Source organism: Defluviimonas aquaemixtae (genome assembly GCF_900302475.1).
Classification (GTDB): Bacteria; Pseudomonadota; Alphaproteobacteria; order Rhodobacterales; family Rhodobacteraceae; genus Albidovulum; species Albidovulum aquaemixtae.
This window is the reverse complement of the sequence record NZ_OMOQ01000001.1, coordinates 159,739-269,560: the sequence shown is the minus strand read 5'-3', so window position 1 is coordinate 269,560 and position 109,822 is coordinate 159,739. Positions and strand designations below refer to the sequence as shown.

The following is a 109,822-nucleotide window of genomic DNA, read 5'->3' as shown; positions in this document are numbered from 1 at the left end:
TCGCACACGTGACTATCCACGAACTCGCCCACCATTTCGGCTGGACCGACGAGCAAATCGCCGAGATCGACCGCTGGTGGGAGTGAAGGCCCAAGGGCTCAAAGCCGCCTGCCGCCCCTTGTCCGGGCTAGGCTTTCCGGTCAGGGTCGGGCCATCGCCGGAGAAGCCATGACCCCGATCCTAACCGTCACGCTCAACCCCGCGCTCGATCTTGCGACTTCGACCGAACGCGTCCGTCCCGGTCCGAAGCTGCGCTGCGATGTGCCGCGCATCGATCCGGGCGGCGGGGGGATCAACGTTAGTCGCGTCATCGCGCGCCTCGGCGGCGACAGCCTCGCCTTCGTGGCGCTCGGCGGTGCGACGGGCAAACGGCTGGCGCATGCGCTTGCGCGCGAAGGCGTCCGGACCCGCACCCACGCCGCCCCCGGTGAAACGCGGGAAAGCCTGTCGGTCACCGACCGCGAGACGGGTGGACAATACCGCTTCGTGCTCCCCGGTTCGACCTGGTCCGAAGCTGAGGGCGCAGCGGCTATCTCCGCCGTCGTTGACGCTGCGTCGACGGATTCGCTCGTCGTCATGTCCGGCAGTCTCCCGCCCGGCCTGTCGCACGATGCTCCCGCGCGATTGTCGCGCGCGCTTGCGCCAAACGGCGGACGACTTATCCTCGACACGTCGGGCCCCACGCTCGATCAGGCCGCTCGACCCGAAGCGCCGGTCCATGTGTTGCGCATGGACGAGGCAGAGGCCGAAGTTCTGGCGGGCACTCCGCTTAAGTCACGCAGGGACAGCGCGGACTTCGCGCAGAGCCTCGTCCGACAGGGCGCGGCGCGAATTGTGATCGTTGCGCGCGGCGCCGACGGATCGGTGCTGGCGACAGCCGGCAAGCGGCTCTTTGCCCGTGCGGCGGAGGTTCCCGTCTCGAGCAAGGTCGGCGCGGGCGACAGCTTCGTCGCCGCGTTCACGCTGGCGCTTGCGCTGGACCGGCCGCTGGACCGCGCGCTGCAGGAGGCCATGGCCGCGGCGAGCGCTGCCGTCATGACCGAAGCGACGGAGTTGTGCCGCCCTGGTGACGTAAAACGGCTGGTGGAGTTCTGCACGGTCACACAGGTCTGACCGCCGCTCCGCAGACTTGACGAAATGCTCACCATCAATCAGACGGCCCGGACAAAACATCGCCCGTCGCAGTGACGTCCGTGCCTTCGGACAGGGCACTATCGTCCTAGACGCCAATGCCGCTTTTCAGGTCGGCTCAACCTCCCAGTGCCGCCCGAGATCGTCGAGCCCGGCGCGGATCAGCCGATTCAATACCGCTTCGTCGATATCGGCCAGCTTATTGACATAGAGGCAGGACTTGCCGATCCGGTGTTTGCCCAAATCCTTCAGAATGTGCCCAAAATCGGCGTAGCCCGGCATGATGTAGATGCTGATTGCCGCCTTCCTCGGCGAAAAGCCAGTAGCGAGGAAATCGCCTTCCCTGCCGCTTTCGTACCGGTAGTGGTAACGCCCGTAGCCGATCATCGAAGGTCCCCACATCACCGGCCGGAATCCCGTCACCTCGCGGAACAGGGCGTCAAGTCGTGCGGCCTCCTCGCGGCGGCGCGGAGGTTCCAATGCGCCGATGAAGTCTGTCACCGGGACGGCGGTGGGAACGGTCTTATTGGACATGCGGTCATACTGCGCCAGCGCGCAGACTCTGTCCATAACTGCCAACAGATGCGATGGAATCGTGCGGTCGCGACAACGGGCGGGTTTGGTGGCGAGGGGGAGACTTGAACTCCCGACCTCGCGATTATGAGTCGCGCGCTCTAACCAGCTGAGCTACCTCGCCACATGCGGCGCGTAGGTATGCCAGCGCCTAGCCCCCGTCAAGGCAGAATCTCAGGCTGCGGGCTTACAGGCTGTAATAGCCGCGATACCAGTCGACAAAGGCGCCCATACCGTCGCGGATGCTGGTCTCGGGGCTGTAATCGGTCAGCCGCCGGAGGAGCGCATTGTCGGCCCAGGTCGCGGGCACGTCGCCCTTCTGCATCCCCATCAGGTTCCGCCTGGCGGTTTTGCCGGTCGCGGCCTCGATTGCGGCGATGAAGTCGCCCAGCGCGACCTTCTCGCCGTTGCCGATGTTGACCACGCGCCAGGGTGCGACAGGCGAGAGGCTGTCGCCCTCGGCGATGTCACCCTGTAACGAAGGCCGTTCGGGCACGGCGTCGATCAGCAACCGGATCGCGCGGACGAGATCGGTCACGTAGGTAAAGTCGCGGTACATGTTGCCGTGACCGTAGACGTCGATCGTCTCGCCCGCGAGGATCGCCTTGGTGAACTTGAAGGGCGCCATGTCGGGACGGCCCCATGGGCCATAGACCGTGAAGAACCGGAAGCAGGTCGTGGGGATCGACCAGAGATGTGCGTAAGCGTGGCTGAGCGCCTCCGTCGCCTTTTTCGTCGCGGCGTAAAGCGAAACCTGGGTGTCGGCCTTGTCGGTCTCGCGATAGGGCATTTCGGTGTTCGCGCCGAAGACCGATGAGGTCGAGGCAAGAAGAAGGTGCCTCAGCCCGAGCTCGCGCGCAGTCTCCATAACATTGAACGTGCCGTCGATATTCGAGGAGAGGTAGCTTCTCGGCGCCTCGAGACTGTAGCGCACCCCGGCCTGCGCGGCGAGATGCACGATCACGTCGGGCCGGAAGCGGGCGATGTCCGCATGGAGGGTGTCGTGATCCTCGAGCATGCATTCGGTGAAGGTGAAACCTGGCTTCTGGTTGAGAACCGAAAGCCGACCCCGTTTCAGCGCAACGTCGTAGTAGTCCGTCATCCCGTCCATGCCGTGGACGACGATGCCTTCCTCGATCAGGAGCTGCGCAAGGTGGAAGCCGATGAAACCAGCCGCACCAGTGATGTAGACCCGCATGTACCCTCCCTGCCTGAGCGCCCGGGCGATGCTTAGCCCGTCCGACCCGCCGGGCCAAGCCCGGCATCGCCAAACTGCGCTCGGCAGGCTAGGGATTGGGGCGAAAGGAGCGACCCGCCGATGCAGACGGACATACCCCTGACCCGCGATCTCGTACTCATCGGCGGCGGGCATACCCATGCGCTGATACTGCGCAGGTGGGGGATGCAGCCCCTGCCCGGCGTCCGGCTGACACTGATCAACCCCGAACCGACGGCGGCCTATTCGGGCATGCTGCCGGGCTTCGTTGCCGGACACTATGCGCGCGAGGAGTTGCAGATCGACCTCGTCAGGCTCGCGCGGTTCGCGGGCGCGCGGCTGATCTTCGGCCGGGCGACAGGGATCGACCGCGCCGATAAGCACGTCCAGGTGCCAGGGCGCGCGACTATCGGCTACGACGTCGCGTCGATCGATATCGGAATCTCCTCGACAATGCCGTACATGCCGGGCTTCGCGGACCATGCGATGCCCGCCAAGCCGCTCGACGCCTTCGCCGATCGCTGGGACACCTTCGCGGCGTCTCGCGCCGCGTCGGGCGGGCGGGCCGCGATCGCCGTGATCGGAGCCGGCGTGGCGGGAGTGGAACTTGCACTGGCCATGCGTCACCGGCTGGGTGCGCGCGCCGAGATCACGGTGATCGAGGAAGGCCGCGCCCTGACCCTCGTCGGCACGGGAGCGCGGCGGGCGCTTCTGTCTCATCTCAAACGCGCGGGGATCGGGCTGGTGGAAAACGCACCTGCAGAGTCAGTGGAGGCGGACGGCGTGTGGCTGGCCGACGGGCGGAAGATTGCATCGGACTTCACGCTAGGTGCTGCGGCGGCACGGGCGCAGGGCTGGCTCGGGCGGACGGGGCTCGCGCTCGAGGACGGGTTCGTTCGGGTCGGACCAACGCTTCAGAGCGTCACCGACCCCGAGATATTCGCGGTGGGTGACATCGCCCATCTCGATGCCGCGCCGCGGCCGAAGGCAGGCGTTTTCGCGGTGCGGCAGGCCCCCGTTCTCCTGCACAATCTGGAGGTCGCGCTGACGGAGACCGGTCGGATGCGACGTTACCACCCGCAACGCGACTACCTGAAACTCATCTCGACGGGTTTCAAGGGCGCGGTCGCCGACAAATGGGGTCTTCCGCTCGACGGCGCATGGCTCTGGCGCTGGAAGGACCGGATCGACCGGAAGTTCATGGCGAAGCTCCGCGACCTGCCTCCAATGACGCGACCTGAGCTTCCCGCTCGGATTGCAGCAGGTGTCCGCGGCGAGCTGCAGGGCGGTAAGCCCCTCTGCGGCGGCTGCGGCTCCAAGGTGGGTCAAGCGGATCTTCGCGAGGCGTTGGCCAAACTTGCTCCGACGGCGCGGCCAGATGTCCTGTCCGGCCCGGGCGACGATGCGGCCATTCTCGCCCACGGCAAGGGTCATCAGGTGATCACCACTGATCACCTGCGCGCGTTCACCGAAGATCCCTGGCTATTCGCCACAATCGCGGCTGTTCACGCGATGGGGGACGTCTGGTCGATGGGTGCGCGGCCGCAAGCGGCGCTCGCGCAGGTCATCCTGCCCCGGATGTCACCCCGGCTTCAGACGCGCACGCTGGCGGAGGTCATGGAGGCCGCGTCCCGCGTCTTCACGGCCGAGGGCGCCGACATCGTGGGTGGCCATACGAGCGTCGGAGCAGAACTCAACCTGGGCTTCACGGTCACGGGGTTGGCCGCTCAGCAGCCGGTCCCGCAGTCGGGCGCCCGACCCGGCGACTGGCTGATCCTGACAAAGCCCCTCGGAACCGGCGTGATCCTCGCCGCGGAGATGGCGCGCGCGGCGCCGGGCGGCGTCGTGACTGGCGCGCTCGCCTCAATGGCGCGGCCGCAGGGCGCAGCGGCCCGGCTACTTGCACCTCAGGCGCACGCGATGACGGACGTCACGGGGTTCGGCCTGGCGGGCCACCTTTTTCCGATTCTCGATGCCTCGGGCACAGGCGCGCGCCTTTCGCTTCAGCACATCCCGGTTCTGCCTGGAGCGATGGCGCTCTCCGCGGACGGGCATCACTCGACGCTTCTTCCAGCAAACCGCGCGGTGATGGAACGGATGTTCGCGGCTGAGGGGCCGCGCTCCGATCTCCTCTTCGATCCGCAGACTGCAGGCGGCCTTCTCGCCGCGGTGCCATCCGAGGTCGCGCTCGATGTCGTCCGCCAGCTGCACGACATCGGCGAGACTGCAGCCGTAATCGGCGAGGTAGTGGAGGGACCGCCCTACGTAACCGTCGAGGACTGATCCGCGAGCGGGCATCAGACGGGTGAAGGAATTAGACCGCCGCAGGCTTGAGTGTGCCGATTTCCGCCTCGATCTGCGCGGCCAGTCGGTCTAGCCCCTCCGGCGTGAGGCTGTCTGTCGTCACCACCCGCTCGGTCGCAGGCGTCGCGCGGGCGCGGTGCTTATCGTAGCGCGGATCGTAGTGCGCCTCCATCAGCCCATCGGCAAGGCGCACGAAATCACCGGCCTCGGCGGCAGCGAGCCAGGTCTCGATCCGTTCGGCGGAGTGCTGAGATCGAAGGCAGGACACGATCTCGGCGAGCCGGGACTTGTCGCAGGTCAAATCGGCATAGGCCCGCGCAAGGTAGCGGGCGCGCTCCGGGCGGGGTGCGGCGATACGGATGCGCGGCGCAGCGCGCATCGCCACCCAGAGCTGCTTGGGCAGTGCGATGTCGCCCACGCGCGAACTTTCTGCCTCAACCACGACGGGACGCCCTTGATCGAGACTCGCGAACGCAAGCGCCAGCCTGGACTCGAACGCCTTTTGGGGCGGCTGACCGCCGGGCCGTTCGCCGAAAAGCGAACCGCGGTGATTGGCGAGGCCTTCGAGGTCGACTGTCTGCACGCCGCGCCGGGCAAGAAGCGCCAGAAGCTCGGTTTTGGCCGAGCCGGTATTGCCGTCGAGCACGATGGCGGGCGACGGCACCGGCTCGTTCTGAAGCGCCGCCACCACCAGCCGACGCCATGATTTGTAGCCGCCTTCCAAAAGCTCCACGCGCCATCCAACTGACGCAAGAATGGTCGCGAAGGAGCTCGACCGCTGCCCGCCACGCCAGCAATAGATAAGCGGGCGCCAGCCACCCGGCTTGTCCGCGAGAGGCCCCTCGAGATGGCGCGCCGCGTTCCGGGCGACGAGTGCTGCGCCGATCTTCCGGGCAAGAAAGGACGACTGCTGCGTGTAAATGGTCCCGACGCGCGCCCGCTCGGCATCATCCAGCACGGGCAGGTTGATCGCGCCCGGCAGGTGGTCCTCGGCGAACTCGGCAGGCGAGCGCACGTCGATCACGTCGTCGAATTCCAACGCGGCGATCTGCCGGACAGAGGTAAGCGTAAGCGCCATGCGTTTCTCTTAACCCGGCTGCGCGCGGGCCGGAAGGTCCGGGCACAACAGCGGGCCGGCCGTGCTCAGTAGACCATGACCGGCGCGCCGAGTTCCACCCGTTCGAAAAGATCGATCACGTGGTCGTTGACCATGCGCAAGCATCCGTTCGAAATCGAGCGGCCGATGGAGTTCGGCTCGGTCGTGCCGTGGATCCGGACCGCCGTGTCGCGGCCGTTCTCGTAGAGATAGATTGCACGCGCGCCCAAGGGGTTGTCCGGTCCGCCCGGCACGCCTTCAGCGTATTTCTCATAGGCCTCGGGATCGCGCTCGATCATTTCGGGCGTGGGCTTCCAGCTTGGCCATTCGACCTTCTTTCCGATAACGGCCTGCCCGCGATAGACAAGCTCGGCCCTGCCGACGGCGACGCCATAGCGGATCGCGATGCCCTTCCTCGCGATGTAATAGAGGTAATGCTGCGAGGACAGCACATGGATCGAGCCCGGCACGAAGCTGCGCTTGACCTGGACCACGGTCGGGTAAAGTTCCGGCGCGATCGACACGCCCGCAATCGGCCCCTCGGGGATTTGCAGCTCTTGCTTGATCACTTCCTCGAACAAGAACGCATCCGCCCTGCGGCCCGAAAGGCCAAGGGCTGCTGTCGCGATCGCGGCGGTCGCAAATCTACGGCGGTCGAGCATCGCCTCCTCCATCGCTAACTGTCGCGGTGCGAGCGGAACCTTTCCGGGAAGCCGTCAACATACCGGACATCGGTCCGTGATTCCTTAATATTATGTCGCGGACCTGACGAAAATACGCCCCGTTCGGTTCATTTTTCCACCAGTGTGGCTCTCGGTTGAGCCAAATCAAGGACAGTGTGCGCCAGGTTTCGTCAGATCGCGCACAAGGAACGCGCCATGCCACAGATCGTATTCAGAACCGTCGGCCTGACCAAGGTCTACGATACCGGGAAGGTCAAGGTTCACGCCCTGGCCGGCGTAGATCTCGATTTGTACGAGAGCGAGCTTACGGTGCTTCTCGGCCCGTCCGGTTCCGGCAAATCCACGCTCCTGAACATCCTCGGCGGGCTCGACGCTGCATCCTCGGGCCATGTCTGGTTTCGTGACACGGAGCTGACGGGGATGGGGGACCGCGCGCTCACCGCCTATCGGCGCGATCACGTGGGGTTCGTCTTCCAGTTCTACAACCTCGTCGCCTCTCTCACCGCGCGCGAGAATGTGCAGCTCGTCACCGATGTGTCGCGAAATCCCATGCGGCCGGCCGAGGCGCTGGCGCTCGTCGGGCTGGAGCCGCGGCTCGATCACTTTCCGGCGGAGCTTTCAGGCGGGGAACAACAACGCGTGGCCATCGCACGCGCCATCGCCAAACGGCCCGACGTGCTCCTCTGCGACGAACCCACCGGCGCCCTCGACAGTAAGACCGGAGTGCAGGTTCTGGAGGCGCTGAAGACAGTCAACGAACAGCTCGGCACGGCCACCGTTGTGATCACGCACAATGCGATGATCCGCAAGATGGCCCACCGCGTCCTGCGCTTTCAGGATGGCCGCATCGGCGCAGTCGAAACGAACGAGACCCTTCTGGCGCCGTCGGAGATCGAATGGTGATGCGCGCGCTCGACCGGAAACTCCTGCGCGATTTCGTCCGCCTCTGGGCGCAGGCACTGGCGATCGCGCTCGTGCTTGCCTGCGGAGTGGCGGCGCTCCTGATGTCGTTCGGCATGTATCAGGCGCTGGGGGACAGCCGCGATGCCTATTACGAACGCAACCGCTTCGCCGATCTTTGGGCACCGGCCCGCCGCGCACCCGGTTCGCTTCTGCACGAGATCGCGGCGGTTCCCGGTGTCCGCGCGGCCGAAGCGCGGACCGAAGGGCTCGTGACGCTTGACCTGCCGGGCCGTGACGACACCGCTGTCGGCCAGATCGTTTCTCTGCCCGCCTCGGGCGAACCGCTGCTGAACGTGCCGATCCTGCGCGCCGGGCGCCTTCCCGACCCCGATGCCAATGGCGAAGTCGCGGTGAACGAACCCTTCGCCCTGTCGAACGGCTACCGGCCGGGCGACCGGTTCTTCGCCAACCTGAACGGCACGCGGCGCGAGCTGACGATCACAGGAACGCTCTTATCGCCCGAGTTTATCTACGCGCTCGGCCCGGGCGCGCTGATGCCGGACAAGGAAGGGTTCGCGATCATCTGGATGCCCGAACGCGCCGTTCAGGCCGCCTTCGACATGTCGGGCGCGTTCAACAGCGCGACCATTGGCCTCTACGCCGGCGCGAACGAGGCGGAGGTGATCGATCGCATTGACGCGCTTCTGGAAGCCTATGGCGGGACCGGCGCCTACGGGCGCGACCGCCAGATCTCGGACAGCTTTGTGACCTCCGAACTCTCTCAGCTCTGGACCATGACCATCGTGCTTCCGCCGATCTTCTTCGGTGTTGCGGCATTTCTCGTGAACATGGTCCTTGGCCGGATCGTCGCGCTGGAACGTGCGGAGATCGGGCTTCTGAAGGCACTCGGCTATTCGAACGCCGCGATCGCGATGCATTACCTGCTGCTCGCTGGATTGACCGCGAGCGTCGGCATTCTGATCGGCTGGGCTGCAGGGGCCTGGCTCGCCCATGGGCTTGCGAGAATCTACGCGGATTTCTTCTCGTTTCCGTATCTGATTTTCCGCGGCACATGGACGGTCTATGCCGTCGCGGGCCTGATCGGGCTCGCCTCGGCGGCATTCGGGGCGCTCAGGGTCGCGCTCACCGCCGCGCGGCTGCCGCCCGCGGTCGCTATGCAGCCGCCCGCTCCGGCGCGATTCCGGCGCGGCCTCACCGACCGGATCATGGAAAGCCTGAGGCTTTCCCAGCCCATGATGATGATCATGCGCTCCATTGCGCGCTGGCCGATCCGCGCGGCGGCGAGCGCGCTTGGAATCGCAATGGCCGTCGCCGTTCTCGCCGCGGCGAACTTCTTCGATGATGCGCTGAACAAAATGCTCGACACGACGTTCAGCCTCGCCAACCGGCAGGATGCCGTTCTGATGTTCACCGATGACCTGCCAGAGATTGCAATCGACGAACTCCGCACCCTTCCCGGGGCGATGCAGATCGAAGGTCAGTTGAACGAACCGGTTGTACTGCGTAATGGCCACCTGTCGAAGCATGTGGGCCTCGAGGCGCGCCGGCCCGACACGGACCTTTCCCGCGTTGTCGGCGGCGCGGGCCGCGTCATGGCCGCGCCACCCGGCGGGCTCGTGCTCGCGGACCGCCTGGCGGAGAATCTCGACCTGTCGATTGGCGATCCGGTGGAGATCGACTTCCTGTCGGGCCGCCGCGAAACGCTGTCTTTGCCTCTGCACGGCACGATCTCACAATATGTCGGCCTAGGGGCCTATGTGGATTTCGAAACGCTGAACCTCGCCCTCCGCCAAGCGCCACGCGTTTCGGTTGCCAACGTGACGCTCGATGAAAACCGGCGCGCCGAGTTCCACCGGGCGCTGAAGGACATGCCAGCCCTGGCGGGGACAGCCATGCTGACCGACATGCGCCGGTCGTTCGAAAACACGATTCAGGAAAATATCAACATCACAGCAACCGTGTATGTCGTGATCGCCGTCCTGATCACGGTGGGCGTGACCTATAACGGCGCGCGGATTCAGCTGTCCGAACGCGCCCGAGAACTGGCAAGCCTGCGGATTCTCGGCTTTTCGAGAGGCGAAGTGTCCTTCATCCTCGTCGGCGAGGCGATGCTGCTTGCGGTCCTCGCCCAACCCTTCGGCTGGCTTGCGGGAATGGGCATCGCCTGGGCCTTTACACAAGGGATCGACAGCGATCTTTACGCCATACCCTTCGAGATCCGCCCTGCAACATTCGCTCGTGCGAGCCTCATCGTACTTCTCACGGCCCTGGCCGCCGCGCTGGTAGTGCGCCGCCGCATCGACCGGCTTGACCTCGTCGCCGTTATGAAAACACGGGAGTGAAACCATGTCCCTGCAAACCCGACACTACATCGTCGGCGTCGTCGGCGCTGCCACGATCGCCGGACTTGGCTGGCTCGCCTTTCGGACCGAGCCCGTGTCGGTCGACATCGCTGAACTTGCCCGCGGCCCGATGCTGGTGACGGTGAATGCGGATGGAGAAACCCGGATCCGCGACGTCTTCGAGGTTTCCGCACCCATTTCCGGCACCGCCCGGCGCGCACCTGTCGAGGTGGGCGACCCGGTGACCCAAGGCGAAACAGTGGTCGCGGTGGTCGAGCCGGCGGCGCCCACGCTTCTCGACACGCGCTCGCGCGAACAGGCCCAGGCCGCGGTCAGGGAAGCCGAGGCGGCGCTCCGGCTCGCGGAAGCGCAGTTCCGCCAGACCGAGGAGGAACTCGCCTATGCGCAGAGCCAGTACAACCGCGCCCGGACGCTGGCAGACCGGGGCGTGACCGCGCAGACGCAGCTTGAGGATGCGAGCCAGATCCTCTCGATCCGCCTCGCCGCCCGCGAGGCGGCGCGATCGAATGTCGCGATGTCAACCAGCGCGCTGCAGCGTTCCCGTGCGGCGCTGATCGAACCCGGCGCGGCCGCCGGTACGGGCGAACGCTGCTGCGTCACGCTTCGTGCCCCGATCACCGGCACGGTGCTGTCGGTCGACATCGTCAGCGAGGGGCCGGTCACGGCGGGCACTCCGCTCGTCTCGATCGGGCGGATCGACGATCTTGAAATCGTCGCCGATCTCCTTTCCGTCGACGCCGTGGGGTTGAAGCCCGGCGACCGCGCCATCGTTGAGCGCTGGGGCGGGGCCGATCCGCTTGAGGCGGAACTTCGCAGCCTCGAGCCCTCCGCGCGCACCAAGGTCTCGGCCCTTGGCATCGAGGAACAGCGCGTCGACGCAATCTTCGACATCTCGAGCCCGCCCGAGGCGCGGCAGGGGCTCGGCGATCACTACGCCGTCTACCTTCGCATCGTGATCTGGCAGGGCGAGGACGTGCTGCAGGTGCCGCTCTCGGCGCTCTTTCGCCGCGACGGTGGCTGGGTCGTCTTCCGCGATGAGGACGGCATCGCGACGCTGACCCCTGTCACAATCGGCCACCGCAACGGCACAGCGGCGGAAGTGACCGATGGGCTCGCACCCGGCGACCGGGTCATTCTGCATCCCTCCGACGCAATCGCCGACAAAGTGCCGGTTGTCGAGCGCCCGAAGAATTGATTCTGAGTTCCTAGAACCAACGGCTGCAAGCCCTTTGACAATCTCCTATTCCGATCTGCATTTAGGACCGGAAGAAGGAGTCACCATCACGATGCAAGCAATTTTCACCGTCCAAGGCATGAGCTGCGCATCCTGCGTCGGCAGGGTCGAACGCGCTCTGAAAGCCGTCCCCGGAGTCGCGGATGCGAGCGTGAACCTGCTTGAGAGTACGGCAAAGGTCGACCATTCCGACCAGACCGATGCGATCCGTCTCGCCGAAGCTCTGAAGAGGGCCGGCTATTCCGTCGCCGAGACCGAAGCCGCGCTGGAGATCGACGGCATGACCTGTGCGTCCTGCGTAGGCCGGGTGGAGCGTGCGCTGGAGGCCGTGCCTGGTGTGAAACAGGCGAAGGTCAATCTGGTCACGGGCTCTGCTCATGTTCGTTACTCATCCGGAGCGTCGTCGCCCGGGGCACTCGCCGACACAGTCAAGGCCGCGGGATATAAGGCCAGACCTGCGGAAGCGGATACGCCGCGTGGCGAACGCCAGGTCGACGAGGTTCACAGGCTGCGCCGCGCGTTCGCACTTTCCGCCGCGCTCGCCGCACCCGTCGTCGTACTTGCTATGGGCACGCACATGGTGCCCGCGTTCCACCACTGGGTCACGGCGACCCTGGGTGAGGCGAACTCGTGGCGCATCCAGTTCGTGCTGACCGCAGCCGTTCTCCTCGGTCCCGGTTTCCTGTTCTTCAGGCATGGCCTCCCAGCGCTTCTGCGCGGCGCGCCCGAGATGAACTCGCTCGTGGCGCTCGGCAGCCTCGCGGCGTTCACCTATTCCACCACCGCGACCTTCGCGCCCGGACTTCTGCCGGAAGCCGCGCGCGGCGTTTACTACGAGGCCGCTGCGATGATCGTGACGCTGATCCTCCTCGGTCGGCTCCTCGAAGCAGGCGCGAAGGGGCGGGCCGGCGAGGCGATCCGCCGGCTCATCGGGCTGCGCCCCGAGACCGCGCGCGTGGTGCGGGATGGCAGGGCCGTCGACATCCCGGTTGATGCGGTTCGGCCCGGCGACATCGTCCGCCTCGCCCCCGGCGAGCGCGTCGCCGTCGATGGCGCAATCACCGAAGGTCACGGCTGGATCGACGAATCCATGCTGACCGGCGAACCCGCCCCGGTCGAAAAGCAATCGGGTACAACCGTCACTGGCGGCACCGTGAACGGCCAGTCCGCGTTGACCTATCGCGTCACCGCGACGGGCGCCGACACCGTGCTCGCGCGGATCATCGCGATGGTCGCCGATGCACAGGGCGCGAAGCTGCCTGTCCAGGCGCTCGTCGACCGGATCACGCTCTGGTTCGTCCCGGCGGTCATGGCGCTCGCCGTTCTGGCCTTTGCCGTTTGGCTGATCGTCGGCCCCGCGCCCGCGCTCACCTATGCGCTCGTCGTGGGGATCTCGGTCCTGATCATCGCCTGCCCCTGCGCAATGGGGCTCGCCACGCCGGTGTCGATCCTAGTCGGCACCGGGCGCGGCGCCGAACTCGGCGTGCTGTTTCGGCGGGGCGACGCGCTTCAGCGACTGTCCGGGGCCCGGATTGTCGCCTTCGACAAGACTGGCACGCTGACCGAGGGCGCGCCGCGACTGACTGACATCGAGGTCGTGAATGGGTTCGACGAAGCGAGCGTGCTCGCTCTCGCCGCCTCGGCGGAGGCGCGCTCGGAGCACCCCCTTGCCCGCGCGATCGTCGCCGAAGTCGAGGCGCGCGACCTCGCCATACCCGCGGCATCGGAGGCCGAAGCGCTTGCGGGGCGCGGCCTGAAAGCGCGTGTGAACGGCAAGGCCATGCTGATCGGCAACGCCCACGCGCTTCGCGAGACGGGCATCGATCCCGGCGGCCTCGCAGGAACGGCGGACCGCCTCGCCGCTGAGGCCAAGACGCCGATCTACGTCGCGATCGACGGTACGCTCGCTGCGGTGATCGCCGTCTCCGACCCGGTAAAAAAGGGCGCCTGGGCGGCCATCGCGGCCCTGCACGACATGGGTGTGAAAACCGCGATGATCTCCGGCGACACACGCGCGACGGCCGAGGCGATAGCGCGCGACCTCGGCATTGACCATGTCGCGGCGGAGGTCCTGCCCGAAGGCAAGGTCGAGGCGCTCGCCGGGCTCGGCGAGAAGGGGACGACCGCCTTCGTAGGCGACGGGATCAACGACGCCCCCGCTCTCGCCGCCGCCGATATCGGCATCGCGATGGGCACCGGCACCGACGTCGCGATCGAGGCGGCGGAGGTCGTTCTGATGACCGGCGATCCGGGCGCGGTCGCCGATGCCGTCCGCCTCTCGCGCGCGACGATGCGCAATATCCGGCAGAACCTCTTCTGGGCCTTCGGTTACAATGTCCTCTTGATCCCGGTCGCCGCCGGTGCGCTCTATCCGCTCAATGGGATGCTGCTGTCACCCATGCTCGCCGCGGGCGCGATGGCGCTTTCGTCGGTGTTCGTCGTCACGAATGCGCTCCGGCTGCGCCGCGCGGGGCCGTGGCGGCGAGCCGTCTAGGTTCCCTCCCCTGCAATCCTGCTATCGTTCGCTGAACCGCCGTCCCTCACTCGCGCGCGCGCAGAACCTCGGCAGGCCGCGCTGAGAGCGGGCGCAGGGCGAAGAGAAGCCCGGTGATCAGCGTCGAAAGCGCGCCGCCCGTGACAATCGCGAGCGCCGAGGCCGGTTCGAACCGGTAGTCTCCCTCCATCACGAAGACCATCACCGCCCAGCCCGCGCCCGCGCCGAACACCACCGCGACAAATCCCGCCGCGGCCCCCATCAGCGCCGACCGAAGGGCAAAGCTCCGCAGCACCGTGGCCCGCGTGGCGCCCAGGGTCTTCAGCACCGCAGCTTCGAAAATGCGCGCCCGCTCGCCCGCCGCTGCGGCGCCGATCAGCACGACAACGCCGGTCAGGAGCGTCACGCCCGCCGCCAGCGCCGTTGCCCGCGCGATCGCAGCCAGCGCCTCCGACACCCGGTCAACGACATCGCGCACCCGGATCGCGGTGATGTTCGGATAGGCCGTCGCGAGGTCGCGCAGGATCGCCGCCTCGGCGGCCTCCTCCGCATAGACCGTAGCGATCCAACTGTGCGGTGCGCCCTGAAGCGCGGCCGGGTTCATCGCCATCACGAAGCCGATCCCGGCCGTTCCAAAATCGACTTCCCTGAGGGAGGTGATCTTCGCCTCGACATCGCGGCCAAGGACGTTGACGGTGACCATGTCGCCAAGTTTCAGCCCCATCTCCTCGGCCTCTTCGGCCGAGAAGCTCATGACGGGTGTGCCCGCGTAATCCTCGGGCCACCATGCGCCTTCCGTGATCCGCGTGTCGGCCGGCGGCGCGGCCGAATAGGTCAGGCCCCGGTCGCCCCTCAACACCCAGTGATCGCCCGCCACTTCGCGCGCGTCGCCGCCGTTGATCTTCGTGATCACGCCACGCAGCATGGGGGCGCTGTCGACCTTGCTGACGGCCGGGTCGTCCTCAAGCCGTGCCCGGAAACCTTCGATCTGGTCGGGCTGGATGTCGACGAAGAAATAGGCCGGGGCGACCTCGGGCAGGTCGCGCGCGATGGCGTCCCTGAGATTCGCGTCGATCTGGCCGACCGCCGCGAGGACTGACAGACCGAGCCCAAGCGACAAGACCACCGCGGTCGCCTCCTCGCGTGGGCCGCCGATCGCGGCGAGCGCGAGCCTGAGCGCCGGTCGTCCGCGGGCGCGCCCAGACAGACGCCGCGCAAGCCAGCGCAGCGCAAGCGCCGCCAAGGTCAGCACAACGAGCGCCGCAGCCACACCGCCGAGCGTGCCGAGCGCGAGCCGGGGCACGCCAGACAGGACAACCGCGATGGTGCCCAGCGCTCCGGCGAGGCCGAGAAGAACGGCGCCGAGCCGCGCGCCCGGCAGCGCGCGCCGCCCCGGCCCGAGATCGCGGAAGAGCGCCGCCGCGCGCACCTCGCGCGTCCGGGCAAGCGGCCAAAGGGCAAAGAGAGCGGCGGTGAGAAGCCCGTAGAGCGCCGCTTCGGCCAGCGGGCGCGGCGCAATGACGATCTCCAGCGGGATCGGCATTCGCTCAGCGATGAGTGGCGCTGCCACCAGCGGCAGGCCCGCACCGAGGATGAGCCCGGCGATTACGCCGACGAGCGCGAGCATTCCCACCTGGATCAGGTAAACCGCGAAGATCGTGCCGCTTTCGGCACCCAGCGCCCTGAGCGCCGCCATCGTCTCGACCCGGCCCTCGAGGTAGGAGCGCACCGCAGCCCCGATCCCGACCCCTCCGACGGCGAGCCCGGCCAATCCGACCAGGACGAGGAACGAGCCCATCCGGTCCACGAAGCGCTGCATCCCCGGCGCGCCCCTCCGCGCGTCGCGCCAGCGCAGGCCCGTATCCTGAAAAGCGGCCAAGGCCGCGCGGCGGACGGTTTCAACCTGCGCCCCCTCGGGCAGTAGAAGCCGGTAATGCGTGTCAAAAAGGCTGCCCGGCTCCAAAAGGCCCGATCCTTCGAGATCGGCGGTCCCGACGATGGTGCGCGGGCCGAGCGTGAAGCCCATCGTCGCGCCGTCGGGTTCAAGCGCGATCCGGGCCGTCATCGCGAATTCCTTCACGCCGAGCCGTAACCGGTCGCCGGGCACAAGCCCCAGCCGGTCGGCGAGGACCGGGTCGACGACGGCGCCCGGCACTCCGTCCCGCGACGCCAGCGCCTCGGCGAGCGGCATCGGCGGGTCGAGCGCGACCTCTCCGATCAGCGGATAGGCCGCGTCCACCGCCTTGACCTGCGTGAGCGCGCGCTCGGCCGCCTCGCCCTCGCGCGTGACGGCCATCGAGCGGAAATCGACGATCTCCGAGACACGGACGGCGTGGGCGTCCATGAAGGCGCGCTCTTCGTCGCTGGCAAACCGATAAGTGAAGGACATCTGCGCATCGCCACCCAACAGAACCGCGCCCTGAGCGGTGATCGCGTCACTGATGGCGCTCCGTACCGTGCCCACGGCGGCGATCGCTGCGACGCCGAGCATGAGGCAGAGCAGGAATACGGTGAACCCGCCGATCCCGCCGCGCATCTCGCGCCGGGCGAACCGGGCGGCGAGCTGAAGATTCATTCGGCCACCTTCGCCGCGGCGGAAAGCCCCTCGCCCTCGATCTGGCCGTCGAGCAGCCGCACGATGCGGTCGCAACGCCGGGCGAGTTCCGGCGCATGCGTAACGAGGACGAGCGTCGCGCCGTGCCGGTCGCGAAGCCCGAAGAGAAGCTCCATGATCGCCTCGCCCGTCGCGCCGTCGAGATTGCCCGTCGGTTCGTCAGCCAGAAAGATCTGTGGCCGGGGCGCCGCCGCACGGGCAAGCGCCACGCGCTGCTGCTCGCCGCCCGAAAGCTGCGCGGGATAGTGGTCCATGCGCGATCCAAGCCCCATCGCTCGCAACTCGGCCTCCGCACGGTCGAACGCATCGCGAACGCCGGCAAGCTCCAAAGGCACCGCGACATTTTCAAGGGCGGTCATCGTTGGTATGAGGTGGAAGGACTGAAACACGATGCCCATATTGCCCCGGCGGAACCGGGCCAGAGCATCCTCGTTCATCCGGGTCAGATCTTGGTCAAGCGCCCGGACTTGCCCCGAGGTGGCGCGCTCGAGCCCGCCCATGAGCATGAGGAGCGACGACTTGCCAGACCCCGACGGACCGACGAGCCCGAGACTTTCGCCGCGCCCGACGGTCAGCGTGATGTCCTTCAGGATTTCCAGCGGCCCCGCATTGCCTTCAAGGATCAGCCCGGCGTCATTAAGTTCAAGAATCTTTTCGCGCATCCGCCGTGTCCGCCCGTCTGCCTCTACCAAGGCATATGGGGCAATACGCGCTCGAGGCAAGCATGTGCCCGCTCTCTGCCTGGTGCTTGGACTGCTCTGGACGGGCCCCGTCATTGCGGAATCGGCCGAGATTATCGCGCTTGGCGACAGTCTGACGGCGGGCTACGGGCTGCCCGCCGAAGCCGGCTTCGTGCCGCAGATGCAGGCGTGGCTCGTGGCGGAAGGCGTGGAAGCGCATATCGTGAATGCCGGCGTGTCCGGCGATACGACGGCGGGGGCACTCGCACGGCTCGACTGGGCGCTCGCCCCGGAGGCGGACGCGGTCATCGTCACGCTCGGCGGCAACGACCTTCTGCGCGGACTTCCTCCAGAGGAAGCGCGCGCCAATCTCGACACGATCCTGTCGCGAATCGCCGCGCGCGGGCTTCCGGTCCTCTTGGTGCCGATCACGGCGCCGGGCAATTACGGGCCCGAGTACAAGGCCGCCTTCGACGCGATCTACATTGATCTGGCGGCGGAGCATGGCGCGCTGCTGTCCGAGCCGTTCCTCGCCCCTATCCTCGTCCTGCCGGATCGGCAGGCGGCCATGACCGAATACGTCCAGCCCGATGGATTGCATCCCAACGCGAAAGGCGTGGCGCTGGTTGTGGAGGCGCTGGGGCCCGAGGTCGAAAGGCTTCTGGCCCGCGTGAAGTGACGAGGTGCAGGACACTTCAGCGATCGCCCTCGTCAACCTCGTATTGCTGAAAGAGCCGGTTCTGAGACATGAAGAAAAGGAAGATCGCGGCGGTCAGACCAAAGGTCTTGAAGTTAACCCAGGCCTGGTCCGACATCGTGCGCCAGATCACTTCGTTTAAAACCGCCAAACCCGCAAAGAACGCCGCCAGTCTCCGGGTCAGGATCATCCAGCCTTCATGCTTCAATGGCATGACCTCGTCCATCGCGAGTGCAAGGTAGGAGCGTCCTTGCAAAAGCCCTGCGCCGAGGATCCCGGCGAAGAGAAGGTAAATGATCGTGGGCTTCATCTTGAAGAAACGCTCGTCGTTCAGCCAGACTGAAAGTCCGCCGAAGACGATCACCAGAACGAGCGTCGCGATCTGCATGGGCGAAAGCCGCCCGGTCAGCCGCCAGAGGATCAACGTCGTGCCCGCAAGTAGCGGAACGAAGCCCGCCGTGGCGAGGATGAAGCCGCCATACTCGGCGCCATTGATTGTCACCGTGGCGTCCTTCAACCGCGTGAAGGCGACGAAGAAGGCGATGATGGGGCCCAGTTCCAGCCCCAGTTTCAGCCAAGGATTGATCTTCTTTCCAGCCATCCGCCTCACCCCGTCAGTTTCACGATCACCGCGCCAAGCGCGATCAACGCCATCAATGTCAGCCGCCGCGGCCCGACCCGGTCGCCGAGCACGAGCCAGGCGATCAGGGCCGCGAAGACGGTCGATGTCTCGCGTACGACCGCCGCCTCTCCGACCTTGCCCAGCCGCGTGGCGAGCATCACCGCTCCGAAGCTGAAATAGGCAACGAATGCGCCGATAACACCCCGTTGCAGGAGTGGCACGAATTCCGACGACGGCAGGCTCCGCCAGCGGCGCCACGTATAGACCGGCATGAAGATGCCGTCGATGAAGAAGAACCAGGCGAGGAACGTGAAAGGATCGGCCGTCGCCCGAATGCCGTAGGCGTCGTAGGTCGTATAAAGGGCAACGAAGCAACCCGTGACGACCGCCCAGATCAGCGCTGGCACCATCGTTTCGCGGTCCACCGTGATCGTGCGGAGATTGTAGATGGCAAGCCCGAAAATCCCGGCCATGAGAATGCCGACGCCAAGCCACTGGCCGGACGTGAAATGCTCGCCAAAGAGGATGCCCGCACCGATGACGGCGAAGAACGGGCCGGTGCCGCGCACGACCGGATAGACAACCGCGTAGGCCCCCCGCTGGTAGGTCATCGCCTGCGCGATCTTGTAGCCGACATGAATGACGAAGGCGCCGGCGAAGATCGGCCACATGTGCGGCTCGGGCCATGGCACGACGAAAAGCGCGAGGGGCGCGGCGATGATCCCGTAGCTCGCGTCGATTGCGGCGCGCGACAGCCAGGGATCGTGCCGCCCCTTCTGGAGAGCGCCGAACAGCGCGTGGAGAAAGGCGGCCATGAGCGCGAGTGCAAGCGCCATGCGACGCCCCAGATCTGTGCCTTCGATCGAGACGAGCCAGTCGCTCATCGGCCGTCCCACCGTGCCGCGCGGAACAAGGCGGCGCACCGACGCGTTGTGGCGGGCACTGAAGGAATATCGGCGATGCTTGAGCAACTGGCGCAAATCGCGGGCGCCCCATACACGAATATTTCCACGGAAACAGGCGTGCTGCGGATGCTTGCCGCAATGATTCTCGGCGGCATGATCGGGTTCGAACGAGAGACGCATTCGAAAGAAGCCGGGCTCCGGACGCACATACTTATCTCGCTCGCCGCCTGCCTGTTCACGCTTGTTGCCTTCGATCTCGTCCTCCTGCCCGCGCCGGGCGAGGCGGACTTGCACGTCGACCCCCTGCGACTTGTAGAGGCCGTTACCACCGGTGTCGCGTTTCTGGCGGCGGGTACGATCATCACGCGGGGCACGCAAGTACGCGGTCTAACGACCGGAGCTGGCATGTGGATGGCCGGCGCTATCGGCCTTGCTTGCGGGATCGGCAACCTACGGCTCGCCGGTCTGGCGACCATGATCGCCTTACTCGTCCTTTGGGTCATGAGGGTGATCTCACGCGCCGTCGGCGATGACGGGGAATCGGCCAAGTCCGACTGACGTCGCTTTCGCCGAAAGTGACCATGTCACGCGGCCTCGACTCCCACCAGCGCGCGGGCGAAATCTTCCGGGTCGAATGGTGAGAGGTCGTCGATCTTCTCGCCGACGCCGACGGCGTGGATCGGAAGGCCGAACTTGTCGGCCAACGCGACGAGAACGCCTCCCTTCGCAGTGCCGTCGAGCTTGGTCATGACGAGGCCCGAGACGTCGGCAAGTTTCTGGAAGGTCTCGACCTGAGAGAGCGCATTCTGACCCGTTGTCGCGTCGAGCACGAGAAGCGTGTTGTGCGGCGCATTCGGGTCTTTCTTGCGGATCACGCGGACGATCTTCGCGAGTTCCTCCATCAGGTCCTGGCGGTTCTGAAGGCGCCCGGCGGTGTCGATCATCAGAAGATCGGCGCCATCTTCCTGCGCCTTCGTCATCGCGTCGAAGGCGAGCGAGGCCGGATCGGACCCCTCCGGCGCGGTCATCACCGGCACACCCGCGCGGTCACCCCAGACCTGAAGCTGTTCGACGGCGGCGGCACGGAACGTGTCGCCCGCCGCGATCACCACCTTTTTTCCGGCGGCACGGAACTGGCTGGCGAGCTTGCCGATCGTCGTGGTCTTGCCAGAGCCATTCACACCGACGACGAGCACGACCTGCGGCTTCGACGGATAAAGCGGCATTGGCTTTGCCACCGGCTCCATGATCCGGGAGACCTCGCCCGCCAGAAGCGCCTTGATTTCTGGCACCGACAGCTTGCGCCCCATGCGACCCTCCGCAAGGTTCGCGGCCACACGAAGTGCCGTTTCGACGCCCATATCCGACTGGATCAAAAGCTCTTCCAGGCTTTCGAGCATCGCGTCGTCGAGCACCCGGCGGGGCGCGGCAGGCGCTCCCGGGCGCCTGAATAGCCGGTCGAGCAAGCCGGGGCGGGTGGCCGCCGCCACATCCGTGTCGTCCATGTCGTCGAGCGGAATCTCCAGCGGCCCCGGAAAGGGAATCTCCGCGGGCGCAGGCTCGGGCAGTTCGCTGGGCGCGACGGGCGTTTCCTGGGGCGTGGAAGGCGGCGCTTCCGGAACCGGCCGGGGAATCTCGGTCGGCGTCGGGGTCGGCCCGGGCTCGGGCGCGGGTTCCGGCACGATCTCGGGGCCGGGCTCGGGCGTGGGCTCATGCTCGGGCTCTGGGACCGGCTCTGGTTCCGGTTCCGGTGCGGGTTCCGGCTCCGGTGCAGGTTCGGGCTTGGGTGCGGGGACGGGTTCCGGTTCAGGCGTCGGCTGTGAAGGCTCGGTTTCAGGCTCCGCGCCTTCAGCGACGATGGCTTCAAGCCCCGCCTCGAGCTTCGAGGATGACTTGAACAGCTTGTCCTTGAGCTTGCCAAAAAACGACATACCGCCCCCGGCTGGTGAGTCCCGTCTCTCACCTAGTCAATAAGCGGCCCTGAGGGAAGGGTCAGGCAGAGAATGCGGTCGCAAGTCCGACGAGAATCAGCAACTGTCCGCCCCAGTATGCAGGCCATAGCAGACGCGCGAGACCCCGGCGCGTATCCGGCGCGGCGACCACGAAGGTCTCGAGCGCGAGGAGGAGGTCCGATAGGATGAATAGCCCGGCCCCGGCGATCGCGATCACGGCCCCGCTCACGTCGGCGCTAATAGATAGTGCGGTGTACGCCATCAGCGTGATGACCACCACATAGCCGCGGACAGGCCAACGAAGCGCGCCCGTGTGCGGTGCGAGCCAGACCTCGGTCGAGAGCGCAAGCGCCAGGAGAAGCAGCGCGGGCAGAACCGGCAGCGCGTCCGCGCCCACCGCCAGAAACGCCCCGGCATAGGCGAGATGACCGGCCGCGAAGGCGGCCATCCCAGCCATGAACGCCTGGTTTCCCGGCCGCGACAGGAAAAAATCTCCGAGCGCGCCCAGCGCGAGACCCGCGACGACCATCCAAGGGGCACCAAGCGGTAAGCCAGAGGCAGCGAGAGCGGCCGTGGCAGCAGTCTTCACCGCGCTTTTCGAAGCCGACGGCGCCGCACCGGCGAAGCGGACACCGTAGAGCGCGGCGAGCGCGGCGCCAAACCCGATGAATGCCCACGCAGATCCCGTCATTTCTTCAATCCGGCCACATCTCCAAGGGTACTGTGAGGGAGACAAGGCCCCTTTACACGACATGCGTCAATCAGATCTTCGGCTTGGCGCAGCGGAAACAATCGCGGCGCAGATCGAAGTTTGGAGGCCACTTCGCCAAGATTTTGCCTTGAAGATCGCGTATTCGGCGAAATATGAACCCAAGGAATCTCCTCCCCTGGAAGCGTCGGAAGCTGCGCTCTGCAAAGCCCGAGGCGGTCGCGCCCCTGACTGAACCAGCGGACGTTCCGGCCCCCGAACCCGAGGACGAAGAGCTGTCCGCCGGGAACGAGGCCGCCGTGGCCGCCGTCATGTCGGTGCTGTCCGGCAACGCCCCGGATGCCGCGACTGGACCGACTGCGTCGCCAACGGACGCACCGCGCAAGCGCGCTGCGAAGCCTGACCTCCGCGTCGTTGGCGAAAGCGCGTCGACGGAACCCACCCAGGACGCCCCCACTGGCCCGGAGGCGCCCTCGTCCCAGGCGAAGCGGGCGCGCAAGGTCGCAAAAGAGGCTTCGGCGTCCCGCGGACAGCCCGCAGAGGCGGACGCACCCGCGACTACCGTGAAGCCCAAGCAGATGCGGCAGGAGGACACGCAGGAAGGGACGGATGCGGCTCTCGCCGCCATGCGACCGGCGCGCAAGAGACGCGCATTGCCGCGATTACGCGTGCCGATGCTGGGCCTGCCGCGCGTGCAGTTCGACTTCACGGGCTGGCGGCCTCTCGCACCGTTTCTCGTCGCGACGCTCGGCCCGGTGCCGCTCTTGCTGCTTGCGGGCCTTCTCGGCGGCATCTGGTGCCTTCTCGCGCTCTTGTCGATGACGGCGGTGCATCTCACCCTCGACGAAATCGCCAAGCGGCGGGGCCTTGCGCTAAAGCGCACCGAGACGCCCGAACCCGGGACGATACTCCGCGCGCAACGCCTGTCGCTCTACCTCGCGGGACTGCATTTCCTGATGCTGCCCTTCGCGGTCTGGGCGTTGTCCGGCGCGGCCGGGTTCGGCTTGTTCGGCTGGATTGCAACGTTTCTCGCCTTCGGCCTATGGTTCGGCCAAGTCTCCAACTCGAATGCGCACGAACTGATCCACCGCTCCGAGCGCTGGCCGTTCAGGGCGGGACTGTGGGTCTACATCTCGCTGCTCTTCGGGCATCACACCTCGGCGCACCGGCTTGTCCACCACCGCTTCGTCGCGACGACGGACGACCCGAACACTGCCGCGGAGGGCGAGAATTTCTACATGTTCGCCGCCCGCGCATGGCCCGGCGCCTTCGTCGCGGGCTACGAGATGGAACGAAACCTGCGCGAGGGGCGCGAACCGGGCGGGTTCGCCGATCTCAATCCCTACTGGATCTATCTCGCGGGCGGGGCGGCGTTCGTGATCGGCATGGGCTTGGCCTTCGGCCTCGACGGGCTTCTGGCCTACCTGCTGCTTGCCGCCCACGCGCAGCTTCAGCTTCTCCTGTCGGACTACGTGCAGCATTACGGCCTTCTGCGGCGCAGGCTGCCCTCAGGCGCGCTCGAACCGGCGAGTCTGCAGCACAGCTGGGATGCGCCGCATCCGGTTTCGGGGTTCATGCTCCTGAACGGGTCGCGCCACTCGGACCATCACGCCCATCCGAGCCGGGCCTATCCGGCGCTCAGGCTGTCCCCGACGGCGCGCGCGCCGCAGCTGCCCCACTCACTGCCCGTGATGGCGACGATCGCGCTGGTCCCCACACTTTGGCACCGGCTGATGGATCGGCGGCTTGCCGCGCTGAAGGCCGGCCGCGCGGCCTGACGGCACTGGCGCCCCGCGGTCTTCTCTGTCATGGTCAAGGCCCATGCAGATGAGACGACACTGTTCCATGCGCGCCAGTCTATTCGCTGCCGCTCTCATTGCCTTCGCCGCGCCGCTTCCGGCAGCGGAGCGGGGCGCGCCGCTCACGGCGGAAGAGTTTGACGCCGCGACCGTCGGGCGGACGCTTTTCTACAATTCCGGCGGCGAGCCTTACGGGGTCGAGCAGTACCTTCCCGGCCGCCGGGTGATCTGGGCGTTTCTCGGCGACGATTGCCGCAAGGGGCGATGGTACGAGGAAGGCTCCGAGATCTGCTTCGTCTACGAGGACAATCCCGAACCGCAGTGCTGGACCTTCTGGGACGGCGACGAAGGGCTTGTCGCGCGCTTCCGTGGCGATCCGCTCGGCTTGCCGCTGATCGCGGTCGAGGAAAGCCCCGAGCCGATGGCCTGCCTCGGGCCGAACGTGGGCGTCTGAACCTAGTGGACGTCGTATCGCTTGCGCGATCCGGTCCGCCGGGGGCTGCCGCCCCCGACCAACAGGATGGTTGGTCAATGAGCAAGCCTGAAGGTCAGAACAGGCTGCCCTGATCCGGGGGCGGGTCGGATTTGGGCTTTCTGGGCTTCGGAACGCCTCCCGGCAGAACCGGGATGCGACCGTCCTGAAACTCAATCTCAAGCGATTGCGCGGATTCGGCGGCGGCGCGGGTCGTGACGACGGCACCTTCGGTTCGGACAACGGCGTAGCCACGCTTCAGCGTTTCGGCATAACCGAGCGTCAGGCGCGTCCGATCAATGCTCGACAGCCGCTCCGACAGCGCCGCGAATCGCGCTCTCTGTGCGCCGGCAAGCTGGCTTGACAGCTGATCGAGGTCCGCGCGCCTGCGGGCGTTCTCGCGTCCCGCATCACGGACAAGCCGGGCCACGGCTGGGGCGAGGCGGGCGGCACGGTCGCCCAGCCGACGACGCTCCTCGGAGATGAAACGTGAGAGCAGACCCGGATGGATGCGCGCCGCCACCCCGTTGAACGCGGCGCGCTTTCGGGTCGCGGCGGCGCCGAGTGCGGGGCCGAGCCGGTCGGACCATTGATCGAGGCTCTGTCGTGCCGGATCGAGAAGGCTTTCGGGCCGGCCCAATGCGCGCGAAAGGTCGGTCAGGCGCTGGCGCCGGATTTCGGCGCGTTGGCTGACCGCGCGCGCGAGCCGCGCACCCTGATCGCCCAGCCAGGAGAGAAGTTCCATGCGGACCGGAACCGCCATCTCGGCCGCCGCCGAAGGCGTCGGCGCGCGCCGGTCTGCGGCGTGGTCGATGAGGGTAGTGTCAGTCTCGTGCCCGACCGCCGAAATAAGTGGAATGGTGCTTTCGGCGACGGCGCGGACGACGATTTCTTCGTTGAAGCCCCAAAGATCCTCCAGCGATCCGCCGCCGCGGGCGACAATCAGTAAATCGGGGCGCGGGATCGGGCCGCCTTCGGGCAGGGCATTGAAACCACGGATCGCGGCAGCGACCTCGGGGGCACATTTCTCGCCCTGCACGGCCACCGGCCAGATGAGAACGCGGCGCGGAAATCGGTCGCAGAGCCGATGGAGGATATCTCGGATCACCGCGCCCGACGGCGAGGTGACGACACCGATCACCCGCGGAAGGAACGGGATGGCCTTCTTGCGTTCGGGTGCGAACAGGCCCTCGGCGGCAAGAGCGGCCTTGCGCTTTTCCAGCATCATCATGAGCGCGCCCATTCCCGCGGGCGCGATGTCTTCGACGATGAGCTGGTATTTCGACTGGCCGGGGAATGTTGTCAGCCGGCCGGTCGCGATGACCTCCATACCCTCCTCGGGCTTCACCGACAGCCGCGCCGCCTGCCCCTTCCAACTGACGGCGGCCAGAACCGACCGGTCGTCCTTGAGGTCGAAGTAGATATGGCCTGAAGCGGGGCGCGACACGCGGCCGATCTCGCCCCGCACGCGGACATGGCCGAATTCGCCCTCGATCATACGCTTCACGGCACCCGAAATCTCCGAGACCGTGAATTCCGGGGCGTTCTGGCGGGGGCCGCTGTCTTCGAAGATGTCCATGGGTCGCCTTGTATCCTCCGCGGACCGACCTTAGAACGCCGCGCAGGCAAGGCCAAGCGGGGCGGAAATGAACATTCTCATTCTCGGCGGCGGCGGACGCGAGCACGCGCTGGCCTGGGCGGTCAAGCATAATCCGAAATGCGACCGGCTGATCGTGGCGCCGGGCAATGCCGGGATCGCGATGATCGCCGAATGCGCCGATATCGATATTCTCGACGGTGCGGTCGTGGCGGCCTTCGCCGAGGAGAACGCGGTCGATTTCGCGATCGTCGGCCCCGAGGCGCCGCTTGCCGCCGGAGTTGGGGACACTTTGCGCGCGGCTGGCATCCTGACCTTCGGCCCCTCCGCGGAGGCGGCGCGGCTTGAAGCGTCGAAGGCCTACACCAAGGAGATCTGCGATGCGTGCGGCGCGCCGACCGCCGCGTATGCCCGCTTCACCGATGCACGGGCGGCGTCGGACTACGTCCGCGCACGAGGCGCGCCGATCGTCGTGAAGGCTGACGGACTCGCCGCCGGCAAGGGCGTGATCGTCGCGGCGGCGGTCGATGAGGCGCTGGACGCAATAGCCGACATGTTCGGAGGCGGGTTCGGGGAGGCCGGGGCCGAGGTCGTGATCGAGGAGTTCATGGCGGGCGAGGAGGCTTCGTTCTTCGTCCTCTGCGACGGCGAGAACGTGCTGCCCATTGGCACCGCGCAGGACCACAAGCGCGTGGGCGAGGGCGATACCGGGCCGAATACCGGCGGCATGGGCGCTTACTCCCCGGCCCCGGTCCTGACCGAAACGATCGCGCGGCAGGCGCTTGAGGAGATCGTGAAACCGACGGTGGCCGAGTTGGCCCGGCGCGGCACGCCCTATCAGGGTGTGCTCTATGCAGGTCTGATGATCGCGGACGGGCGCGCCAGGCTCGTCGAATACAACGTGCGCTTTGGCGATCCGGAATGCCAGGTCCTCATGATGCGTCTCGGCGCGCAGGCCTTTGACCTGATACATGCCTGCGCCGAGGGGCGGCTTGGCGAGGTCCAGGTGAACTGGGCCGACGATCACGCGATCACGGTGGTGATGGCGGCGGATGGATATCCCGGGGCATATGGGAAAGGCTCGCAAATCCGCGGGCTTGAGGAACTGCCGGAGGATTCGGGCCATATGGTGTTCCATGCCGGAACCGCCGAGCGGGAGGGTGGCATCATCGCCTCTGGTGGGCGGGTGCTGAATGTCACTGCGCGCGGCGCGAGCCTCGCTGAGGCGCGGGACCGGGCCTACACGATGGTGGACAGGATCGACTGGCCCGGCGGCTTCTGTCGTCGCGACATTGGCTGGCGGGCGCTCTGACCGCTTCGGATCGCTGACGCGATCCGACCCGCCGGGGGCATTGCCCCCGGACCGTCGAAGAACCAGCGGACCGAAGAAGCGAACCTGGTCAGTCGCAACCCGGGACGTGGTTGAAGCTGTCCGGGCCGCGATAACGGGCGCGATCCATGGTGGCAACCTCGCCGCCGTCGAGCAGCGCGCCGATGATCCGGGTCCAGCCGGCATTCGCCAGGAGGATCGTCGGGCGGCCATCGCAGTGCGCGATACCGCCCTCGATGAACGGCTCGCCAATCCGGTGGTTGGTCAGCCCCTCCGCCTCGGCGACGGGGACGAGGCGGTCCCCTTCCAACCGGACGATCTTCAACTTCTTGCCGAGATGCGGTGTTTCGACATAGGCGATCTCGATGCGCCTGTCGCCGTCAAGGTCGGCCGCGCCGGCCGGGGCGAGCCAGCGGAAGCGGCGGCCAATGAAGGGCGTCGCGGCCAGTCGCGCGAGCTTTCCATCTTTGAGGCCCCAGACCGCGAGGCGCGCACCCCGCGCTTCGTGGCTTTCCACCACGATCACCTCCGCGAGACCATCGCCATCGAGATCGGCGAGCCGAGGCGCGGTGTCCTCGAAGACGATCGTGTCAGGGAAACGGGCGGCGAGTCGACGCCCGTCATCCAGCCGGACGCTCAGCGTGTCGTGCTCGATCGTGTCTCCCAGCGCGCCATGCGGGTAGCGCATGGTCGGACCGGCATAGTCGGCTGCGACGATCCCGGCTGCCGCAAGCTGCCTGCCCGCCAGAAGCGCCAGCGCGAGAGCGACCGGTCCGAGCATCGCGCACGCCCGGCGCTTTCGGAGAAGCGACCCGGAACGCCGCGCACCGTTCGACATTAGATCTGTTTTTCAGGCATGAAGACCTTCAGCCCATCGAGCGCGTCGCTGACCTTCAGCTGGCAGGTGAGCCGCGAGCGGGCCGGGTCGGGTTCATAGGCGAAGTCGAGCATGTCCTCTTCCATCGAATCCCTCCGCGGAAGTTTGTCCACCCAGGCGGGGTCGACGTAGACGTGGCAAGTCGAACACGCGCAGGCGCCGCCGCAATCGGCCTCAATGCCCGGAATTCCGTTATCGCGCGCACCTTCCATCACCGTCAGCCCGTTCGCGACGTCGACGACATGTTCGGTGCCGCCAAACTCCACGTAGGTGATCTTCGCCATAGTCCTACCTTCGCCTGAATCCTCGCACTCGCCGACATAGGGGAAATGCTTTGCCTTTGCCAGAGGCGCGCTTTGCCCGCGCAACGCCGAATGCGCCGGGAACGGCGGCTTGCACCCCTCAGGTTGCGGTTGGGCAAAGAAGCTCTAGAAATAGTCGGGTTCGTCCGAACAAGGCCTCCGCGCATGCCAACCCGCCCGCTTCAAGGCGCCGCCCTCGCGATCTTCGGCACGCTCGTGCTGACACCCGATACGCTGTTCATGCGCTGGTCGGAGATGGAGGGATTCGCGATGCTCGCCTGGCGCGGGCTTCTGATGGGGCCGCTCCTGATCGGCCTGTGGCTCGTTCGCGCGGGCGGCGGTGCGTGGCGGGGAACAGCCCGGGCGCTCTGCGCTCCGGCTGGGCTGGGCGTGATCACCTGCCACGCGCTCAATGCGACGCTGTTCAGCCTCGGGGTCTGGGTGGCGCCGGTCTCCGTCGTGCTGTTCGGTGTCGCCACGGTTCCGGTTTTCGCGGCAATCTTCTCGCGCGCGCTGATGGGCGAGGTAGCCAGTGCAGCGACATGGGCTGCGACTGCGGCGGTGCTCTCCGGCATCGCTCTCGCGGTGTCCGGTGGCGCAGAGCCGGGCAGCATGCAGGGCGCTTTTCTCGGGGCACTCGCCGGGCTTGGCGTCGCCGCGGCGCTTGCGCTGAGCTTCGTCCTGATCCGAAAGACCGTCACGCTACCAATTCTGCCGGCGATCGGGACGGGCTCCTGCCTCGCAGGGCTCGCCGGGCTGGCGCTCGCCTCGCCTGGCGCGCTTCTGTCCGGCAATCCGGCCGCGATCGCGGTGACGGGTGCGCTGATACTGCCAGTCTCCTTTCTCGCGATAAGCCACGCAACGCGCAAGGCCCCGGCGACGACGGTCAGTTTGATCCTTCTGCTCGAGACGGTGTTCGGCCCCGCCTGGGTCTGGGTCGGTGCGGGCGAGGCGATGAGCCTGCGCGAGATCGCGGGCGGTGCGGTCGTAGTTGGCAGCCTCGCGGTCTATATCCGTTTCGCCGCGCGCGAGGCCCGCGCACCGAATGCCGCCAAACCCGATTGACGCTGGTCAAAGACGGCCGCGACCTCTCGGGCGATACTAGTTCATGCATCGCCCGAAAGGACTGACGCGGCATTGGCTCGCAGCCCAGTTCGCGGTGGCACTGATTGTGGCGCTCCACGCGGCGCTGCCAGCGCTTGCCCGGGTTGAGATCGCCGCAGATGACACGAGCCGGCGGCCCGGAAACGCCGCGCATTCGGGCCACAATCCGGATTTGCCCGATCCGGAACTCGTCGATTCGCTCATCATCTGGATCGGCAAGAACACCGATTACAATATTGCCGCCGCGCGCGCCGATCCCCCGCGCCTCTCGTTCAGCAACGTGGGGGAGGTCATAGTTTACGAAGGCCGTTCGGTCATGGTTGCAGACGACCTGCGCGGAGCCTATGACCTGCCCGGTCGGCACATCTATCTGGTCCTGCCGTGGTACAGCGGCGATCCTCTCGACGTCGCGCGGCTCCTGCACGAGATTGCGCACGACGTGCAGTACTCGAACCGTCCGTGGCCGTGCCCCGCGAGGGCGGAGTGGGAGGCCTACAAGCTTCAGGAAGCGTGGCTCGCCGAACGTGGGATACCGGCGGATTTCAACTGGATCTGGATCCACCTTCGGTCGCGCTGCCGCGCACGGCCCCATCCGTGAGGTCGCTCGATGAAAGAAAGGCGCCCCAAAGGGCGCCTTCATTCTTGCCCGAAACGACGCGTCTATTCGACCGACAGGGCGACGAAGCGCGGATCGCCGTCCCGGCGGATTAGGAGGAGGAGCGACTTGCGGCCTGCTTCCTTGGCCTCGTCGATGCGCGCCTCGAAATCGGCGATGCTGGCGACCTTCTGCTGTCCGGCCTCAGTGATCACGTCACCGGCGCGCAGTCCCTTACCGTAGGCCTCGCTCGTCTGGTCGATATCGGTGATCACCAGACCGTCGGTGCCTGCGTCGAGGTTCATTTGCTCGCGCTGTTCCTCGGATAGCACGCCGAGCGTCATGCCGAGCATGTCCTTTTCGACCGGCTCATCGGATTGGACCGTCGCAGGAATGGCCTCGCCTTCGGCGACTTCGCGGCGGCCCAGCGTGATGAGGAGCGTCTTGCTCTCTCCGTCGCGCAGGACGACGATGCGGACCGCTGCGCCGACATCGGCATCCGCGACACGGCGAACGAGGTCGCGGGTGTCGTCGATTTCAACGCCGTCGAAGGTGGTGATAACGTCGCCGGCCAGAACGCCGCCATCCTGTGCCGGCCCTTCCGGCACGTCGGTGACGAGCGCGCCCTTGGCGGCTTCGAGCCCCATTGCCTCGGCCACGTCGGGGGTCACGTCCTGGATTCGCACGCCGAGCCAGCCACGCCGTGTCTCGCCGAATTCGCGAAGCTGGTCCACGACCTTCGAGACGACGTTCGACGCCATCGAGAAGCCGATCCCGATCGAGCCGCCATTGGGCGATAATATCGCGGTGTTCACGCCGATTACCTCGCCGTCCATGTTGAAGAGTGGCCCGCCCGAATTGCCACGGTTGATCGCGGCGTCGGTCTGGATGAAGTCGTCGTAGGTCCCCGAAAGCTCGCGGTTGCGGGCCGAGACGATACCGGCGGAGACTGAGAACCCCTGGCCGAGCGGGTTGCCCATCGCCATCACCCAATCGCCGACGCGGGCCAGATCCGAGTCTCCAAAGCTTACGTAGGGCAGCGGCTCGGGGCTTTCGACCTTGAGAAGCGCAATGTCGGTCTTGGGGTCGGTGCCGACAACGTCGGCAACGAGGGTCTTGCCCGAGAAGAACTCGATCGTGACCTCGTCGGCGCCGTCGATGACGTGATTGTTGGTCACGATGTAGCCATCCTCGGAGATCACGAAACCCGAACCGAGTGCGTTCGACCGGCGCGGCCCGCGAGGGGCGTTGGGATTGCCGAACTCGCGGAAGAAATCCTCGAACGGTGAGCCTTCGGGCACGATCGGTCCACCTTCGGTCGGCGCGGCAATCGTGGTCGTCGTCGTGATGTTCACGACCGACGGACTGATCCGGTCGGCCAGATCGGCGAAGCTGTCAGGCGCCACGCGCGCATTCGCTGGAACCGCCTGCGCAAAGGCCAAGGCCATCGCCACGAGGATCGCGGTAATCAGTCCGGCGATACTGCCGTTCCACGGCCGGACCAGTTGATAAGTCGTCACCTGAGGTTTCACTCCAATCTCCCTAATTCTTGTCGCGGCGAGCTGCGCCTCGACGTCGCGGAGTCGATACGCGCATCATTGAGGTAGGTAGCCACTCGTTCAAGTCAAACCCTGTCGCAAGGACTCAACTGGATGTGATCGCCTCGCCTGTCATCGCGGCAATTGTCTCAACCCTGCAACACGGCCGCAAGCCAAATGAGCGCGAGGCCGAGCGCAACACCGCCGATCCCGAGATTGCGCCGCATCTCGACTGACATCTTGCGGATGAGGTCGAGAAGCTCATCAATGCGCGAAGGGGCCAGCGCAAGCACCAACCCCTCCACCGTCAGGACAAGCCCGATCGCGAGAACGATGAGCGTGATCGGCCCGAGTGTCATTCCACGTCGGTCGACTTGAGATAGTCGAAGAACTCACTGTCCGGCGCCATGATCATCGTCGAGTTTCCAGCCAGAAGCGACTGCCTGTAGGCTGCGAGCGAGCGGTAGAAGTCGAAGAACTCCGGGTCCGCGCCGTAGGCTTGCGCGAAGATCGAATTGCGGCGTGCATCGGCTTCACCGCGGATGATCTCCGCCTGACGTTGCGCGTCGGAGACGAGTTCCACCTTGGTCCGGTCGGCTTGCGCGCGCACGCGCTGCGCCGCCTCGTTACCACGCGCGACCTCGTCTGCGGCCTCGCGTTCCCGCTCGGCCCGCATCCGCGCGAAGGTCGCGTCGAGGTTCTGCTCGGGCAGGTCGGTGCGCTTCAACCGGACGTCGATGACCTCAACGCCGAGCGAATTCGCCTCGTTGCGCGACGCGTCGCGGATCCGCGCCGCCAGTCCCGCCCGGTCGGCCGAGAGGATTTCCGACGACGTGACCGAACCGAGGACCTCACGCGTTTGTGCGCGCATGATCGTATCGATCCGATTTTCGGCCAACGAGATGCCCGAGGCGCCTACCGCCTGCCGGAACTGCCGCACATCAACGATCCGGTAGCGTGCGAAGGCGTCAACCACCAGCCGGCGATCGTCCAACGGCGTGATCTCCAAGGGGTCGACGTCGAGCCCAAGGATGCGATCGTCGTAGCGGACCACCTCTTGAATGATCGGCAGCTTGAAGTACAGGCCGGGATCCTCCCGCACGGCCTTGATCTGGCCGAATTGGAGAACAAGCGCCTTTTCCCGCTCATCGACGATGAAGATCGCCGACAGGGCGCCCGCGATCGCGAGCACGAGAATGGGCAGAAGAAGCGTTGCGCGGTTCATCAGTTCGACTCCCCCGTCGTCTGTGCGGGCTTCCGGCCCAATTCGTTCAACGGCAAGTAGGGCACGACGCCCTGCCCGCCCTGCGATTCGTCTATGATCACCTTGTCGACGCGGCCAAGCACCTCTTCGAGCGTTTCGAGATACAGGCGCTTGCGCGTCACCTTAGGCGCCTTTCGATATTCCTCGAGCACCGCCGAAAAGCGGCTGGCCTCACCCTCGGCCTGGTTCACCACCTGGGCCCGGTAACCTTCGGCTTCTTCGAGAAGCTGCGCCGCCTGTCCTCGGGCGCCCGCAAGGACCGTGTTGGCATAGGCGTCCGCCTCCTTCTGCAAGCGGTCGCGCTGCTGTTCGGCCGACTGCACGTTTTTGAACGCGTCGATCACTTCGCGCGGCGGGTCGGCGCGGTCAAAGTTCACGCGCACGATGTTCAGCCCGGACTCGTAGCTGTCGAGCGTGCTCTGGATCAGCTCCTTCAGCCGCTCGGCGATGATGCCGCGGTCGCGGTTGAGGATGGGTGCCAACTGCGACTGCGCGATGATCTCACGCATCGAAGCCTCGGCCACGGCGTTGATCGTCAACTCAGGGTCGCGAAGGTTGAAGAGATAGTTCGTAGGGTCGGAGATGTTCCAGACGACCTGAAAGTCGATGTCGACGATGTTCTCGTCGCCCGTCAGCATCAGCCCCGTGTCACCCGTACCGCCGCGACCGACGCCGATATCCTCGGTCCGTTCCGGCGTTACCGGGATTACATTGGCCGTCACGACGGGCCAGGGCGCGAAATTCAGACCTGACTGACCGATCGAGGAGAACTTGCCGAGGAAAAGCTCCACCGACTGTTCCTCGGGCTTGACCGTGTAGAACGACGCGAAGGCCCAAAGGCCGATGGCCGCCAGCGCAGCGATCCCGAGCGTTCCACGGGAAAAGATCGGCCCGGTTGGTCGGCCGCCGCCGCTTCCGGTGCCGCGACCGCCGCCGCGGCCGCCCATCAGCACCTTGAGTTGCTCGGTGCCTTTCCTGACGATGTCCTCGATCTCGGGGATTTGCGGGCCTTCGCCCGGCCGCCGGCCGCCACGGCCACCCGGCCGGTCGTCGTCGTCTCCGCCGCCGGATCCACCGCCGCCCCAAGGGCCTCCGCTTCCAGCCATCAGCTCGTTATCCTTTTGTTGTGCGTCATCTCAATCTCACTTTCCAACTGGTCTTTATCACACGAATATCAACCCGTCCTCACCGGCTTGCGCAGCGTCACGAGTTCCTCGGCCATCACCGGGTGAACCGCCACGGTGCGATCGAAGTCCTCTTTCGTCGCGCCCATCTTGATGGCGATGCCGGCGAGCTGGATCATTTCGCCGGCATTCGGCGCGACGATATGGCAGCCCAGAACCTTGCGCGTCTTGGCGCAGACGATCAGCTTCATCATTACCCGGTCGGGCCGCCCGACAAAGGCAGTCTGCATCGGCCGGAACGAAGTCGCGTAGACCTCGATCGGACGCTCGTCGCGCGCCGCTTCCTCGGTCATGCCTACCGTGCCGAATTCCGGCTGCGTGAAGACCGCGCTCGGCACGAGGTCGTGGTCGGGCTTCGTGGGTCTGGCGCCGAAGATCGTGTCGGCGAAGGCGTGCCCCTCGCGGATCGCGACCGGCGTCAGGTTGATCCGGCTGGTCACGTCGCCCACGGCGTAGATCGATGGCACGGCGGTCTTCGACCATTCGTCGACCTCGACCTCGCCCTTGCGGCCAAGCTTCACGCCGGTTCCTTCGAGGCCGAGCCCGTCTGTGTTCGGCACCCGCCCGGTCGCGTAGACGACTTTCTCGTAGACCGCCTCGCGCCCGTCGGTGGACTTCACCCAAGTGCCGCCGTCGACGGCCTTCATCTCGATCACGTCCGTTCCGACATGCAGGTTGATCCCATTGTCGCGCATGTGCTCGGCGATATGACCGCGGGCCTCGCCGTCGAAGCCGCGCAGGATCTGCTCTCCCCGGTAGAACTGCGTGACCTCCACGCCCATCCCGTTCAGGATGCAGGCGAATTCGCAGGCGATGAAGCCGCCGCCGACGATCAGCATCGACTTCGGCAGCGTCTCAAGCTTGAAGAGATCGTTCGACGTCAGCGCGCCCGCCTTCTCCGCCATCTCCGGCAGGGACGGCCGCCCGCCCGTGGCGATCAGGAGATGCTTCGCCGTAACCGTCTCGCCGGACGCGAGCCGAACGGTATGCGCGTCCTCGACCGTGGCCCGGCAATCGTGGACCGTGACGCCCGCATCCGCGAGGCCCGCGCGGTAGACGCCCTCCAGCCGGTCAAGCTCGGCGTCGAGCTTCGCGCGGAACGCCGGCCAGTCGAACGTTCCAGCCTCGACCCGCCAGCCATAGGCGCGCGCATCCTCGATTGCGGGCGCGTAAGCGGAGGCGAAGACCATCAGCTTCTTCGGCACGCAGCCCCGGATCACGCAGGTTCCACCCATCCGGTATTCCTCGGCCAGCGCGACCTTCGCACCGTATTCGCCCGACGCAACCCGCGCGGCGCGCACGCCGCCCGACCCGCCGCCGATGACGAAAAGATCGTAGTCGAAGGCCATGCCGCCCTCCCCGGCGCTTCAATCGCCGAGATCGGCGAACACGTTGTCGGCCTCGGCGTGTAAGACGCGCGGCCCACGCTCGCGCGTCTCGGCCCGGCCGTCGCCATGGCCGATGATGACGCAGTCGCAGATATCGATGAAAAGACCGTTTTCGACCACGCCCGGCACCTGGTTCAGCATCAGCGACAGCTCTCGCGGATCGCCGATCCGCCGCAGGCTCAGGTCGAATATGTGGTTGCCCTCGTCCGTCACAAAGGGCGCGTCGCCACTCATCCTGAGCGTGACGTCGCGTGCCCAGACGTCCTGCTCTCGCAATGACCGCTCGATCAGCGCCCTTGTCGCCTCGCGCCCGAAAGGAATGACTTCGACCGGCAGCGGGAAGGTGCCGAGATGGTCGACCGCTTTCGACGGATCCGCGATCACGATCATCCGGTCCGACGCCGTGGCCACAATCTTTTCCTGAAGATGGGCGCCGCCTCCACCCTTGATTAGGTTCATCTCGGGATCGAACTCGTCCGCCCCGTCAATTGTCAGGTCGAGCCAGCGCGCCTCGTCCAGCGTCACGATCTCGATCCCCTCCTCGCGCGCCTGGGCGGCGGTCCGCGACGATGTCGGCACGCCTACGATGTTCAGCCCTTCCTCGCGCACGCGCTCGCCGAGGCATTTGACCATCCAGAACGCCGTCGACCCGGTCCCGAGTCCAACACGCATGCCCGCCTCGATGAACTCCACCGCGCGTTTCGCGGCGGCGAGTTTGGCATTGTCGGAAGGCGATAGATCGGCGGACATCTGATACTCCGTAGCGATGGCGCCCCGGTTATAGGGAAGAAGCCGCCGGGGCGCGAGGGGCAAATCGTGCGCCACGATCTTCGGCCTTCCGGTGTTTCGCGCACCGACCGCAAACCATTGCAGTATCGCATCGCCTGAGCCCGCGCGGATTTCTCCGCAAAACGTCGCTTTCCGTCTCGCCGCCCGGGCCGCAGCGGCGCATAAGGGCCCGTAACCCGGAGCGCCGCCGATGTACGTCCTGCACTACGCCCCAGACAATTCCTCGCTGATCGTGCGGCTCGCGCTCGAGGAACTCGACCAGCCCTACGAGACCCGGCTCGTCGATCGCCGCACCCGGCAGCAGGACAGCGCCGAGTACTGCCGCCTTCATCCGAATGGACTCATTCCCGCGCTCGAGACGCCGGACGGCGCGATCTTCGAAACCGGAGCGATCCTCCTCTGGCTGTCCGAACGTCACGGCGCGCTCGCCCCCCAGCCCGGCTCATCCGAACGGGTGGCGTTCCTCAAGTGGCTGTTCTTCACCTCGAACACGTTTCACGCCGACATCCGCATGCATTTCTACGCCGACCGTTTCGCCGGCGCACCCGAGGCAATCCCTGCCTTCGACGCCGCGACGCGCGGTCGCATCGCGCGGCACCTGACCATTCTCGACGAGATGGCGCAGACCCGCCCGACATGGTTCAGTCCGGACTCGTCGTCCGCCATGACGCTCTATGTCTCCTGCCTCCTGCGCTGGCTCGCGCTTTATCCCAAGGGCGGAACCGACTGGTTCGACCTCGCCGCCTACCCCGCGCTGCGCGCAGTGGCCGCCGCGATGGAGCGCCGGCCTTCGGCCCGCAAGGCCACCCTTGCGGAGGGCCTCGGCGCAACGATATTTACGAAACCCTCCCATGCCTGCCCGCCCGAGGGCAGCGCGACCTGAAAGGCCACGGCATGTTCCTATCCGTATTCGACATGTTCAAAGTGGGCGTCGGCCCATCCTCGTCGCACACGATGGGACCGATGGTGGCGGGTGCGCGCTTCCTCGACGCGCTGCGGGCCTCACCATTCAACGCGCATGGGCTGAAGGCCTCGCTTCACGGCTCGCTCGCCTTCACAGGCAAGGGCCACGCGACCGACCGCGCGACGATTCTCGGCCTGGCTGGCTTCCTGCCCGACAGCTACGACAACGAAAAGGCCGAGGCCACGCTGGCCACCATCGCCGAAACGGGCACCGTCTCGCCGCCGGGCCTTCCGACGCTGAAATTCGTGCCCGCGACGGACCTGGTCTTCGACTACGACCACCCGCTTCCCGGCCATGCGAACGCCATGATCCTCATGGCAACGGACGCCCAGGACGACGTGATCCTCCAAGAGACCTACTACTCCATCGGCGGCGGCTTCGTGCTGACTGAGGCCGAGCTTGCCGAAGCGGGCAAGGCCGGCGCGAAACCCTCGGGCTGTCCCTACCCGTTCCAGACCGCGGCCGAAATGCTCGAGATGGCCGCCGCTTCGGGCAATTCCATCGCCGAGATCAAGCGCGCGAACGAGCTGCACTTCCGCTCCGCGAAGGAGCTCGACGACGGCATGGCGCGCCTCTGGCAGGTGATGAACGACTGCATCGAACGCGGGCTCGCCACCGACGGCATCCTTCCCGGTGGGCTGAAGGTCCGCCGCCGCGCCAAGGGCATCCACGAGGCGCTGAAAGCCGAGCGCGGGCTGAACATCACCGCGCCCCATGTGATCAACGACTGGATGAGCGTCTACGCCATGGCGGTGAACGAGGAAAACGCCGCCGGTGGCCAGGTCGTGACCGCGCCCACGAACGGGGCAGCGGGCGTGTTGCCCGCCGTGATCCGCTACTGGCTCGACCATGTGCCCGGAGCGAGCGCCTCGAAGATCGGCGACTTCCTCCTGACCGCGTCTGCCATCGGCGGCCTTTGCAAGCACAACGCGTCCATTTCCGGTGCCGAATGCGGCTGCCAGGCCGAGGTCGGCTCCGCCGCGGCGATGGCCGCCGCCGGCCTCTGCGCGGTGATGGGTGGTAGCCCCGCACAGGTGGAGAACGCGGCCGAGATCGCGCTCGAGCACCATCTCGGCATGACCTGCGATCCGGTGAAGGGGCTGGTTCAGGTACCGTGCATTGAGCGGAACGGCCTCGGCGCGATCAAGGCGGTCTCTGCTGCGTCGCTGGCGCTCAGGGGCGATGGCAAACACTTCGTGCCACTGGATTCGGCGATCGAGACGATGCGGCAGACCGGCCACGACATGCACGAGAAATACAAGGAAACTTCGCTCGGCGGTCTCGCGGTCAACGTCCCGAATTGCTAGATCCCGATTGTTCGTCAGACAGCGTACTGCTGAAATAGGGGCTTGCGGCTGGCAGCTCTGCGCTTCTTGAAGCTTCGCAGCAAGGAAATTCGGCAGTCCAAGACCTTCGTGTCAAAATTTCGCGTCTACGCTCCGTGTGGCAGGGATCGCATTTCCGACCGTTCATCGACATCGTAAAGAATGAAAGGATCGTCCAATGACATCGGAAATGTCGAGATGGGCCGAAAATCCAGCGATGCGTCTCCGTCCGCCGCGAAATACCGCAGCTTGCTGAGACCACGTTCCCAGTCAGCGAAGTAGGCAACCGATCTCCGCAACAAGTAGTCGCCAAGTTCGCCCCGGCCCATGGCGTCTTTCGCCTCACCGTTGACGACTCCGTCAAGATTGACGACGCGAATGTCCCGATCGGCGTAGAATGCCAATGCTCCGGTCTGCATCGAACCTACGACAGCGGCGTCCGGCAGCTGCTGAAGCACCGCGATTGCGACCTCGCGGTAGCCTTTGGGCCCATCGATGCGACGTTCGAGCCGACCGTCAGGCGAAGACAGATACGGAAGCAGAACGAAGAGATTCGTGGCAACGAGGCCGGCGCCGATCAGTCCGGACATCGCGATTCCTGCATCGCCGCCGCGGCTCGCGATTTTCCAGATCCCCACCGCGCCGCACACGATCGCGCTGAGAAAGACGGGATACAGATAGCGTTCGAAGAACCAGAGGGCGGGGAGATAACAGACGTAGAAGGCGAGCAACGTCAGCGAAGCGAGAGCAAGCAGCGCTTCGGGACCGCTTCGCCAGTTTCGCAAGGCGGAATAGATCGCCGCGAACTTGGCGAACACTATGCCTGTAAAGGAGCCGACCAGTCCCGAAGCACTCGCCCCGTAGCCGAGCGTCCCCAATGCGATCACGGCCATTGCGACCTGCCCAAATGACGTCTGGTGTCCGGCCTCCTGATGGTAGTGCACCAGCTGCCGCACCGCGCCGCCGCTTTCCGGCACGACCGATCCGAACTCCACAAGGCAATACGTCCACCATGGCGCGACGATCACAAACGCCGTCCCCGCAACGATCGCCGTCACCGCCGCGCCGTGCCGGGCGAGTATCCATAGCCCGATCAGAACAACGACAAAGATGGTATCGATCCGCGCCAGGATCGCCAGACCCACGACAAACCCGGTCGCCAACGCAATTCGCGCTGGACGCCCACGGGGTATTTCGTACGCAAGAAGGACCGCGAGCAGTGTTAGAAACCCCGCGAGCGATGTTTCCAGCCCGTTGAAATGATTGGTGATGAGGTTTGGCGAGGTCGCCGTAAACAGGCCCCCCATCGCAGCCACACTGACGGAACCTGTCCGTCTCAGAAGAAAAAGCACCATCATACCGGTGACCAGAACGCCAATGCTGCTGCTGAGCAGGAGCACCGCTCGAAGTGCCTGATCGGCCTCCGCGCCTAGCCAGAAAACAGGCACCATCAAAAATGCGATCAGCGGCTGAAAGCCCGACGTCAAAGTCCCGTGGCTCGCCACCGGCCCCTCGCCCATCGCAAGGGACCGAGCGATCGTCAGCGTGTAGTACGTGTCATCGGGAACAAACAAACGATCCAGTATGTCGAGCGGCCGAAGGCCAAAAAGAACGACGATGAGCGACGCAACGAGAAGGGAAGGCAGCAATGCCAGAATACGGGGCCGCGTCAACATTCTCGTTCCTAATCAACCGGTTCAATCGTTCATTGTTCAGACTACGGTCTCTGTGATGAATGTGGCCGCAGTTGGGCCCGTACGCGGCTTCTCTGGGCGGCCAATGCCGACGGCCTGTCGGCTCGATTGACAGGCCAGGACATGCACGAGAAGGACAAAGAGACCCTACTCCGTGCGATAGAAGTCAAGTCTGCGAACTGCAGCGGCGCATCTCCACTCCAATCACCCCTGCCGAAAGGAATTCGGCTCCGGTCGGCGCAGTGACGTATGTATTCGCCTGCAGCGCCACATTCCGGAAAGTGCCGATTGCAGAGCGCCGGGACGCTGCCTAATCTCGCCCGGATGCGCCCCGACCGTCCCCTTCTCGGCATCCTGATGATGCTCGGTTTCTGCCTCTTCGCTCCGCTCGGCGATGCGTTGGCCAAGATCCTCGGCCCGCGTGTTCCGCTGCTCGAGCTTGTGACCGCGCGGTTCGCCATCCAGGCGGCCGTGCTCACGCCATTACTGCTCGCCACCGGCGGAACGCTTCGCATGGGCGCGCGCGCGTTCCGCCTGACTCTCGTGCGCACCGCGCTTCACATCGCGGGCATATCGGCGATGTTCCTTGCGCTCCGCCACCTGCCGCTGGCCGACGCCGTCGCCATCGCCTTCGTGATGCCGTTCATCATGCTCCTTCTCGGTCGATTCATCCTGAACGAGGAGGTCGGCCCGCACCGACTCGCCGCCTGCGCGGTCGGCTTCGCGGGCACGCTTCTGGTGATCCAGCCCAATTTCTCCGAAGTCGGCGCGCCCGCGCTCCTGCCGCTTCTCGTCGCAGTGATCTTCGCGTTCTTCATGCTGGTCACGCGCCAGATCGCGCGCGACACCGACGCTGTCACGCTCCAGGCCGTCTCGGGCCTCGCGGCCTCGGCCGTCCTGGTGCCTGCACTCGCCCTTGCCGAGGGAACGGCCATCCCAGAGCTCGACCCGATCCTGCCGGGTAGGACGGATGCAGCGCTCCTACTCGCACTTGGGCTTCTCGGCACGATCGCGCATCTCCTGATGACCGGGGCGCTCCGTCATGCGCCGACTTCGACGCTCGCACCGATGCAGTATCTGGAGATCCCGCTCGCGACGATCGTCGGCCTGATCATTTTCGGCCACCTCCCGAACGGGCTCGCCGCGCTTGGCATCGCGGTTACGATCGCGGCCGGGCTCTATGTCATCGCCCGCGAACGACGGATCGCGCGCCTCGGCGCCGCCTGAGCGCCCCGGGCGTCGGTCCGGGGCGCGAGGCATAGGGTATGGTCCGGAACGGGCCGCCATTTCGGAACCGGTGCGGGCGTCGCTTTCGGGATGGACGCCCTCCGCGCTTCCCGCTAGCGGAAGCGCATGGACCTCGATGACCGAATCCTGCTCGGCGTTGCGCTGATGATCGCCTTCTGCGTCTTCGCGCCGTTGATCGACGTGGCCTCAAAGCTTGCCGCCCAAGCCGTGCCTGTCGGCGTTATAGTGCTTGGTCGCGGCGTCGTTCAGGCCGCGCTCATGCTGCCCGTCGTCCTCGTGATGGGCCTGCGTCTGCACCTCTCGCGCCGCGCGCTCCGCCTCGCGGCCCTCCGCGCGCTCCTGCTCGTCAGCTCCACCTACTGCTTCGTCGCCGCCGTCCGCGTGATGCCGATCGCCGATGCGCTCGCCATCGCCTTCGTGGAGCCCTTCATCATCCTGCTCATCGGCCGGCTCGTCCTGTCCGAACAGGTCGGGCCCCGCCGGCTCGCCGCCTGCGCCGTGGGTTTCATCGGCTCGCTCTTCGTGATCCAGCCGTCCTTCGCGGCCTTCGGCCCGGTCGCCTTCTTCCCGCTCGGCACCGCCTTGTCCTTCGCGCTCTACATGCTCGTGACCCGGCGTCTCTCGCGCGAGGTACATCCCGTCGCGATGCAGTTCCACACCGCGCTTCTCGCCGCCATCCTCTGCCTGCCGCTCCTCGCGCTCGGCACCGCGGCGGACGTGGCGTCGCTGACCTTCGCGGCGCCGAAAGGGATTTTCTGGCTCTGGGTCTTCTGCGTCGGCCTCGCCTCGGCGGTCGCGCACCTGGCGATGACATACGCACTGAAGTTCGCACCGTCGGCCACGCTCGCGCCGCTTCATTACCTCGAAATCGTAACGGCGACCGTCCTCGGCTATCTGGTCTTCGGGGATTTCCCCAACAGCCTGACCTGGACGGGAATCGCGATCATTGTCGCCTCCGGGCTCTACGTCATCCACCGCGAACGCCAGGTGGCGCGGGCCGCGCGCCTCACGCTTAATCCGCCGGCACCAGAGCTTCGATAGCCGCGACGAGGCAGTCGCGCGGCAGAAGAACCAGCATTTTCTCCGCGTCGAAGCTCAGCGTCACCGGCCCCGTCACGCGATTCGAGGTCCCGATCCGTCCATCCGGTGCGAACTCGATCCCCGCGATCGGCCATTCCAACCCCTCCGACCGCCCTGTAACCGGCCCGAGGGGGAACAACGACACCCTAGTCCCGGCCGGCAGGTCAAGGGAAAGGACGCGCGGCGCGAGGAAGATCACGTCCTCGTCCCCGATGACGACACAGTTGCATCCGGGATATCGCGCGAGGGCCGCGAAGACCGCCAGAAGATGGTCGAGCCGGCTGCCGGCAAAGCCCACAGCAAGGATGACGGGTGCCTTGATTCGGGCGAGGCACTTCTCGAAATCGGTGGTGTCTTGCTCCTTGACCGGCCAGATTTGGTCCTTCGGCACCGCCGAGAGCGCCGCCTCCGACGCGGAATCGAGGTCGCCGATGACCGCTTCGGGCACCAGCCCCATCGCAACGGCCACATTCACGCCACCATCTGCTGCTACAAGACAGGGCGCGTGCCTCAGGGCTTCCTTCACGAATTCCTGGGAGAACGCGCCTGCGCCAATGAGCGTGACGGGCAATTTTGAGTGAACAATGACCTTTTTCATGGCCGGATTGATGACAATTAAGGCAGAAGAACACAATCTCGGCCCGAAAAAATCCTTCTTTTTACCTGTTTTTGTCCACGCTTGCGCACCAGTTATTACAGATCCTGCACGGACAGGCAAAAGCAGAAAGCGAGCGTCTCATGGTCGGAGCTAGCAAAATCCTAACGGTCTCCTATGGCACGTTCTCCTGCACGTTGGAGGGCTTCGAGGAGCCGTTCTCGACGATGAAGGCTATCGCGGAGTACTTCCGCGACCTCGCCGCCGACGACCGCTATTTTGGCGCCGAACCGCCAACGCCTGATGCCGAGATGCTGCACCGGATCGCCGAGCGCGAAATCCAGCGCCGCGTCGAGGCGAAGATTTCCGAACACGGGATCGTCCTGCGCCCGCGCGAGGCCGACCAGGCTGCCCCGGCCGAAGAGCCGCGCGCGCCGGTCACCGAAACCGCCGCGCTCACCGCGGCTCCTGCAATTGCCGGGTCCGAGACGGTTGACGAGGCAGCCGCGGCAGAAGAACCGCAGGTCGTCGAGGCCCCCGTGCCCGAGGCGCCGCAGGCCGAGGACGTCGCGCCGGTCGCGCCCGCGATCGAGGACGCCGAACCTGCGCTGGATGAGAATTCCGACGCCGATGGTATCGCAGCCAAGCTCATGCGCATCCGCGCCGTCGTCGCCGCTGCGCGCAGCGCGCCGGAGGACGACGAGACCTCTGCCGAAACGGCCGAGCTGAGCTTCGAGGACGAAGAGCCGTCGAACGAGTTCGCGACCGGCACCGCCACCGTGCCCGCCGGCGATTTCGGGTTCGAGCTCGATCTCGACGAAACGCCGCCGATTGCCGAAGACACCGCGGAGCCCGTCGTCGATACCGAAGAAGACGACGCGGGCGCCGCTGTTCAGGCTGCCATTGCCGAGACCGAGACCGAGTGGGAAGCCGCCGAAGACGTCGCCTCAGAGCCCGTCGCCGAAGAAGAGGTGTTCGACGACGAATGGGAAGCCGACATGGCGGCCGCGCCTGAGACCGCTGTCGATGTCCAGGTGGATGATGTCCAGGTGGATGTTGAGGCGGAAGCCGAAGACATCGCTGTCTTCGACGAGGTCGACGAGGTCGAAACCGCCGCAATGGAAGAAATCACCGCCGAAGCCGTGACCGAAGCCGACATCGCGGCGTTCGAGGACGACGCGACGGATGCCGAGGAAAGCGAAACTGTCGCCGATGGCTCGATGGAAGACGATACGTCCGAAACCGTGGACGTCGCCGAAATCGAGGCGAGCGCAGTTGGATCCGACGTCGCGGAGCCCGGGTTCGGGTCCGTCGAGCACGAAGAGATCCTCACCGAAGATACGGCGGAAGACGCAGTCGTCTCGTTCGAGGACGATGAAGCCGCGCTCGAGGCCGAAGCAATCGAGGTAGCCGAGGACGAAGAAATCGCCGCCGAAGAGGCCGCGGAAGACACGGCCGTCATATTCGAGGACGAAGATGCGGCGCCCGAGTTTGAGGCTGTCGAGGATGAGGAAGTCGTCGCAGAGGACGCGGCGCAAGACGACGTTGCCGCGCTCGAGAAGGAAGATACGACGTTCCAGGTTGAAGCTGCCGAAGCCGAGGGAATGATTCTCGCCGACGAGGCGGAAGACCTGACAGCTGCCGTCGAGGACGAGGAAGCGGCGTACGAACTCTCAGCCGCCAACGATGACGAAATCGTTGCCGAGGCAGAAGCGGAAGTGGAAGCCGAGGTTGAGACGCCGGAGCCCGAGTTCACCGCCACGGCAGATGATGAGGTCGTTGCCGAGATCGAGGTCGAGGACGAACTCGAGGCTATCGGCGACGACGCGCTCGACACTACGGACGAGGCAGTTGAAGACGGCGACGTCGTCGCCGAGGACGGAACCGAAGAGGAGGTTGCCGCGCTCGAGGACGGGGAAGCGGAGGAGGCGTTCGAACCCGTCGCCCAAGACGAGCCGGTCGCCAATGATGAAGCCGGAACCGAGGAAAGCGCCATCGCGCGCATTCTCGCCGTCGACGACACCGAAGAGACCGCCGAAGAGGAATGGGACGAGGAGGATACGGCCGAAGAGGACATCGCCGCCCTTATCGCCGAAACCCGCGCCGATCACGGCGCTGATCATGATCACGACGACGCCCTCGCCGCGACGGCGGAGGACGACGCGGACGAAACCGTAACCGAAGCGCTCGATCTCAGCGCCTGGCGCATCGAAGCAGACGCGCCGGCCCGCGAGGACGAATTCGCCGACGACGAGTCGCTTGCGATTTCGACGCTTGACTCCGCCCCGCGCAGAAGCCTGTTCGAGCGCGCCGCCCGTGTGATCCGTCTTCGCCGCAGCGACGACGAAATGGCAGCCGAAGGCGATCTGCCGGAGGCCGAAGACGCCATCGCGGACGCGTCCGACTTTGAAGATGTCGCCGAAGACGTCGTATCGGCGCCAACGGATGAAACGGACGCCGACGACCTGACGGGCAACGATGACCGCGATATCGCGGCGGCGCTCGACGAGGCCGTCGAAGCGGAAGCCGACGAGATCGAGGCGGAGGCCGAGGAGATCGAGGCGGAGATCGGAGAGGCGGTAGAAGACGACGGCATCTCCGCCCGCGACGACGATGAAGACCGGCTGATGGCCGGGATCGACGCCGCCATCGGCGCCAGCGCGTCCGACGACGACGAGAAGCTTCTGGGCGAGCTGAACGATATGGCACGTGAAGCGCGCCGTGGCAGCCACGAAGGCCGGGCGATTCTCGAAAGCAGCGCCGCCGACGAAGACGCATCGGTCGAGCGGCTCATGGAAGAGGCGAAGTCGAAGCTCGAAGGCGACGAGAGCCGCCGCCGCCTCTCTGCCATCTCGCATCTGAAGGCAGCGGTCGCCGCGACCGTCGCCGACCGCAAGCTGAAGTCGAGGGAAGCGCCGTCGGAGACCGGCCAAGCCGCGCCAGCGACGATCGATCGCTACCGCGACGACCTGTCGAAAGCGGTCCGCCCGCGCCGGCCGGCCGCCGAAAGCGGCGCGTCGACGCCGCGTCCTACGCTCGACAAGCGCCCCGCACCGCTCGTACTCGTTTCCGAACAGCGCATCGACAAGTCGGCCGAAGCGCCAGAGGAAGGCGCCGTCGTACGACCGCGCCGCGTGAGCGCCACCAAGCCCGTCCGCGCGCGCGACGAGGAAGAGTCCGAAACAAGCGAGCCAATTCTGTCGCCCGAAGAGGCCGGCAGCTTCGCCGAATTTGCCGAGCGCCTCGGCGCCTCGGGCCTGTCGGACCTGCTTGAAGCCGCCGCTGCCTATACCGCAACCGTCGAGGGCCAGCCGCATTTCTCGCGCCCTCAGATCCTGAATAAGATCGCCTATGCTTCTGAACAGGAAGAGTTTTCTCGCGAAGACGGTCTCCGCTCGTTCGGCATGCTCCTGCGGGAGGGCAAGATTCAGAAGATCAGCCGCGGCCAGTTCCGCATCACCGATGCCTCGCGCTTCATGAGCGAGGCGCGCCGCGCGTCGCGCTAAGTTCCGCCCGAAACGTCACGAGTATCAACGGAGCGGTCCTCAGGGGCCGCTCCGATGTCTTTGGTCAGTCACCCTGGTCCTTGGCGTCCGGATCTGCCTTGCCGACCCCACGGAAGACAAAGCGGAAGGGGAGCGCCCAAAGGAAACCCAGAGCAATATAGACAAGAAGCTCGATCCAGATGGGCTGGCGCCCGAAATGCGCGTCGAGCCAGTTCACCGCGCTGACCGCGACAACGATGTAGATCGGCAGCCCGACCAAGAGGATCAGAAGCGACAGCCGCCGCCTTGTCCGGTAGCTCAGCATCAGTCGGCGAAGGGATCGGTGACGAGGATCGTATCGTCGCGTTCCGGGCTGGTCGACAACAGCGCCACCGGGCACCGGATCAACTCCTCGACCCGGCGGACATACTTGATCGCGGCGGCCGGCAGATCCGCCCAGCTTCGGGCGCCGGCAGTCGATTCAGACCAGCCTTCCATCTCTTCGTAGATGGGCTGGACCTTTGCCTGCAAAGCCGCCGCAGTCGGGAGGTAGTCGTAGGTCACGCCGTCGATCTCGTAGCTCGTGCAGATCTTCAGCGTCTCGAACCCGTCGAGCACATCAAGCTTCGTCAGCGCGATCCCGTTGACGCCGGAAATGGCGCAGGTCTGGCGGACGAGCACCGCGTCGAACCAGCCGCAGCGCCGCTTGCGCCCCGTGACGGTGCCGAATTCGTGCCCCCGTTCGCCCAGCCGCTGGCCGTCCGCATCGTGCAGTTCGGTCGGGAACGGTCCCTCGCCCACGCGGGTCGTGTAGGCCTTGACGATGCCAAGAACGAAATCGACAGAGGACGGACCCATGCCGGTCCCGGTCGCAGCCATGCCCGACATGGTGGTGGACGAGGTCACGTAGGGATAGGTCCCGAAATCGATGTCGAGAAGCGCTCCCTGCGCGCCCTCGAACAGGATGCGCTTGCCCGCCCGGCGCATCTCGTCCATGACCTTCCAGACTGGCTGAGCGTAGGCCAAGAGCTTGGGCGCGATCTCCTTGAGCTTCGCTTTCAACTCCGCCCGGTCGATCGGAGCCGCCTTCAGGCCCTGCCTGAGCGCGTCGTGATGCGCGAGCAGCCGGTCGATACGCGCGTCCAGCGTTTCCTCGTCGCTAAGATCGGCCACGCGGATCGTCCGGCGGCCCACCTTGTCCTCGTAGGCCGGCCCGATGCCGCGCCCGGTCGTGCCGATCTTCGCGGCACCCGCCGCTTCCTCGCGCAGACGGTCGAGGTCCTGGTGCAACGGCAATATCAGCGGCGTATTCTCGGCGATCATCAGGTTTTCCGTCGAAATATCAACGCCCTGTGCCGTCAGCTTATCGATCTCGGCAAACAGCGACCAGGGATCGAGCACGACGCCGTTGCCGATCACGGCAAGCTTGCCTTTCCTGACAATGCCCGACGGCAGGAGCGACAGCTTGAACGTGGTGTCGCCGATCACCAGCGTATGGCCGGCATTGTGCCCGCCCTGGAACCGCGCGATCACGTCGGCGCGCTCGGACAGCCAGTCGACGATCTTGCCCTTGCCTTCGTCACCCCATTGGGCGCCCACAACAGCGACATTGGCCATATAGTCCGTTCCTTATTCGGCAAACGGACCCCGTATAGCGGGACCGCAGGGCGGACGAAACCGGGAAATTGCGAACCGGCCGCTAAAGACGCTTGCGCGCGCGCAGCGCGGCCTGGATCGTACCGTCGTCGAGATAGTCGAGCTCGCCCCCGATCGGGACGCCCTGGGCGAGCGAGGTGACGGCGACGCCCGTGCCCTCCAGCGCATCGGCGATGTAATGCGCGGTCGTCTGGCCGTCGACGGTGGCGTTCAGCGCGAGGATCACTTCGCCGATGCTCTCATCGCGGATGCGCGTGAGAAGTTTCGGGATGCCCAGATCCTCCGGACCCACGGCGTCAAGCGCCGAGAGCGTGCCGCCCAGCACGTGGTAGCGTCCCTTGAACGCCTGTCCCCGCTCCATCGCCCAGAGGTCGGCGACATCCTCGACGACGCAGATCTCGCCCGTGGCGCGGCGATCGTCCCGGCAAATGTCGCAGATATCGGCGGTGCCGATATTGCCGCAAGTCGCGCATTCGCGGGCACTTGCAGCGACTGTCGCCATCGCTTCGGCCAGAGGGCCCATCACCTGTCCGCGCTTCTTGATCAGGTGCAGCACCGCGCGCCGCGCCGACCGGGGGCCGAGTCCCGGCAGCCGGGCCATCAGCTCGATCAACGCCTCTATGTCGCGGGTGGCCTCGCTCAAGACCGCCTCAGAACGGCAGTTTCATGTCGGCCGGCAGGCCCATCGCCTGCATCATCTTGGCCTGTTCTTCGCGCATGCGGTCGGCCGCGCGCTTCTGCGCGTCCTTGATCGCGGCGAGGATCAGATCCTCGACGACCTCCTTTTCGGACGGCTGGAAAATCGACGCGTCGATGTCGAGCGACTTCAACTCTCCCTTCGCCGAGCACACCGCCTTGACGAGCCCCGCCCCGCTTTCACCGGTGACAATGATGCGGTCCATCTCCTCGGTAAGCGCGGCCATCTTTTCTTGCATGTCCTGCGCGGCCTTCATCATCTTGGTCATGTCGCCAAGACCGCCGAGCCCACCCAAGCCCTTCAACATCTCTTTCTCCTCAGTTGTCCTCGAACGGATCCCATTCGTCCTCGACCTCGGGCAGGGCATCGGCCTCCGCCTGGGCCTCGGTTTCCTCGGGCGTCCTGATATCGATGATCTTCGCGTTCGGGAAGGCAGCGAAGACCGCTTTCACAATCGGATTTTCCATCGCCGCCGCTTCGGCGGTGATCCGGTCGGCATCGCGCTCCTCGGCGATGGTCGGGCCGCCGCCCTCGGCGACAACAGAAACGCCCCAGCGCACGCCGGTCCAGCTTTGCAGCCTTTGACCGAGCGTCTGCGCAAGATCGGACGGCGCCTCCTCGGTCGGCTGAAACTCAATCCGGCCTGGTGCATAGCGGACAAGCCGCAGATGATTCTCGACCTCGATCAAAAGCTTCACGTCGCGGTTAGAGCGGATCAGCTCCACGACCGCCGGAAAGGTCGCGTAGCGGGCCAGCGCAACTTCCGGCGCTGTCGCAAGCGCCGTCGCAGCACCGCCTGGGCCGGGCGACGAAATGGACGTGGCCCGCGGCGCGCTATGCGTTGCGCCGGTCGACGGCGCGGGGCCGCGTCCCTGCGGAGCGGGCGCGGTAGGTCCGGGTCCATTCGACAGGCGGCGCAGAAGCTGCTCAGGGTCGGGCAATTCCGCGACATGTGTCATGCGGATCACCGCCATTTCGGCGGCCATCATGGCGTTCGGTGCGGCCGCGACCTCTTCCAGCGATTTTAGCAGCATCTGCCAAAGCCGCGTCAGCACGCGCATTGGCAGCGCCTCTGCCATGCCGAGCCCGCGCGCGCGTTCGTCCGGCGGAACGGTCGGGTCGTCGGCGGCCTCCGGCGTGATCTTGATGACGCTGACCCAGTGGGTGATCTCGGCCAGATCGCGCAACACCGCCATCGGGTCGGCCCCGTCGGAATACTGCGCGCCAAGCTCGTTCAAAGCTCCCGCCGCATCACCCCTGAGGATCAGGTCAAAGAGGTCCATGACCCGGCCCCGGTCGGCCAGCCCCAGCATCGCGCGGACCTCATCGGCCGTGGTCTCCCCCGCGCCGTGCGAAATCGCCTGATCGAGCAGCGAGGTCGCGTCGCGCGCCGAGCCTTCCGCCGCCCGCGTGATCAGCGCGAGCGCGTCGTCCGTGATCTCGGCCTTCTCCGCCGTCGCGATCTTGCGCAGAAGCGCGATCATCACCTCGGGCTCGATCCGCCTCAGATCGAAGCGCTGGCAGCGCGACAGCACAGTGACCGGCACCTTGCGGATCTCGGTCGTGGCGAAGATGAACTTCACATGCGCGGGCGGTTCCTCCAGCGTCTTCAGAAGCGCGTTGAACGCGCTCGTCGACAACATGTGGACTTCGTCGATGATGAACACCCTGTAGCGGGCCGAGGCGGCGCGATAGGCCACGCTGTCGATAATCGCGTCACGGATGTTCTGGACACCGGTATTTGAGGCCGCGTCCATCTCGATCACGTCGACATGGCGGCCTTCCATGATGGCAACGCAATGTTCGCACTTGCCGCACGGGTCCGTCGTCGGCCCGCCCGTGCCGTCCTCGCCGACGCAGTTCATCCCCTTGGCGATGATCCGCGCTGTCGTCGTCTTTCCGGTCCCCCTTATGCCCGTCATGATGAAAGCCTGCGCGATCCGGTCGGCAGCGAAGGCGTTCTTCAGCGTGCGCACCATCGCCTCCTGACCGACAAGGTCGGCGAAGGTTTCCGGGCGGTACTTGCGGGCGAGGACCTGGTATCGGGTCCCGGTCGTCTCTGACATGGGCAATCTCGGGATTCGGGATCGGCCGTCAGGTTAGGCCGCGCGTCGGGCGGCGTAAACCGTCACAGGCTCCAAAGCACGACACCGGTCGCGATGGTTGAAAGCGACAGGACCCAGGCGAGCGTTGTCATCCGCGACGGTGGCTGCGCCTCGGCTTCGGCCTCCTGAAGCCGCGCATAGGTCTTGCAGGCCTGATGCCGTGCAGCCCAGAAGACGAGCACCGCCGCCAAGAGGAACATCGACGCGACCAGCTTTGCCGCCCAGGTCGGCTCAAACGCACCGAACACTGCCTTGAGCGCGACCGCCACGCCGACGGAGCCGAGGCCAAGGCCGTTCCAGCTCGCAAACGTGCGCTCGTTGGCCAGAAGCGTCCGATCCCGAGCCAGATCCGTCCGGTATTCGGATTCCGTCTGCTTTTTGCTCATGTCTCCTACCTGATGCAAGCCCGCCCGCCAGCGCGACGGTATGTGACGACGCCTGCCCTTCCCAAGAGCCTTCCTCTCGGGTTTAGATCGCTCGACCTTTGCCCGCGAGGACAACATGACCCCCGATATTATCCTAACCAACGCCCGCATCCTGACAATGGATCCCGGCCGCCCGCGCGCAGAGGCCGTCGCCCTCGGCCGGGAACGGGTCGCCGCCATCGGCGCGCGGGCCGAGATCGAGGCGCTCGCTGGGCCGACGACCGAGACCATCGACTGCGGCGGCGCGACGCTCCTGCCCGGCTTCTTCGAGAGCCACCTGCATCTCGTCCTCGGCGGCGCCGAGCTCGCCCATCTCCAGCTTGGCCATGTCGAGGGCAGGGACGCCATCGCCCGCGCCTTCCGCGATTTCGCGCGCCGCCATCCCGACCGCCCGCTCCTGATGGCGCAGGGCGGGCATTATGCGATGCTCGACCACCCGATGACACGCCACGACCTAGACGCGGTGATCGCCGACCGACCCATCGCCATCGGCGCGCACGACCATCACACCGTCTGGGCCAACACCGCCGCCCTGAAGGCCGCGGGCATCCTCGACGGCGCGAAGATGCCCCACGGCCACGAAGTGGTGATGGGCGACGACGGACGCGCCACCGGCGAACTCAGGGAATTCGAGGCCTTCGCCCCGGTCATCGCGCTCGGCGGCGAAGCGCGGCTCAATCTCGGCATCGCGACGGGGGAGGAGCCCGCCCCCTGGCCCGACGCGGCCGCCCGCGCCATCGACCGGAAAAAGGTCGCCGCCGGGCTCGCCCACGCCGCGAAGCACGGCGTCACCTCGATCGTCAACATGGACGGCAACCGCTACACGCTGGAGCTTCTGAGCGAAATGCGGGAGGCGGGCGAGCTCACCCAACGCGTGAAGGTGCCGTTCCACTTCAAGCCGCATATGGAGCTCTCCGCGCTCGACCGGGCCGAGGCGATGACGCGCGATTTCGACGACGACTGGCTTTGCTCGGGCTTCGTGAAGATGTTCATGGACGGCGTGATCGACTCGGGCACCGCCTTCCGGCTCGACGACTATCCCGGACGTCCCGGTCACCGCTCCGAGCCGCTCTTCCCCGGCCCGCGCTTCAACGAGATCGCGGCCGAGATCGACCGGCGCGGCCTCCAGATCGCCGTCCACGCCATCGGCGACGGCGCGGTCCGGACCACGATCGACGGCTACGAGGCGGCGCGGAAGGCCAACGGCAAGCGCGACAGCCGCCACCGGATCGAGCATATCGAGATGATCGACCCCGCCGACATCCCCCGCCTCGGCGCCCTCGGCATCACCGCCTCGGTCCAGCCGCCGCACGCACCGGGCGCGATGGATTTCGGGCTCTACCCGACGATCGACGTGATCGGCCGGCACCGGCTGAAGGACGCCTATCTCTGCCGGACGCTGGCCGAGGCGGGCGCGCCGCTCGCCTTCGCCTCCGACTGGCCCGTGACCGACATCTCGGTCCTGCGCGGCATCCACGCCGCCCTGACCCGGCCGACCTATGAGGGAGGCACCGACCAGCGCGTGGCCCTGCACGACATCCTCCGCGCCTACACCGCGGGCGGTGCCTGGGCCGCGCACCGGGACCACGTGACGGGCACGCTCAGGCCCGGCCTGGCGGCGGACATCGTCGTGCTGTCGGGCGACATCGAGACAACCCCGGCAGAGGCCGTGGCGGACATGTCGGTCGCGCTCACGATCTGCGGCGGGCGGGTGATCTATCGGGGCGAGGGAAAGGCGGCATGACCGAAGCCGTGGTTGTCCGGATTGCCGGACGAAGTGAGCTTTCGCTGCGGCTGCGCCAATGTCAGGTTCCGGGAATGAGTAAATCGAATTCCCTACGCGATCTTAGAACCGTCACCGGCACGTTCGGGCCAAATCGGTCTATTTGCTTCACGAACTCGGGCGCAGATTTACGTTCAAAATTCCAGATGTAAGAGAGAAATTCTCGATCAGGAAACGGCTCTGGACATCCTTCGGCTATCGCCACCCGTACCGTGCCGTAGTTCTTCACAACGCGTTTTGCAACGCCAAGAATTGCGACAAAACGAGGGACACGCAACCAAATAATCAGTTCCGCCCTTGGCACACGAATGTCAAAAGTTGACGCTCCACTGCCGTCCATAACCCATCTATCTCGCTCCACGAATTCTTGGAGGAGCAGTCTTTGTTCCTCACGATTTCGGACCTGCCATCCGGGGAGCCAGCGCACATCACGGTCGATTGATTGATACTCAAGCGCACAACTCTGAGCCAGTTTGAGTGCCAAGGTAGTCTTCCCGCCACCAGAACACCCAATCACTAGGACACGCTGTGCTTGGCGCAAAATGTCTTGTGCCTCGTTGGGGGGAACATAGTTTGGCATACAGCCTGTCTAACAAGCACGTCGATCCGGCGGTAGAGGCGGTTTCTTCGTTCAAGTGAGCCATTCGGACAGGATGCAGCATCCTGTAAAATGGGCTCGGAGCAGACACACAGCCGCTCGCCGCTACTCCCGTGAGATCCCCCGCGCCCGCTCGACCGCCGCATCGAGCCCTTCGGCGATGACACGCGCGATCCCGGCCTTCTCCATCGCGACCAGCCCGGCCGCCGTCGTCCCGGCATAATCCACCATCGCCCGGACCTGCCCGGCCGGGGTCTCCGCCCCCTTGCCCAGCACCTCGCCGCTCGCGAGGAAGAGTTGCCGCACTGCCCGCTCCGCCACGTCTGGCGCGATCCCGGCGCCCTCGGCGTAGCGGATCATGCCGTCGGCGAAGAGCGCGACGAAGCCCGGCACCGGACCCGTCATCGCGGTGAAGTGGTCGATATGGGCCTCGTCCGCGATCTCGTCGGTCACGCCGCAGGCGCCGAAGATGGCGCGGACGGTCGCGCGGTCGGCCTCGGTCACGCCTTCGCTCGCCACCCAGGGCGAATAGGCGAGACCTTCCCCGGCCGCCGGGCTCGACATGGCCCGGACGATACGGACCGCGCCGGTCAGCCGGGCGAGATCGGCCCGCGTCACCCCGGCCATGACCGAAACCACGAGCCGGTCCGGCGCCGTGATCGCTATATCCTTGGCGTTGGCGGGCGGCACCGACAAGATCACCGTCTCGCAAGCGCCTGAAAGCTCACCGTTGTCGCGCGTGAACCGCACGCCCGGCCACGCGTCGAACCCCGCCGCCTGCCCCGACCGGCTGGATATCCACAGCCGCTCGGGCGCGACGGTCCCCGACATCAGTATGCCCCGTGCGATGGCACCGCCGAGTTGGCCGTTACCGCCGATGATGCCGATCGGTCCCTGCGCGCTCATCGCCCCTTCCTCTCGATCTGCCCCATGCGGATCTGGCGCAGCACTTCGACCAGCATCGCCGTCAGAAGCCCCATGCTCAATAACCCGTTCGCAGCCGCCATGCCCCCAAGGAGCCGCCAGTCCTGCGGCAGGAGGATGTCGCCGAAACCGAGCGTCGTGAAGGCAACGAGCGAAAAGTAAACCGACGCCTCCATCGTCACGAAGATGCCGAGCGCCCGGAGCGCCACCGCCCAGATCCAGACCCCTGCCGTCACCATCGCCAGCACCCACATCACCGAGATCGACAGCACAAGCGTCAGTTTCGGGCGGTGCGGCTCGCGCAAGAGCCAGGGCCTGGTGCGCACGAACAGGACTTCCAGCGCCCAGAAGGCCAGTCCCGAGACCAGGATGGACAGAAGTATCAAAATGGTGCCCAGCAAAATCTGAACGAACATCGGGCTCTCCTTTCCGCGGCGGCCTGCGCGCCCGAGCCTCCTGCCGGGCACATGCCTGCCATACGTTTTGCCGACAGTTTGCAGATATCGCGCCGACTGCCGCAACCCGCGCAATCTGGACACCGTGCCGCGCCTCGCCTATCTCATGCCGGCCATGGCCGAGAAAACCAACCCGAACTACAAGGTGATCGCCGAAAACCGCCGCGCGCGGTTCGATTACTTCGTCGAGAGCGATCTCGAGGTCGGAATCGTGCTGAGCGGGTCGGAGGTGAAGTCGCTGAGGACCGGCCAGTCCAACATCGCCGACAGCTACGCCTCGGTCGAGGACGGGGAGTTGTGGCTGATCAACGGCTACATCGCACCCTACAAGCAGGCCGGAATCTTCGGGCATGAAGAACGCCGCAGGCGCAAGCTTCTGGTCTCGAAGAAGGAGTTGTCCCGGCTTTGGCAGGCCGTGGGGCGCGAGGGCATGACGCTCGTTCCCTTAGTCATGTATTTCAATCACAAGGGCATCGTGAAGCTGAAGATCGGCATCGCGAAAGGCAAGAAGGTCACCGATAAGCGCCAGACGGAAGCGAAGCGCGACTGGAACCGCCAGAAGCAGCGGCTTCTGAAGCAGGGCTGACGAGCGCCGGAAAGCGGGCCTTGCGTCCCTCTTTGCACTGCCGGATAAGGGATATCAGTCAAGCAGGGGGGCGGCCATGCCAGAGGACGATCCGACAACACTGGTTTCCACCGACTGGCTAGAGGCACATCTGAAGGATCCCGATATCCGGATCCTCGATGCATCGTGGTACCTGCCCGATGCCGGACGAGACGCGAAGGCGGAATACGACGACGCCCACATCCCCGGCGCGCGATTCTTCGACATCGACGAGATTTCCGACCAGCGCTCGCCCCTTCCGCATATGGCGCCGCCGCCCGAGAAGTTCATCAGCCGGATGCGCGCGATGGGCGTGGGCGACGGTCATCAGGTCGTCGTCTATGACGGCGCGGGCCTCTTCTCGGCCGCCCGCGTGTGGTGGCTGTTCCGGCTCATGGGCAAGACGGACGTCGCCGTGCTCGACGGCGGCTTTCCGAAATGGCGGGCCGAGGGGCGGCCGGTCGAGGACATGCCCCCCGTCCTGCGCGACCGCCACATCACGGTGCAGCGCCAGGCGCATCTCGTGAAGGACGTGACCCAGGTCGCCGCAGCCGCGAAGCTGGGCAATCACGTCATCATCGACGCGCGCAGCCCTACCCGGTTCAAGGGCGACGAGGAGGAGCCGCGCGAAGGGCTGCGGTCCGGCCACATTCCCGGTTCCGTCAGCCTTCACTACCGCAACCTGCTGAACGCAGACGGCACAATGAAGTCCGTCGACGAGATTCGCTCAGCGTTCGGCGCCGCGGGCGCTGACCTGTCGCGGCCCGCGATCACGACCTGCGGCTCCGGCGTGACGGCCGCGATTCTGAACCTCGCGCTCGAGCGGCTCGGCAAGCGCGACCACGCGCTCTACGACGGTTCCTGGTCAGAATGGGGGATGTATGGCGATCTGAAGATCGCCACCGGATAACAGGAGCTACGCCATGCTGGGCAATCTCAAGCCGCAACCCGCCGACAAGATCCTGCAACTCATGGGCCAGTTCCGGGCCGATCCGCGCGAGGACAAGATCGACCTCGGCGTCGGTGTCTACAAGAGCGCCGACGGTGTGACCCCCGTGATGCGCGCGGTCAAGGCGGCCGAGAAGCAGCTGTGGGAAACGGAGACCACCAAAAGCTACACCGGGCTTGCGGGCGATCCTGCCTTTAACGCCGCGATGGCGACGCTGGTCCTCGGCGAGGCGCTCTCCGACCGCCTCTCCTCGGTCGCGACGCCGGGCGGCACCGGCGCCTGCCGGCAGGCCTTCGAACTCATCCGCCTGGCGAACCCCGAAGCCGCCTTGTGGGTCTCGGACCCGACCTGGCCCAATCACCTGTCGATCCTGAACTATCTCAAGATCCCGACGAAGCCTTACCGCTACTTCGACGGCGAGACGCGGGCGGTCGATTTCGACGGCATGATGGCCGATCTGGCCGCTGTCAAGGCGGGCGATGTCGTGCTCTTGCACGGCTGCTGCCACAATCCCACGGGCGCGAATCTAACGCTGCCCGAATGGCGCGCGGTCGCCGATCTTTGCGAGAAGACCGGCGCGATGCCGATGATCGACATCGCCTATCAGGGCTTCGGCGACGGGCTCGACGACGATGCAGCGGGCGTCAGGCTGATCGCAGAACGGCTGCCGGAGGTTTTGATCGCCGCCTCGTGCTCGAAGAACTTCGGCATCTACCGCGAGCGCACCGGCGCGCTCATCGCGCTGTCCGAGCCTGCGAAACGCGAGGTCACGCAAGGCACGCTCGCCTTCCTCAATCGGCAAAACTATTCCTTCCCGCCGGACCACGGCGCGCGGCTCGTCACGATGATTCTCGAAGACCCCGCGCTTCGGGGCGACTGGCAGGCGGAACTTGAGGAGATGCGGCTGGGCATGCTCGGGCTGCGTGAACAGCTCGCAAAGGAGTTGCGGACGCTTTCGGGTTCCGATCGCTTCGGCTTCATCGCCGAGCATCGCGGCATGTTCTCGCGCCTCGGGGCGTCGCCCGAACAGGTGGAACGGCTGAAGTCCGAGCACGGGATCTACATGGTGGGCGATTCACGTCTGAACATCGCGGGGCTGAATGCCAAGTCCGTGCCGGTGCTTGCCAGCGCGATTCTCGACGTCGGCATCTGAAGGTAAAGCGCGAAGGGAAATCGCCAGCCCCCGGAAGCGGTCTAGCTCGTCGGCCGATTCGTGGGCACCCCAGCCATGGAAATAGCCCGGACCACGACGGTCCGGGCCATCTTCTTCATCCCCGGGGGCGATTAGCCTTTGGCGAATTCCGGATAGGCCTCCATACCAAGCTCGGCCATATCGAGACCGTTGATCTCGGTCTCTTCGTCGACGCGGATGCCCAGCGCAGCTTTCAGGGCCATCCAGACCGCTGCCGACACGCCGAAGACGAACACGCCCACGATGATGATCGACATCAGTTGGCCATAGAGCGTCGCATCGGAGTTGGTGAGGACCACTGCGAGCGTGCCCCAGATCCCGCATACGAGGTGCACCGGAATCGCGCCGACAACATCGTCGACCCTGAGCTTGTCGAGCAGCGGGACAGTGAAGACCACAAGCACACCGCCTACCGCTCCGATCAGCGTCGCCGCACCGAGGCTCGGCGTCAGCGGTTCTGCCGTAATGGAGACGAGACCGGCCAGCGCACCGTTCAGCACCATGGTCAGGTCCGGCTTGCCGAAGCGCAGCTGCGAGACGATCAGCGCCGCGATTGCGCCACCGGCCGCCGCCGTGTTCGTGTTGGCGAAGATGCGGCTGATGTCTGCGACGTTGCCTGCGGTGTCCATGTAGAGCTGCGAGCCGCCGTTGAAGCCGAACCAGCCGAGCCACAGGATGAACGTACCGAGCGTCGCGAGCGCCAGATTGGAGCCGGGGATCGGATTCACGCGGCCATCCTTGTATTTGCCCAGACGCGGCCCGAGGATGAGCGCACCGGCGAGCGCCGCCCAGCCACCAACCGAGTGGACAACCGTCGAACCAGCGAAGTCGAGGAACCCGAAGTTCGCATCAAGAAAGCCGCCACCCCATTTCCAGGATGCCTGGATCGGGTAGATGAGACCTGTCAGAACCATGGTGAAGATCAGGAACGGCCAGAGCTTGATGCGCTCCGCCAACGTGCCCGAAACGATTGACGCGGTCGTCGCGCAGAACATCAGCTGGAAGAAAAAGTCCGAACCGACCGAGGCGTAGGTGAGGTCGGTTTCGGTTTCGGCCAATCCGACCGGCTCCATTGACGCTGTCGAGAATGCGCCGAGCACGTTGGTGATCGTCCAGCCGTCGCCCGGATACATCAGGTTATAGCCGACCACGTAGTACATGATCGCAGCGATCGCGAAGAGCGCGACGTTTTTCGTCAGTTGCATTGTCACGTTCTTCTGGCGCACGAGCCCCGCTTCGAGCATCGAAAATCCTGCGGCCATCCACATCACCAGAAAGCCGGTGACGAGGAACATGAAGGTTGTGAAGATGTAGCCGATCTCATCGTTTGGCGGGGTCGTGTCGGCCGCGGCCTCCTGACTCAAGGCCGGCAGCGCGGCCAGTGCCGTCAGTCCGGCAATTCCCAGGATTCTTGTCAGTTTCATTGCATTCTTCCCTTGCATTCCCACATCTGCCCCGATCACAGCGCGTCCTCTCCGGTCTCACCCGTCCGCACGCGAACGACCTCTTTCAGGTCGAGCACGAAGATTTTGCCGTCGCCGATCTTGTCGGTGCGCGCGACCTTCTGGATGGTTTCGACCACCGGCTCGGCCAAGGCCTCCGTCACCGCGATCTCGATTTTCACTTTCGGCACGAAATTCACCGCGTATTCGGCGCCGCGATAGATTTCCGTATGCCCAGACTGGGCGCCGAACCCCTTGATTTCGCTGACCATCATGCCGCGCACGCCAATTTCGGTCAGCGCGGCACGCACCTCTTCGAGCTTGTAGGGCTTGATCGCCGCCATGATGTATTTCACGTCCCACTCCTTCTTAACGCCTTTGGAATCAGGCTCGCGAGGAGGGTTGTGTGCTGCGGCGCAGCGATACAAGACGACGGGCCCTGTCTGCTCAGGTGCAGGCGTCGTTCGGCTCGATAGTTTGCACTTTTTTGCGGCAGTGCTTAATATTTGTGCGTTCAGTGAAGCTATTCGTGATCCGCGATGGCTCCACATTCCCCGGGTAAGGGGCTATGTTGACCAAAACAACGCAGGCACGGATTTCATCCTCATGAGCGGATCGGGTGGCAGAAAACCCCCTCTCGTCGCGGAGCGACGTTTCACGGCAGCAGAGCCGGCCAAGGCGAAGCGGCGCAAGCCACAGTCGCCCAAGCCGAAACGCCGGAAGGCGACGCCGAAGCGGAGTCGGGCGAGCTGGCCGATCCGGCTGGTCACGGGTTTCGTGAGCCTTGTCTGGCGAATTGCCTGGGGCTTCGGTTGGCGACTCGCGGCGATGGGCGCGATCGTGCTGGGTCTTGCGACGTTCTACTTCTATGCGCAGCTTCCGCCGCTCGAAACGCTCATCGACGCCCGCACCAAGGGGTCGGTGACGCTGCTCGACCGCGACGGGCGCGTATTCGCGTGGCGCGGAGAGACCTTCGGCGGACAGATCACGGCGGACACCGTCTCGCCGCATCTGAAGAACGCGATCATCGCGACCGAAGACAAGCGCTATTACACGCATCTCGGCATCAGCCCGCGCGGCATCGCGAGCGCGATCAGGATCAACCTTCGCGAGGGGCGAGGCCCGTTCGAAGGCAACGGCGGCTCGACCATCACCCAGCAGGTGGCGAAACTCATTTGTCTCGGCGAGCCCTACGATCCGAAAACGTGGAAGAGCGAGGCCGACTACGAGGCCGACTGCCGCGTCACCTCGAAGTGGCGCAAGATCAAGGAGGTGCCCTTCTCCTTCGCGATGGAGGCGAAGTACGGCAAGGACAGTGTTCTGACACTCTATCTCAACCGTGCCTATCTCGGGGCGGGAGCGCGCGGGTTCGAAGCGGCGAGCCAGCGCTATTTCGGCAAGTCCGCGAACGAGGTCAACGCGGGCGAGGCGGCGATGCTCGCGGGGCTTTTGAAGGCGCCGACGCGCTACGCGCCCACGGCCGATCTTGAACGTTCGCAGGCACGCGCCTCCGTCGTGCTCAGTCTGATGCGCGATCAGGGCTATCTGACGGATACGCAGTATCGTGAGTCGCTCGACAAGCCGGCGCAACTGTCGCCGGCGGCCGAGGCCAAGGCGGGCGGGTATTTCGCCGACTGGGTGATGGACTCGGGTCCAGCATTTCTGACGCAAGACACAACAGAGGACGTCGTCATCCACACGACGCTGGACCAGCGTATCCAGAAGCAGGCGGAAGAAGCGCTCGCCTATGTCTTCGACACCAAGGTCAAGGCAGATTCGAAAGCGCAGGCGGCGATCGTCGTGATGTCCGCCGACGGCGCCGTTCGCGCGATGGTCGGCGGGCGCAAGACCAAGGTCGCGGGCGCCTTCAACCGCGCGACCCAGGCGCTCAGGCAGACCGGCTCGACCTTCAAGCCCTTCGTCTATGCCGCCGCCCTCGACATGGGCTACACGATGAACTCCCTCGTTGAAGACGCGCCGGTCACGCTTTACGTCAAGGGATCGGGCGAGTGGTCGCCAAAGAACTACGATCCCGGCTACCGCGGCTACATCCCGCTGAGTGACGCGCTCGCAAATTCCGTCAACACCGCTACGGTGCGGGTCAGCCAGGCGGTCGGCCTTGAGGCTGTGCGCCAGGTCGCCTCCGATTTCGGCATTCAGTCAGACCTAGCTGCCGGACCGGCGATAGCCCTCGGCGCGTCTGAATCCACCCTCCTCGAGATGACCGGCGCCTATGCCGGGATACTGAATGGCGGATCCTCGGTCCGGCCCTACGGACTGATCGAACTGCGCATTCAGGGCGATGACACTCCGCTGATCGGTCAGGAAGGCGGCATGGGCGAGCGTGTGATCTCGAACGATGCAGCGCGACAACTCGTCTACATGATGAGCCAGGTGGTCGAGCGCGGCACCGGGCGGCGCGCGCGGCTTGAGGACCGCCCGGTGGCGGGCAAGACCGGTACAACGCAGGGCGCGCGGGACGCCTGGTTCATCGGTTTCACGGGCAACTACGTGACCGGGGTGTGGATGGGCAACGACGACAATACACCCCTGACGGGCGTGACGGGGGGTGGGCTGCCGACAGAGATCTGGCATGAAGTCATGGCACGGGTTGAGCGGGATCAGCCTGTAACGCCCTTGCCCATGACACGACCGGAAGAACTGCCAGCGCCCCAGTGGGAGGGGCAGAGCTACGAGACCGGCCCGCTCGCTCAGACGGAAAACCCGCTGCCGCAGCCGCAACGGACTCAGCCGCAAGGCCGCGATCCTGCTGAGCAGCTTCTCTTGAACGTGCTCGGCGCGATCTTGGGGAACCGGAACTAGGCGTCGGTCTCGGCGAATGACAGACGCCTCTATCCGGCGCGACGAAGGTCGGCCGCAAGCGCCGAGATGTCCCCACGCCGGCGGTCGAGCATCGCGGTGATCTCTGTACGTTCGGCGGCGAGCATGTTCACGCCCTCGATGATGATGTTGAAGAAGAGCCGCTTGCCGGATTTCTCGAAGACGTGCCAATCCACGCGAAACGGTGACTGGCCCCGCAGATGCGCAACCGAACGCACCTCGAAGAAGCTCTTCAGCGGGCGCGCGTCCTTCACCTCGATCCGGCCGCCGATGAACTCACGGAACCGGCGGCCGTATTTGCGGGCGATGTATCCCTGAAACGCCTTGATGTAAGCGGCAAGCTCGGCACTGCCGGCGCTGCGGCCGGCGGGACCAAGCGAGCTTTGCGCAATGAAGCGGACATCGGCGTAGCGCGCAAATATCCGCTCGAAATCTTTGTACATCGCACCTTCGGACTTGCCGGAATTGATGACCGTGTTGACCTCGTCCACAAGCCGTCCGACGAGCGCCTGCGCATCATTGACGTTAAAGGCGAATGCCGCGCCGGGCAGAACTGCGGCGGCGGAAGTGGCGGCGATGAAGCGGCGGCGGGTCAGGCTATTGTCCATAGGGATCCTCGAACGGGTCAAATACGTCGGCCTCGATGCCAAGTTCAAAGTCGCGGTTCTGCAAATAGAGCAGTCGCATCTGTGCATAGCTGTCGGCGCTTTCGTAGAGGATCGAGTCCACCGTGTCGCTGAATCTCTGGCGATCCGCTATTTTGCCGCCAAGCTTGGCCGCCGCGATATAGTAGGTCTCCGGCTCTCCGACAACTGCCCCGACAGGGTCGAGGAACACATCGACCACCTTGCCGGCGAGGTCCCGCTCGGTCGTGGGGCCGGCAACGGGGAGAACGAGGAAGGCGCCTTCGGGCGCCCCCCAGACATGCAGCGTCTCGCCGAAATCGGTATCTTCTGCGTCGATTCCCATGGCGGTCGCGGGGTCGAAGATGCCCGCAATCCCGATCGTGGAATTGATCGCGAAGCGGAACGTATTGCGCAGGGCCGGCGCGGGCCTCCCCTGAAGGACCGAGTTGACCACCGCACCGGGCATCGACAGGTTGTCCGCCACGTTGCCGAGTCCCTCGGCAACCGGCTGGGGCAGCAGGCGTTTCTTGTCCGGCTTGCCGCCGCCGAAAAGCGTGCGATCAAGCGACACATTCTCCGCATGCACGGCGCGATTCTGTTCCTCGAACGGGTCATTGAATTCCGCGCCGGGCTCCGGGGCCGTACAGGCAGCGAGCACGCAGAGCACCGTCGGGACGAAAAATGCCCGCAGGCGGATATCAAAAGGCGCCAATGGATTTCTCAACATTTTGTTTCTATCTTTCCGCGAAAATCGTGACTCTGGCACGCGGCCACGCACGACTTTCGCACCCGAAGGCCCTCAAGGCTTAAAAGCCAAGGGCTCCGGGCGCAAGTCGCGAAGCCGAAAGCGGTGGACCGGGGCGCGGCATCGGCGGATATACGTCCGGGGCAGGAGAGAGCGGATGGATCAGCGGCAAATTCGACTTGGGCAGGAGGAACTGCGGTCGGCGCGTAGTGCGAACAGGCGCCTGTTCTGGTCGGTCGGGCTCTTTTCGGCCTTCGTCAACCTGCTGATGCTGACCGGGCCGATCTTCATGCTTCAGGTCTACGACCGCGTGCTCGGCAGTCGGTCGGAAGAAACCCTGCTCGCGCTCTTCGTGCTCGTGGCCTTCCTCTTCCTGATGATGGGCCTTCTCGATCTGGCGCGAGGGCGCGTGATGTCACGCCTCGCGGCACGTTTCGCCTCGGCGCTCGAGGCACGCGTCTTCTCCGCCTCGCTCGCGCGCAGCGCTGTGCGACCGGACGATCCGCTCGCTTCAGTCGGGCTTAGGGATCTCGAGGCGATCCGTCAGTTCCTCGCAGCGCCTGTCTTCCTTTCCATCTTCGACATGCCTTGGGCACCGGTGTTCCTCACCGCGGTCTTCATATTTCACCCCTGGCTCGGCTGGCTCGCGCTCGCGGGCGGGGCGGTGCTGGTAGTGGTGACGGCACTGAACCAGCAAGCCACGCGCCGCGCCGTTCTAAGCGCGCAAGAGGCGGGACAGCGGGCCGAACGCATGGCGGACCAGCTGCGCGACGAGGCCGACCTGGTGCAAAGTCTGGGCATGGGCGGCGCGAGCTTCACGCGCTGGGGCACTGCGCGGCGCCGGGCGGTGGCCCAAGCACTCACTGCAGCCGACAGTTCCGGCGTCTACTCGGTCTTTTCCAAGACCTTCCGGCTGTTCTTGCAGTCGGCGATGCTGGCGGCCGGGGCGTATTTCGTGCTTCAGGGAGAGCTTACACCGGGCGCGATGATCGCCGCCTCGATCCTGATGGGGCGCGCGCTTGCGCCGGTCGAGCTGGCGATCGGCGGCTGGGCGATCGTGCAGCGCGCGCAGGAAGGCTGGCATAGGCTCGCCGCTCTACTCGGCACGGTGCCCGCCCCGGCGGAGCGCACCGCCCTGCCCCGGCCGCGCGCGGTTCTCGAGGCGAACCAGCTCACCGTCGTGCCACCCGGCCAGTCGCAAGCCGCGCTGCGGATGGTCTCGTTCCGGCTGGAGCCGGGCCAGGCGCTCGGCGTCATCGGCCCGTCGGGCGCGGGCAAGTCGACGCTGGCGCGCGCGCTCACCGGGCTGTGGCGGCCGGCGGGCGGGTGGATCAGGCTCGACGGCGCGACGCTGGACCAGTACGATCCCGACCGGCTTGGACAGTACATCGGCTACCTGCCGCAACGCGTGACGCTCTTCGACGGCACCATCGCGGAAAACATCGCCCGGCTGTCCCCCGAACCCGACGACGCGGCGGTGATTGCGGCGGCGCGCAAGGCCGACGCGCACCAGATGATCCTCGACTTGCCTGACGGCTACGACACTCGGGTCAGCCAGGCCGGAGGGCGGCTGTCGGGCGGGCAGATCCAGCGCATCGGCCTCGCGCGGGCGCTCTACGGCGACCCGGTGATCCTCGTGCTCGACGAGCCCAACTCGAACCTCGACAACGACGGCTCGATGGCGCTGAACGCCGCGATCCGCGAGGTCAAGGCGGCGGGTGGCGCGGTGCTGATCATGGCGCACCGGCCTGCGGCGATCCAGGAATGCGACTTTCTGATGATGCTCGACTGCGGCGTCAGACGCGCCTTCGGGCCGCGTGACGAGGTGCTGAAATCCATGGTGAAAAACGCGGCCGAAATCGTGCGGGCGCCCGGACCCGGAGGTGTGACGTGACCGAGCACGAGAAAACCCCTTCTGCCCGCGGGCCGCTCTTGCTCGGCGCGGTCGCGCTGGCGCTACTCGTCGGCGGCTTCGGGTTCTGGTCCGTCACGACCGAGATCGCCGGTGCCGTCGTCGCGCCTGGTCAGGTCGAGGTCGAGCAGAACCGTCAAGTCGTGCAGCATCCCGACGGCGGTGTCGTGGCCGACATCCTGGTCAAGGACGGCGACCTCGTGGAGGCGGGCACCCCGCTCATCCGGCTTGACGGCACGCTCCTGCGCTCCGAACTCGCCATCGTCGAGGGTCAGTTTTTCGAGATCCTCGCGCGGCGCGGCCGACTGGAGGCAGAGCGCGACGATGCCGAAGCGATCACCTTTCCCGCCGAACTCGCCGACTTCGCTGCGGACCGGTCCGAGATCGCCGCCCTGATGGCCGGACAGGAGCGGCTTTTCGCCGCGCGCGCCGAGACGGAGGCGAATGAGCTTGACCAGCTGGCTCGCCGGCGCGGCCAGATCGCGAGCCAGATTGCCGGGATCGCTGCCCAGCGCGAGGCTTCGGACAGCCAGATCGCGCTGATTGACGAGGAACTCGCCGATCTCAAGAGCCTCCTCGATCGGGGCCTCACCCAAGCCGGCCGCGTGCTCGCGCTTGAACGTGAGCGGGCGCGGCTTGCCGGCGCCGCCGGCGAGTTGGACGCCGCGCGCGCCGAGGCGGAGGGGCGCGTGACCGAGATCGAAATAGAGATCCTGAAGCGCGGCAGTACCCGGCGCGAAGACGCGAACGCGCAGCTTCGCGACCTCGGCTACCGGGAACTGGAACTTGCCGAGCGCCGACGTGCGCTGATCGAGCAGATCGAGCGGCTGGAAATTCGCGCGCCCGTCGCGGGCGTCGTGCATGCGCTTCAGGTCACGACGCCGCGCTCGGTGATCCGCGCCGCCGACCCCGTTCTTTTCCTCGTCCCGCAGGACCGACCGCTGGTCATCGCCGCCCGGATCGCGCCAATCCATATCGACGAGGTCCAGATCGGCCAGGACGTCGCATTGCGCTTCTCCGCGCTCGACACCCGCACGACGCCCGAGTTGTTCGGCCAGGTCTCGCGCGTTTCCGCCGACGCGCTGACGGACGAGGCGAGCCAGTCAAGCTTCTACCGCGCCGAGGTGGTTCTGACCGCCGAGGAGCTCGACAAGCTTGGCGACCGCGCGATCCTGCCGGGAATGCCGGTCGAGGTCTTCATCCGGACCGGCGAGCGCACGCCGCTCGCCTATCTCGTCAGGCCGCTGGCGGAATATTTCAACCGTGCCTTCCGCGAGAGCTGACATCGTCATCCGGCCGGCGCGGGTGGAGGAACTGGCCAATCTCTCGGCGCTTTGCCTGCGCTCGAAGGCGCTTTGGGGCTATGACGATTCGTTCATCGAGGCGTGCCGGGCAGAGTTGACTCTCACGGCGGCAGACCTCGCCGCGACCCACGTGCGCGTCGCGGTCGCGGACGGCGTGCCCGTCGGTTTCGTGCAGATCGCGGGCAAATCCATGGAAAAGCTCTTCGTCGAGCCGTCCCGGATCGGCAATGGCGTCGGGCGGGCGCTTTTCGACGCGGCGCTGGCCCTCGCGCGCGCAGCGGGCATGACGGAACTGGTGATCGAAGCCGATCCTTACGCCGTCGACTTCTACGAACGCATGGGCGCGCGCCACGCCGGAAATGTGCCGTCGGGCAGCATCCCGGGCCGCTTCCTGCCACGGCTGGTCGTATCGGTGGGCCGAGGATCGTGACCGGCCTTCCCCGCGGGGAACGACACGGCTAACGTGCGCGCGAATCTGAACCGAGGAGACCTTCACATGGCCGGAAAGATCGACGCACGCCTTTCAGAGCTGGGCATCACCCTGCCCGACGCGCCCGCCCCTGCGGCGAACTACGTGCCTTACGTCCGCTCGGGCGACCTTCTCTTCGTGTCAGGCCAGATTTCGCAAAGCTCCGAAGGCCTCATCAAGGGCAAACTCGGCGACACGATGGATGTGGCCGAAGGCGCCGAAGCGGCGCGGCGCTGCGGGATGAGCCTTCTGGCACAGGCAAAGGCTGCGCTTGGCGGCGATCTGGACCGGGTCGCGAGGGTGGTGAAGCTGACGGGTTTCGTCAACTCAACGCCCGACTTCGCCGACCAGCCTAAGGTGATCAACGGCTGCTCGGACCTGATGGTCGAGGTGCTGGGCGACGCCGGCCGCCATGCCCGCGCCGCGGTCTCGGCGCCCGCCCTGCCGCTTGGCGTCGCGGTAGAGATCGAGGCGGTCTTCGAGGTCGCCTGATGGCGCCCCGGCCCGTGCCACTGCCAGAGGCGTTCCTCACCCGGCCGCTCGCCCATCGCGGACTTCACGACCGGGCGGCGGGCCGGCCGGAAAACTCGCCCGCCGCCTTCCGCGCCGCGATCGCGGCGGGCTACGGCATAGAATGCGACATCCAGCCCTCGGCTGACGGCGTGCCGATGGTCTTTCACGACTACGACCTGAAGCGCCTGACCGGCCGGACGGGACCGATCCGCGGCGTGCGCGCGGCGGACCTCGGCCAGATCCGCCTGATGGACGCGGAGGATGGGATCCCGACGCTCGCCGAGACTCTGGCGCTGGTCGACGGCCGTGTTCCGCTTCTCATCGAAATCAAGGATCAGGACGGCAGGATGGGTCCGAATGTCGGGCTGCTCGAACGCGCTGTGGCGGAGGCGATCCAGGGCTATGCCGGCTCCGTCGCGCTGATGTCATTCAACCCGCACTCGGTGGCCGCCGTGGCCGGGGCGGCCACCGACCGCCCGCGCGGGATCGTCACATCCGCCTACACGGAAGAGGATTGGCCGCTTCTGCCCGCGGCGACGCGCAACCGGCTGCGCGAGATCCCCGACTACCACCTTGTCGGTGCGAGCTTCATTTCCCACGAGGCGGGCGATCTGGCCCGGCCCCGCGTGGCCGAGCTTCGCGCCGAGGGCGCGCAGATCCTCTGCTGGACGATCCGCTCCCCCGAGGCGGAAGTCGAGGCGCGGCGCGTTGCGACGAACGTCACCTTCGAAGGCTATGATGCGGCACTGCCGGGTTGACGTGTCAGGGCCCGCGTTCCCACCTATGACAGGCAGGGAAGGCAGGACATGGACCAGACGACCATCGAAGTGACCATGCTCACCGGGCTCGACGCGATCTCGCCCGACGAGTGGGATTCCTGCGCCTGCCCGGAAGCGGCAATTGGGCGACCTCTTGACCCGTTTACGACGCATCGCTTCCTGCTCGCGCTGGAACGGTCGGGCTCCGTCGGACGGAACACGGGGTGGGAGCCGCACCACCTCGTCGCGCGCGCGGACGGGGAGGCGATCGCGGTCATGCCGCTCTATGCGAAGTCGCACAGCCAGGGGGAGTACATCTTCGACCACGGCTGGGCCGACGCGCTGGAGCGCGCGGGCGGGGCCTATTATCCCAAGCTGCAATCTGCGGTCCCCTTTACACCCGCGACCGGGCGACGCTTTCTTACCCGTCCGGGCTGGGAAGCGGCGGGCCGCGCCGCGCTAGTCCAGGCGATGGTTCAGGTCGCGGCGCAGAACGGGCTCTCGTCCGCGCATGTCACCTTCTGCACCGCCGAGGAAGCCGAGGCGGGCGCGGAAATGGGTCTTCTTCACCGCATGAGCCAGCAATTCCATTGGGAGAATGCGGCCTACAGCTGCTTCGGCGACTTCCTGGCGGCCCTCTCCGCGCGCAAGCGCAAAGCGATCCGGCGCGAACGGCGCGGTGCCGCGGCCTTCGGCGGCGAGATCCGCGCGCTGACCGGCGACGCGCTCTGCGCCGAGCATTGGGACGCGTTCTGGGCCTTCTACCAGGACACGGGCAGCCGCAAGTGGGGACGCCCTTATCTCACCCGCGCCTTCTTCGACGAAGTTCAGGCGACGATGCGCGACGACGTGCTTCTGATCCTCGCCGAGCGCCACAGCCGCCCGGTGGCGGGGGCGCTCAATTTCATCGGCCGCGAGACGCTGTTCGGCCGCTATTGGGGCGCCATCGAGGACCACCCGTTCCTGCATTTCGAATGCTGCTACTACCAAGCGATCGACTATGCGATCACGCATCGACTCTCCCGTGTCGAGGCCGGCGCGCAGGGGGAACACAAGCTGGCGCGCGGCTACCTGCCGGTCGAGACGCATTCGCTGCACTGGATCGGAGAGCCGTCCTTCCGCACCGCCGTCGCACGTTATCTCGAGGCCGAGGCGCGCGCCGTCGGCACGGAGATCGAGGTGCTGATGGAGTATGGCCCGTTCCGCAAGACTTCAGGCGAAGGCTGACGCGCCCATCGGATATTTCCGATCGGATGCATTGAAGTTTCGGTCCTGCGGCGGGAGAATTTCGACCAAGCTGACAACGGCAAGGAGATCTACGATGGCCGCGAGCCTCACGCTCTATTCGAACCCCATGTCGCGCGGCCGAATCGCGCGCTGGATGCTGGAGGAGGTTGGCCAACCCTATGAGGTGCGCTATCTCGACTACGGCGCGCCGATGAAATCGCCCGAATATCTCGCCATCAATCCGATGGGCAAAGTGCCGACGCTCGTTCACGGTGGCCGGATCGTTACCGAATATGCCGCGATCTGCGCCTATCTCGCGGATGCGTTCCCCGAGGCCGGTCTCGCGCCCGCGGACCGGTCGTCGTACTACCGCTGGCTATTCTTCGGTGCGGGGCCATTCGAAGCGACGGTGATCGCAAAGATCTGCGGCTGGATCGTTCCCGACGACAAGCGGGGACAGGTAGGATTCGGCTCCCTTGACGTCGCGCTCGACGCGCTGGAACGGGCGGTGAGCGAGAACCCCTATCTGGCGGGCGACACGTTTTCGGCCGTCGACGTCGCGACCGGCTCGCAGATCGGCTACGGCATGCGCTTCGGCACGATCGGGTCGCGCCCGGCGTTGGAGGCTTATTGGGCGAGGATCAGCGAGCGGCCCGCCCTGAGACGCGCCACCGACGCCGATGACGCGGCGCTTGCAGAACAGAAAGGATGACGAAATGGCCGAGTTGCTGACGGAATCCGAGCGTACGGCCGAGTTGCCGGCGCTTGGCGACACCGGCTGGGCCGCGGTGCCCGACCGCGACGCGATCCGGAAGATACTGAAGTTCAGGAATTTCTCCGAGGCCTGGGGCTTCATGTCGCGCGCGGCCCTACAGGCGGAGAAGCTGAACCATCACCCCGAATGGACGAACGTCTACAACGTCGTGGACGTGACGCTGACCACGCATGACTGCGGCGGGCTTTCGGAACTCGACCTCAAGCTTGCCAAGCGGATGGACAAGATCGCGGGCGAGGCGGAGGTGCAGCGTGACCACGGAGAGCCAGTGACCTGCCTATGCGAGGTTCATGCAGCCGGGAAACGGTCCTGAGTGCGGGCCCGCGCCGCCTGACAGGAAACTTTTCGCCGCGTAAACCATTGACATCCGGGACCGTCAGCCGGCACCGAAAGGTTCAGGTGCGCGCGCCGCAGAGTTGACGGCAAGGGGACAGACATGGAATTCACGAACTGGTCGGAACTGATCACCCAGGATCGCATCGACATGGCGCTGCAGATTGCGCTGAACGTGCTCTACGCGATCCTCATCCTGATCGTCGCGCTTTTCGTCGCGGGCTGGGCGAAACGCCGGGTGCTCGCGATTTCGCATCGCTATCCGAAAATTGACGATACGCTGTTCGGCTTTCTCGGGAGCCTGCTGAAATACGCGATTCTCGCGCTGGCCGGAATATTCATTCTCAACAGGTTCGGCATCCAGACCACCTCGCTCGTCGCGCTGATTGGTGCGGCGGGGCTGGCAATCGGGCTGGCGCTTCAGGGGACGCTGTCGCACATCGCCGCAGGCGTGATGCTGATCCTGTTCCGGCCTTTCAGGACGGGCGACTACGTCGAAGTCGCCGGCACGTCGGGCACGGTCAAGGAGATCACCCTCATCTTTTCCGAGCTCGCGACGCTCGACAACGTCCAGGTCATTGTGCCCAACGGCGACATCTGGTCGAACAAGATTACCAACTACTCAGTGAACCCGACGCGGCGCGTCGATCTGACTTTCGGCGTCGCCTATGACAGCGACCTGAAGAAGGTCGAGCGCGTTCTGCACGACGTGATCGCCTCGGACGAGCGCATCCATGCCGAGCCGGAGCCATTCGTGAAGGTCACCAATCTCGGCGACAGCTCGGTCGATTTCACGGTCCGGGTCTGGGTGGATCGCGGAGACTGGTGGGACACGACCTGCGACCTGAAGCGCGTGGTGAAGGACCGGTTCGACGCCGAAGGCATCGACATTCCGTTTCCGACCCGTCACCTCGTCGGCCCGGCGGCCGAGGCGGCCTAAGGCGCGAACCACCGCAACGCGGATCAGATCGCGGCGAGCATGGACTCGCCGCCCGATGTGTCGCACACGCCGCGACCTTCCTCCACGTGAAGCACCTTGACGACACCGTCCTCGGCACAAAGCGCGTAGCGCTTCGAGCGGTCGAAGAAACCCGACGCCGGAGCCGAGAACGTCATTCCCAGCGCCCGCGTGAACTCCGCCGAGGCATCGCCGAGCATTGTGATGCCCGCGGCGGTCGCCCCGGTCGCCTCGCCCCAGGCATGCATGACGAAAGGATCGTTGACAGCGACGCAGATGATCTCGTCCACCTGCTTCGCGCGAAACGCGTCGGCCGTGCGGATGAAGCTCGGCACGTGGGCCGAGGAACAGGTGCGCGTGAAGGCGCCCGGAAGACCGAAGATGATCACCTTCCGCCCCTTGAGTTTGGCCTCCAGCTCGACCGTCTCTGGCCCGTTCTCGCCTATGGATAGGAGCGTCGCCCCGGGCAGCCGCTCTCCCTCCGAAATCGCCATGTGTCTGATCCTCTCGCGTTGCGTTTTCCCAATGCCACGATATAGGGTCCGCGCGACCATCGGCCAGAGGGAGTTGTGCCATGAGCGGGATCGTCATCGTCGGCGCGGGGCAGGCCGGCGCGTCGCTGGCCGCCAAGCTGCGCTCGCTTGGCTATGACGCGTCGGTGACGCTGATCGGAGAGGAGCCCGCCCCTCCCTACCAGCGCCCGCCGCTGTCCAAGGGCTACCTCCTCGGCGAAATGGAGCTGGATCGGCTCTACCTCCGCGCACCGTCTTTCTGGGACGAGCAGATGGTGACGCTGAAGCTCGGCAACACCGTAACCGCAATCGACCGGACCGCCAGGACGGTGCGCGTCGGTGGAGAGACCATTCCGTACGACCAGTTGGCGCTTACGACCGGCTCGCGCCCGCGCCGCCTTCCGACCGCCATCGGTGGTGAGTTGCCTGGGGTCTACACGGTCCGCACGCTCGCCGATGTCGATGCCATGGCGCCGGAATTCGTGGCAGGCCGAAAGCTTCTGATCGTCGGCGGCGGCTATATCGGGCTTGAAGCCGCGGCGGTGGGTGCGAAGCTCGGCCTCGACGTCACGCTGATCGAGATGGCGCCGCGTATCCTTCAGCGGGTCGCGGCACCGGAAACATCGGACTACTTCCGGAACGTGCACTCTGAGCACGGCGTGAAAATCCTCGAGAACATTGGCCTCGACCGGCTGACCGGAGAGGATCACGTCTCCGGCGCCGTCCTGTCGAACGGGACGGAACTCCAGGTCGATTTCGCCATTGTCGGTGTTGGCATCACGCCCGCGACACTTCTCGCCGAGGAGGCGGGACTCGAGATCGACAATGGGATTCACACGGACGAATTCGGCCGATCCTCCGACCCGAACATCTGGGCGGCCGGCGACTGCGCGTCCTTTCCCTACAAGGGCGGCCGCATCCGTCTCGAAAGCGTCGGCAACGCAATCGACCAGGCCGAAATCGTCGCTGCCAACATGCTCGGCGCAGAGGCGCCCTACGCGGCGCAGCCGTGGTTCTGGTCGGATCAGTATGACGTGAAGCTGCAGATCGCCGGGCTCAACACCGGCTATGACCGGATCGTCACCCGCAAGGCGGACGGCGCTGCGGTCAGCTTCTGGTATTACCGGGGCGGCGACCTCCTCGCGATCGACGCGATGAATGACGCGCGCGCCTACATGATCGGCAAAAGGCTGATCGAAATGGGGAAATCGCCTGATCCAGCCGTCATTGCCGACCCGGAAACCGATCTCAAGCCGCTTCTGAAAGGATGAGGATCATCGGTGGTGAGAAACGCGGGCTGAAACTCGCCGAGGTGGGGCTCGGCGATCAGGCGGCCCAGCTGCGCCCCACCTCTGACCGCGTGCGCGAAGCGATCTTCAATCTTCTGATGAACGGACCCTACGGCAACCCCGTTCAGGGTGCCCGCGTCCTGGACCTCTTTGCTGGCACCGGTGCGCTCGGACTGGAAGCGCTGTCGCGCGGCGCGGCGCGGGTCGCATTTGTCGACGACGGCGCGGCCGCGCGCGCGCTTTTGCAGCGCAACATTGACCTGATGCGCGCGATGGGCGTGATGGATGTCTGGCGCCGCGACGCTACCCGCATGGGTCCGAACCGGGGCCCGGGTTTCGATCTCGTCTTCCTCGACCCGCCTTACGGCCGAGAACTCGGAGAAGCCGCACTCGCATCCTGCGTCGAGGGGCGCTGGCTCACCCCTCGCGCGATGATCGTGTGGGAGGAAAGCGCCGCGCCGGTTCCGCCGGAAGGCTTCGAGCAGCTCGATCAGCGCAAATATGGCGATACCGTCATCACGATCCTGAGGGCGCCCGAATGAGGCCGGCCGCCGTTCTGTTCGACTGCGACGGCGTCCTGGTGGACAGCGAGCCGATGACGGATGTCGTCGTCTCCGCCAATCTCGCGAGATACGGGCTCGATATCCCCGCCGAGCGGGCCGGAGCCCTGTTCATCGGGGGCACGATGGCAAGTGTCGGAGAGACCGCCCGTTCCATGGGGGCGACGCTGCCTGAAAACTGGCTCGACGAGGTCTACGACGAAATCTTCGCCCGCCTCGCCGAGGGCACGCCGCTGATCCCTGGCGTTGCCACGCTTCTCGACGTGCTGGACGGCGCAGCGATTCCCTATGCTGTCGGCTCGAACGGCCCCCACCGGAAGATGGAGATCACGCTCGGCCAGCATCCCGAGGTGCACGCGCGGCTCAGGGGCCGGATCTTCTCGCGCCACGACGTCGCCCGCCCGAAACCGGCGCCTGACCTCTATCTTCACGCCGCCGCCCATCTCGGCGCCGCATCGAGTGAGTGCGTGGTCATCGAAGACAGTCCGACTGGTGCCCGCGCCGCGCGCGCTGCCGGCATGGCCTGCTTCGGCTACGCCCCGAATGGCGGCGGTGCCCGCCTCGAACGGGAGGGCGCCCGCGTGTTCCGGCGCATGGACGACCTGCCGGCGCTTCTCGGCCTCTGATCTTATACTGTTTGCAAATACTCCGGGAGGGCGCGGGAGGTAGCCGCGCGCACGGGGCCGGTTCCCGCCAGCGATCCCGTCACTTGGTCGGAAAGAACCGCCCTGCAGGCGACAGCGTGAAAATCTCGCATCCGTCCGCCGTCACGCCCACCGAATGCTCGAATTGCGCCGAAAGCGACTTGTCGCGCGTAACTGCGGTCCAGTCGTCGGCAAGAACCTTGGTCTCGGGCCGGCCCAAGTTCACCATCGGCTCTATCGTGAAGAACATGCCTTCTTCAAGTCGCGGTCCCGTCCCCTCGCGTCCATAGTGCAAGACGTTGGGCGGGGCGTGGAACACCCGGCCGAGGCCGTGACCGCAGAAATCGCGCACCACGCTCATCCTTTGCAATTCGACATAGGTCTGAATCGCATATCCGATATCGCCGAAAGTGTTGCCGGGCCGAACGGCCTCGATCCCCTTCATCAGCGCGTCATGGGTGACCTCTATCAGCCTGTCAGCCTTGCGCAAAAGCGATCCCGCGACATACATCCGGCTCGTATCGCCATACCAGCCATCGACGACCACGGTCACATCGATGTTGAGGATATCCCCGTCCTTCAGCACTTTCGGCCCCGGGATCCCGTGGCAGACGACGTGGTTCACGGAAATGCAGGACGCATGCTGATAGCCGCGATAGCCGATCGTCGCCGAGCGTGCACCCGCCGCCTCGACCCGGCCGTGGATGAAATCGTCGAGCGCCCCGGTCGTCACCCCGGGCTGGACGAGATCGGCCACCTCGTCGAGGATCTCGGCCGCGAGCCGCCCGGCCGCGTGCATGCCGGCGAAATCCGCCGGCTCGTAGATCCTGATCCCGTCCTTGGTCAGACGGCCGCGCGGGTCATCCACAAAGCTCTCCTTCCGCTCCATACCGAAACTAGATAGTGAAGCTTCGCTGCTTTGGCCAGAGCCGGGGGCTTCCGCCCGGAAGCGTCGCGCCCTATACCGATTTGCGCAGCCAGGGAAGACCGCCATGCCCAACCCCACCGCCGCCATACTGATCGTCGGGGACGAGATCCTGTCGGGCCGCACCCGTGACGCGAACATGCATTACCTCGCCGGCGAACTCGTGCGGATCGGGATCGACCTGAAGGAAGTTCGCATCGTCTCCGACGAGCGGGCGGCGATCGCGGCTGCCGTCAACGCGCTCCGTGCCGCCTGTACCCATGTCTTCACCTCGGGCGGCATCGGCCCGACGCATGACGACATCACCGCCGACGCCGTCGCCGAGGCTTTCGGCGTTTCGCTCGACATCCGCGAGGACGCGCGCGCGATCCTCGCGGCGCATTACGACCGCTCGGGGCTCGAATTCAACGCGGCGCGCAAGCGGATGGCGCGCATGCCCGAAGGCGCGCAGCTGATCGAGAACCCGATTTCCGCCGCGCCCGGCTTCAGCCTGGAAAACGTCCACGTGATGGCCGGCGTGCCGGACATCTTCCGCGCGATGGTCGCCTCGCTCCTGCCCCAGCTGACGGGCGGCAAGCCGCTTTTCAGCCAGACGCTCCGGATCGACCAGGGCGAGGGCGTGATCGCCGGCCCGCTCGGCGCGCTGGCCGAGGAATTCTCCGACCTGAGCATCGGCTCCTACCCGTTCATCGTGAACGGCGTCTACGGCGCGAACATCGTGATCCGGGGAACCGACCCGGCGCGGATCGACGCCGCGATGGCGCGGCTCGCCGCGCTCTTCCCGGACGCGGCCCCATGACGGACCTCTTCGCGGTGGGCGAGGCGACCTGGCCCGCAGCCGCCCAGCACGCCGCGGGCGCGTTTGTCGTGCGCGAGGGCCGAGGCGGCGGCCAGCGCGTCTCCTGCGCCACAGCCGAGGGTTCCTGGAGCGAGACGGACATCGACGCCGCCGAGGCGGTGCACCAGGCGCTCGGCCAGCCGCCCCTCTTCATGATCCGCGCGGATGAGGACGACCTCGACGCCGCGCTTGCCGAACGCGGCTACCGGATCAAGGACCCGGTTCATATCTATTCCGGCCCCTCCGCCTCTCTTGCCGAGCCGCCGCCGAAGCCGATCTCCGCCTTCGCGCTCTGGCCGCCGCTCGCGATGATGCGCGATCTCTGGGCCGAGGGCGGGATCGGACCCGCCCGCCTCGCCGTGATGGAGCGGGCGGAGGCTCCCAAGACCGCGATCCTCGGCCGCGTCCGGGACCGCGCATCGGGCGTCGCCTACGTCGCGATTCACACGGAAACGGCGATGATGCACGCGCTTTACGTGATCCCCGACCAGCGTCGGCAAGGATCCGCGCTCAACATTGTGCGGAAATCCGCCGGGTGGGCGCAACATCATGGGGCGGAACGGTTTTCAGTGCTTGTGACCCAGGCGAATCAGTCGGCAAATGCGCTCTATTCTTCCCTCGGCATGCAGATTGTGGGACACTATCACTACCGCTCAAGACAACCATAAGAGGCAAGCGGAGCAGTTGAAGGACAACGGTGCCAGCCCCACGGCGCTTGATCTTCCCATGGTCAGGCCCCTTCCGGACGCGACCCGGAAGTATTTCGACGTGTGCATGGAGAAGCTCGGCCTCGTGCCCAACGTGCTCAGGGCCTACGCGTTCGACATCGACAAGCTCGACGCCTTCACCGCCTTCTACAACGACCTGATGCTGGCCGACAGCGGGCTCTCGAAGCTCGAACGCGAGATGATCGCCGTCGCGGTCTCGTCGCTCAATCGCTGCTGGTACTGCCAGGTCGCCCACGGCGCCGCGGTGCGCGAACTTTCAGGCGATCCGACGCTGGGCGAAGCGCTCGTGATGAACTGGCGCGTGGCACCCCTGTCGGCGCGCCAGCGGGCGATGCTGGAATTCGCCGAAAAATTGACGCTTTCGTCGTCCAGGGTCGAGGAAAGCGATCGGCAGATTCTCAGGGACGCGGGCTTCGTTGAACGCGACATTTGGGATATCGCCTCGGTCACGGGGTTCTTCAACATGACGAACCGTATTGCATCTGCGACCGCGATGGAGCCCAACCCGGAATATCACGGGAGGCGCCGATGAAATCGCTCGCGCTCGCCCTTCTCATGTGTGTGCCGGCGGCCGCGCTGGCGGCGCCGACGCTCGTCCTGCCTAGGCAGGCCGACCGCACGGCCGAAGAGGCGCGTGCCATGGGCAGCTACGCGCTGCCGATAGGCCCCTGGTCCGACGGGCAGGCCGAGACGGTGGCGACGGAAGGCGAGGTCACGCAAACCGCGTGGCGCATTCGCGGTGCCGATATCACGACGATGGCGCTGATTGCCGAATTGCGCGACCAGCTTATTGCCGAGGGGTTCGATGTGCTCTTCGAATGCGAGACCGACGCGTGCGGCGGCTTCGATTTCCGCTTCTCGACCCGTGTCTTGCCCGAACCCGAGATGCACGTCGATCTGGGCGATTTCCGCTTCCTCTCGGCGCGGCGCGTGGCGGGGCCGGTGCCCGATTATGTCAGCCTGCTCGTCAGCCGGTCGGCCGACAGCGGCTTCGTGCAGATGACCCGCGTGGGAGCTGCGATGGCCAAGCCCGCCGCGCTCGCCAAGCCGGTGCCGGCGTCGGCACGCCCGCCCCTGCCCACCGACGCGGATGGAGTGACGACGGCGCTCAATAACGCCGGCAAGGTCGTGCTTCAGGATCTTGCCTTCGATTCCGGCTCGGCGCGGCTGTCAGAAGGCGACTTCGCCTCGCTCTCCGCGCTTGCCGCGTGGCTCGGCCGCAACCCCGGACGCCGCATCGCGCTAGTCGGCCATACGGATGCGGAAGGCTCGCTCGATGCGAATGTCTCGCTGTCACGCCAGCGCGCGCGGTCCGTGATGGAGCGACTGGTCTCGGCCCATGGCGTCAACCCGGCACAGCTGTCGGCCGACGGCGTCGGTTATCTCAGCCCGATCGCGAGCAATCTCACGCCTGAAGGGCGCACCCGAAACAGAAGGGTCGAGGCGATGATCGCCTCGACCCACTGATAGTCCACTCGTACTTCGTCACTCGTTGAACGGGATTGCCCGTCACCAGTCGTTCGGCCCCTTGTCGGAGAACGACTGCGCGAGGAAGTCGATGAAGGCGCGCACCTTGGGCTGGGTAAATCGGCCCGGCGGGTAGACAGCGTAGATGCCCAACGTCTCGACCGGCAGCTCGGGGATCGCTTCTTCCACAAGGCCTTTGCTCAGCGCATCGGCATAAAGGAAAGATGGCAGATAGGCGATGCCAAGCCCCGAGATCGCGGCGTTGAGAAGCGACTGGCCGTCATTCACGGTCAGCCAGCCTGCCGTCCGGACCTGACGCTTCTCGCCAGAGGGCGCGGTGATCTTCCAGACGTTCCCCGCCGCCTGGTTGGAATAGTGCAACAGCTTGTGCTCGTTCAGGTCATCGATCTTCTGCGGGCGGCCGTATTTCTGGAAATAGCTCGGTGCGCCGACCATCCGTTTGGCAGTCTCGGTCAGCTTACGGGCGCGCAGCGTGGAATCTTCCAGCTCGCCAACACGGATCGCCATGTCGAAGCCTTCCGAGATCAGCTCCACATAGCGGTTGTTGAGCACCATATTCACCGTGATCTCGGGATACTCGAGAAGGAAATCGCCAAGGATCGGCGAGAGCAGGTTCACCCCGAAATCGGTGGCCACGGAAATCCGCAGAAGCCCGGACGGCGCGGATTGCATCGATGTGACCAGCGCGTCGGCCTCTCCGGCATCGTTGAGCACGCGGCGGGCGCGATCGTAATAGGCAAGGCCGATTTCGGTGGGCGATACGCGGCGGGTCGTTCGGTTCAGAAGCCGCGCCCCCAGACGCGCTTCGAGTGATGACACATGTTTGGAGACTGCGGACTTAGAAATCCCCATCTTCTTCGCCGCGTCCGTAAATCCCCCCTGATCTACGACAGTGGCGAAGGCCTCCATCTCTGTGAGTCTATCCATTGTGCACCCGTCAAAAACATTGCCCGCCGCTGACAGGTATCACGACCAATTCGGGCAATATTGCGGAGCTTGCCGGTCAAGACTGGGGTAAAGTCGGGAACCAAAGTGGCAAATAACCGCCGATCGGCGCCAAATGCTTAACAAAGGCTGGTCAAAGCGTTGCGGCGAGGCGTGTGCCCTGGCCGATGGCTCGCTTCGCATCGAGTTCGGCTGCCAGATCCGCGCCTCCGATGATATGAGTGGAAACACCACGCTGGATCAAGATGTCTGCCAGACCGCGTTCGCTTTCCTGGCCGGCACAAAGGACGACGGTATCGGCTTCGATCACTCTCGGCTCCGCACCATCCGGACCGGACGTGACGTGAAGTCCTTCCGAATCAATACGTTCGTAGTTCACACCGGCCAACATCTGCACCCCTTTGGCAGTAAGTGTTGCACGGTGTATCCAGCCCGTCGTCTTGCCGAGCCTGCGTCCGGGCTTCTCCGCCTTGCGCTGCAGAAGCGTCACCTGCCGTGCTGGTTCCTCGGGCTTCGGCGTGCCCAACCCGCCCGGAATCTGCGCCGGATCCGCAACCCCCCACTCGCTGAGCCACTCATCGAGTTCGAGCGTCGGGCTCGTCCCTTTCTGGCTCAGGAACTCCGCGACGTCAAAGCCGATGCCGCCGGCCCCGACGATAGCCGCGCGCGGACCGACCGGCGCGCCTTCGAGGACTTGGACGTAGCTCAGGACGTTGTCACCATCCTGGCCCGGGATGGCCGGATCGCGCGGCCGCACGCCCGTCGCGATCACGACATCATCGAACCCGTCGAGCATGTCGGCCGTAGCCTCCGCACCGAGCCGGACCTCGATGCCGCTCCTCGCGATCATCGTCTCGAACCACTCGACGAACCCGTGAAACTCTTCCTTCCCGGGCACCTGCCGGGCGAGGTTGAGCTGACCGCCGATCCGCTCGGCCCGTTCGAAAAGCGTGACTTGGTGACAGCGTTCTGCCAGCGTCAGCGCCGCCGAAAGTCCGGCCGGCCCCGCGCCCACAACGGCGACGCGCTTGGCTTGCTTTGCCGGCGCGATGACGAGTTCCGTCTCAAAACAGGCGCGCGGATTGACGAGGCAGGTCGAGATCTTGCCCTGGAACGTGTGGTCGAGGCAGGCCTGGTTGCAGGCGATGCAGGGCGCGATCTCGTCCGCCCGCCCCTCGGCCGCCTTCTTCACGAAGTCTGGGTCCGCGAGGAAGGGCCGCGCCATCGAGACCATGTCGGCGCAGCCCTCGGCCAGCACCGCCTCGGCAACGTCCGGCGTGTTGATCCGGTTCGAGGTGATGACCGGCACCCCGACCTCGCCCATGAGCTTCTTCGTCACCCACGCAAAGGCGCGGCGCGGAACGCTAGTCGCGATCGTCGGGATTCGCGCCTCGTGCCAGCCGATCCCGGTGTTCAGGATCGAGGCACCAACCCCCTCTATGGCCTTGGCGAGGGTCACGACCTCGTCCCAGCTCTGCCCATTGGGCACGAGATCGAGAAGCGAAATCCGATAGATGATGATGAAGTCTTCGCCGACTGCTGCGCGCACGCGGCGCACGACCTCGACCGGCAGTCGCATCCGGTTTTCGTGGGACCCGCCCCAACGGTCGGTCCGCTTGTTCGTGTGGGTCACGAGGAATTCGTTGAGGAAATAGCCTTCGGACCCCATCACCTCGACGCCGTCATAGCCCGCTTCCTGCGCCCTCGCCGCAGCGGTCGCGATGTCGGCGACCTGCTTTTCGATCCCGGCCTCGTCAAGCTCCCTCGGCGGGAAGGGGGAGATCGGCGATTTGATCGGCGACGGGGCCACGCAATCCGGTCCATAGGCATAGCGCCCGGCATGGAGGATCTGCATGGCGATCCGTCCGCCGGCATCACGCACGCGGTCGGTGACGACCCGGTGGTTGGCGATGTCCTCAGGCGTGTATAGTCCGGCCGCGCCGGGGAACACGCCGCCCTCGCGGTTCGGCGCCATGCCGCCCGTGACCATCAGCGCCACGCCGCCGCGCGCGCGCGTCGCGTAGAATTCGGCAATGCGGTTCCAGTCCCCGGTCTCTTCGAGATTGGTGTGCATCGACCCCATCAGCACACGGTTCGGAAGCGTCACATGGCCAAGGTCGAGCGGCGCAAGCAGATGGGGATAGGGCGACATGGATGGCTCTCCTCGTTTGTCCGGGAAGATGGGACAAGCGCGCCGCGCGGTCATCCCCAACGTTGCGTCACGGACACGTTCGGGGTGCGTGGGCGCATTAGCGCCATACCGCGGACGGCGAATTCGCGGGCAATGATCTTACTGCCCCGGTTTCTCGGCGCAGTGGCGTCGGAACGCCTTCTTCAGAATGTCGAGCTCGGCGCGCAGCAGACCGATCTCAGCCCTTATGTCCTCTTCGAGCGGCACACCTGCGATGATCGTGAACTGACCGATCCGTGCATTGCTCGCCCCATCGCTGACAAGAAAGGTCTGCACGCCGTCGTTCAATGCCTCGGGGGGGATCGGCACGCGCGCCCGCCAACGGCCCGGCTCGCCGGAAGGCGCGATTTCGGCACCGTCGAGGCGCTGCTCCATGTGCCATATCTCGACTGAGGGCGGCACGTCGCCCTGCGCTTCGATCTCGCCCTCCCAATGCCCTGATCTGATGCCAGACGCGCGCAGTGTTATTCCGCTCATCCCTTCGCCCCTCATATCTCGGCGCGCGGGCGGCGGCTCATCGTGAGGTCGCGCAACGTGATCTGGTTCATCGCTGGCTCGTCAAAGATCAGGTCCAGCCAGGCCCGCTCCACCCGCTTTTCGTTCATCTTGCTGTAGGCGAGGTCGAATTCCACCATCACCTCGTCCGACATCAAGGGCAGTTCCCGCACGATCTGTTCGGTGTTGGGGCCGTGTCGGACGTTCAGGCGGGCGAAGATCTTCTTCGGCCTCTCCATTTCGACGGCCGCGTCGAGGCGGATCACGTGACCAAGCGTAAGCCCCTCGACCGCTTCCCCCGGCAGATTGAGGACGAGGGACAGAAAGGAGCCGTCGAAACCGAACACGTCCATGCGGTAGCTGTAGGGCGCAAGTTCGGCGTCGCGCGGGTTCCGGTACTGGCGCACTGCGAGTTCATTTAGCGGGCAATCGTGGAATATCGTGGCCTCGCTGCCGAATCCGGCGCCGTTCTCGACGCCCGCTATGCCCGCCGGCGCAACCGGATCACGCCAGAGCTCGGGCCGCCACGCCCAGTCGGCCATGAGAGGCTTGCGGACGGCGTTCAGATCGGTCGATGGCAGCGCAAGCTGCTCCTCGGCGACACGCAGCACTTGATCCAGTTCGCGCCTGAGTTCCCGCGCAGAACCGCGCAACTCCCTGAGCCCGTCGGCGTCGAGCCGCGCCGCGCGCTCGGCCATGTCCTGCCATCGCACACGCGTACGCCTCAACAGGAGCCGATCGAGCAATGTGTCAATGTTGTTGCGCATCGCCTGACGCCGCTGCGGATTGGCCACTCGAAGGAAACATCCATGACTTATGGTTTTCTTTGCGGGCGCACGCAAGCCCGAGGCGCCTTAGCCCTGCGCGGCGTTTGCCGCCAGGACGCGCGCGACAAAGGCTTCCAGCACGCGCCGCTTCTCTTGCGTCGGAACGGGCCGATCCTGCAAACCGAGCGCCGACAACGTCACGATGCGTCCGCGCACCTGAAGGATCGCGCGCCAATATTCCGATTCCACCGGCTGCCCGGCAACCGCCGACCTGTCCTGAAGCCGTAGGTAGAGCACGTCGCCACGCGACAAGACCTGAGAGAGTGTCACGTCTTCTGCCCGGCCCGAGCGGCTGAGCGCGGCCCGCCCGGGATCGGAGCGGAAGAAAGCCGCCATCGCGGGCAGGTGCTCCTCGAAAGCACCGTCAGGCGCACCCGGCAGAACGGTCGCGGTCAGAATGGCGGGATATGTCGGCTGCCCGGTCGTGGCCGATCCGGTCAGCGCCGCGCAGGTGCCAAGCAGGACGAAAGCACCAGTAGGGCTGTCGCGGCTCGGGCCCTTGTCGACGCAGTACCCCGTTGGGCCCGCCACCGTGACCGCCCCGCCCGAGACGGCCATAGCGCGCGAAGCGCTCGCCGACAGCATGCCCATTTCGCTCGGCACGCAGGCCGAGAGAGCCGTGAGGGCGGCAAGTACCGCGCCGAGCTTACTGGTCCATGTAAACATGGCGCTCCGCCCTGGCGCCGGGATGAGTGACCGCGCCTTCGCGCGCGCCGCCGACAAGCTGGGCATATTTCCACAGCGCGCCCGAGGCATATTGCGTTTCGCGCGGGCCCTTCCAGTCGGTCTTCCGCTTGGCCAGCTCTTCGTCGGAAAGCGCCACCGACAGCTCGCCCTTGATCGCGTCGAGCGTGATCATGTCGCCGTCCTTCAGAAGCGCGATGGGCCCGCCATGAGCCGCTTCGGGGCCGACATGGCCGACGCAGAAGCCACGCGTCGCGCCCGAGAAGCGGCCATCGGTGATCAGCGCCACCTTCTTGCCCATGCCCTGGCCCGACAGCGCGGCCGTCGTCGCCAGCATCTCGCGCATCCCCGGCCCGCCTGCAGGGCCTTCGTTGCGGATGACGATGACCTCGCCTTCCTTGTAGGCGCGTGCCTTCACGGCCTCGAAGGCGTCCTCCTCGCATTCGAAGACGCGGGCCGGTCCGGAAAAGACCTGCTCCTCGGGCGTCATTCCCGCGACCTTTACGATCGCGCCGTCCGGAGCGAGGTTGCCTCTCAGCCCGACGACACCGCCGGTCTTGGTGATCGGCTTGGCGGCGGGGTAGATCACGCGGCCATCGGCCTCGCGGGTGATCCGATCCAGTTCCTCGCCCATCGACCGGCCGCTCGCCGTGACGCAATCCTCGTGGATCATACCGGCCTTGCGCAGTTCCTTCATCACGACCGGCACCCCGCCGACCTCGTAGAGGTCCTTGGCGACGAATTGTCCGCCCGGCTTCAGATCGACGAAATAGGGCGTGTCGTGGAAGATATCGCAAACATCGAAGAGGTCGAAGTCGATGCCAACCTCGTGCGCGATGGCCGGCAGGTGAAGGCCCGCATTGGTCGAACCGCCGGTGCAGGCGACGACCCGTGCCGCGTTCTCCAGCGCCTTGCGCGTGACGACGTCGCGGGCGCGGATGTTCTTCTCGACCAGCGACATCACCGCCTCGCCCGAGGCCCTGCCGTATTCGTCGCGGCTCTCGTAAGGCGCGGGCGCACCCGAGGAGTTCAGAAGCGCCAGCCCGATCGCCTCGCTGACGCAGGCCATCGTGTTCGCGGTGAACTGGCCGCCGCAGGCACCCGCTGACGGGCAGGCGACGCGCTCCAACACCGCCAGTTCGGCATCCGAGTAGTTCCCGGCCTGATGCTTGCCGACCGCCTCGAACACGTCCTGCACGGTCACGTCCTGACCGTTCAGCCGCCCCGGCAGGATCGACCCGCCATAGATGAAGACCGACGGCACGTTGAGCCGCACCATCGCCATCATCATCCCCGGCAGGCTCTTGTCGCAGCCCGCGAGGCCCACGAGCGCGTCGTAGCAGTGCCCGCGCATCGTCAGCTCGACCGTGTCAGCGATCGCGTCGCGCGACGCGAGCGAGGAGCGCATCCCCTCATGACCCATCGCGATGCCGTCGGTAACGGTGATCGTCGTGAATTCTCGCGGGGTGCCGCCGCCGACCTTCACGCCCTGCTTCACCGCCTGAGCCTGACGATTGAGCGCGATGTTGCAGGGCGCAGCTTCGTTCCAGCAGGTGGCGACGCCGACCCAGGGCTGGTGAATCTCCTCCTCGGAGATTCCCATCGCGTAGAAGTAGGACCGATGCGGTGCCCGGGCGGGCCCTTCCGTCACATGGCGGCTGGGCAGGGCGGTCTTGTCGAAGCGGCGGTTCTTCATGGGGTGCCTCACGTCAAGCTGTCGGCACTGGAATAGGCGAGCACGCTGCAGGACACAAGCCAGCGCAGGATGCGGGGGGCACAACGAAAAGGGCGGCCCGAGCCGCCCGTTATCCGTATTGCGAAAGGTCGCTGGTCAGGCCGACCGCGCCCGGCGACGCCACGCCACCCCGATGCCCAGGGCGCCGAGCGCGCCGCCGAGAAGCGGCAGCGCCGCAGGCAGCGGGACAGGCGCAGGCGCGAAGCTCAGAAGACCGCGGCTCTGCGAGGCGTTGAATCTGGTGTTACCCGCGAGCCTGATCGTGCCGGCACTCGCGCTGAACAGAAAAGCATAGCCCTGCACGAAGTTTCGGCGGCTGCGCGTGATCGTCGTAAGACCGAGCGTATCGAAGGCACTGCCGGTGTAGTTCAGGAACCGGTGCGAACCGTTCAGGTAACCAAGGATCGCCGCGCCGTTCGAAACGACCGTGTTCGCCGCGGTGGTGGCATCGAACGTGTCGCCCACTGCGAAGCGCGTGCCCGCCGGCGACCGGAGGCGCACAAACGCGATGTAGTCGGCGGTGGGTGCGCCGAAGTAGCTTCTTTGCCAGTTGTTCAGGCTGTAGACGCCGTCATTCCTCGTTTGCGAGAATGCCGAAATCTGTGCCGCGCCGGCGGGCCACGCCAGTCCAAGGCAAAGGATCAATGCTGCAACTGAGCGCATTTGTTCATTCCCACATTACACTTGGGGGGACCTATCGCTGCAGAAAGCGGCACAAATAAGTCGTTCAGCGGGCGCTACAGCGTCGGCATCAGGTGCAGGCGCCGCTTCGGTCCGGTTCCGAGCCGGACCGAAGAGTCAGTGCGTCGGGCCGACAGCGCGCAGTGCAGAGGCGGTTCGTCGCGGGCGCGGAGCGTGCAGATGACGGCACCCAAACGAAATGGCCGACCCGCGCCGGCCCTGCACCCGGGTCACGATGTGGCGCTGGCTAGGTCCGCCGCGCCCGGCGTCGCCGCGCAGCTCCGGCACCCAGAATCCCGAGCGCCACGCCGAGAAGCGGCAGAGCGGCAGGAAGCGGCACGGTCGCGGGCGTGAAATCCAGAACGCCGAGGCTTTGCGAGGCGTCGAAGTTCGCGTTGCCCTGGAGCCGGATAGACCCGGCATTGGCGCTGAACAGGAATGCGTAGCCGTCGGCGAAGCTGGGTCCATTGCGCGCGAACGTGGTCAGTCCGAGCCGACCGAACGCATTCCCAGTGTAGTTGAGCCGATTGTTCGTCCCGTTCAGGAAGGCCAGAATCGCGCTGCCGTTCGACGCGACAGAATTCGCCGCCGTTGTCGCGTCGAAGGTGTCACCCGCGAAAAAGCGCCCTCCCTGCGGCGCGCGCACATGGACGAATGCGATGTAGTCGGCGTTCTTCACGCCGAAGAAGTTCTTTTGCCGCTGGTTCAGGCTGTAGACACCGTCGTTCGACGCGCGCGTGAAAGCCGAAACCTGCGCCGCCTCGGCGGGTAACACCAGTCCAAGACAAAAGAGCACTGCCGCAGCTATTCGCATTTTTTTGTGATTCCAACGCGACCCTCAGAACGCTCTATGCTCTCGGAAAGCGGCGCGATTATGTCTGACTGCGGACAGCGCGATGGCGGCACGATTTTCGGCGGCGGCACATTCTGAAGATCGCACCCGGATTGCCGCCGCGACCGCGCGCGGATAGCTTTCCCGACATCATGCTCCGAGCCTATTCCCCGCACGAACGCTATGTCTCTCCTGCCCGCCGGCGCGCCGAGCTCTGGCGGCTCGTCGTTGGGTCGGCGCTGATCATCGCGGTCTATCTCGGCTCGCTCCTATCCTTTCAGGCCTGGCTCACCGCGCGCTACGGAGAGCAGATCGCACACGGCATCGTGCGGCGGATGCTCAGCGGCGACACGCCGGGCGGCGCTTTGATGCTGCTGTTTGGCTTTCTCGGTCTCGCGCTCGGACCCATGGCGGCCGCCCAGCTCATCCACAGGCGCCGGGCGGGCACGCTCTTCGGCCCGTCCTTCGGCGCCGCGGTGCACGACTTTCTTCGGGTGATCGGACCGCTACTGGCGTTTCAGCTGGCGCTTCTGCCATTCGTGCTCGTTTCGGATGCAATCCGCCCCGGTCTCGCGCTGGCCACTTTCCTCGGCTACCTGCCCTTCGCGCTGACCGGCATCCTGATTCAGACAGGGGCCGAGGAATTGGTGTTCCGGGGCTACCTGCAACAGCAATTGGCCGCGCGCTTCAGGACACCGATCCTGTGGATGGGCCTGCCAGCAGTTCTGTTCGCCTGGGGTCACTATCTGCCCGGCGAACACGGCCCGAACGCCGCGCTCATTGCGCTTTGGGCTGCGGTTTTTTCCTGCCTTGCCGCAGACCTGACCGCCCGGACCGGCACGCTCGGCGCCGCGATCGCGTTTCACGCGGCAAATAACGTGGCGGCGTTTCTTCTGGTCGGCCTCGACGGCAACATTGACGGCCTCGCGCTCTGGTCGCTGGCGGTCGATCCGGCCGATCCCGCGGCAATCCGCCCGCTGCTCGCCGCGGACTTTCTTACCATGATCATCGGGTGGCTTCTGGTGCGGCTCAGGCTCCGCGTCTGATTGCATTTCCCCCCCGTCACGACTATTTCGGGAAGCTAACCGGCGGCGCCAACCGTCCTGACCGAAGGCCCCAGCGATGAACTGGATCACGAACTACGTCCGGCCCACCATCAACTCGCTCTTCTCTCGGCGGGAGGTGCCCGACAATCTCTGGTCCAAGTGCCCCGAATGCGGGACGATGCTTTTCCATCGTGAACTGGCCGAAAACCTCAATGTCTGCACCAATTGCGACCACCATCTTGCGATCGCCCCGCGCGAGCGATTCGCCCACCTTTTCGATGGCGGCGTATTCACCGAGGTCAAGGTGCCCGAACCGATCGCCGATCCGCTGCATTTCCGCGATCAGAAAAGGTATCCCGACCGCATGAGGGCGGCTCAGAAGGCGACCGGCGAAAAGGAAGCAATGCTCGTCGCCGAAGGGGAGATCGACCGCACGCCCGTCGTCGTCGCGGCCCAGAACTTCGCGTTCATGGGCGGATCGATGTCGATGTATGTGGGCAATGCCATCATCGCGGGCGCCGAGCGCGCGGTGAAGCACAAACGGCCCTTTGTCCTTTTCTCCGCCGCTGGCGGAGCGCGGATGCAGGAAGGCATCCTCGGTCTGATGCAGATGCCGCGCACGACCATTGCGGTCGAGATGGTGCGCGATGCAGGCCTGCCCTACGTCGTGGTCCTCACCCATCCGACGACCGGCGGCGTAACGGCCTCCTACGCGATGCTGGGCGATGTACAACTCGCCGAACCCAACGCGCTCATCGGCTTTGCGGGCGCCCGCGTGATCGAACAGACGATCCGCGAGAAGCTGCCCGAAGGCTTCCAGCGCTCGGAATACCTCTTAGATCACGGCATGCTGGACCGCGTCACGCACCGCAAGGATTTGAAGCAAGAGCTCGTAACGATCCTGCGCATGCTCACGCGCCAGCCGCCCGCGGTGAAGGGCGACCTGCCGAAGCCGGACGACGGTGCCAAGCCGGAAGCGAAGGCCGATGCGAAGCCGGACGCGAAACCGGGCGAAAAGATGGACACCGCCGCCAAGGAGGCGTCGGGCGCGAAATAGCCGCCGCCCCGCCAATTATTTGGTGCGGGGACCGGTCCGACCGAACTCCACTGCCGACCACTCAGCGCTGCGAGACCGCCATGTCCAAGGGTTCCGACCTGATCCTGTCGCGCATGATGGCGCTTCACCCGAAGATCATCGACCTGACGCTCGACCGGGTCTGGCGGCTCCTGGAGGCGCTCGGCCATCCCGAACGCGCCCTGCCGCCGGTGATCCACATCGCGGGCACGAACGGCAAGGGCTCGACCCAGGCGATGATCCGCGCGGGTCTCGAGGCGAAGGGGGAACGCGTCCACGCCTACACATCGCCCCACCTCGCCCGCTTTCACGAGCGGATCCGGCTGGCCGGAGAGCTGATCTCCGAGGACCGCCTGACCGATATCCTGGCCGAGTGCGAAGCGGCGAACGGCGGTATCCCGATCACCTATTTCGAGATCACGACCTGCGCCGCGCTGCTTGCCTTCGCGCGGACCGAGGCCGACTGGACGCTTCTCGAAGTCGGCCTCGGCGGGCGGCTCGACGCGACCAATGTTGTCGACCGGCCCGCGCTCACGATCATCACCCCCGTCTCGCTCGACCACCAGCAGTATCTGGGCGACACGCTGCCCGAGATCGCAGGCGAGAAGGCCGGGATCATCAAGCGCGGCGTGCCCTGTATCGTCGGCCCGCAGGAAGACGACGGGCTCGAGGTGATCGAGGCGAAGGCCGCGAGGCTCGGCGCGCCGCTCCTCGTCCACGGCCAGCATTGGCGGGCATGGGAAGAACGCGGGCGGCTCATCTTCCAGGACGAAACCGGTCTCCTGGACCTGCCGCTGCCAAATCTGCCCGGCCCGCATCAGATCGACAATGCGGGCGCCGCGCTCGCCGCCCTCCGTCATCTCGGAGCCGACGAGGCCGCTTGCGAGGCCGCCGTCACGACAGCCTACTGGCCGGCCCGCATGCAGCGGCTTACCCATGGCCCGCTGGTCGAGGCGGCCGGGTCGTGCGAACTCTGGCTTGACGGAGGCCACAATCCGGCGGCGGGACGCATGCTGGCCGGCACGATTGCGACAATGCCGCCGAAGCCCACCCATCTTGTCGTCGGCATGCTGAACACCAAGGACATCGGCGGCTATCTCCGCCCGCTGGCCGAACACGCGACATCGCTCACCGCCGTCTCGATCCCCGGCGAGGCCGCGACGTTGACGGCCGAGCAGACGCAAGAGGCCGCGGCCCGCGCCGGCATCGCCGCCGCTCTGGCCGAAAGCGTGGTCGCGGCCATCCGGACCGTCGCAGCGAACGACCCCGGCGCGCGCATACTCATCTGCGGGTCGCTCTACCTCGCGGGCGGCGTGCTGCGTGAGAACGGCTGACGGACAGCACGCAAACGAAAGGGCCCGCGCATGGCGAGCCCCTCCAAATTTCTTGCGTTCGGTTCAGCGGTCGAGGAACCGCCGCGCGCTCGGCATGATCTGCATCAGCACGTAGTAGGCGATACCGGCGGGCAAGAGGCTCGCGTACCACGACACGCCCGAGAAGGTCAGCGCGGTCACGACCCCGAAGCCCATCGCGAAGACGGCCGCCCAGTTGACGCCGCTGTAGGGACCTTCCGGATCGTAGAGCTTGTCGAGATCCAGAACCTGCCTGCGCAGCACGAAGTAGTCCACGACGAGGATCGCGAAGATCGGGCCGAGGAAGGCGGAATAGGTCTGGATGAAGAGGCTCAGACCGGCCGCCGATTCGTCCTTCACGAGTTCCCACGGGAAGGTCGCGAAGGCGAGAAGACCGACGATCACCGCCGAGGTCTTGAAGTTTATCTTGAACACGTCCATCAGCGCGTACGCGGGCGGGACGACGTTGTTCAGGATGTTCGTCGTCACCTGCGCGAAGGCGATGAAGAGAAGCGTGATGACGAGAAGCGGCTTGTTGTCCACGGCGCTCGAGAAGACCTTGATCGGATCGACCTCGCCCGTCGCGCCGGACACCATGAGCCCGATGAGCCCCATGAAGAGCGTCGCGGGCAGGATCGAGTTGGCGTAGATCGCCACCTGCCGCAGCGGCCCGACATTGCGGCGCAGCTCGCGCGAATAGTCGCTGACGTTCAGCATCATCGTCGAGTAGATGCCGAGGAACAGCATCGTCGCCCCCCAGAACGGCGCGCCCCAGGTGCCCTCGACGTTCACGAGGTTGGCCGAGATCTCCTCGCCGTATTTGCTGATGACGCTGAAGAACATGTAGACCAGCGACCCGATGATGAAGACCGAGCCGATGTTCTCGAGCCACTTGATGCCGTGGAAGCCGAGGACCGACAGCCCGATCTGCAGCAGCTGGAAGCCGATGAAGAAGACGACGATGTTGTCGTAGCCAAAGAGCGTCGCCGAGACGAGGTTCAACGCCCCCGCGCCGATCCAGCTTTGGAAGCCGTACCAGACGATGGCAGGGACAGAGCGCACGAGCGCCGGTATGCGCGTGCCGGTGAAGCCGAAGGCCGACCGCGCCTGCACCATGAAGGGGATGCCGTATTTGTGCCCGGCCTGGCCGTTGATCATCAGCGCGAGGCCGATCACCGTGCAGCCGATCGCGATCGCCACGAAGGTCTGCAGAAGGTTAAGCGTGCCGACGAGGCCCGAGCCGATGGTGAACGTGCCGATCGACACGCAGCCGCCGAGCCAGGCGAAGAGATAGGACCAGGGGTCCATGATCCGCGTTTCCTGCGGCGCAAGGCTCTCCTCCCCGATCGCCTTGTGCTCGATATGGGTGACGTGATCTTGGGGCGGCACCAGTGTCGGGTCCGCCGTAGCGTGGGTTGCAGTCATTGTCTCCTCCGTCCTCAGACTACTTCACATTGGGCCGCGCATAGGCGTTGATCTTGCTGGTCTTCAGGCCGCAGCCGACCAGCGCCTCAACCATCCGCGTCGCGACGCTCACCCCGTCGATGACGGGAATGCCGGTCTCCTCGCTCAGCCAGGCGGTCAGGTCCGCCATTCCGGCGCAGCCCAGCACCACCGCCTCGCAGCGGTCCTCCTCGATGGCGCGCTGAATTTCCTCGAGGATCTTCTCGCGCGCGTTCGATCCCGGCTCCTCGAGCGCGAGGACCGGGATCTCGGCCGACCGCACGCGGCGGCACTGATGCGACAGGCCGTAGCCGTGGATCAGCCGTTCGATGACCGGCACCGAGCGCGGCAGCGTCGTCACGACCGTGAACGAGGTCGCGAGCATGCTCGCGGCCTTCACCGCCGCCTCGCAGATGCCGAGCACCGGGCCGGTCGCGATCTCGCGGCAGGCGCCGATGCCGGGATCGTCGAAACAGGCGACGACGATGCCGTCGACGCCCTCGTCCTCCGCCGCGCGGACGCAGGACAGCAGCGCGGGCACCGACATCGCCTCGTCGAAATGGCCCTCGATGCTGGCCGGCGCGCCCTTGGCCGTCGCGCCATGCACCGAGACGCCGGCGCTCGCGACCCGGTTCGCGGTCTCGATGATCTTGCGGGTCATCGATTCCGTCGAATTCGGATTGACCACCAGGATGTTCATTCAGGCCTCCTCCACTTGTTAACATTAATTGTTAACAATTATTGATAACAAAGCAAGAGAATCTTCGCGCGCATTGTCAAGGCCTTGCGCGGTCCTTACTTTCCAAGGCTGGATGCAATGCCGCACAGGATGGGAATGAGCGACTCGCCCGAAGACATCATCGTCGCCTCGGTGATCGACGCGATTTCCGAACAACGCCTGCCCGCGGGCGCGAAGCTCGGCGAGCAGGCGCTGAGCGACCTCTTCTCGTGCAACCGCGCGAACGTGCGCCGGGCGCTGGCCTCGCTCGCCGCGCAGCACGTGGTCGAGCTGCGCCCCAATCGCGGCGCCTTCGTGATGACGCCCTCACCGAAGGAGGCGCGCGACGTCTTCCAGGCCCGCCACACGGTCGAACGCACGATTGCGCGGCATGCCGCCGGCCGCGCGTCGAAGGAGGACATCTCCTATCTGCGCACAAACATCGCCGAGGAGGCGCGCGCCCGCGCCTCCGGCGACAAGCCCGCCGAACTGCGCCTGTCGCGCCAGTTCCACATGCGGATCGCAACGATCGCGGGCAATCAGGTGCTGGAGCGGTTCCTCTCCGAACTGACCATGCGCACCACCCTCATCATTGGTCTCTACGCCGCGACCGGCGGGTCGAATTGTGCCGAGGACGAGCATGACCGGATCGTCGATGCGCTGGAGGCGGGGGACGCCGACCGTCTCGTCGATCTAATGGACGAACATCTCAGGCATCTCGAGGCGGGCCTGACCTTCCAGAACCCCAAGGCGTCGTCCTCCAGCCTGAGAGACCAGCTTCTGAGGCCTGCCGCGACCGGGACATAGGTCGCGGGCGGCCCGGGCTCGGCGGCTACCGGCCCCAGCCTTCGCTCTGCATCTCGCGCAGTCGGCTCGCGGTGCGCTCGAACTCGAACGATCCCGCGCCTTCGATATAGAGGCGTTCGGGCTCGTCGGCGGCCGAGGCGATCAGCCGGACCTTCGCTTCGTAAAGCGCATCGATCAGCGTCACGAACCGCTTGGCCTCGTTGTAGTTCTCGGCCGAAAGATGCGGGATCTCCTCGAGGATCAGCACCCGAATCGCCCCGGCGATGGCGAGGTAGTCGGCAGGGCCGAGCGGGCGGCCGCAAAGCTCCCAGAACGAGGCCCGCGCGACGCCCGCGTGATAATTCGGAATGACGATCTCGCGCCCCTTGACGACGAGCTTCAGTTCCGCATCCCCGCCGCCGCCCGTGAGTTCGAGCCAGATCCGCGTAAGCGCCACCTCTGCCTCGGCCCCGGCGGGCGCGAAATAGACCCTTTCGCCTTCCAGCCGGTGCTGGCGGTAGTCGGTCTCGCTTTCCAACTCGCGGACCGTGAGCCGCTCCTTCAGGAGCGCGATGAAGGGCAGGAAGAGCGGCCGGTTCAGCCCGTCCTTGTAGAGGTCATCCGGGTGGCGGTTCGAGGTCGTCACGATCGTCACGCCGCGGTCGAAGAGCATCTGGAAGAGCCGCCCGACGATCATCGCATCGGCAATGTCGGTGATCTGCATCTCGTCGAAATCCAGAAGCCGGACCTCGCCCGCGATCTCCTCCGCGGCCGGCTTGATCGCGTCATCGACGCCAGTCTTCCGGACCTCGTGCAGCTTCGCCTGCACCTCCTGCATGAAGGCGTGGAAATGCACCCGCCGCTTGGCCTCTATCGCGACGGTCTCGTGGAAGAGGTCCATGAGCATAGACTTGCCGCGCCCGACGCCGCCCCAGATGTAGAGCCCCTTCACGCCGTTCTGCGGCTTGGCGAAGATGCCGCCCAAGAGCCCCTTCCGCCGCCCATTCGTAGCCTCCAGCTCCTCGCGGATGCGCTGAAGCTCGGGCAGGAGCGCGCGCTGCGCGGCGTCCTGCTTCAGCCCGCCCTCATGCGTCATCCGGTCATAGATCTCGGTCAGCGTCTCGGCCATGACCCGTCGATAGCCGGTGCGGTGTCGACTGAAAAGGCCGCTTCAGTCTGGGGTGTCTGGTGTCGGGACGTTGTCGGGACGGATGCGGTACAAAGGCCGTACGGAAACGGGACGGCCCAGCACGGGCCGTAATTGTTCCGATCACAATTCGCGATTTGACCGAGAAACCCGCTTTGGTAAGAGTGCGCCGACCACGGAGACGCCATGGAAACGCGCGCGCCGCTCTTCACTCCGGTTCTCGTAGCCGGCTGCATAATAATCATGCTCGGCTTCGCCGTTCGGGCGAGTTTCGGCGTTTTCCAGATTCCGATCGCGGAAGAGTTCGGCTGGCTCCGGGCGGAGTTCAGCTTCGCCATCGCGATCCAGAATCTCGCCTGGGGTATCGGCCAGCCGATCTTCGGGGCGATCGCCGAAAAATTCGGCGACCGGAAGGCGATCATCGCGGGCGCACTGTCCTATGCGGCCGGTCTTGTGCTTTCAGCCTACGCCATTACTCCCGGCCAGCACCAACTTCTTGAAATCCTTGTCGGCTTTGGCATCGCGGGCACCGGCTTTGGTGTCATCCTCGCGGTCGTCGGCCGCGCGTCGAGTGCCGAGAACCGCTCGCTGGCGCTGGGAATCGCAACAGCGGCAGGTTCGGCCGGCCAGGTTTTCGGCGCACCGGTGGCAGAAATCCTGCTGGGCTATGCCCCCTGGCAGACGGTCTTCGTGATCTTCGCCGCCGTGATCCTGTCGTCGCTCCTTGTCCTGCCGATGATGCGCGCGCCCGAGGCGGCGAGCCGCGTGGAGCTTGAAGAGAGTATGGGCGAGGTGCTGCTCAAGGCGTTCCGCGACCCCTCCTACATGCTGATCTTTCTTGGCTTCTTCTCGTGCGGCTATCAACTCGCCTTCATTACCGCCCATTTCCCGGCCTTCGTGACCGAGATGTGCGGTGCGATCGACCCCTCGGGCACGCTCGCCGCGCTCGGTGTTACAACGACATCCGCGCTGGGTGCGATCTCGATCTCGCTCATTGGGATTGCCAATATCGTGGGCACGGTGACCGCGGGTTGGCTCGGCAAGCGATACTCGAAGAAGTACCTGCTGGCGTCGATCTACACCGGTCGTACGCTTGTCGCCGCCGCGTTCATCATGGTGCCGATGACGCCGACGACGGTGATACTCTTTTCGGTTGTCATGGGGGCACTCTGGCTTGCGACCGTGCCGCTTACGTCTGGTCTTGTCGCCCACATCTACGGGCTGCGTTACATGGGCACGCTCTATGGCTTCGTCTTTTTCTCCCACCAGCTGGGCTCGTTCGTCGGAGTCTGGTTGGGCGGACGGATGTACGACGCCTATGGCAGCTACACCGCCGTCTGGTGGATCGGCGTCGCGGTGGGCGCATTCTCGGCAATCGTCCATCTGCCGATCAGGGAACAGCCTTTCGACCGCGCTGCCCTGGCCTGAGGACCGCACCCGAGGGATCCCTATTGCAGGATGGAGAGCGTTCAGCGCTTGACCGTGTCGAGTATGTAGCGCGCGGTCATCAGGTCGAGATGCGCGCCCCCGCCGTTCTTGCAGAGCGTGATCTCGTCATCCGCGCCGCGGACAAAATCTCCCGATGCGATGTCATAGAAATCGCCCAGGATATCGCCCTCCGTGATCGCGCCAGAGGCAAGGGGGGCCATGATCTCGCCAATGTGGCGGATGGTCGTGGCACGCGCATCGACGAAGATGCGGGCGCGCTTCATCACATCGTCGTTCACTTCGCGCATGTCGGGGCGGTAGGCGCCGATAAGGTCGAGATGCGTGCCCGGCTTGAGCCATTCACCCCGGATCATCGGCTCGGTCGCCATGGTCGCGGTGGCGATCACGTCGGCCTTCCGCACGGCGGCCTCGAGGTCGGGCTCCGGGGTCGCGCCCGTGGCATCGGCGAAGGCGCGGGCGCTTTCGGGCGTCCGGGTCCAGACGTGGAAGCGGGCCTTGGGGAAGGCGGCGGAATAGGCCTCGACCATCGAGCTCGCGACAGTGCCCGCCCCCACCAGCAGGAACATCTCAGCGTCGGGCCGCGCGAGTCGGCGCGCGGCCAGAAGGCTGTCGGCGGCGGTCTTCCACTTCGTCACGAGCGCGAAGTCGAGATAGGCTTCCGGCAGGCCCTCGCGGTCGGAGAACAGCGCCACCACCCCGTGCAGGTTCGGCAGGCCGAGCGTCTGGTTGCCGGGATAAATCGTCGCCGCCTTCACCGCGAGGCCCATGCCGTCGATCCAGGCCGAGCGTGTCAGAAGCGTGTCCTCGCCGCGCCTGAGGACGGTGTCTCCTACCTCGGCCCTGGGCAGACGGTGGCCGGCCTCGATTGCCTCGGTCAGTTCGATCCAGTCGAGCTTCGCCTCCGCCTCCGGCCCGATGATTTCGATTGTCATGCGGCCTCCCCTTCGTCCAGAAGCCCCTCGGAGACGAGCCGGGCGGCAAGGCCATCCGGCCCGTCGAAGTGATGCACCTGCCAACCGCGCGCCTTGGCGGCGGTGATATTGTCGGCCCGGTCGTCGGTGAAGAGAAGGCCTTCGGGGGTCACGCCGCAATCCGCCTCGACGATTTCGTAGATGCGGGGATCGGGCTTCGTCACCTGTAGGCGGCCCGAGACATAGGCGCGGTCGAATTCGGCGAGGAACGGGTAGCTGGGTTCGGCATGGGCAAAGGTTTCGTCGCCGAAATTCGTCAGCGCGAAGACTGGCACGCCGCGCTTGCGCAGCGCCCTGAACAGGCGGACGGAGTGCGGGATCTCGGGCGAGGCCATTTCGATCCAGTTGTGATACCAGAGCCGGATCTTGTCCTCCCATTCGGGATGCCGCTGGGCGAGGGCATAGATCGTTTCGCGAAAGGGGGCGCCACGGTCGATTGCCTCGTTCATGCCGTGCAGGTCGATCTCGCTGAACATGCGCATCCGCTCGGCCACGCCCATGACTCGATCGTAGAACCGCTCGGGCTGCCATTCGATAAGTACGTTGCCGATGTCGAAGATCACCGCCTCGGGCCGCGCCATGTCCGCACCTCCTTGTCCGCCGGGCCGACACTAGCGGCGGTTTCGCGAAAGCCAAGCCCGATCAGCGCACCGGCGGCGGCCGGCGCGCCGCGATGCGCCGGTTCGCCAGCGCCTCGCGAACGAACATGTAAATCCCGCCGCCGACAATCAGCGTGGTCCCCGCCCAGGCAATCGTGTCGGGCCATTCGCCAAAGGCCACGACGCCCCAGAAGACCGCGAGCGGCATCGCGACATATTCGAAAGGTGCGATCACCGCGGCCTCACCCACGCGGTATGCCTGGCTGATGAGCACGCCCGCGAAGGCGCTCGCGAAGCCGAGCGCTACGAAAGTCAGCCAGTCGCGGGGCTCAGGCCAGATCCAGGCGCGAAAAAGGAACTCGATCGAGGCATGGCCCGATCCGGCGAAACGGCCATCACCGAAGAAAAGGCCCATTGCGCCCGACACCGCGATGAAGGTGAGCAGGATGTAGAACGTCATGGCCGTTGCGGATTCGGTGCCGCCGATCTTCCGCGTGAGAATTTGGAGCATCGCGTATCCTGTCGCCGCTATCAGCGGCAGGAGCGCGGCGAGGCGGAAGGCGTCGGTTCCCGGGCGTAGCATGATCACGACGCCAAGCAGGCCGATGATGACCGAGCCCCAGCGCCGGGCGCCAACGCTTTCGCCCAGTATCAGTACCGAAAAGGCGGTGATGAGCAGGGGACTGACAAAGAAGATCGCCACCGCGTCGACGAGCGGCATAGCGGCAAGCGCCGTGAAAAAGGTCATGTTCGCAATCACCACACAAAGCCCGCGCAGGACGTGCATCCCGATCCGGCGTGTCCGAAGCGCGGCAATACCGCCCTGAAGCGGCACGATCAGGGCCAGAAGCACGCCAAGCGCGATCAGCGAGCGGATCAGTACGACCTGATGCAGCGCGTATCCCGACGACAGAAGCTTGATCAGGACGTCGTTGGCTGAGAACAGGAAGGCCCCGCCGAGCGCGCAGAAGATACCGATCGCGCGGTTCCGCCCCTGGCGGGCAACGTCTGTCTCTACAAAGCTCACCAGACAAACTGACGGGATCGGCAGCGATCTGTCTGTCTCGCCCGCGACACGATGTCCCTACCTCGCCGCCGCCCGCATCAGACGGTCGAGAGCGTCAAGAAAACGCGACCGGTCCTGTTTCGTGAACGCGCGCCCGCCGCCCTGCCGGAACGGATCGGCCGCGCGCAAATCGGCCATCAGGTCGCGCGTGGCGAGCGCGTTGCCGATGTTGGCCTCGGTCAGCGTCTCGCCGTTCGGCTTCACGACGCGCGCGCCGGCGGCCACGCATTTCGCAGCCAGCGGGATGTCGGAAGTGACGACCACGTCGCCCTTCCCCGCCCGTTCGGCAATCCACTTGTCCGCCTCGTCGGGGCCTTCGGTGACGAACACCGTCTCGACCAGCGGATGGTCCGAGGGGCGGATGCCGCCGTTGCACACGATGAGAACCCGCACACCCAATCGATCGGCGACGCGGACGCATTCCTCTTTCACCGGGCAGGCGTCGGCATCGATGTAGAGGCTCATCTGCGATGCAACGTCTCGGCGTGGAAGGCGACATGATCGGCCATGAAGCTTGCGACGAAGAAATAGCTGTGATCGTAGCCCGGCTGCATCCGGAGCCTACCGTTTTGCCGCCGCGCCACCATCGCCTCGGCCAGAACTTCGGGCTTCAGAAGGTCGATGAACTGGTCCTCGGATCCCTGGTCGATCAGGATCGGCCCGTCGAACCCTTCGGCCCGCATCAGCAGCGACGCATCGTGCCCCGCCCACGCCATCTCATCCTCGCCGAGATAGGCGGAGAGCTGTTTCCGGCCCCAATCCGACCGGGTCGGATTCGCGATCGGCGCGAAGGCGGAAACGGACCGGAACCGCCCCTGAAGCTGCATCGCCATGGTCAGCGCGCCGTGTCCGCCCATCGAATGGCCCATGATCGACTGACGCGCCTCGTCCACCGCGAAGTTCGCAGTAACGATCTTCGGCAGTTCCTCGGCCACGTAGTCCCACATCTGGAAATGTGGCGACCACGGCTCTTGCGTCGCGTTCACGTAAAAGCCCGCGCCCTGGCCGAGGTCGTAGGCCTCGTCGTCGGCCACGCCCTCGCCCCGGGGCGAGGTGTCGGGGAAGACGAGCGCGATCCCGTATTCCGCCGCCCATTCCTGCGCGCCCGCCTTCACCATCGCGTTCTCGTGCGTGCAGGTCAGGCCCGACAGGTACCACAGGACCGGGACCGGGCCGTCCTCGGCCTCTTCCGGCAGGAAAAGACCGAAAGTCATGTCGCAACTGCAGGCGTCCGAGGCATGGGTGTAGACCCCTTGGACCCCGCCGAAACACTTGTTTTCCGACACTTTCTTCATCGCATTCTCTCCTAGGCTCCGGTGATCCAGGCGATCACTAATGACACGGTCACGATGCTGGCCATCGTGGAAACGAGGATCGAGGCCGAAACGCGCTGCGGCGCGACCCCGTAGTAGCGCGCAAGGATGTAGACATTGCCCGCGACCGGCAGCGCGGCCGCCGCGATCATGACACCGGCCGCGAAGGGTTGCACGTCGAAGAGGAAGAGCGCCGCCACGGCGACGGCCGCAGGATGCAGCACGAGCTTCGCGAACGAAAGCCAGAGCGCCACCGACAACCGCTCGGCTGATCTCGTGGCGAGCGAGGCACCAATGGCGAAGAGCGCGCCCGGCGTGGCCGCGGCGCCGAGGATCGTCAGGAACTCCTCGACCGGGGCCGCGAGCTTCACCGACGCCGCCGACACGAGAAGACCCGCCGCCATCGACACGATCATCGGGTTCCTGACCAGCCCCGTCGCCAGGTCCTTCGCGACGCGTGGACTGAACCCGCTGCCCCGCGCCCAGGTGATGATCAGCGTGATGAGGGTCGAGAAGACGATGAGATCTATCGTCAGCACCATCAGGACCGGTCCGGCCGCCGCCTCGCCCAGCAGCACCACGAGAAGCGGCACGCCGAGAAAGCCGGTATTGCCGATCACCGAGCATTGCGCCTCGACCGCCGCCTCAGGCAGCGAGACGCGCCGCGCGAGCGCCACGACGAAAGCGAGAAGGTAGACCGCCACGCAGCCGGTCAGATAGGCCAGCGCGAACCGTATATCGAAAATCTCCGCCACAGGCAGCGTCGCCGCGAAGCGGAACAGCATCGCCGACAGCGCGAAGTAGAAAACGAAGCGCGTCAGCCATTCGGTCGCCGCTTCGGGAAAGAACCGGATGCGGCCCGCGAACCAGCCGAGGCCGATCAGCGCGAAGAACGGCAGGGTCTTGAGAAAGATCGCCAGCATCGATCCCGCGCCTAGCATGGCCGTCGCGGGCGCGCCAGCGTCTCACCCGCGCCGGATCGTCAGGATCTCGTCGAGCGGCTTCTTGATCTTGGCCGCGGCGGGGACGGTGGCATCTTCCGCCGGATGGCCGACGGCGAGGATCATAACCGGTTTCTCGTTGTCGGGCCGGCCGCAGAGCGCGTTCAGGAACTTCATCGGGTTCGGCGTATGCGTGAGCGTCACCAGCCCCGCATGATGCAGCGCCGCGATCAGAAGGCCCGTCGCGATGCCGACGCTTTCGGGCACGTAGTAGTGCTTGTAGCGCTCGCCCTCCTCGGTGACGCCGTAGCGCTGCGCGAAGACGACGATCAGCCAGGGCGCGATCTCCAGATGCGGCTTCGCCGCGCCGGTGCCGATGGGCTCCAGCGCCGCCAGCCACTCGTCGCCGCCGCCGCCAGCGTAGAACGCCTCCTCCTCGACCTCGGCGGCGGTGCGGATGCGGGCCTTCATCTCGGGGTCCGAGATCGCCACGAAATGCCAGGTCTGCTGGTTCGCCCCGGATGGCGCGGTCCCGGCGGCGGCGACGCAGGCGGCGATCACCTCCACCGGCACGGAATCGGGGCGGTAGTCGCGCACCGTGTGGCGCTTGGTCATGTAGTCGCGAAACGCCTCCGCCGCCCTCAGCGCGGTGTCATCCGTCAGCCGGACCCGGTCGGGCAGCGGCAGCGGCTGGTAGCCGATTTCGTCCTTGATATGCATCTTCGTCCCTGTGGTTGGCGCGATCCTAGCCGGCCCCGATCAGAACGCCAGCGGCAAAGACCAGCGCGCCGCCGAGGACGACCTGGAATGTCGCGCGCATGAACGGCGTCTCCATGTAGCGGTTCTGGATCCAGACGATGGCCCAAAGCTCGACGAAGACGATGATGATCGCGGTGATCGTCGCGGTCCAGAAATCCGGGATCAGGTAGGGCAACGCGTGGCCGAGGCCGCCGAGAGTCGTCATCACGCCCGCCGATATGCCCCGCTTGATGGGCGAGCCGCGCCCCGACAGCACCCCGTCATCCGACGCGACCTCGGTGAAGCCCATCGAGATTCCCGCACCCACGGCAGCGGCAAGGCCGACGAGGAACGTCGTCCAGGTATCCTGCGTCGCGAAGGCCGTGGCAAAGATCGGCGCGAGCGTCGAAACCGAGCCGTCCATCAGCCCCGCAAGGCCCGGCTGCACCCAGGTCAGCACGAATTGCCGGTGTGCGGCCCGATCCTCCTCTTCGCGCGTCTCGTCGCCGAGATGGGTCTCGACAAGATCGCCGGCCTTCTTTTCGTGCTTTGCCTCGGCGGCGGCCAGGTCGCCCAGGAGCTTTCGCGTCTCAGCGTCCTCGGTCCGCGCGGCGGCGTTGCGGTAGAAGGCCTCGGCCTCGCGCTCCATCGCCTCGGCCTCGGTCCGGATCCGCTCGAGCCCGAGATTCTCCACGAGCCAGACCGGGCGGCGGGCGTAGAAGCCCGCGACATGCTCGCGCCGGATCAGAGGAATCACCTCGCCGAACCGCGCCTTGTGGCGCTCGATCAGCCAGTGGCGGTGCTTGTCCTCCTCCTTCGCCATCGCGTCGAAGATCTCGGCCGAGGAAGGATAGTCCGCCCGCAAACGCTCGGCATAGCTGCGGTAGATTCGCGCGTCGTCCTCCTCGGAGGAAATTGCGAGCGCCAGGATTTCCTGTTCGCTCAGATCGGAGAACCGACGGCGACTGGCGATGCCGGGTATCATGACTGCCTCCTCGTTCTGCTCATTGGAAAGCTAAGCTCTGCCGTCTTGGGCGGCAAGGCGGGTGCAGAGTCTGTTATGAACCGATCAGTTTAGATTTTCGTTGGAAAAGCGAACTGCTTGGTTTAGATTAGTGTTGCTAAACCGAACAGTTCAGATTGGACAGGCTATGGAACATCTCCGCACAGCGATCTTCGCCCTTGCACTTGGTCTTCTGGCCGCGCCCGCGTTGGCCGGCGGCGTCAGCTTCGACCTTCCGCGCCTCGATTTTCCGGCCCCTGCCCCCGAAACGACGCGCGATTGCGCGGCGCAGGGCGGAAAGGCGGTCTGCGCGCCCAACGATCGCTGACTTTTCCCCGGCTCATCCCCGTGGACCCCTCGGGCGGGAGTCTTCCCGCCCGTTTTTCCCCGGACGCGCTTGCCGCGCAGGCAAGGCGCGGTCTATCATCGCCCGGGGGAGGAACCGCATGGCGACAGCCGCAGAAGTCGTGACAATCAAGCGCGGTCGCAAGTTCGACCAAGTGCTCGAAGGGGCGCGCAAGGTGTTCATGAAACACGGCTTCGAAGGCGCGAGCGTCGATGACATCGCCGCCGAGGCCGGCGTATCGAAGGCGACGCTTTACAGCTACTTCCCTGACAAGCGCATGCTGTTCATCGAGGTCGCAAAATGCGAATGCGCACGCCAGGCCGACGAGGCGGAGACGCTCGTCGGGCTCACTGCGCCACCCGAAGTGGTGCTTCCGGTCGCCGCACAGCGAATCGCAGATTTTTTCGTTTCGGATTTCGGCCGCTCCACCTTCCGCATCTGCATGGCCGAAGCGGATCGCTTCCCCGAGCTTGGCCAGGAATTCTACGCCACCGGCCCCGGCCTTCTGCGCGAAAGGCTCGCCTCCTACCTGAACGGTGCCGTGGCACGGGGAGAACTCGTCATCGACGACGTCTACCTTGCAGCCGACCAGTTTGCCGAGCTGTGCAAGGCGGATATCTTCCCGAGCGTCTGCTTCGGCATCCGGCGCGATTTCTCGAAAGCCGACCGCGACAGGGTCGCGAAGGGCGCGGTGGACATGTTCCTCGCCCGCTACGGCGTGAAGAGGGACTAATCCAACCGCCGGATATAGGGCTGGTTCCCGACCCGCTTCATCTCGAACCGTTTGAGTTCCCCGACAAGGTCGCTCAGCTTCCTCTTGCCATAGGTGCGCGTGTCGAAATCGGGATTGTCCGCGACGATCTTCTGGCCGATCGCGCCGAGCAGGTACCAGTCGTCCTCCTGCTCCAGCTTGTCCATCGCCCGCAGGATCAGATCGGTCGCCTTGGACGGCGCGAGCTTGGCCGACGACTTCGCCGCCGCGCCGCCCTTGGCGGGCTCGGCGTCCTCGACGATGTTCTCGATGAAGATGAAGCGGTTGCACACGTTACGCAGGGCTTCCGGTGTCTTGGCCTCGCCGATCCCGATCACCTCGAGCCCATCCTCACGTATGCGGCTTGCGAGCCGCGTGAAATCGCTGTCGGAAGATACGAGGACGAATCCGTCGAACTTGCCGGCAAGCAGAATGTCCATCGCATCGATCACAAGGCCGATGTCGCTCGCGTTCTTGCCCTTGGTGTTGGCCGACTGCTGGTGCGTCACGAGGCCGAGTTGGCGGGCCTTTTCTTTCCAGCCACTCAGCTGGGGATTGGACCAGTCGCCATAGACCCGCCGGAGCGCGGGCTCGCCGTAGGAGGTGATTTCCTTCAGGATAGCTTCGGCGTTGCGCGCGACGACGTTGTCCGCGTCGATCAGCACGGCAAGCAGCGGAACTTCGGCGCGGGCCATCAGGCGGGACTTTCGATCGCATTCGTCATGGCGGCACCCTGTCACAGATGCCGGTACATCACCAGCGCGTCGACATAGCCTTCGCGCGGGTGCAGGAAAGCGCCGGGCAGACAGCCAACGGTCTCGAATCCGTGGCTTTGCCAGATCGCGATGGCGCGCGCGTTGGTCGAGACGACGAAGTTGAATTGCATCGCGCGGAAGCCCGCAGCGCGGGCCGTATCGAGCGCGTGGACGAGCATCGCGCGCGCGACGCCCTTGCCGGCCGCGGCTTCAGCGGTGACAAAGCCGCAATTGCAAACATGCGCGCCTCCGCCCTTCTGGTTGGGCGTCAGGAAATAGGTACCCAGCGGCCGGCGGTCGCTTTCGGCCACGAACACTTGGTGGAGTGGATCTGACCAGTACGCCAACGCCTGGGCGCGGGAGATGTCGCGAGGGACGCAATAGGTCTCTCCCGACCGGAACACGGGCTCCAGCATCGCCCAGATCGCGTCGTCATCGGCCAGCGTGGCGGGTTGTATCTGCATCGTCATCCTCGGGCATGGGCGCTGCGGAACCGCACGATTGCCACATCCTGACGAGCAGGCAAAGACCCATCCATCCTTCGATGGATTGCCGCAGCCTCGTGCCCCGCCTAGCCTAGGCAATCATGGCGCTCGATCCAAAAATTCGTCCAAGCCGGGGCTGGAGCGGATCAGCCGCGCGCGACGCGAGCGTGAAGCAGCGCCCCGATCTCGCCGCGCCGCTTGACCTCCAACCGGTCAAGGATCGCGTGAACATGGTCCTTCACCGTCGCCACGCTGATGCCAAGCGCGTCCGCGATTTCGGCATTCGACATGCCGCGGGCGACCGCCATGGCGACCTCCGCCTGGCGGGGCGTCAGCCCACTGGGCGTGCGCGGCCCTTCGCGCACCAGGACGACGGGCGCCCCCACTATTCGCGACGCCGCGAGGTCGATCCGCACGAGGTGCCCCGTCGCGTCGAGCCGCGCGAGCGCCGGCAATGCCGCCCAACCGTCCCGCTCCAGCGCGGCGAGCGCATCCTTGAGATCAGCGAGGCTCCGATCATCCAGTCCCATGAGGCATCCCATGACATCCGTCCCCGTCGAAGTCAGCAATTTCTTTCTCGCGATGCAAGTGGGCTGCGCGGGCGGGGAGGCGCTAGCCGCGCTGTTCGACGAAATCGCTGTTTACGAGGAGCCCTTTTCCGGCACCGTCCGCCGGCATGAGGGTCGCGCGGCGATCATGGCAGCGATGGCCCTGGGCTGGGAAATTCCCATGGTCGACACTCGGATCGAGATCCGCCACGCCGAGACGACTGGCGGCGAGGTTCACGTGGCCTGGACCTGCCACTCGCCGTCCCTGCCTGGCGGTAAGGGAAGCGGACTGAACCGCTTCACCTTCCGCGACGGGCGCATCATCTCGCTGATCACGACGCTCGAGGAGGAGTGAATATGACGAAGAACCCGGAAGTCGACGCCTGGCTCGATCGCTACGACAATCCGATGAAGCCGGTTGTCGCCGCCTTGCGCGACCGTGTGCTATCGGCGCTGCCCGAGGTCAGCGAGGCAATCAAGTGGCAAGCCCCGACCTTCATCTACAAGGGCAATATCGCGAGCTTCTTTCCCAAGGCCAAGGCGCATACGAGCCTCATGTTCCACACGGGCAGCACGATCCCGGGCGACTTCCCGAACCTCGAAGGCGAGGGCAAGGAGGCGCGGACCTTCAAGGTCAAGGACCTCGCCGACCTGGACGCAAAGGAGGCCGAGCTTCTCGCGATCATTCGCGCATGGATCGCCATGAAGCAGGCTGATACGTAGCTGCAGTCAGGCGATCTCTTCTGGCATCGGATTCCAGTCGAAGTAGGCGCGGACCAGCCCGTGGTCGCTCGCGCCCTCGTCCTCGAAGGCTTCGCGATTCAGATGGTCGTTGTAGACCTCCATCTCGCGGAACGACCAGCAGCGCTTGCGGGAATGGTCGTAGAACTCCTCCGAGACGAGGATGTGGTCGAGGCTCTCGCGCTTGTCCTTGTAAATATGCGTGTAATAAACGTGTCGCATCGAGCGGAACTGTTGCAGGCGCTCGACCGAGTAGAGCCCCTTGTCCGACGTCAGGCCCGCGCGACTTTTCTCGATCACGCGGTAGCTGGGCTGATCCGAGATCAGCTCGTTCGTCACCGACAGCGTGTCGTCGTTGAGATCGCCGAGAAGCACGACCGGAGAGATCGCCTTGTCGTCTTCCGACTTCATCACGCCATCCAGCATCGCCCTGACGGCGCCCGCCTCCATCACGCGCCGGATATGCGCCACCGCGGATTTGGTGATCTCGGGGTATTCCCTCAGCGCGACGGGCCGCGGCTCGGCGAAGCTGAGCCGCGCAGGTCCCTTCGATTTCAGATGCGCCGCGTAGACGGAGACGGCGGGCGGCTTTGGCCGTGTGCCCTCCGGCTGGATGATGGCGTGCACGACGGGGCGCGAGAAAGCGTTGATCGTGACAGTAATCTCTTCTTCCGCCCCATCCGTCTCGCGTAGCTGATCGAAGCGGAAGTCCTCGGGGAAATTTTCGATCCAGCCTGCGCCCGGTTCGATCTGCGGCGCGCCGCGGCGGTCCTTGCGGACCGCGAGTGCGACCTGCGGCCGCCCGCGTCCCGGCGCGTCGCGCGCCACGATGTCGTAGTCGGGCAGTATCCCCACCGCGGCGAAAGCCGCCTCGAGCGCCTCGCGCGCCCACAGTTCCTGAAATGCGATCACCTCGGCGTCCAGCAGCCGGATACGTTCGCCGATCCAGCGGATCTTCGCCTCGTAGGCGCGCCTGCCTTCAGCGTCATCGGGAAAGGGCGGCGCATTCGAGTAGGTCAAGCCGCCGGGCACCTGGAGGTTGAGGAGGTTGAAAGTCGCAAAGCTTAGGTCACGCATATTGCTTCGGGGCATTCTGAATATCTCCGGTTGAAAACAGGAGCCATGATACACCGCTTTCGCGTCGATCCGAATATGACACGCCTTTCTCGCGCGGATCGCAGTCACATCCGCATCATCGGATGGTGGACATTACCTAAAGACAAGCCATCGAAGAGACTCATGTCCGCTGCATCCGGGAGCACCGCCCGCATCGCCTTGCTTCGGCTCCAATTTGTCCCGCGCGCAGCGACAGTCGCGCTTCCCTGCACAAACCGTGGTTCCGCTCGGCCCCGCACCGCGCCTCGGCTTGCCTGCGGTTTCTCCAAGCGATTAGGATCAGCCCTACAGACACAGGGAACCGCCGCAATGCGCCTGATCCTGACTGCCGCGACTCTGCTTTTTCTGGCGCTCCCAGCGCTCGCGCAGCAGCTCCTTCGCGCCGACGCCCCCCTCTGGGTGACCAGCACCGAGATTCCGGAGGCGGTGCCCGAACTGCTTCGCGCCTCGCGCGGCGGCGTCTACTACCAGCTCATCGATACGCAGGTCGCTTGGGACGGCGACACTCGTCTCAAGCATTTCCGGCTCGTCACACAGGTCACCGACCGCGCGGGTCTCGAGGGCGCGGCAACGGTGTCGAGCGACTTCGACCCGGCCTTTGAAACGCTAACGCTGACCCGGCTCGACGTGCATCGCGACGGGCGCACGATCTCCTATCGGGACACGCTCCAGAGTGAGGTTTTTCGGCGCGAGACGCGACTTGAGGCGGGCATCATCGACGGCACGCTCACCGCGCACCTTCAGATCCCTGACCTGAGGGTCGGCGACATAGTGGACGCGGCCTTCCTGCACCGGCGCGAACCGGTGCTCGAAGGGGCGAACCGGGCCGCATCGTCGCGGCTGGAATACAGCGTGCCAGTCGGGATGACGCGTCATGTCGCGTATTGGCCCGCCGACTGGCCGTTCCACGCCGCCCCGCTTCCGGACCGGGTGATTCACGCCGAAACGCGCGTGGGAGACACGGTACGGCTCGAATGGCGCCGTAACGGTCACTTGCCGCCACTCGACGAGGAGTTGACGCCCGTCGAGGGCGACCCTGACGCGATCTTGCAGTACGGGACGTGGGCTGATTGGTCGCCGCTGGCCGCAGCCCTTGCGCCCTATTACAGCGCCGACTATCCCCTGCCGCCCGCCTGGGAAAAGAGGGTGGCGGCGATCCGGGTGGAGCATCCGGGCGACATGGCGCGCGCATCGGCGGCGCTGCGTCTGGTGCAAGACGAAATCCGCTATGTCGGGATCGAGGTCGGGGCGGGCGGCTATTTCGCCCGGCCGCCAATGACCGTGACCACGCAGGGATTTGGCGACTGCAAGGACAAGACGCTCCTCTTGCGCGTGCTCCTGTCGCGGCTGGGGATCGAGGCCCACCCCGCCCTCGCCGATATCGACCGGGGCTATGCGCTGCCCAAAACCCAACCTGCGGTCACGGCCTTCGATCACATGATCCTGCGCGTCGACATTGGCGGGACGTCGTACTGGGTCGATCCGACCGGATCGCACGAAGGCGGCTCAATCGACATCGCGCCACCGCCGGATTACGGCTTCGCGCTGCCGCTGACCGGACCCGATCAGCGCATTCTCGAACCGATCGACTTGTCCGGCTCGCCCGGCTGGCAGGGTCAGACGACCGAACGCTTCAATTTCACACTTCTCGGCGTCTTCCTGTCTGTCACGAGCGAGTTTCGCGGGACATTCGCGAATGCTCGCCGCTATGTCTGGGCGACCGAACCGCATGACGAGATCTCGCGCCGATACCTGCAATTCTATGCGCGGCGCTATCCCGGGATCCGGCAGGTCATGCCCGTCACGCTCGAGGACGACCGCGAGGCCAACCTGGTGCGCATGGAGGAGCGCTACATGATCCCGGCTCCGGCGCTCATGGAGGACAGGCTTCGCGAAGACTTTCTGTTCGCGGCGGAGGATTTCGGCAACTACTACCCCGAT

General features: G+C 65.8%; 109 protein-coding genes and 1 tRNA gene (2 of these 110 running past the window's edge). 50 read left to right on the top strand and 60 right to left on the bottom strand.

Annotated features, from left to right (window positions below):
- On the top strand, positions 1-86 hold the 3' portion of the coding sequence (locus DEA8626_RS01475) for a metallopeptidase family protein (RefSeq protein WP_108851291.1). The gene continues 322 nt to the left of window position 1, outside the view; 86 of the gene's 408 nt are visible here — the last part of the coding sequence; its start codon lies beyond the left edge, outside the window; its stop codon occupies positions 84-86.
- 82 nt (positions 87-168) lie between these two features.
- Positions 169-1,113: a 1-phosphofructokinase family hexose kinase gene (locus tag DEA8626_RS01470; RefSeq protein WP_108851290.1), complete on the top strand. Its 945-nt coding sequence runs from the start codon at positions 169-171 to the stop codon at positions 1,111-1,113.
- Positions 1,114-1,239: 126 nt separating this feature from the next.
- On the opposite strand, the gene DEA8626_RS01465 is transcribed toward DEA8626_RS01470, so the two are convergent.
- From DEA8626_RS01465 to DEA8626_RS01455, 3 genes are all read right to left on the bottom strand, one after another.
- Entirely contained in the window at positions 1,240-1,665 is a 426-nt protein-coding gene (locus DEA8626_RS01465; RefSeq protein ID WP_108853274.1) for a DUF1801 domain-containing protein, read from the bottom strand.
- Positions 1,666-1,751: 86 nt separating this feature from the next.
- Positions 1,752-1,828: transfer RNA gene (locus DEA8626_RS01460), tRNA-Met, on the bottom strand.
- Between the two features lie 63 nt (positions 1,829-1,891).
- Complete coding sequence (locus DEA8626_RS01455; protein ID WP_108851289.1) at positions 1,892-2,902, bottom strand: NAD-dependent epimerase/dehydratase family protein; 1,011 nt, start codon at positions 2,900-2,902, stop codon at positions 1,892-1,894.
- A 120-nt stretch (positions 2,903-3,022) separates the two neighbouring features.
- Between DEA8626_RS01455 and selD the strand changes: the two genes are divergently transcribed.
- A complete protein-coding gene (gene selD / locus DEA8626_RS01450) occupies positions 3,023-5,203 on the top strand; it encodes a selenide, water dikinase SelD (RefSeq protein WP_108851288.1) in 2,181 nt (726 codons plus the stop codon).
- 31 nt (positions 5,204-5,234) lie between these two features.
- Here the strand turns inward: selD and mnmH are convergent, their stop codons facing one another.
- Both mnmH and DEA8626_RS01440 read right to left on the bottom strand, forming a co-directional pair.
- Complete coding sequence (gene mnmH / locus DEA8626_RS01445) at positions 5,235-6,302, bottom strand: tRNA 2-selenouridine(34) synthase MnmH (protein WP_108851287.1); 1,068 nt, start codon at positions 6,300-6,302, stop codon at positions 5,235-5,237.
- Between the two features lie 65 nt (positions 6,303-6,367).
- Positions 6,368-6,982, bottom strand: a complete 615-nt coding sequence (locus DEA8626_RS01440; RefSeq protein ID WP_108853273.1) for a L,D-transpeptidase — start codon at positions 6,980-6,982, stop codon at positions 6,368-6,370.
- Positions 6,983-7,198: 216 nt separating this feature from the next.
- Here DEA8626_RS01440 and DEA8626_RS01435 point away from each other — a divergent pair, with 216 nt between their 5' ends.
- The 4 genes from DEA8626_RS01435 (at position 7,199) to DEA8626_RS01420 (ending at position 14,018) form a co-directional block, all read left to right on the top strand.
- Positions 7,199-7,906 carry an ABC transporter ATP-binding protein gene (locus DEA8626_RS01435; RefSeq protein ID WP_108851286.1) on the top strand — a complete coding sequence of 236 codons (708 nt, stop codon included), beginning with the start codon at positions 7,199-7,201 and terminating at the stop codon, positions 7,904-7,906.
- Positions 7,900-10,269, top strand: coding sequence for an ABC transporter permease (locus tag DEA8626_RS01430; protein WP_245890688.1), 2,370 nt, complete (start codon positions 7,900-7,902; stop codon positions 10,267-10,269). The genes DEA8626_RS01435 and DEA8626_RS01430 overlap by 7 nt, the downstream gene beginning before the upstream one ends.
- A gap of 4 nt (positions 10,270-10,273) precedes the next feature.
- The gene (locus DEA8626_RS01425; protein ID WP_108851285.1) at positions 10,274-11,485 is read left to right on the top strand and encodes an efflux RND transporter periplasmic adaptor subunit; all 1,212 of its coding nucleotides are present in this window, start codon (positions 10,274-10,276) and stop codon (positions 11,483-11,485) included.
- Positions 11,486-11,576: 91 nt separating this feature from the next.
- The gene (locus DEA8626_RS01420; protein WP_245890686.1) at positions 11,577-14,018 is read left to right on the top strand and encodes a heavy metal translocating P-type ATPase; all 2,442 of its coding nucleotides are present in this window, start codon (positions 11,577-11,579) and stop codon (positions 14,016-14,018) included.
- Between the two features lie 46 nt (positions 14,019-14,064).
- Here DEA8626_RS01420 and DEA8626_RS01415 read toward each other — a convergent pair whose 3' ends face one another.
- Together DEA8626_RS01415 and DEA8626_RS01410 are read right to left on the bottom strand one after the other, a co-directional pair.
- Positions 14,065-16,593, bottom strand: a complete 2,529-nt coding sequence (locus tag DEA8626_RS01415; protein WP_108851284.1) for an ABC transporter permease — start codon at positions 16,591-16,593, stop codon at positions 14,065-14,067.
- Entirely contained in the window at positions 16,590-17,294 is a 705-nt protein-coding gene (locus DEA8626_RS01410) for an ABC transporter ATP-binding protein (protein WP_108851283.1), read from the bottom strand. Before DEA8626_RS01410 ends, DEA8626_RS01415 begins: the two co-directional genes overlap by 4 nt.
- Positions 17,295-17,358: 64 nt before the next feature.
- Between DEA8626_RS01410 and DEA8626_RS01405 the strand changes: the two genes are divergently transcribed.
- Positions 17,359-17,991 carry an arylesterase gene (locus DEA8626_RS01405; protein ID WP_245890684.1) on the top strand — a complete coding sequence of 211 codons (633 nt, stop codon included), beginning with the start codon at positions 17,359-17,361 and terminating at the stop codon, positions 17,989-17,991.
- A 16-nt stretch (positions 17,992-18,007) separates the two neighbouring features.
- Here DEA8626_RS01405 and DEA8626_RS01400 read toward each other — a convergent pair whose 3' ends face one another.
- Positions 18,008-18,610 carry an inner membrane-spanning protein YciB gene (locus tag DEA8626_RS01400; RefSeq protein ID WP_108851282.1) on the bottom strand — a complete coding sequence of 201 codons (603 nt, stop codon included), beginning with the start codon at positions 18,608-18,610 and terminating at the stop codon, positions 18,008-18,010.
- Between the two features lie 5 nt (positions 18,611-18,615).
- A complete protein-coding gene (locus DEA8626_RS01395; RefSeq protein WP_108851281.1) occupies positions 18,616-19,515 on the bottom strand; it encodes an EamA family transporter in 900 nt (299 codons plus the stop codon).
- 75 nt (positions 19,516-19,590) lie between these two features.
- Between DEA8626_RS01395 and DEA8626_RS01390 the strand changes: the two genes are divergently transcribed.
- Complete coding sequence (locus DEA8626_RS01390) at positions 19,591-20,094, top strand: MgtC/SapB family protein (protein ID WP_108851280.1); 504 nt, start codon at positions 19,591-19,593, stop codon at positions 20,092-20,094.
- A 26-nt stretch (positions 20,095-20,120) separates the two neighbouring features.
- Here DEA8626_RS01390 and ftsY read toward each other — a convergent pair whose 3' ends face one another.
- Both ftsY and DEA8626_RS01380 read right to left on the bottom strand, forming a co-directional pair.
- Positions 20,121-21,467: a signal recognition particle-docking protein FtsY gene (ftsY, locus tag DEA8626_RS01385; RefSeq protein ID WP_108851279.1), complete on the bottom strand. Its 1,347-nt coding sequence runs from the start codon at positions 21,465-21,467 to the stop codon at positions 20,121-20,123.
- Between the two features lie 61 nt (positions 21,468-21,528).
- The gene (locus DEA8626_RS01380; RefSeq protein ID WP_181366325.1) at positions 21,529-22,179 is read right to left on the bottom strand and encodes a lysoplasmalogenase family protein; all 651 of its coding nucleotides are present in this window, start codon (positions 22,177-22,179) and stop codon (positions 21,529-21,531) included.
- Between the two features lie 173 nt (positions 22,180-22,352).
- Between DEA8626_RS01380 and DEA8626_RS01375 the strand changes: the two genes are divergently transcribed.
- Positions 22,353-23,975 carry a fatty acid desaturase gene (locus tag DEA8626_RS01375; RefSeq protein ID WP_306418083.1) on the top strand — a complete coding sequence of 541 codons (1,623 nt, stop codon included), beginning with the start codon at positions 22,353-22,355 and terminating at the stop codon, positions 23,973-23,975.
- A gap of 67 nt (positions 23,976-24,042) precedes the next feature.
- Positions 24,043-24,450, top strand: a complete 408-nt coding sequence (locus DEA8626_RS01370; protein WP_108851277.1) for a hypothetical protein — start codon at positions 24,043-24,045, stop codon at positions 24,448-24,450.
- A 94-nt stretch (positions 24,451-24,544) separates the two neighbouring features.
- On the opposite strand, the gene xseA is transcribed toward DEA8626_RS01370, so the two are convergent.
- Positions 24,545-26,047 carry an exodeoxyribonuclease VII large subunit gene (xseA, locus tag DEA8626_RS01365; protein WP_108851276.1) on the bottom strand — a complete coding sequence of 501 codons (1,503 nt, stop codon included), beginning with the start codon at positions 26,045-26,047 and terminating at the stop codon, positions 24,545-24,547.
- A gap of 67 nt (positions 26,048-26,114) precedes the next feature.
- Here xseA and purD point away from each other — a divergent pair, with 67 nt between their 5' ends.
- Positions 26,115-27,377: a phosphoribosylamine--glycine ligase gene (purD, locus tag DEA8626_RS01360; RefSeq protein ID WP_108851275.1), complete on the top strand. Its 1,263-nt coding sequence runs from the start codon at positions 26,115-26,117 to the stop codon at positions 27,375-27,377.
- An 88-nt stretch (positions 27,378-27,465) separates the two neighbouring features.
- Here the strand turns inward: purD and DEA8626_RS01355 are convergent, their stop codons facing one another.
- Positions 27,466-28,176: an FG-GAP repeat domain-containing protein gene (locus DEA8626_RS01355; RefSeq protein ID WP_108853268.1), complete on the bottom strand. Its 711-nt coding sequence runs from the start codon at positions 28,174-28,176 to the stop codon at positions 27,466-27,468.
- Positions 28,177-28,232: 56 nt separating this feature from the next.
- Positions 28,233-28,556 carry a 2Fe-2S iron-sulfur cluster-binding protein gene (locus DEA8626_RS01350; protein WP_108851274.1) on the bottom strand — a complete coding sequence of 108 codons (324 nt, stop codon included), beginning with the start codon at positions 28,554-28,556 and terminating at the stop codon, positions 28,233-28,235.
- A 183-nt stretch (positions 28,557-28,739) separates the two neighbouring features.
- On the opposite strand from DEA8626_RS01350, the gene DEA8626_RS01345 reads away from it, so the two are divergent.
- On the top strand, positions 28,740-29,639 hold the full coding sequence (locus DEA8626_RS01345; RefSeq protein WP_108851273.1) for a DMT family transporter: 900 nt from the start codon (positions 28,740-28,742) through the stop codon (positions 29,637-29,639).
- 43 nt (positions 29,640-29,682) lie between these two features.
- Positions 29,683-30,276 carry a DUF6647 family protein gene (locus DEA8626_RS01340; RefSeq protein WP_108851272.1) on the top strand — a complete coding sequence of 198 codons (594 nt, stop codon included), beginning with the start codon at positions 29,683-29,685 and terminating at the stop codon, positions 30,274-30,276.
- Positions 30,277-30,338: 62 nt separating this feature from the next.
- On the opposite strand, the gene DEA8626_RS01335 is transcribed toward DEA8626_RS01340, so the two are convergent.
- The 6 genes from DEA8626_RS01335 to rpiA all read right to left on the bottom strand — a co-directional run bounded on the left by DEA8626_RS01335 (position 30,339) and on the right by rpiA (position 36,397).
- Entirely contained in the window at positions 30,339-31,721 is a 1,383-nt protein-coding gene (locus DEA8626_RS01335; RefSeq protein WP_108853267.1) for a Do family serine endopeptidase, read from the bottom strand.
- Between the two features lie 239 nt (positions 31,722-31,960).
- On the bottom strand, positions 31,961-32,170 hold the full coding sequence (locus DEA8626_RS01330; RefSeq protein ID WP_245890683.1) for a DUF2065 family protein: 210 nt from the start codon (positions 32,168-32,170) through the stop codon (positions 31,961-31,963).
- Entirely contained in the window at positions 32,167-33,036 is an 870-nt protein-coding gene (hflC, locus tag DEA8626_RS01325) for a protease modulator HflC (RefSeq protein WP_108851271.1), read from the bottom strand. The genes DEA8626_RS01330 and hflC overlap by 4 nt, the downstream gene beginning before the upstream one ends.
- Complete coding sequence (hflK, locus tag DEA8626_RS01320) at positions 33,036-34,181, bottom strand: FtsH protease activity modulator HflK (RefSeq protein WP_108851270.1); 1,146 nt, start codon at positions 34,179-34,181, stop codon at positions 33,036-33,038. The genes hflC and hflK overlap by 1 nt, the downstream gene beginning before the upstream one ends.
- A gap of 68 nt (positions 34,182-34,249) precedes the next feature.
- Positions 34,250-35,608, bottom strand: coding sequence for a glutathione-disulfide reductase (gene gorA, locus DEA8626_RS01315; protein ID WP_108851269.1), 1,359 nt, complete (start codon positions 35,606-35,608; stop codon positions 34,250-34,252).
- Positions 35,609-35,626: 18 nt separating this feature from the next.
- Positions 35,627-36,397: a ribose-5-phosphate isomerase RpiA gene (gene rpiA / locus DEA8626_RS01310; RefSeq protein ID WP_108853265.1), complete on the bottom strand. Its 771-nt coding sequence runs from the start codon at positions 36,395-36,397 to the stop codon at positions 35,627-35,629.
- Positions 36,398-36,626: 229 nt separating this feature from the next.
- Here rpiA and DEA8626_RS01305 point away from each other — a divergent pair, with 229 nt between their 5' ends.
- Both DEA8626_RS01305 and DEA8626_RS01300 read left to right on the top strand, forming a co-directional pair.
- Positions 36,627-37,319, top strand: a complete 693-nt coding sequence (locus tag DEA8626_RS01305; RefSeq protein WP_108851268.1) for a glutathione S-transferase family protein — start codon at positions 36,627-36,629, stop codon at positions 37,317-37,319.
- Positions 37,320-37,330: 11 nt separating this feature from the next.
- Positions 37,331-38,707 (top strand): L-serine ammonia-lyase, encoded by a 1,377-nt coding sequence (locus DEA8626_RS01300; protein WP_108851267.1) that lies wholly within the window; start codon positions 37,331-37,333, stop codon positions 38,705-38,707.
- A gap of 125 nt (positions 38,708-38,832) precedes the next feature.
- On the opposite strand, the gene DEA8626_RS01295 is transcribed toward DEA8626_RS01300, so the two are convergent.
- The gene (locus tag DEA8626_RS01295; protein ID WP_108851266.1) at positions 38,833-40,401 is read right to left on the bottom strand and encodes an ArnT family glycosyltransferase; all 1,569 of its coding nucleotides are present in this window, start codon (positions 40,399-40,401) and stop codon (positions 38,833-38,835) included.
- 342 nt (positions 40,402-40,743) lie between these two features.
- Between DEA8626_RS01295 and DEA8626_RS01290 the strand changes: the two genes are divergently transcribed.
- Positions 40,744-41,646 (top strand): DMT family transporter, encoded by a 903-nt coding sequence (locus tag DEA8626_RS01290; protein ID WP_108853264.1) that lies wholly within the window; start codon positions 40,744-40,746, stop codon positions 41,644-41,646.
- 126 nt (positions 41,647-41,772) lie between these two features.
- Positions 41,773-42,708, top strand: coding sequence for a DMT family transporter (locus DEA8626_RS01285; protein WP_108851265.1), 936 nt, complete (start codon positions 41,773-41,775; stop codon positions 42,706-42,708).
- On the opposite strand, the gene DEA8626_RS01280 is transcribed toward DEA8626_RS01285, so the two are convergent.
- A complete protein-coding gene (locus DEA8626_RS01280; protein WP_108851264.1) occupies positions 42,680-43,345 on the bottom strand; it encodes a thiamine diphosphokinase in 666 nt (221 codons plus the stop codon). The genes DEA8626_RS01285 and DEA8626_RS01280 overlap by 29 nt on opposite strands.
- A 140-nt stretch (positions 43,346-43,485) precedes the next feature.
- Between DEA8626_RS01280 and DEA8626_RS20950 the strand changes: the two genes are divergently transcribed.
- On the top strand, positions 43,486-46,848 hold the full coding sequence (locus tag DEA8626_RS20950) for a midas domain-containing protein (protein ID WP_181366324.1): 3,363 nt from the start codon (positions 43,486-43,488) through the stop codon (positions 46,846-46,848).
- A 64-nt stretch (positions 46,849-46,912) separates the two neighbouring features.
- Here DEA8626_RS20950 and DEA8626_RS01270 read toward each other — a convergent pair whose 3' ends face one another.
- The 6 genes from DEA8626_RS01270 to DEA8626_RS01245 all read right to left on the bottom strand — a co-directional run bounded on the left by DEA8626_RS01270 (position 46,913) and on the right by DEA8626_RS01245 (position 51,671).
- Positions 46,913-47,152, bottom strand: coding sequence for a DUF2842 domain-containing protein (locus DEA8626_RS01270; protein WP_108851263.1), 240 nt, complete (start codon positions 47,150-47,152; stop codon positions 46,913-46,915).
- Positions 47,152-48,444 carry an adenylosuccinate synthase gene (locus DEA8626_RS01265; protein WP_108851262.1) on the bottom strand — a complete coding sequence of 431 codons (1,293 nt, stop codon included), beginning with the start codon at positions 48,442-48,444 and terminating at the stop codon, positions 47,152-47,154. The genes DEA8626_RS01270 and DEA8626_RS01265 overlap by 1 nt, the downstream gene beginning before the upstream one ends.
- Positions 48,445-48,526: 82 nt before the next feature.
- The gene (gene recR / locus DEA8626_RS01260; protein ID WP_108851261.1) at positions 48,527-49,126 is read right to left on the bottom strand and encodes a recombination mediator RecR; all 600 of its coding nucleotides are present in this window, start codon (positions 49,124-49,126) and stop codon (positions 48,527-48,529) included.
- Positions 49,127-49,133: 7 nt separating this feature from the next.
- The gene (locus DEA8626_RS01255; protein ID WP_108851260.1) at positions 49,134-49,487 is read right to left on the bottom strand and encodes a YbaB/EbfC family nucleoid-associated protein; all 354 of its coding nucleotides are present in this window, start codon (positions 49,485-49,487) and stop codon (positions 49,134-49,136) included.
- A 10-nt stretch (positions 49,488-49,497) separates the two neighbouring features.
- A complete protein-coding gene (locus DEA8626_RS01250) occupies positions 49,498-51,246 on the bottom strand; it encodes a DNA polymerase III subunit gamma/tau (RefSeq protein WP_108851259.1) in 1,749 nt (582 codons plus the stop codon).
- Positions 51,247-51,308: 62 nt separating this feature from the next.
- On the bottom strand, positions 51,309-51,671 hold the full coding sequence (locus tag DEA8626_RS01245) for a YidH family protein (RefSeq protein ID WP_108851258.1): 363 nt from the start codon (positions 51,669-51,671) through the stop codon (positions 51,309-51,311).
- A gap of 115 nt (positions 51,672-51,786) precedes the next feature.
- Here DEA8626_RS01245 and DEA8626_RS01240 point away from each other — a divergent pair, with 115 nt between their 5' ends.
- Complete coding sequence (locus DEA8626_RS01240; RefSeq protein WP_108851257.1) at positions 51,787-53,454, top strand: amidohydrolase; 1,668 nt, start codon at positions 51,787-51,789, stop codon at positions 53,452-53,454.
- Between the two features lie 61 nt (positions 53,455-53,515).
- On the opposite strand, the gene DEA8626_RS01235 is transcribed toward DEA8626_RS01240, so the two are convergent.
- From DEA8626_RS01235 to DEA8626_RS01225, 3 genes are all read right to left on the bottom strand, one after another.
- Entirely contained in the window at positions 53,516-53,977 is a 462-nt protein-coding gene (locus DEA8626_RS01235) for a P-loop NTPase family protein (protein WP_219929148.1), read from the bottom strand.
- A gap of 219 nt (positions 53,978-54,196) precedes the next feature.
- Complete coding sequence (locus DEA8626_RS01230; protein ID WP_108851255.1) at positions 54,197-54,997, bottom strand: pyrroline-5-carboxylate reductase family protein; 801 nt, start codon at positions 54,995-54,997, stop codon at positions 54,197-54,199.
- On the bottom strand, positions 54,994-55,431 hold the full coding sequence (locus tag DEA8626_RS01225; RefSeq protein WP_108851254.1) for an ion channel: 438 nt from the start codon (positions 55,429-55,431) through the stop codon (positions 54,994-54,996). Before DEA8626_RS01225 ends, DEA8626_RS01230 begins: the two co-directional genes overlap by 4 nt.
- Before the next feature lie 154 nt (positions 55,432-55,585).
- On the opposite strand from DEA8626_RS01225, the gene smpB reads away from it, so the two are divergent.
- The 3 genes from smpB (at position 55,586) to DEA8626_RS01210 (ending at position 58,176) form a co-directional block, all read left to right on the top strand.
- Positions 55,586-56,056 (top strand): SsrA-binding protein SmpB, encoded by a 471-nt coding sequence (gene smpB / locus DEA8626_RS01220; RefSeq protein ID WP_108853263.1) that lies wholly within the window; start codon positions 55,586-55,588, stop codon positions 56,054-56,056.
- Between the two features lie 76 nt (positions 56,057-56,132).
- Positions 56,133-56,984 (top strand): 3-mercaptopyruvate sulfurtransferase, encoded by an 852-nt coding sequence (gene sseA / locus DEA8626_RS01215; RefSeq protein WP_108851253.1) that lies wholly within the window; start codon positions 56,133-56,135, stop codon positions 56,982-56,984.
- 13 nt (positions 56,985-56,997) lie between these two features.
- Positions 56,998-58,176 (top strand): amino acid aminotransferase, encoded by a 1,179-nt coding sequence (locus DEA8626_RS01210; RefSeq protein WP_108851252.1) that lies wholly within the window; start codon positions 56,998-57,000, stop codon positions 58,174-58,176.
- A gap of 131 nt (positions 58,177-58,307) precedes the next feature.
- On the opposite strand, the gene DEA8626_RS01205 is transcribed toward DEA8626_RS01210, so the two are convergent.
- Together DEA8626_RS01205 and DEA8626_RS01200 are read right to left on the bottom strand one after the other, a co-directional pair.
- Complete coding sequence (locus tag DEA8626_RS01205; protein ID WP_108851251.1) at positions 58,308-59,639, bottom strand: ammonium transporter; 1,332 nt, start codon at positions 59,637-59,639, stop codon at positions 58,308-58,310.
- A 35-nt stretch (positions 59,640-59,674) separates the two neighbouring features.
- On the bottom strand, positions 59,675-60,013 hold the full coding sequence (locus DEA8626_RS01200; protein WP_108851250.1) for a P-II family nitrogen regulator: 339 nt from the start codon (positions 60,011-60,013) through the stop codon (positions 59,675-59,677).
- A 250-nt stretch (positions 60,014-60,263) separates the two neighbouring features.
- Here DEA8626_RS01200 and DEA8626_RS01195 point away from each other — a divergent pair, with 250 nt between their 5' ends.
- Positions 60,264-62,480: a transglycosylase domain-containing protein gene (locus DEA8626_RS01195; RefSeq protein ID WP_108851249.1), complete on the top strand. Its 2,217-nt coding sequence runs from the start codon at positions 60,264-60,266 to the stop codon at positions 62,478-62,480.
- Positions 62,481-62,509: 29 nt separating this feature from the next.
- Here the strand turns inward: DEA8626_RS01195 and DEA8626_RS01190 are convergent, their stop codons facing one another.
- Positions 62,510-63,106: an MlaC/ttg2D family ABC transporter substrate-binding protein gene (locus DEA8626_RS01190; RefSeq protein WP_108851248.1), complete on the bottom strand. Its 597-nt coding sequence runs from the start codon at positions 63,104-63,106 to the stop codon at positions 62,510-62,512.
- Complete coding sequence (locus DEA8626_RS01185; protein WP_245890682.1) at positions 63,096-63,836, bottom strand: MlaA family lipoprotein; 741 nt, start codon at positions 63,834-63,836, stop codon at positions 63,096-63,098. The genes DEA8626_RS01190 and DEA8626_RS01185 overlap by 11 nt, the downstream gene beginning before the upstream one ends.
- 190 nt (positions 63,837-64,026) lie before the next feature.
- On the opposite strand from DEA8626_RS01185, the gene DEA8626_RS01180 reads away from it, so the two are divergent.
- The 9 genes from DEA8626_RS01180 to DEA8626_RS01140 all read left to right on the top strand — a co-directional run bounded on the left by DEA8626_RS01180 (position 64,027) and on the right by DEA8626_RS01140 (position 72,100).
- Positions 64,027-65,763: a type I secretion system permease/ATPase gene (locus DEA8626_RS01180; protein ID WP_108851246.1), complete on the top strand. Its 1,737-nt coding sequence runs from the start codon at positions 64,027-64,029 to the stop codon at positions 65,761-65,763.
- Positions 65,760-67,064 (top strand): HlyD family type I secretion periplasmic adaptor subunit, encoded by a 1,305-nt coding sequence (locus tag DEA8626_RS01175; protein ID WP_108851245.1) that lies wholly within the window; start codon positions 65,760-65,762, stop codon positions 67,062-67,064. Before DEA8626_RS01180 ends, DEA8626_RS01175 begins: the two co-directional genes overlap by 4 nt.
- Positions 67,045-67,515: a GNAT family N-acetyltransferase gene (locus DEA8626_RS01170; RefSeq protein ID WP_219929147.1), complete on the top strand. Its 471-nt coding sequence runs from the start codon at positions 67,045-67,047 to the stop codon at positions 67,513-67,515. Before DEA8626_RS01175 ends, DEA8626_RS01170 begins: the two co-directional genes overlap by 20 nt.
- Positions 67,516-67,581: 66 nt before the next feature.
- Positions 67,582-68,046 carry a RidA family protein gene (locus tag DEA8626_RS01165; RefSeq protein WP_108851244.1) on the top strand — a complete coding sequence of 155 codons (465 nt, stop codon included), beginning with the start codon at positions 67,582-67,584 and terminating at the stop codon, positions 68,044-68,046.
- Positions 68,046-68,825, top strand: a complete 780-nt coding sequence (locus DEA8626_RS01160) for a glycerophosphodiester phosphodiesterase family protein (RefSeq protein ID WP_108851243.1) — start codon at positions 68,046-68,048, stop codon at positions 68,823-68,825. Before DEA8626_RS01165 ends, DEA8626_RS01160 begins: the two co-directional genes overlap by 1 nt.
- Before the next feature lie 48 nt (positions 68,826-68,873).
- A complete protein-coding gene (locus tag DEA8626_RS01155) occupies positions 68,874-70,052 on the top strand; it encodes a GNAT family N-acetyltransferase (protein WP_108851242.1) in 1,179 nt (392 codons plus the stop codon).
- A 94-nt stretch (positions 70,053-70,146) separates the two neighbouring features.
- Positions 70,147-70,764 carry a glutathione S-transferase family protein gene (locus tag DEA8626_RS01150; RefSeq protein ID WP_108851241.1) on the top strand — a complete coding sequence of 206 codons (618 nt, stop codon included), beginning with the start codon at positions 70,147-70,149 and terminating at the stop codon, positions 70,762-70,764.
- Positions 70,765-70,768: 4 nt separating this feature from the next.
- Complete coding sequence (locus DEA8626_RS01145) at positions 70,769-71,140, top strand: 4a-hydroxytetrahydrobiopterin dehydratase (protein ID WP_108851240.1); 372 nt, start codon at positions 70,769-70,771, stop codon at positions 71,138-71,140.
- Positions 71,141-71,263: 123 nt separating this feature from the next.
- Complete coding sequence (locus DEA8626_RS01140; protein WP_108851239.1) at positions 71,264-72,100, top strand: mechanosensitive ion channel family protein; 837 nt, start codon at positions 71,264-71,266, stop codon at positions 72,098-72,100.
- A gap of 23 nt (positions 72,101-72,123) precedes the next feature.
- Here DEA8626_RS01140 and DEA8626_RS01135 read toward each other — a convergent pair whose 3' ends face one another.
- Entirely contained in the window at positions 72,124-72,612 is a 489-nt protein-coding gene (locus DEA8626_RS01135; RefSeq protein WP_108851238.1) for a peroxiredoxin, read from the bottom strand.
- A gap of 80 nt (positions 72,613-72,692) precedes the next feature.
- Here DEA8626_RS01135 and DEA8626_RS01130 point away from each other — a divergent pair, with 80 nt between their 5' ends.
- Genes DEA8626_RS01130 through DEA8626_RS01120 form a run of 3 tightly spaced genes read left to right on the top strand, consistent with a single transcriptional unit; the run spans position 72,693 to position 75,105 of the window.
- Positions 72,693-73,901 carry an NAD(P)/FAD-dependent oxidoreductase gene (locus DEA8626_RS01130; RefSeq protein WP_108851237.1) on the top strand — a complete coding sequence of 403 codons (1,209 nt, stop codon included), beginning with the start codon at positions 72,693-72,695 and terminating at the stop codon, positions 73,899-73,901.
- Positions 73,898-74,461 carry a 16S rRNA (guanine(966)-N(2))-methyltransferase RsmD gene (gene rsmD, locus DEA8626_RS01125; RefSeq protein ID WP_108851236.1) on the top strand — a complete coding sequence of 188 codons (564 nt, stop codon included), beginning with the start codon at positions 73,898-73,900 and terminating at the stop codon, positions 74,459-74,461. The genes DEA8626_RS01130 and rsmD overlap by 4 nt, the downstream gene beginning before the upstream one ends.
- Positions 74,458-75,105, top strand: a complete 648-nt coding sequence (locus DEA8626_RS01120) for an HAD family hydrolase (protein WP_108851235.1) — start codon at positions 74,458-74,460, stop codon at positions 75,103-75,105. The genes rsmD and DEA8626_RS01120 overlap by 4 nt, the downstream gene beginning before the upstream one ends.
- A gap of 79 nt (positions 75,106-75,184) precedes the next feature.
- Here DEA8626_RS01120 and map read toward each other — a convergent pair whose 3' ends face one another.
- Positions 75,185-76,012 (bottom strand): type I methionyl aminopeptidase, encoded by an 828-nt coding sequence (gene map, locus DEA8626_RS01115; RefSeq protein ID WP_181366323.1) that lies wholly within the window; start codon positions 76,010-76,012, stop codon positions 75,185-75,187.
- A 103-nt stretch (positions 76,013-76,115) separates the two neighbouring features.
- On the opposite strand from map, the gene DEA8626_RS01110 reads away from it, so the two are divergent.
- From DEA8626_RS01110 to DEA8626_RS01095, 4 genes are read left to right on the top strand one after another with little or no spacing between them, the layout of a single operon-like run.
- A complete protein-coding gene (locus DEA8626_RS01110) occupies positions 76,116-76,847 on the top strand; it encodes a competence/damage-inducible protein A (RefSeq protein ID WP_108851234.1) in 732 nt (243 codons plus the stop codon).
- Positions 76,844-77,554, top strand: a complete 711-nt coding sequence (locus DEA8626_RS01105; protein WP_108851233.1) for a GNAT family N-acetyltransferase — start codon at positions 76,844-76,846, stop codon at positions 77,552-77,554. The genes DEA8626_RS01110 and DEA8626_RS01105 overlap by 4 nt, the downstream gene beginning before the upstream one ends.
- Positions 77,555-77,612: 58 nt before the next feature.
- Positions 77,613-78,146, top strand: a complete 534-nt coding sequence (locus DEA8626_RS01100) for a peroxidase-related enzyme (RefSeq protein ID WP_245890679.1) — start codon at positions 77,613-77,615, stop codon at positions 78,144-78,146.
- On the top strand, positions 78,143-79,081 hold the full coding sequence (locus DEA8626_RS01095) for an OmpA family protein (RefSeq protein WP_108851231.1): 939 nt from the start codon (positions 78,143-78,145) through the stop codon (positions 79,079-79,081). Before DEA8626_RS01100 ends, DEA8626_RS01095 begins: the two co-directional genes overlap by 4 nt.
- 42 nt (positions 79,082-79,123) lie before the next feature.
- Here the strand turns inward: DEA8626_RS01095 and DEA8626_RS01090 are convergent, their stop codons facing one another.
- The 8 genes from DEA8626_RS01090 to DEA8626_RS01055 form a co-directional block, all read right to left on the bottom strand.
- Positions 79,124-80,029 carry a LysR family transcriptional regulator gene (locus tag DEA8626_RS01090; protein WP_108851230.1) on the bottom strand — a complete coding sequence of 302 codons (906 nt, stop codon included), beginning with the start codon at positions 80,027-80,029 and terminating at the stop codon, positions 79,124-79,126.
- A gap of 151 nt (positions 80,030-80,180) precedes the next feature.
- Entirely contained in the window at positions 80,181-82,199 is a 2,019-nt protein-coding gene (locus DEA8626_RS01085; RefSeq protein WP_108851229.1) for an NADPH-dependent 2,4-dienoyl-CoA reductase, read from the bottom strand.
- A gap of 138 nt (positions 82,200-82,337) precedes the next feature.
- Positions 82,338-82,715, bottom strand: a complete 378-nt coding sequence (locus DEA8626_RS01080; RefSeq protein ID WP_108851228.1) for a hypothetical protein — start codon at positions 82,713-82,715, stop codon at positions 82,338-82,340.
- 11 nt (positions 82,716-82,726) lie between these two features.
- Positions 82,727-83,500: a DUF6478 family protein gene (locus DEA8626_RS01075; RefSeq protein ID WP_108853260.1), complete on the bottom strand. Its 774-nt coding sequence runs from the start codon at positions 83,498-83,500 to the stop codon at positions 82,727-82,729.
- Between the two features lie 87 nt (positions 83,501-83,587).
- Positions 83,588-84,226: a cation transport ATPase gene (locus DEA8626_RS01070; protein WP_146188817.1), complete on the bottom strand. Its 639-nt coding sequence runs from the start codon at positions 84,224-84,226 to the stop codon at positions 83,588-83,590.
- A complete protein-coding gene (gene ilvD / locus DEA8626_RS01065; protein ID WP_108851226.1) occupies positions 84,207-85,940 on the bottom strand; it encodes a dihydroxy-acid dehydratase in 1,734 nt (577 codons plus the stop codon). Before ilvD ends, DEA8626_RS01070 begins: the two co-directional genes overlap by 20 nt.
- Positions 85,941-86,075: 135 nt before the next feature.
- On the bottom strand, positions 86,076-86,642 hold the full coding sequence (locus DEA8626_RS01060; RefSeq protein ID WP_108851225.1) for a hypothetical protein: 567 nt from the start codon (positions 86,640-86,642) through the stop codon (positions 86,076-86,078).
- Between the two features lie 265 nt (positions 86,643-86,907).
- Entirely contained in the window at positions 86,908-87,474 is a 567-nt protein-coding gene (locus DEA8626_RS01055) for a hypothetical protein (RefSeq protein WP_146188816.1), read from the bottom strand.
- Positions 87,475-87,644: 170 nt separating this feature from the next.
- On the opposite strand from DEA8626_RS01055, the gene DEA8626_RS01050 reads away from it, so the two are divergent.
- The 3 genes from DEA8626_RS01050 (at position 87,645) to DEA8626_RS01040 (ending at position 90,947) form a co-directional block, all read left to right on the top strand.
- Entirely contained in the window at positions 87,645-88,538 is an 894-nt protein-coding gene (locus tag DEA8626_RS01050; RefSeq protein WP_108851223.1) for a CPBP family intramembrane glutamic endopeptidase, read from the top strand.
- Positions 88,539-88,614: 76 nt separating this feature from the next.
- Positions 88,615-89,595 (top strand): acetyl-CoA carboxylase, carboxyltransferase subunit beta, encoded by a 981-nt coding sequence (accD, locus tag DEA8626_RS01045; protein ID WP_108851222.1) that lies wholly within the window; start codon positions 88,615-88,617, stop codon positions 89,593-89,595.
- Positions 89,596-89,675: 80 nt separating this feature from the next.
- On the top strand, positions 89,676-90,947 hold the full coding sequence (locus DEA8626_RS01040) for a bifunctional folylpolyglutamate synthase/dihydrofolate synthase (protein WP_108851221.1): 1,272 nt from the start codon (positions 89,676-89,678) through the stop codon (positions 90,945-90,947).
- 63 nt (positions 90,948-91,010) lie between these two features.
- Here the strand turns inward: DEA8626_RS01040 and DEA8626_RS01035 are convergent, their stop codons facing one another.
- Positions 91,011-92,390 (bottom strand): NCS1 family transporter, encoded by a 1,380-nt coding sequence (locus DEA8626_RS01035; RefSeq protein WP_245890677.1) that lies wholly within the window; start codon positions 92,388-92,390, stop codon positions 91,011-91,013.
- 19 nt (positions 92,391-92,409) lie between these two features.
- Entirely contained in the window at positions 92,410-93,108 is a 699-nt protein-coding gene (locus tag DEA8626_RS01030; protein WP_108851220.1) for an aspartate/glutamate racemase family protein, read from the bottom strand.
- Positions 93,109-93,243: 135 nt separating this feature from the next.
- Between DEA8626_RS01030 and DEA8626_RS01025 the strand changes: the two genes are divergently transcribed.
- Positions 93,244-93,933 (top strand): GntR family transcriptional regulator, encoded by a 690-nt coding sequence (locus DEA8626_RS01025; protein ID WP_108851219.1) that lies wholly within the window; start codon positions 93,244-93,246, stop codon positions 93,931-93,933.
- Positions 93,934-93,958: 25 nt separating this feature from the next.
- On the opposite strand, the gene zapE is transcribed toward DEA8626_RS01025, so the two are convergent.
- Positions 93,959-95,041: a cell division protein ZapE gene (gene zapE, locus DEA8626_RS01020; protein ID WP_108851218.1), complete on the bottom strand. Its 1,083-nt coding sequence runs from the start codon at positions 95,039-95,041 to the stop codon at positions 93,959-93,961.
- A 204-nt stretch (positions 95,042-95,245) separates the two neighbouring features.
- Here zapE and DEA8626_RS01015 point away from each other — a divergent pair, with 204 nt between their 5' ends.
- The gene (locus DEA8626_RS01015; RefSeq protein WP_108851217.1) at positions 95,246-96,487 is read left to right on the top strand and encodes an MFS transporter; all 1,242 of its coding nucleotides are present in this window, start codon (positions 95,246-95,248) and stop codon (positions 96,485-96,487) included.
- A 41-nt stretch (positions 96,488-96,528) separates the two neighbouring features.
- Here DEA8626_RS01015 and DEA8626_RS01010 read toward each other — a convergent pair whose 3' ends face one another.
- The 8 genes from DEA8626_RS01010 to mbfA all read right to left on the bottom strand — a co-directional run bounded on the left by DEA8626_RS01010 (position 96,529) and on the right by mbfA (position 103,121).
- Entirely contained in the window at positions 96,529-97,440 is a 912-nt protein-coding gene (locus DEA8626_RS01010) for an ornithine cyclodeaminase family protein (protein ID WP_108851216.1), read from the bottom strand.
- Entirely contained in the window at positions 97,437-98,060 is a 624-nt protein-coding gene (locus tag DEA8626_RS01005) for an HAD family hydrolase (RefSeq protein WP_108851215.1), read from the bottom strand. The genes DEA8626_RS01010 and DEA8626_RS01005 overlap by 4 nt, the downstream gene beginning before the upstream one ends.
- A gap of 61 nt (positions 98,061-98,121) precedes the next feature.
- Positions 98,122-99,105, bottom strand: a complete 984-nt coding sequence (locus tag DEA8626_RS01000; protein ID WP_245890675.1) for a DMT family transporter — start codon at positions 99,103-99,105, stop codon at positions 98,122-98,124.
- 57 nt (positions 99,106-99,162) lie between these two features.
- Positions 99,163-99,609 (bottom strand): YaiI/YqxD family protein, encoded by a 447-nt coding sequence (locus DEA8626_RS00995; RefSeq protein ID WP_108851214.1) that lies wholly within the window; start codon positions 99,607-99,609, stop codon positions 99,163-99,165.
- Positions 99,606-100,439: an S-formylglutathione hydrolase gene (fghA, locus tag DEA8626_RS00990; RefSeq protein ID WP_108851213.1), complete on the bottom strand. Its 834-nt coding sequence runs from the start codon at positions 100,437-100,439 to the stop codon at positions 99,606-99,608. Before fghA ends, DEA8626_RS00995 begins: the two co-directional genes overlap by 4 nt.
- 11 nt (positions 100,440-100,450) lie before the next feature.
- Complete coding sequence (locus tag DEA8626_RS00985) at positions 100,451-101,380, bottom strand: AEC family transporter (RefSeq protein ID WP_108853257.1); 930 nt, start codon at positions 101,378-101,380, stop codon at positions 100,451-100,453.
- Positions 101,381-101,422: 42 nt separating this feature from the next.
- The gene (locus DEA8626_RS00980; protein WP_108851212.1) at positions 101,423-102,118 is read right to left on the bottom strand and encodes a nitroreductase family protein; all 696 of its coding nucleotides are present in this window, start codon (positions 102,116-102,118) and stop codon (positions 101,423-101,425) included.
- A 25-nt stretch (positions 102,119-102,143) separates the two neighbouring features.
- The gene (mbfA, locus tag DEA8626_RS00975; protein WP_108851211.1) at positions 102,144-103,121 is read right to left on the bottom strand and encodes an iron exporter MbfA; all 978 of its coding nucleotides are present in this window, start codon (positions 103,119-103,121) and stop codon (positions 102,144-102,146) included.
- Between the two features lie 166 nt (positions 103,122-103,287).
- On the opposite strand from mbfA, the gene DEA8626_RS00970 reads away from it, so the two are divergent.
- The gene (locus DEA8626_RS00970) at positions 103,288-103,467 is read left to right on the top strand and encodes a hypothetical protein (protein ID WP_108851210.1); all 180 of its coding nucleotides are present in this window, start codon (positions 103,288-103,290) and stop codon (positions 103,465-103,467) included.
- A gap of 118 nt (positions 103,468-103,585) precedes the next feature.
- Positions 103,586-104,218, top strand: coding sequence for a TetR/AcrR family transcriptional regulator (locus tag DEA8626_RS00965; protein WP_108851209.1), 633 nt, complete (start codon positions 103,586-103,588; stop codon positions 104,216-104,218).
- Here the strand turns inward: DEA8626_RS00965 and DEA8626_RS00960 are convergent.
- The 3 genes from DEA8626_RS00960 to DEA8626_RS00950 form a co-directional block, all read right to left on the bottom strand.
- The gene (locus DEA8626_RS00960; RefSeq protein WP_108851208.1) at positions 104,215-104,931 is read right to left on the bottom strand and encodes an NYN domain-containing protein; all 717 of its coding nucleotides are present in this window, start codon (positions 104,929-104,931) and stop codon (positions 104,215-104,217) included. The two genes, DEA8626_RS00965 and DEA8626_RS00960, sit on opposite strands and share 4 nt — an antisense overlap.
- Before the next feature lie 41 nt (positions 104,932-104,972).
- Positions 104,973-105,455 (bottom strand): GNAT family N-acetyltransferase, encoded by a 483-nt coding sequence (locus tag DEA8626_RS00955; protein ID WP_108851207.1) that lies wholly within the window; start codon positions 105,453-105,455, stop codon positions 104,973-104,975.
- A gap of 167 nt (positions 105,456-105,622) precedes the next feature.
- The gene (locus DEA8626_RS00950) at positions 105,623-106,006 is read right to left on the bottom strand and encodes a helix-turn-helix transcriptional regulator (protein WP_181366322.1); all 384 of its coding nucleotides are present in this window, start codon (positions 106,004-106,006) and stop codon (positions 105,623-105,625) included.
- Positions 106,007-106,016: 10 nt separating this feature from the next.
- On the opposite strand from DEA8626_RS00950, the gene DEA8626_RS20945 reads away from it, so the two are divergent.
- Positions 106,017-106,379, top strand: a complete 363-nt coding sequence (locus tag DEA8626_RS20945) for a nuclear transport factor 2 family protein (RefSeq protein ID WP_181366321.1) — start codon at positions 106,017-106,019, stop codon at positions 106,377-106,379.
- A gap of 2 nt (positions 106,380-106,381) precedes the next feature.
- The gene (locus DEA8626_RS00940) at positions 106,382-106,747 is read left to right on the top strand and encodes a DUF1801 domain-containing protein (protein ID WP_108851205.1); all 366 of its coding nucleotides are present in this window, start codon (positions 106,382-106,384) and stop codon (positions 106,745-106,747) included.
- A gap of 6 nt (positions 106,748-106,753) precedes the next feature.
- On the opposite strand, the gene DEA8626_RS00935 is transcribed toward DEA8626_RS00940, so the two are convergent.
- On the bottom strand, positions 106,754-107,857 hold the full coding sequence (locus tag DEA8626_RS00935) for an endonuclease/exonuclease/phosphatase family protein (RefSeq protein ID WP_108851204.1): 1,104 nt from the start codon (positions 107,855-107,857) through the stop codon (positions 106,754-106,756).
- Positions 107,858-108,190: 333 nt separating this feature from the next.
- Between DEA8626_RS00935 and DEA8626_RS00930 the strand changes: the two genes are divergently transcribed.
- Positions 108,191-109,822 carry the 5' portion of a DUF3857 domain-containing protein gene (locus DEA8626_RS00930; RefSeq protein WP_181366320.1) on the top strand. It continues 300 nt past the right edge of the window, so only the first 1,632 of its 1,932 coding nucleotides appear in the window; it begins with the start codon at positions 108,191-108,193; the stop codon falls past the right edge of the window.

Excerpts from the sequence above, each read along its gene's own strand:
- DEA8626_RS01105 (WP_108851233.1), top strand. The coding sequence starts at position 76,844 with ATGACGGACCTCTTCGCGGTGGGCGAGGCGACCTGGCCCGCAGCCGCC.
- DEA8626_RS01305 (WP_108851268.1), top strand. The coding sequence starts at position 36,627 with ATGTACGTCCTGCACTACGCCCCAGACAATTCCTCGCTGATCGTGCGG.
- ilvD (WP_108851226.1), bottom strand. The coding sequence starts at position 85,940 with ATGAAGAACCGCCGCTTCGACAAGACCGCCCTGCCCAGCCGCCATGTG.
- DEA8626_RS01440 (WP_108853273.1), bottom strand. The coding sequence starts at position 6,982 with ATGCTCGACCGCCGTAGATTTGCGACCGCCGCGATCGCGACAGCAGCC.
- DEA8626_RS01285 (WP_108851265.1), top strand. The coding sequence starts at position 41,773 with ATGGACCTCGATGACCGAATCCTGCTCGGCGTTGCGCTGATGATCGCC.
- DEA8626_RS01465 (WP_108853274.1), bottom strand. The coding sequence starts at position 1,665 with ATGTCCAATAAGACCGTTCCCACCGCCGTCCCGGTGACAGACTTCATC.
- DEA8626_RS01060 (WP_108851225.1), bottom strand. The coding sequence starts at position 86,642 with ATGCGCTCAGTTGCAGCATTGATCCTTTGCCTTGGACTGGCGTGGCCC.
- DEA8626_RS01055 (WP_146188816.1), bottom strand. The coding sequence starts at position 87,474 with ATGCGAATAGCTGCGGCAGTGCTCTTTTGTCTTGGACTGGTGTTACCC.
- DEA8626_RS00980 (WP_108851212.1), bottom strand. The coding sequence starts at position 102,118 with ATGCATATCAAGGACGAAATCGGCTACCAGCCGCTGCCGCTGCCCGAC.
- DEA8626_RS01195 (WP_108851249.1), top strand. The coding sequence starts at position 60,264 with ATGAGCGGATCGGGTGGCAGAAAACCCCCTCTCGTCGCGGAGCGACGT.
- DEA8626_RS01205 (WP_108851251.1), bottom strand. The coding sequence starts at position 59,639 with ATGAAACTGACAAGAATCCTGGGAATTGCCGGACTGACGGCACTGGCC.
- fghA (WP_108851213.1), bottom strand. The coding sequence starts at position 100,439 with ATGAAGAAAGTGTCGGAAAACAAGTGTTTCGGCGGGGTCCAAGGGGTC.
- hflK (WP_108851270.1), bottom strand. The coding sequence starts at position 34,181 with ATGGCTGGAAGCGGAGGCCCTTGGGGCGGCGGTGGATCCGGCGGCGGA.
- mnmH (WP_108851287.1), bottom strand. The coding sequence starts at position 6,302 with ATGGCGCTTACGCTTACCTCTGTCCGGCAGATCGCCGCGTTGGAATTC.
- DEA8626_RS01210 (WP_108851252.1), top strand. The coding sequence starts at position 56,998 with ATGCTGGGCAATCTCAAGCCGCAACCCGCCGACAAGATCCTGCAACTC.
- DEA8626_RS01345 (WP_108851273.1), top strand. The coding sequence starts at position 28,740 with ATGCCAACCCGCCCGCTTCAAGGCGCCGCCCTCGCGATCTTCGGCACG.
- accD (WP_108851222.1), top strand. The coding sequence starts at position 88,615 with ATGAACTGGATCACGAACTACGTCCGGCCCACCATCAACTCGCTCTTC.
- DEA8626_RS01010 (WP_108851216.1), bottom strand. The coding sequence starts at position 97,440 with ATGACAATCGAAATCATCGGGCCGGAGGCGGAGGCGAAGCTCGACTGG.
- DEA8626_RS01370 (WP_108851277.1), top strand. The coding sequence starts at position 24,043 with ATGCGCGCCAGTCTATTCGCTGCCGCTCTCATTGCCTTCGCCGCGCCG.
- selD (WP_108851288.1), top strand. The coding sequence starts at position 3,023 with ATGCAGACGGACATACCCCTGACCCGCGATCTCGTACTCATCGGCGGC.
- DEA8626_RS01240 (WP_108851257.1), top strand. The coding sequence starts at position 51,787 with ATGACCCCCGATATTATCCTAACCAACGCCCGCATCCTGACAATGGAT.
- DEA8626_RS01135 (WP_108851238.1), bottom strand. The coding sequence starts at position 72,612 with ATGGCGATTTCGGAGGGAGAGCGGCTGCCCGGGGCGACGCTCCTATCC.
- DEA8626_RS01330 (WP_245890683.1), bottom strand. The coding sequence starts at position 32,170 with ATGACACTCGGGCCGATCACGCTCATCGTTCTCGCGATCGGGCTTGTC.
- mbfA (WP_108851211.1), bottom strand. The coding sequence starts at position 103,121 with ATGATACCCGGCATCGCCAGTCGCCGTCGGTTCTCCGATCTGAGCGAA.
- DEA8626_RS01110 (WP_108851234.1), top strand. The coding sequence starts at position 76,116 with ATGCCCAACCCCACCGCCGCCATACTGATCGTCGGGGACGAGATCCTG.
- DEA8626_RS01225 (WP_108851254.1), bottom strand. The coding sequence starts at position 55,431 with ATGTTCGTTCAGATTTTGCTGGGCACCATTTTGATACTTCTGTCCATC.
- DEA8626_RS01425 (WP_108851285.1), top strand. The coding sequence starts at position 10,274 with ATGTCCCTGCAAACCCGACACTACATCGTCGGCGTCGTCGGCGCTGCC.
- DEA8626_RS01355 (WP_108853268.1), bottom strand. The coding sequence starts at position 28,176 with ATGCTCGGACCGGTCGCTCTCGCGCTGGCGCTTCTGGCGGGCAGGCAG.
- DEA8626_RS01035 (WP_245890677.1), bottom strand. The coding sequence starts at position 92,390 with ATGACTGCAACCCACGCTACGGCGGACCCGACACTGGTGCCGCCCCAA.
- DEA8626_RS01070 (WP_146188817.1), bottom strand. The coding sequence starts at position 84,226 with ATGTTTACATGGACCAGTAAGCTCGGCGCGGTACTTGCCGCCCTCACG.
- DEA8626_RS01140 (WP_108851239.1), top strand. The coding sequence starts at position 71,264 with ATGGAATTCACGAACTGGTCGGAACTGATCACCCAGGATCGCATCGAC.
- DEA8626_RS01400 (WP_108851282.1), bottom strand. The coding sequence starts at position 18,610 with ATGGCTGGAAAGAAGATCAATCCTTGGCTGAAACTGGGGCTGGAACTG.
- DEA8626_RS01095 (WP_108851231.1), top strand. The coding sequence starts at position 78,143 with ATGAAATCGCTCGCGCTCGCCCTTCTCATGTGTGTGCCGGCGGCCGCG.
- DEA8626_RS01255 (WP_108851260.1), bottom strand. The coding sequence starts at position 49,487 with ATGTTGAAGGGCTTGGGTGGGCTCGGCGGTCTTGGCGACATGACCAAG.
- DEA8626_RS00935 (WP_108851204.1), bottom strand. The coding sequence starts at position 107,857 with ATGCCCCGAAGCAATATGCGTGACCTAAGCTTTGCGACTTTCAACCTC.
- DEA8626_RS01375 (WP_306418083.1), top strand. The coding sequence starts at position 22,353 with ATGAACCCAAGGAATCTCCTCCCCTGGAAGCGTCGGAAGCTGCGCTCT.
- DEA8626_RS00960 (WP_108851208.1), bottom strand. The coding sequence starts at position 104,931 with ATGGCCCGCGCCGAAGTTCCGCTGCTTGCCGTGCTGATCGACGCGGAC.
- DEA8626_RS01390 (WP_108851280.1), top strand. The coding sequence starts at position 19,591 with ATGCTTGAGCAACTGGCGCAAATCGCGGGCGCCCCATACACGAATATT.
- DEA8626_RS01230 (WP_108851255.1), bottom strand. The coding sequence starts at position 54,997 with ATGAGCGCGCAGGGACCGATCGGCATCATCGGCGGTAACGGCCAACTC.
- sseA (WP_108851253.1), top strand. The coding sequence starts at position 56,133 with ATGCCAGAGGACGATCCGACAACACTGGTTTCCACCGACTGGCTAGAG.
- DEA8626_RS20950 (WP_181366324.1), top strand. The coding sequence starts at position 43,486 with ATGGTCGGAGCTAGCAAAATCCTAACGGTCTCCTATGGCACGTTCTCC.
- DEA8626_RS01470 (WP_108851290.1), top strand. The coding sequence starts at position 169 with ATGACCCCGATCCTAACCGTCACGCTCAACCCCGCGCTCGATCTTGCG.
- DEA8626_RS01350 (WP_108851274.1), bottom strand. The coding sequence starts at position 28,556 with ATGGCGAAGATCACCTACGTGGAGTTTGGCGGCACCGAACATGTCGTC.
- DEA8626_RS01435 (WP_108851286.1), top strand. The coding sequence starts at position 7,199 with ATGCCACAGATCGTATTCAGAACCGTCGGCCTGACCAAGGTCTACGAT.
- DEA8626_RS01410 (WP_108851283.1), bottom strand. The coding sequence starts at position 17,294 with ATGCGCGAAAAGATTCTTGAACTTAATGACGCCGGGCTGATCCTTGAA.
- DEA8626_RS01335 (WP_108853267.1), bottom strand. The coding sequence starts at position 31,721 with ATGGCCTTGGCCTTTGCGCAGGCGGTTCCAGCGAATGCGCGCGTGGCG.
- ftsY (WP_108851279.1), bottom strand. The coding sequence starts at position 21,467 with ATGTCGTTTTTTGGCAAGCTCAAGGACAAGCTGTTCAAGTCATCCTCG.
- DEA8626_RS01280 (WP_108851264.1), bottom strand. The coding sequence starts at position 43,345 with ATGAAAAAGGTCATTGTTCACTCAAAATTGCCCGTCACGCTCATTGGC.
- DEA8626_RS01145 (WP_108851240.1), top strand. The coding sequence starts at position 70,769 with ATGGCCGAGTTGCTGACGGAATCCGAGCGTACGGCCGAGTTGCCGGCG.
- DEA8626_RS01155 (WP_108851242.1), top strand. The coding sequence starts at position 68,874 with ATGGACCAGACGACCATCGAAGTGACCATGCTCACCGGGCTCGACGCG.
- DEA8626_RS01290 (WP_108853264.1), top strand. The coding sequence starts at position 40,744 with ATGCGCCCCGACCGTCCCCTTCTCGGCATCCTGATGATGCTCGGTTTC.
- DEA8626_RS01030 (WP_108851220.1), bottom strand. The coding sequence starts at position 93,108 with ATGAACATCCTGGTGGTCAATCCGAATTCGACGGAATCGATGACCCGC.
- DEA8626_RS01420 (WP_245890686.1), top strand. The coding sequence starts at position 11,577 with ATGCAAGCAATTTTCACCGTCCAAGGCATGAGCTGCGCATCCTGCGTC.
- DEA8626_RS01005 (WP_108851215.1), bottom strand. The coding sequence starts at position 98,060 with ATGGCGCGGCCCGAGGCGGTGATCTTCGACATCGGCAACGTACTTATC.
- DEA8626_RS01160 (WP_108851243.1), top strand. The coding sequence starts at position 68,046 with ATGGCGCCCCGGCCCGTGCCACTGCCAGAGGCGTTCCTCACCCGGCCG.
- DEA8626_RS01270 (WP_108851263.1), bottom strand. The coding sequence starts at position 47,152 with ATGCTGAGCTACCGGACAAGGCGGCGGCTGTCGCTTCTGATCCTCTTG.
- DEA8626_RS00950 (WP_181366322.1), bottom strand. The coding sequence starts at position 106,006 with ATGGGACTGGATGATCGGAGCCTCGCTGATCTCAAGGATGCGCTCGCC.
- DEA8626_RS01080 (WP_108851228.1), bottom strand. The coding sequence starts at position 82,715 with ATGAGCGGAATAACACTGCGCGCGTCTGGCATCAGATCAGGGCATTGG.
- DEA8626_RS01085 (WP_108851229.1), bottom strand. The coding sequence starts at position 82,199 with ATGTCGCCCTATCCCCATCTGCTTGCGCCGCTCGACCTTGGCCATGTG.
- DEA8626_RS01120 (WP_108851235.1), top strand. The coding sequence starts at position 74,458 with ATGAGGCCGGCCGCCGTTCTGTTCGACTGCGACGGCGTCCTGGTGGAC.
- DEA8626_RS00985 (WP_108853257.1), bottom strand. The coding sequence starts at position 101,380 with ATGCTGGCGATCTTTCTCAAGACCCTGCCGTTCTTCGCGCTGATCGGC.
- DEA8626_RS01245 (WP_108851258.1), bottom strand. The coding sequence starts at position 51,671 with ATGAGCAAAAAGCAGACGGAATCCGAATACCGGACGGATCTGGCTCGG.
- DEA8626_RS01340 (WP_108851272.1), top strand. The coding sequence starts at position 29,683 with ATGCATCGCCCGAAAGGACTGACGCGGCATTGGCTCGCAGCCCAGTTC.
- DEA8626_RS01165 (WP_108851244.1), top strand. The coding sequence starts at position 67,582 with ATGGCCGGAAAGATCGACGCACGCCTTTCAGAGCTGGGCATCACCCTG.
- DEA8626_RS01380 (WP_181366325.1), bottom strand. The coding sequence starts at position 22,179 with ATGACGGGATCTGCGTGGGCATTCATCGGGTTTGGCGCCGCGCTCGCC.
- DEA8626_RS01015 (WP_108851217.1), top strand. The coding sequence starts at position 95,246 with ATGGAAACGCGCGCGCCGCTCTTCACTCCGGTTCTCGTAGCCGGCTGC.
- DEA8626_RS01100 (WP_245890679.1), top strand. The coding sequence starts at position 77,613 with ATGGTCAGGCCCCTTCCGGACGCGACCCGGAAGTATTTCGACGTGTGC.
- gorA (WP_108851269.1), bottom strand. The coding sequence starts at position 35,608 with ATGGCCTTCGACTACGATCTTTTCGTCATCGGCGGCGGGTCGGGCGGC.
- DEA8626_RS01075 (WP_108853260.1), bottom strand. The coding sequence starts at position 83,500 with ATGCGCAACAACATTGACACATTGCTCGATCGGCTCCTGTTGAGGCGT.
- DEA8626_RS00955 (WP_108851207.1), bottom strand. The coding sequence starts at position 105,455 with ATGCAGATACAACCCGCCACGCTGGCCGATGACGACGCGATCTGGGCG.
- rsmD (WP_108851236.1), top strand. The coding sequence starts at position 73,898 with ATGAGGATCATCGGTGGTGAGAAACGCGGGCTGAAACTCGCCGAGGTG.
- DEA8626_RS01295 (WP_108851266.1), bottom strand. The coding sequence starts at position 40,401 with ATGTTGACGCGGCCCCGTATTCTGGCATTGCTGCCTTCCCTTCTCGTT.
- DEA8626_RS00965 (WP_108851209.1), top strand. The coding sequence starts at position 103,586 with ATGGCGACAGCCGCAGAAGTCGTGACAATCAAGCGCGGTCGCAAGTTC.
- map (WP_181366323.1), bottom strand. The coding sequence starts at position 76,012 with ATGGAGCGGAAGGAGAGCTTTGTGGATGACCCGCGCGGCCGTCTGACC.
- DEA8626_RS01040 (WP_108851221.1), top strand. The coding sequence starts at position 89,676 with ATGTCCAAGGGTTCCGACCTGATCCTGTCGCGCATGATGGCGCTTCAC.
- DEA8626_RS00940 (WP_108851205.1), top strand. The coding sequence starts at position 106,382 with ATGACGAAGAACCCGGAAGTCGACGCCTGGCTCGATCGCTACGACAAT.
- DEA8626_RS20945 (WP_181366321.1), top strand. The coding sequence starts at position 106,017 with ATGACATCCGTCCCCGTCGAAGTCAGCAATTTCTTTCTCGCGATGCAA.
- DEA8626_RS01050 (WP_108851223.1), top strand. The coding sequence starts at position 87,645 with ATGCTCCGAGCCTATTCCCCGCACGAACGCTATGTCTCTCCTGCCCGC.
- DEA8626_RS01250 (WP_108851259.1), bottom strand. The coding sequence starts at position 51,246 with ATGTCAGAGACGACCGGGACCCGATACCAGGTCCTCGCCCGCAAGTAC.
- DEA8626_RS01190 (WP_108851248.1), bottom strand. The coding sequence starts at position 63,106 with ATGGACAATAGCCTGACCCGCCGCCGCTTCATCGCCGCCACTTCCGCC.
- DEA8626_RS01130 (WP_108851237.1), top strand. The coding sequence starts at position 72,693 with ATGAGCGGGATCGTCATCGTCGGCGCGGGGCAGGCCGGCGCGTCGCTG.
- zapE (WP_108851218.1), bottom strand. The coding sequence starts at position 95,041 with ATGGCCGAGACGCTGACCGAGATCTATGACCGGATGACGCATGAGGGC.
- purD (WP_108851275.1), top strand. The coding sequence starts at position 26,115 with ATGAACATTCTCATTCTCGGCGGCGGCGGACGCGAGCACGCGCTGGCC.
- DEA8626_RS01415 (WP_108851284.1), bottom strand. The coding sequence starts at position 16,593 with ATGAATCTTCAGCTCGCCGCCCGGTTCGCCCGGCGCGAGATGCGCGGC.
- DEA8626_RS01430 (WP_245890688.1), top strand. The coding sequence starts at position 7,900 with ATGGTGATGCGCGCGCTCGACCGGAAACTCCTGCGCGATTTCGTCCGC.
- DEA8626_RS00995 (WP_108851214.1), bottom strand. The coding sequence starts at position 99,609 with ATGAGCCTCTACATCGATGCCGACGCCTGCCCGGTGAAAGAGGAATGC.
- rpiA (WP_108853265.1), bottom strand. The coding sequence starts at position 36,397 with ATGTCCGCCGATCTATCGCCTTCCGACAATGCCAAACTCGCCGCCGCG.
- xseA (WP_108851276.1), bottom strand. The coding sequence starts at position 26,047 with ATGGACATCTTCGAAGACAGCGGCCCCCGCCAGAACGCCCCGGAATTC.
- DEA8626_RS00970 (WP_108851210.1), top strand. The coding sequence starts at position 103,288 with ATGGAACATCTCCGCACAGCGATCTTCGCCCTTGCACTTGGTCTTCTG.
- DEA8626_RS01455 (WP_108851289.1), bottom strand. The coding sequence starts at position 2,902 with ATGCGGGTCTACATCACTGGTGCGGCTGGTTTCATCGGCTTCCACCTT.
- DEA8626_RS01395 (WP_108851281.1), bottom strand. The coding sequence starts at position 19,515 with ATGAGCGACTGGCTCGTCTCGATCGAAGGCACAGATCTGGGGCGTCGC.
- DEA8626_RS01265 (WP_108851262.1), bottom strand. The coding sequence starts at position 48,444 with ATGGCCAATGTCGCTGTTGTGGGCGCCCAATGGGGTGACGAAGGCAAG.
- smpB (WP_108853263.1), top strand. The coding sequence starts at position 55,586 with ATGGCCGAGAAAACCAACCCGAACTACAAGGTGATCGCCGAAAACCGC.
- DEA8626_RS01025 (WP_108851219.1), top strand. The coding sequence starts at position 93,244 with ATGAGCGACTCGCCCGAAGACATCATCGTCGCCTCGGTGATCGACGCG.
- DEA8626_RS01090 (WP_108851230.1), bottom strand. The coding sequence starts at position 80,029 with ATGGATAGACTCACAGAGATGGAGGCCTTCGCCACTGTCGTAGATCAG.
- DEA8626_RS01150 (WP_108851241.1), top strand. The coding sequence starts at position 70,147 with ATGGCCGCGAGCCTCACGCTCTATTCGAACCCCATGTCGCGCGGCCGA.
- DEA8626_RS01300 (WP_108851267.1), top strand. The coding sequence starts at position 37,331 with ATGTTCCTATCCGTATTCGACATGTTCAAAGTGGGCGTCGGCCCATCC.
- hflC (WP_108851271.1), bottom strand. The coding sequence starts at position 33,036 with ATGAACCGCGCAACGCTTCTTCTGCCCATTCTCGTGCTCGCGATCGCG.
- DEA8626_RS01180 (WP_108851246.1), top strand. The coding sequence starts at position 64,027 with ATGGATCAGCGGCAAATTCGACTTGGGCAGGAGGAACTGCGGTCGGCG.